Annotated in this window: 104 protein-coding genes, 7 tRNA genes, 3 rRNA genes and 4 pseudogenes (2 of these 118 only partly in view); 48 read left to right on the forward strand and 70 right to left on the reverse strand. The window is 53.3% G+C overall.

Annotation, left to right across the window (positions count from 1 at the left end; all coding sequences use genetic code 11):
* A protein-coding gene (gene pldB / locus HU143_RS22060) for a lysophospholipase L2 (protein ID WP_000487680.1) crosses the window boundary here: on the reverse strand, positions 1–554 show its 5' portion. It extends 463 nt beyond the left edge of the window; only the first 554 of its 1,017 coding nucleotides appear in the window; its start codon is at positions 552–554; its stop codon lies off the left edge, out of view.
* A gap of 110 nt (positions 555–664) precedes the next feature.
* On the opposite strand from pldB, the gene rhtB reads away from it, so the two are divergent.
* Positions 665–1,285, forward strand: a complete 621-nt coding sequence (gene rhtB, locus HU143_RS22065) for a homoserine/homoserine lactone efflux protein (RefSeq protein ID WP_000142524.1) — start codon at positions 665–667, stop codon at positions 1,283–1,285.
* A gap of 39 nt (positions 1,286–1,324) precedes the next feature.
* Here the strand turns inward: rhtB and rhtC are convergent, their stop codons facing one another.
* The 3 genes from rhtC to pldA all read right to left on the reverse strand — a co-directional run bounded on the left by rhtC (position 1,325) and on the right by pldA (position 4,791).
* Positions 1,325–1,945 carry a threonine export protein RhtC gene (gene rhtC / locus HU143_RS22070; protein ID WP_000928814.1) on the reverse strand — a complete coding sequence of 207 codons (621 nt, stop codon included), beginning with the start codon at positions 1,943–1,945 and terminating at the stop codon, positions 1,325–1,327.
* A gap of 63 nt (positions 1,946–2,008) precedes the next feature.
* A complete protein-coding gene (recQ, locus tag HU143_RS22075; RefSeq protein ID WP_001533487.1) occupies positions 2,009–3,838 on the reverse strand; it encodes an ATP-dependent DNA helicase RecQ in 1,830 nt (609 codons plus the stop codon).
* Positions 3,839–3,921: 83 nt separating this feature from the next.
* Positions 3,922–4,791, reverse strand: coding sequence for a phospholipase A (gene pldA, locus HU143_RS22080; protein WP_023227027.1), 870 nt, complete (start codon positions 4,789–4,791; stop codon positions 3,922–3,924).
* A gap of 164 nt (positions 4,792–4,955) precedes the next feature.
* On the opposite strand from pldA, the gene yigI reads away from it, so the two are divergent.
* Both yigI and rarD read left to right on the forward strand, forming a co-directional pair.
* Positions 4,956–5,423 carry an acyl-CoA thioesterase YigI gene (gene yigI / locus HU143_RS22085; RefSeq protein WP_001277136.1) on the forward strand — a complete coding sequence of 156 codons (468 nt, stop codon included), beginning with the start codon at positions 4,956–4,958 and terminating at the stop codon, positions 5,421–5,423.
* Positions 5,424–5,466: 43 nt separating this feature from the next.
* Positions 5,467–6,354: an EamA family transporter RarD gene (gene rarD / locus HU143_RS22090; protein ID WP_001631499.1), complete on the forward strand. Its 888-nt coding sequence runs from the start codon at positions 5,467–5,469 to the stop codon at positions 6,352–6,354.
* 39 nt (positions 6,355–6,393) lie between these two features.
* Here rarD and HU143_RS22095 read toward each other — a convergent pair whose 3' ends face one another.
* A complete protein-coding gene (locus HU143_RS22095) occupies positions 6,394–6,690 on the reverse strand; it encodes a hypothetical protein (RefSeq protein ID WP_001170054.1) in 297 nt (98 codons plus the stop codon).
* A gap of 174 nt (positions 6,691–6,864) precedes the next feature.
* Between HU143_RS22095 and HU143_RS22100 the strand changes: the two genes are divergently transcribed.
* Positions 6,865–7,245 (forward strand): hypothetical protein, encoded by a 381-nt coding sequence (locus HU143_RS22100; protein ID WP_023227026.1) that lies wholly within the window; start codon positions 6,865–6,867, stop codon positions 7,243–7,245.
* Positions 7,246–7,292: 47 nt separating this feature from the next.
* On the opposite strand, the gene corA is transcribed toward HU143_RS22100, so the two are convergent.
* From corA to lptM, 8 genes are all read right to left on the reverse strand, one after another.
* A complete protein-coding gene (corA, locus tag HU143_RS22105) occupies positions 7,293–8,243 on the reverse strand; it encodes a magnesium/cobalt transporter CorA (protein ID WP_000947139.1) in 951 nt (316 codons plus the stop codon).
* 155 nt (positions 8,244–8,398) lie between these two features.
* Complete coding sequence (gene ysgD / locus HU143_RS24680) at positions 8,399–8,455, reverse strand: YsgD/CorL family protein (protein WP_212723238.1); 57 nt, start codon at positions 8,453–8,455, stop codon at positions 8,399–8,401.
* A 259-nt stretch (positions 8,456–8,714) separates the two neighbouring features.
* Positions 8,715–10,877: a DNA helicase II gene (gene uvrD, locus HU143_RS22110; protein WP_000383436.1), complete on the reverse strand. Its 2,163-nt coding sequence runs from the start codon at positions 10,875–10,877 to the stop codon at positions 8,715–8,717.
* Positions 10,878–11,012: 135 nt separating this feature from the next.
* Positions 11,013–11,729, reverse strand: coding sequence for a 5-amino-6-(5-phospho-D-ribitylamino)uracil phosphatase YigB (gene yigB, locus HU143_RS22115; RefSeq protein ID WP_001213560.1), 717 nt, complete (start codon positions 11,727–11,729; stop codon positions 11,013–11,015).
* On the reverse strand, positions 11,729–12,631 hold the full coding sequence (xerC, locus tag HU143_RS22120; RefSeq protein WP_000132868.1) for a tyrosine recombinase XerC: 903 nt from the start codon (positions 12,629–12,631) through the stop codon (positions 11,729–11,731). The genes yigB and xerC overlap by 1 nt, the downstream gene beginning before the upstream one ends.
* Positions 12,628–13,335: a DUF484 domain-containing protein gene (locus HU143_RS22125; RefSeq protein ID WP_000812763.1), complete on the reverse strand. Its 708-nt coding sequence runs from the start codon at positions 13,333–13,335 to the stop codon at positions 12,628–12,630. Before HU143_RS22125 ends, xerC begins: the two co-directional genes overlap by 4 nt.
* Positions 13,332–14,156, reverse strand: a complete 825-nt coding sequence (gene dapF / locus HU143_RS22130) for a diaminopimelate epimerase (protein ID WP_001160671.1) — start codon at positions 14,154–14,156, stop codon at positions 13,332–13,334. Before dapF ends, HU143_RS22125 begins: the two co-directional genes overlap by 4 nt.
* Positions 14,157–14,192: 36 nt before the next feature.
* Positions 14,193–14,396, reverse strand: a complete 204-nt coding sequence (gene lptM, locus HU143_RS22135) for an LPS translocon maturation chaperone LptM (RefSeq protein ID WP_000799903.1) — start codon at positions 14,394–14,396, stop codon at positions 14,193–14,195.
* 185 nt (positions 14,397–14,581) lie between these two features.
* Here lptM and HU143_RS22140 point away from each other — a divergent pair, with 185 nt between their 5' ends.
* The 4 genes and pseudogenes from HU143_RS22140 to cyaY all read left to right on the forward strand — a co-directional run bounded on the left by HU143_RS22140 (position 14,582) and on the right by cyaY (position 15,872).
* The gene (locus HU143_RS22140; protein ID WP_001621231.1) at positions 14,582–14,833 is read left to right on the forward strand and encodes a hypothetical protein; all 252 of its coding nucleotides are present in this window, start codon (positions 14,582–14,584) and stop codon (positions 14,831–14,833) included.
* Positions 14,803–15,105: pseudogene (locus HU143_RS22145) on the forward strand (hypothetical protein); the annotation flags it as partial. The gene HU143_RS22140 and the pseudogene HU143_RS22145, both read left to right, overlap by 31 nt.
* On the forward strand, positions 15,093–15,482 hold the full coding sequence (locus HU143_RS22150; RefSeq protein WP_023227023.1) for a DUF3021 family protein: 390 nt from the start codon (positions 15,093–15,095) through the stop codon (positions 15,480–15,482). The pseudogene HU143_RS22145 and the gene HU143_RS22150, both read left to right, overlap by 13 nt.
* 69 nt (positions 15,483–15,551) lie before the next feature.
* The gene (cyaY, locus tag HU143_RS22155) at positions 15,552–15,872 is read left to right on the forward strand and encodes an iron donor protein CyaY (protein ID WP_023227022.1); all 321 of its coding nucleotides are present in this window, start codon (positions 15,552–15,554) and stop codon (positions 15,870–15,872) included.
* 77 nt (positions 15,873–15,949) lie between these two features.
* On the opposite strand, the gene cyaA is transcribed toward cyaY, so the two are convergent.
* Complete coding sequence (cyaA, locus tag HU143_RS22160; protein WP_000281718.1) at positions 15,950–18,496, reverse strand: class I adenylate cyclase; 2,547 nt, start codon at positions 18,494–18,496, stop codon at positions 15,950–15,952.
* 376 nt (positions 18,497–18,872) lie between these two features.
* On the opposite strand from cyaA, the gene hemC reads away from it, so the two are divergent.
* The 4 genes from hemC to hemY are packed head-to-tail and all read left to right on the forward strand — an operon-like array spanning position 18,873 to position 22,941.
* Positions 18,873–19,814, forward strand: a complete 942-nt coding sequence (gene hemC, locus HU143_RS22165; RefSeq protein ID WP_001521319.1) for a hydroxymethylbilane synthase — start codon at positions 18,873–18,875, stop codon at positions 19,812–19,814.
* Positions 19,811–20,551 (forward strand): uroporphyrinogen-III synthase, encoded by a 741-nt coding sequence (gene hemD, locus HU143_RS22170; protein ID WP_023227021.1) that lies wholly within the window; start codon positions 19,811–19,813, stop codon positions 20,549–20,551. Before hemC ends, hemD begins: the two co-directional genes overlap by 4 nt.
* A gap of 21 nt (positions 20,552–20,572) precedes the next feature.
* Positions 20,573–21,742: a uroporphyrinogen-III C-methyltransferase gene (gene hemX, locus HU143_RS22175; RefSeq protein ID WP_000138962.1), complete on the forward strand. Its 1,170-nt coding sequence runs from the start codon at positions 20,573–20,575 to the stop codon at positions 21,740–21,742.
* A 2-nt stretch (positions 21,743–21,744) separates the two neighbouring features.
* A complete protein-coding gene (gene hemY, locus HU143_RS22180; protein WP_001546072.1) occupies positions 21,745–22,941 on the forward strand; it encodes a protoheme IX biogenesis protein HemY in 1,197 nt (398 codons plus the stop codon).
* Positions 22,942–23,117: 176 nt separating this feature from the next.
* Here the strand turns inward: hemY and tnpA are convergent, their stop codons facing one another.
* From tnpA to trxA, 21 genes and pseudogenes are all read right to left on the reverse strand, one after another.
* Positions 23,118–23,576: an IS200/IS605-like element IS200F family transposase gene (tnpA, locus tag HU143_RS22185; RefSeq protein ID WP_000502119.1), complete on the reverse strand. Its 459-nt coding sequence runs from the start codon at positions 23,574–23,576 to the stop codon at positions 23,118–23,120.
* Positions 23,577–24,233: 657 nt separating this feature from the next.
* A tRNA-Pro gene (locus tag HU143_RS22190) sits at positions 24,234–24,310 on the reverse strand.
* 42 nt (positions 24,311–24,352) lie between these two features.
* Positions 24,353–24,439 (reverse strand) — tRNA-Leu (locus tag HU143_RS22195).
* Between the two features lie 20 nt (positions 24,440–24,459).
* Positions 24,460–24,535 (reverse strand) — tRNA-His (locus HU143_RS22200).
* 54 nt (positions 24,536–24,589) lie between these two features.
* A tRNA-Arg gene (locus HU143_RS22205) sits at positions 24,590–24,666 on the reverse strand.
* A gap of 102 nt (positions 24,667–24,768) precedes the next feature.
* Positions 24,769–26,154 (reverse strand): bifunctional threonine/serine APC transporter ThrP, encoded by a 1,386-nt coding sequence (gene thrP, locus HU143_RS22210; protein ID WP_000818378.1) that lies wholly within the window; start codon positions 26,152–26,154, stop codon positions 24,769–24,771.
* Positions 26,155–26,360: 206 nt separating this feature from the next.
* On the reverse strand, positions 26,361–27,101 hold the full coding sequence (gene wecG / locus HU143_RS22215; RefSeq protein ID WP_000183617.1) for a lipopolysaccharide N-acetylmannosaminouronosyltransferase: 741 nt from the start codon (positions 27,099–27,101) through the stop codon (positions 26,361–26,363).
* The gene (wzyE, locus tag HU143_RS22220) at positions 27,098–28,456 is read right to left on the reverse strand and encodes an ECA oligosaccharide polymerase (protein WP_023226836.1); all 1,359 of its coding nucleotides are present in this window, start codon (positions 28,454–28,456) and stop codon (positions 27,098–27,100) included. The genes wecG and wzyE overlap by 4 nt, the downstream gene beginning before the upstream one ends.
* Positions 28,453–29,532 carry a TDP-N-acetylfucosamine:lipid II N-acetylfucosaminyltransferase gene (locus tag HU143_RS22225; protein WP_023226835.1) on the reverse strand — a complete coding sequence of 360 codons (1,080 nt, stop codon included), beginning with the start codon at positions 29,530–29,532 and terminating at the stop codon, positions 28,453–28,455. Before HU143_RS22225 ends, wzyE begins: the two co-directional genes overlap by 4 nt.
* Positions 29,529–30,779 (reverse strand): lipid III flippase WzxE, encoded by a 1,251-nt coding sequence (gene wzxE, locus HU143_RS22230; RefSeq protein WP_000050288.1) that lies wholly within the window; start codon positions 30,777–30,779, stop codon positions 29,529–29,531. Before wzxE ends, HU143_RS22225 begins: the two co-directional genes overlap by 4 nt.
* A 1-nt stretch (position 30,780) precedes the next feature.
* Positions 30,781–31,911, reverse strand: a complete 1,131-nt coding sequence (gene rffA / locus HU143_RS22235; RefSeq protein WP_000612080.1) for a dTDP-4-amino-4,6-dideoxygalactose transaminase — start codon at positions 31,909–31,911, stop codon at positions 30,781–30,783.
* Positions 31,912–31,915: 4 nt separating this feature from the next.
* Positions 31,916–32,593, reverse strand: a complete 678-nt coding sequence (rffC, locus tag HU143_RS22240) for a dTDP-4-amino-4,6-dideoxy-D-galactose acyltransferase (protein WP_023226834.1) — start codon at positions 32,591–32,593, stop codon at positions 31,916–31,918.
* Positions 32,571–32,735: pseudogene (locus HU143_RS22245) on the reverse strand (glucose-1-phosphate thymidylyltransferase); the annotation flags it as partial. The pseudogene HU143_RS22245 and the gene rffC, both read right to left, overlap by 23 nt.
* Before the next feature lie 92 nt (positions 32,736–32,827).
* Positions 32,828–33,895, reverse strand: coding sequence for a dTDP-glucose 4,6-dehydratase (rffG, locus tag HU143_RS22250; protein ID WP_023226833.1), 1,068 nt, complete (start codon positions 33,893–33,895; stop codon positions 32,828–32,830).
* Positions 33,895–35,157: a UDP-N-acetyl-D-mannosamine dehydrogenase gene (gene wecC / locus HU143_RS22255; protein WP_000011236.1), complete on the reverse strand. Its 1,263-nt coding sequence runs from the start codon at positions 35,155–35,157 to the stop codon at positions 33,895–33,897. The genes rffG and wecC overlap by 1 nt, the downstream gene beginning before the upstream one ends.
* Entirely contained in the window at positions 35,154–36,284 is a 1,131-nt protein-coding gene (gene wecB, locus HU143_RS22260) for a non-hydrolyzing UDP-N-acetylglucosamine 2-epimerase (protein ID WP_000866685.1), read from the reverse strand. Before wecB ends, wecC begins: the two co-directional genes overlap by 4 nt.
* A 55-nt stretch (positions 36,285–36,339) precedes the next feature.
* A complete protein-coding gene (wzzE, locus tag HU143_RS22265; protein ID WP_000193414.1) occupies positions 36,340–37,386 on the reverse strand; it encodes an ECA polysaccharide chain length modulation protein in 1,047 nt (348 codons plus the stop codon).
* An 11-nt stretch (positions 37,387–37,397) separates the two neighbouring features.
* Entirely contained in the window at positions 37,398–38,501 is a 1,104-nt protein-coding gene (gene wecA, locus HU143_RS22270) for a UDP-N-acetylglucosamine--undecaprenyl-phosphate N-acetylglucosaminephosphotransferase (protein WP_000771937.1), read from the reverse strand.
* Positions 38,502–38,730: 229 nt separating this feature from the next.
* The gene (gene rho, locus HU143_RS22275) at positions 38,731–39,990 is read right to left on the reverse strand and encodes a transcription termination factor Rho (RefSeq protein WP_001054532.1); all 1,260 of its coding nucleotides are present in this window, start codon (positions 39,988–39,990) and stop codon (positions 38,731–38,733) included.
* An 87-nt stretch (positions 39,991–40,077) separates the two neighbouring features.
* Positions 40,078–40,161, reverse strand: a complete 84-nt coding sequence (locus tag HU143_RS24690; RefSeq protein ID WP_134820045.1) for a rho operon leader peptide — start codon at positions 40,159–40,161, stop codon at positions 40,078–40,080.
* A 247-nt stretch (positions 40,162–40,408) separates the two neighbouring features.
* The gene (trxA, locus tag HU143_RS22285) at positions 40,409–40,738 is read right to left on the reverse strand and encodes a thioredoxin TrxA (RefSeq protein WP_001280776.1); all 330 of its coding nucleotides are present in this window, start codon (positions 40,736–40,738) and stop codon (positions 40,409–40,411) included.
* 143 nt (positions 40,739–40,881) lie between these two features.
* On the opposite strand from trxA, the gene rhlB reads away from it, so the two are divergent.
* Positions 40,882–42,147 carry an ATP-dependent RNA helicase RhlB gene (gene rhlB, locus HU143_RS22290; RefSeq protein WP_000047524.1) on the forward strand — a complete coding sequence of 422 codons (1,266 nt, stop codon included), beginning with the start codon at positions 40,882–40,884 and terminating at the stop codon, positions 42,145–42,147.
* 118 nt (positions 42,148–42,265) lie between these two features.
* The gene (gene gppA, locus HU143_RS22295) at positions 42,266–43,747 is read left to right on the forward strand and encodes a guanosine-5'-triphosphate,3'-diphosphate diphosphatase (RefSeq protein ID WP_001089447.1); all 1,482 of its coding nucleotides are present in this window, start codon (positions 42,266–42,268) and stop codon (positions 43,745–43,747) included.
* A 39-nt stretch (positions 43,748–43,786) separates the two neighbouring features.
* Here the strand turns inward: gppA and rep are convergent, their stop codons facing one another.
* The 3 genes and pseudogenes from rep to HU143_RS24775 form a co-directional block, all read right to left on the reverse strand.
* On the reverse strand, positions 43,787–45,811 hold the full coding sequence (rep, locus tag HU143_RS22300; protein WP_001238842.1) for a DNA helicase Rep: 2,025 nt from the start codon (positions 45,809–45,811) through the stop codon (positions 43,787–43,789).
* A gap of 99 nt (positions 45,812–45,910) precedes the next feature.
* Positions 45,911–46,048, reverse strand: a pseudogene (locus HU143_RS22305) (nicotinamide riboside transporter PnuC); the annotation flags it as partial.
* Positions 46,000–46,155, reverse strand: a pseudogene (locus tag HU143_RS24775) (Crp/Fnr family transcriptional regulator); the annotation flags it as partial. The pseudogenes HU143_RS22305 and HU143_RS24775, both read right to left, overlap by 49 nt.
* Before the next feature lie 193 nt (positions 46,156–46,348).
* On the opposite strand from HU143_RS24775, the gene ppiC reads away from it, so the two are divergent.
* Positions 46,349–46,630, forward strand: coding sequence for a peptidylprolyl isomerase PpiC (ppiC, locus tag HU143_RS22310; protein ID WP_001096806.1), 282 nt, complete (start codon positions 46,349–46,351; stop codon positions 46,628–46,630).
* 91 nt (positions 46,631–46,721) lie between these two features.
* On the opposite strand, the gene ilvC is transcribed toward ppiC, so the two are convergent.
* The gene (gene ilvC / locus HU143_RS22315) at positions 46,722–48,197 is read right to left on the reverse strand and encodes a ketol-acid reductoisomerase (RefSeq protein WP_000024943.1); all 1,476 of its coding nucleotides are present in this window, start codon (positions 48,195–48,197) and stop codon (positions 46,722–46,724) included.
* A 163-nt stretch (positions 48,198–48,360) separates the two neighbouring features.
* On the opposite strand from ilvC, the gene ilvY reads away from it, so the two are divergent.
* From ilvY to HU143_RS22330, 3 genes are read left to right on the forward strand one after another with little or no spacing between them, the layout of a single operon-like run.
* The gene (ilvY, locus tag HU143_RS22320; RefSeq protein ID WP_000365799.1) at positions 48,361–49,248 is read left to right on the forward strand and encodes an HTH-type transcriptional activator IlvY; all 888 of its coding nucleotides are present in this window, start codon (positions 48,361–48,363) and stop codon (positions 49,246–49,248) included.
* A 12-nt stretch (positions 49,249–49,260) separates the two neighbouring features.
* The gene (locus HU143_RS22325; RefSeq protein WP_001259309.1) at positions 49,261–49,650 is read left to right on the forward strand and encodes a hypothetical protein; all 390 of its coding nucleotides are present in this window, start codon (positions 49,261–49,263) and stop codon (positions 49,648–49,650) included.
* A gap of 13 nt (positions 49,651–49,663) precedes the next feature.
* Entirely contained in the window at positions 49,664–50,038 is a 375-nt protein-coding gene (locus HU143_RS22330) for a hypothetical protein (RefSeq protein WP_000937045.1), read from the forward strand.
* A gap of 10 nt (positions 50,039–50,048) precedes the next feature.
* On the opposite strand, the gene HU143_RS22335 is transcribed toward HU143_RS22330, so the two are convergent.
* From HU143_RS22335 to ilvL, 8 genes are all read right to left on the reverse strand, one after another.
* Positions 50,049–50,750 (reverse strand): DUF2461 domain-containing protein, encoded by a 702-nt coding sequence (locus tag HU143_RS22335; protein ID WP_024148165.1) that lies wholly within the window; start codon positions 50,748–50,750, stop codon positions 50,049–50,051.
* Positions 50,751–50,855: 105 nt separating this feature from the next.
* The gene (gene ilvA / locus HU143_RS22340; protein WP_001518457.1) at positions 50,856–52,400 is read right to left on the reverse strand and encodes a threonine ammonia-lyase, biosynthetic; all 1,545 of its coding nucleotides are present in this window, start codon (positions 52,398–52,400) and stop codon (positions 50,856–50,858) included.
* A gap of 2 nt (positions 52,401–52,402) precedes the next feature.
* A complete protein-coding gene (ilvD, locus tag HU143_RS22345) occupies positions 52,403–54,253 on the reverse strand; it encodes a dihydroxy-acid dehydratase (protein ID WP_023195008.1) in 1,851 nt (616 codons plus the stop codon).
* Positions 54,254–54,412: 159 nt separating this feature from the next.
* Complete coding sequence (gene ilvE / locus HU143_RS22350) at positions 54,413–55,342, reverse strand: branched-chain-amino-acid transaminase (protein WP_000208528.1); 930 nt, start codon at positions 55,340–55,342, stop codon at positions 54,413–54,415.
* A gap of 17 nt (positions 55,343–55,359) precedes the next feature.
* On the reverse strand, positions 55,360–55,623 hold the full coding sequence (gene ilvM, locus HU143_RS22355; RefSeq protein ID WP_000983260.1) for an acetolactate synthase 2 small subunit: 264 nt from the start codon (positions 55,621–55,623) through the stop codon (positions 55,360–55,362).
* Positions 55,620–57,266: an acetolactate synthase 2 catalytic subunit gene (gene ilvG, locus HU143_RS22360; protein ID WP_023226830.1), complete on the reverse strand. Its 1,647-nt coding sequence runs from the start codon at positions 57,264–57,266 to the stop codon at positions 55,620–55,622. The genes ilvM and ilvG overlap by 4 nt, the downstream gene beginning before the upstream one ends.
* A 2-nt stretch (positions 57,267–57,268) precedes the next feature.
* Complete coding sequence (gene ilvX / locus HU143_RS22365) at positions 57,269–57,319, reverse strand: peptide IlvX (RefSeq protein WP_192930503.1); 51 nt, start codon at positions 57,317–57,319, stop codon at positions 57,269–57,271.
* Between the two features lie 86 nt (positions 57,320–57,405).
* The gene (gene ilvL / locus HU143_RS22370; RefSeq protein WP_001311244.1) at positions 57,406–57,504 is read right to left on the reverse strand and encodes an ilv operon leader peptide; all 99 of its coding nucleotides are present in this window, start codon (positions 57,502–57,504) and stop codon (positions 57,406–57,408) included.
* Positions 57,505–57,855: 351 nt separating this feature from the next.
* Here ilvL and HU143_RS22375 point away from each other — a divergent pair, with 351 nt between their 5' ends.
* On the forward strand, positions 57,856–59,376 hold the full coding sequence (locus tag HU143_RS22375; protein ID WP_000050215.1) for a YifB family Mg chelatase-like AAA ATPase: 1,521 nt from the start codon (positions 57,856–57,858) through the stop codon (positions 59,374–59,376).
* Between the two features lie 24 nt (positions 59,377–59,400).
* Here HU143_RS22375 and maoP read toward each other — a convergent pair whose 3' ends face one another.
* Positions 59,401–59,739: a macrodomain Ori organization protein MaoP gene (gene maoP, locus HU143_RS22380; protein ID WP_000840996.1), complete on the reverse strand. Its 339-nt coding sequence runs from the start codon at positions 59,737–59,739 to the stop codon at positions 59,401–59,403.
* Positions 59,740–59,845: 106 nt separating this feature from the next.
* Here maoP and hdfR point away from each other — a divergent pair, with 106 nt between their 5' ends.
* A complete protein-coding gene (gene hdfR, locus HU143_RS22385) occupies positions 59,846–60,694 on the forward strand; it encodes an HTH-type transcriptional regulator HdfR (protein WP_001541181.1) in 849 nt (282 codons plus the stop codon).
* A gap of 100 nt (positions 60,695–60,794) precedes the next feature.
* Here the strand turns inward: hdfR and HU143_RS22390 are convergent.
* The 6 genes from HU143_RS22390 to HU143_RS22415 all read right to left on the reverse strand — a co-directional run bounded on the left by HU143_RS22390 (position 60,795) and on the right by HU143_RS22415 (position 66,110).
* Positions 60,795–60,870: transfer RNA gene (locus tag HU143_RS22390), tRNA-Trp, on the reverse strand.
* A gap of 8 nt (positions 60,871–60,878) precedes the next feature.
* Positions 60,879–60,955 (reverse strand) — tRNA-Asp (locus HU143_RS22395).
* 54 nt (positions 60,956–61,009) lie between these two features.
* Positions 61,010–61,125: ribosomal RNA gene (rrf, locus tag HU143_RS22400) — 5S ribosomal RNA — on the reverse strand.
* 196 nt (positions 61,126–61,321) lie between these two features.
* Positions 61,322–64,224 (reverse strand): 23S ribosomal RNA (locus HU143_RS22405).
* Between the two features lie 183 nt (positions 64,225–64,407).
* Positions 64,408–64,483 (reverse strand) — tRNA-Glu (locus tag HU143_RS22410).
* Between the two features lie 85 nt (positions 64,484–64,568).
* A 16S ribosomal RNA gene (locus tag HU143_RS22415) occupies positions 64,569–66,110 on the reverse strand.
* The 16S, 23S and 5S rRNA genes sit together here with 3 tRNA genes alongside, the layout of an rRNA operon.
* Before the next feature lie 480 nt (positions 66,111–66,590).
* Here HU143_RS22415 and HU143_RS22420 point away from each other — a divergent pair.
* Positions 66,591–67,295 (forward strand): FadR/GntR family transcriptional regulator, encoded by a 705-nt coding sequence (locus tag HU143_RS22420; protein ID WP_001131148.1) that lies wholly within the window; start codon positions 66,591–66,593, stop codon positions 67,293–67,295.
* Between the two features lie 11 nt (positions 67,296–67,306).
* Positions 67,307–68,734, forward strand: coding sequence for a multidrug transporter subunit MdtD (mdtD, locus tag HU143_RS22425; RefSeq protein ID WP_000202071.1), 1,428 nt, complete (start codon positions 67,307–67,309; stop codon positions 68,732–68,734).
* Here mdtD and rbsR read toward each other — a convergent pair.
* The 7 genes from rbsR to kup form a co-directional block, all read right to left on the reverse strand.
* Entirely contained in the window at positions 68,700–69,698 is a 999-nt protein-coding gene (gene rbsR, locus HU143_RS22430) for a ribose operon transcriptional repressor RbsR (RefSeq protein ID WP_000224487.1), read from the reverse strand. The two genes, mdtD and rbsR, sit on opposite strands and share 35 nt — an antisense overlap.
* Positions 69,699–69,701: 3 nt before the next feature.
* The gene (gene rbsK / locus HU143_RS22435) at positions 69,702–70,631 is read right to left on the reverse strand and encodes a ribokinase (RefSeq protein ID WP_000844730.1); all 930 of its coding nucleotides are present in this window, start codon (positions 70,629–70,631) and stop codon (positions 69,702–69,704) included.
* Positions 70,632–70,763: 132 nt separating this feature from the next.
* A complete protein-coding gene (gene rbsB, locus HU143_RS22440) occupies positions 70,764–71,654 on the reverse strand; it encodes a ribose ABC transporter substrate-binding protein RbsB (RefSeq protein ID WP_001056260.1) in 891 nt (296 codons plus the stop codon).
* Positions 71,655–71,678: 24 nt separating this feature from the next.
* The gene (gene rbsC, locus HU143_RS22445) at positions 71,679–72,644 is read right to left on the reverse strand and encodes a ribose ABC transporter permease (protein WP_000211345.1); all 966 of its coding nucleotides are present in this window, start codon (positions 72,642–72,644) and stop codon (positions 71,679–71,681) included.
* A 5-nt stretch (positions 72,645–72,649) separates the two neighbouring features.
* Positions 72,650–74,155 carry a ribose ABC transporter ATP-binding protein RbsA gene (gene rbsA / locus HU143_RS22450; RefSeq protein WP_000339366.1) on the reverse strand — a complete coding sequence of 502 codons (1,506 nt, stop codon included), beginning with the start codon at positions 74,153–74,155 and terminating at the stop codon, positions 72,650–72,652.
* 7 nt (positions 74,156–74,162) lie between these two features.
* The gene (gene rbsD, locus HU143_RS22455) at positions 74,163–74,582 is read right to left on the reverse strand and encodes a D-ribose pyranase (RefSeq protein ID WP_000715944.1); all 420 of its coding nucleotides are present in this window, start codon (positions 74,580–74,582) and stop codon (positions 74,163–74,165) included.
* Positions 74,583–74,798: 216 nt separating this feature from the next.
* Positions 74,799–76,667 (reverse strand): low affinity potassium transporter Kup, encoded by a 1,869-nt coding sequence (gene kup / locus HU143_RS22460; protein WP_185191067.1) that lies wholly within the window; start codon positions 76,665–76,667, stop codon positions 74,799–74,801.
* 347 nt (positions 76,668–77,014) lie between these two features.
* Here kup and ravA point away from each other — a divergent pair, with 347 nt between their 5' ends.
* Together ravA and viaA are read left to right on the forward strand one after the other, a co-directional pair.
* Positions 77,015–78,511: an ATPase RavA gene (gene ravA, locus HU143_RS22465; RefSeq protein ID WP_000940994.1), complete on the forward strand. Its 1,497-nt coding sequence runs from the start codon at positions 77,015–77,017 to the stop codon at positions 78,509–78,511.
* Positions 78,505–79,956, forward strand: coding sequence for an ATPase RavA stimulator ViaA (gene viaA, locus HU143_RS22470; RefSeq protein ID WP_023227715.1), 1,452 nt, complete (start codon positions 78,505–78,507; stop codon positions 79,954–79,956). The genes ravA and viaA overlap by 7 nt, the downstream gene beginning before the upstream one ends.
* Before the next feature lie 4 nt (positions 79,957–79,960).
* Here the strand turns inward: viaA and asnA are convergent, their stop codons facing one another.
* Complete coding sequence (gene asnA, locus HU143_RS22475; protein ID WP_000845123.1) at positions 79,961–80,953, reverse strand: aspartate--ammonia ligase; 993 nt, start codon at positions 80,951–80,953, stop codon at positions 79,961–79,963.
* A 150-nt stretch (positions 80,954–81,103) separates the two neighbouring features.
* Between asnA and asnC the strand changes: the two genes are divergently transcribed.
* From asnC to glmS, 16 genes are all read left to right on the forward strand, one after another.
* The gene (asnC, locus tag HU143_RS22480) at positions 81,104–81,562 is read left to right on the forward strand and encodes a transcriptional regulator AsnC (RefSeq protein WP_000433016.1); all 459 of its coding nucleotides are present in this window, start codon (positions 81,104–81,106) and stop codon (positions 81,560–81,562) included.
* 89 nt (positions 81,563–81,651) lie between these two features.
* Positions 81,652–82,095: an FMN-binding protein MioC gene (mioC, locus tag HU143_RS22485; protein WP_000763722.1), complete on the forward strand. Its 444-nt coding sequence runs from the start codon at positions 81,652–81,654 to the stop codon at positions 82,093–82,095.
* 378 nt (positions 82,096–82,473) lie between these two features.
* Positions 82,474–84,363 (forward strand): tRNA uridine-5-carboxymethylaminomethyl(34) synthesis enzyme MnmG, encoded by a 1,890-nt coding sequence (gene mnmG, locus HU143_RS22490; RefSeq protein WP_000499872.1) that lies wholly within the window; start codon positions 82,474–82,476, stop codon positions 84,361–84,363.
* Positions 84,364–84,465: 102 nt separating this feature from the next.
* Positions 84,466–85,089, forward strand: a complete 624-nt coding sequence (gene rsmG / locus HU143_RS22495; RefSeq protein ID WP_001519938.1) for a 16S rRNA (guanine(527)-N(7))-methyltransferase RsmG — start codon at positions 84,466–84,468, stop codon at positions 85,087–85,089.
* Between the two features lie 615 nt (positions 85,090–85,704).
* The gene (atpI, locus tag HU143_RS22500) at positions 85,705–86,085 is read left to right on the forward strand and encodes a F0F1 ATP synthase subunit I (RefSeq protein ID WP_000116685.1); all 381 of its coding nucleotides are present in this window, start codon (positions 85,705–85,707) and stop codon (positions 86,083–86,085) included.
* A gap of 8 nt (positions 86,086–86,093) precedes the next feature.
* Positions 86,094–86,909 carry a F0F1 ATP synthase subunit A gene (gene atpB / locus HU143_RS22505; RefSeq protein ID WP_000135632.1) on the forward strand — a complete coding sequence of 272 codons (816 nt, stop codon included), beginning with the start codon at positions 86,094–86,096 and terminating at the stop codon, positions 86,907–86,909.
* A 46-nt stretch (positions 86,910–86,955) separates the two neighbouring features.
* Entirely contained in the window at positions 86,956–87,195 is a 240-nt protein-coding gene (gene atpE, locus HU143_RS22510) for a F0F1 ATP synthase subunit C (protein WP_000429386.1), read from the forward strand.
* A 59-nt stretch (positions 87,196–87,254) separates the two neighbouring features.
* The gene (gene atpF / locus HU143_RS22515) at positions 87,255–87,725 is read left to right on the forward strand and encodes a F0F1 ATP synthase subunit B (RefSeq protein WP_001052212.1); all 471 of its coding nucleotides are present in this window, start codon (positions 87,255–87,257) and stop codon (positions 87,723–87,725) included.
* 14 nt (positions 87,726–87,739) lie between these two features.
* Entirely contained in the window at positions 87,740–88,273 is a 534-nt protein-coding gene (gene atpH, locus HU143_RS22520) for a F0F1 ATP synthase subunit delta (RefSeq protein WP_001288957.1), read from the forward strand.
* A 12-nt stretch (positions 88,274–88,285) separates the two neighbouring features.
* Positions 88,286–89,827 carry a F0F1 ATP synthase subunit alpha gene (gene atpA / locus HU143_RS22525; RefSeq protein ID WP_001176751.1) on the forward strand — a complete coding sequence of 514 codons (1,542 nt, stop codon included), beginning with the start codon at positions 88,286–88,288 and terminating at the stop codon, positions 89,825–89,827.
* 50 nt (positions 89,828–89,877) lie between these two features.
* On the forward strand, positions 89,878–90,741 hold the full coding sequence (atpG, locus tag HU143_RS22530) for a F0F1 ATP synthase subunit gamma (RefSeq protein WP_000896506.1): 864 nt from the start codon (positions 89,878–89,880) through the stop codon (positions 90,739–90,741).
* A 26-nt stretch (positions 90,742–90,767) separates the two neighbouring features.
* The gene (gene atpD, locus HU143_RS22535; RefSeq protein ID WP_000190499.1) at positions 90,768–92,150 is read left to right on the forward strand and encodes a F0F1 ATP synthase subunit beta; all 1,383 of its coding nucleotides are present in this window, start codon (positions 90,768–90,770) and stop codon (positions 92,148–92,150) included.
* A gap of 20 nt (positions 92,151–92,170) precedes the next feature.
* Positions 92,171–92,590, forward strand: coding sequence for a F0F1 ATP synthase subunit epsilon (locus HU143_RS22540; protein WP_001251971.1), 420 nt, complete (start codon positions 92,171–92,173; stop codon positions 92,588–92,590).
* Between the two features lie 229 nt (positions 92,591–92,819).
* Positions 92,820–93,518, forward strand: coding sequence for a Bax inhibitor-1 family protein (locus tag HU143_RS22545; protein ID WP_000009908.1), 699 nt, complete (start codon positions 92,820–92,822; stop codon positions 93,516–93,518).
* Between the two features lie 319 nt (positions 93,519–93,837).
* On the forward strand, positions 93,838–95,208 hold the full coding sequence (glmU, locus tag HU143_RS22550; RefSeq protein WP_023227714.1) for a bifunctional UDP-N-acetylglucosamine diphosphorylase/glucosamine-1-phosphate N-acetyltransferase GlmU: 1,371 nt from the start codon (positions 93,838–93,840) through the stop codon (positions 95,206–95,208).
* 188 nt (positions 95,209–95,396) lie between these two features.
* Positions 95,397–97,226: a glutamine--fructose-6-phosphate transaminase (isomerizing) gene (gene glmS, locus HU143_RS22555; RefSeq protein WP_023227713.1), complete on the forward strand. Its 1,830-nt coding sequence runs from the start codon at positions 95,397–95,399 to the stop codon at positions 97,224–97,226.
* 150 nt (positions 97,227–97,376) lie between these two features.
* On the opposite strand, the gene HU143_RS22560 is transcribed toward glmS, so the two are convergent.
* Positions 97,377–99,134 carry an SgrR family transcriptional regulator gene (locus HU143_RS22560; protein WP_023227712.1) on the reverse strand — a complete coding sequence of 586 codons (1,758 nt, stop codon included), beginning with the start codon at positions 99,132–99,134 and terminating at the stop codon, positions 97,377–97,379.
* Positions 99,135–99,228: 94 nt separating this feature from the next.
* Here HU143_RS22560 and HU143_RS22565 point away from each other — a divergent pair, with 94 nt between their 5' ends.
* The 7 genes from HU143_RS22565 (at position 99,229) to phoU (ending at position 106,260) form a co-directional block, all read left to right on the forward strand.
* On the forward strand, positions 99,229–100,047 hold the full coding sequence (locus HU143_RS22565) for a shikimate 5-dehydrogenase (protein ID WP_000166716.1): 819 nt from the start codon (positions 99,229–99,231) through the stop codon (positions 100,045–100,047).
* Positions 100,048–100,095: 48 nt separating this feature from the next.
* On the forward strand, positions 100,096–101,469 hold the full coding sequence (locus HU143_RS22570) for a fructose-specific PTS transporter subunit EIIC (RefSeq protein ID WP_023227711.1): 1,374 nt from the start codon (positions 100,096–100,098) through the stop codon (positions 101,467–101,469).
* 165 nt (positions 101,470–101,634) lie between these two features.
* Positions 101,635–102,675 (forward strand): phosphate ABC transporter substrate-binding protein PstS, encoded by a 1,041-nt coding sequence (gene pstS / locus HU143_RS22575; protein ID WP_000867131.1) that lies wholly within the window; start codon positions 101,635–101,637, stop codon positions 102,673–102,675.
* Between the two features lie 135 nt (positions 102,676–102,810).
* Positions 102,811–103,770, forward strand: coding sequence for a phosphate ABC transporter permease PstC (gene pstC, locus HU143_RS22580; RefSeq protein ID WP_000741630.1), 960 nt, complete (start codon positions 102,811–102,813; stop codon positions 103,768–103,770).
* Entirely contained in the window at positions 103,770–104,660 is an 891-nt protein-coding gene (gene pstA / locus HU143_RS22585) for a phosphate ABC transporter permease PstA (RefSeq protein WP_000212199.1), read from the forward strand. The genes pstC and pstA overlap by 1 nt, the downstream gene beginning before the upstream one ends.
* 86 nt (positions 104,661–104,746) lie before the next feature.
* Positions 104,747–105,520, forward strand: coding sequence for a phosphate ABC transporter ATP-binding protein PstB (gene pstB, locus HU143_RS22590; RefSeq protein ID WP_000063118.1), 774 nt, complete (start codon positions 104,747–104,749; stop codon positions 105,518–105,520).
* A 14-nt stretch (positions 105,521–105,534) separates the two neighbouring features.
* The gene (gene phoU, locus HU143_RS22595) at positions 105,535–106,260 is read left to right on the forward strand and encodes a phosphate signaling complex protein PhoU (protein WP_000377800.1); all 726 of its coding nucleotides are present in this window, start codon (positions 105,535–105,537) and stop codon (positions 106,258–106,260) included.
* Between the two features lie 94 nt (positions 106,261–106,354).
* Here phoU and yieH read toward each other — a convergent pair whose 3' ends face one another.
* Positions 106,355–107,020, reverse strand: a complete 666-nt coding sequence (yieH, locus tag HU143_RS22600) for a 6-phosphogluconate phosphatase (RefSeq protein WP_000078081.1) — start codon at positions 107,018–107,020, stop codon at positions 106,355–106,357.
* 168 nt (positions 107,021–107,188) lie between these two features.
* On the opposite strand from yieH, the gene adeP reads away from it, so the two are divergent.
* Entirely contained in the window at positions 107,189–108,526 is a 1,338-nt protein-coding gene (gene adeP / locus HU143_RS22605) for an adenine permease AdeP (RefSeq protein WP_001583487.1), read from the forward strand.
* 44 nt (positions 108,527–108,570) lie between these two features.
* On the opposite strand, the gene HU143_RS22610 is transcribed toward adeP, so the two are convergent.
* From HU143_RS22610 to yidC, 6 genes are all read right to left on the reverse strand, one after another.
* Positions 108,571–109,155 carry an NADPH-dependent FMN reductase gene (locus HU143_RS22610; RefSeq protein ID WP_001575173.1) on the reverse strand — a complete coding sequence of 195 codons (585 nt, stop codon included), beginning with the start codon at positions 109,153–109,155 and terminating at the stop codon, positions 108,571–108,573.
* Positions 109,155–109,910, reverse strand: a complete 756-nt coding sequence (locus HU143_RS22615; protein ID WP_000190678.1) for a 4'-phosphopantetheinyl transferase family protein — start codon at positions 109,908–109,910, stop codon at positions 109,155–109,157. The genes HU143_RS22610 and HU143_RS22615 overlap by 1 nt, the downstream gene beginning before the upstream one ends.
* 157 nt (positions 109,911–110,067) lie before the next feature.
* The gene (gene yidZ / locus HU143_RS22620; protein WP_000749370.1) at positions 110,068–111,027 is read right to left on the reverse strand and encodes an HTH-type transcriptional regulator YidZ; all 960 of its coding nucleotides are present in this window, start codon (positions 111,025–111,027) and stop codon (positions 110,068–110,070) included.
* The gene (locus HU143_RS22625) at positions 110,996–112,183 is read right to left on the reverse strand and encodes an MFS transporter (protein WP_023227710.1); all 1,188 of its coding nucleotides are present in this window, start codon (positions 112,181–112,183) and stop codon (positions 110,996–110,998) included. Before HU143_RS22625 ends, yidZ begins: the two co-directional genes overlap by 32 nt.
* A 182-nt stretch (positions 112,184–112,365) precedes the next feature.
* Positions 112,366–113,730 carry a tRNA uridine-5-carboxymethylaminomethyl(34) synthesis GTPase MnmE gene (gene mnmE / locus HU143_RS22630; protein WP_000019081.1) on the reverse strand — a complete coding sequence of 455 codons (1,365 nt, stop codon included), beginning with the start codon at positions 113,728–113,730 and terminating at the stop codon, positions 112,366–112,368.
* A gap of 141 nt (positions 113,731–113,871) precedes the next feature.
* On the reverse strand, positions 113,872–115,343 hold the 3' portion of the coding sequence (gene yidC / locus HU143_RS22635) for a membrane protein insertase YidC (RefSeq protein ID WP_000378283.1). 175 nt of this gene lie beyond the right edge of the window; the window shows 1,472 of its 1,647 coding nt (coding positions 176–1,647); the start codon falls outside the window, past its right edge — the gene reads right to left on this strand; the stop codon is at positions 113,872–113,874.

Consider the following 115,343-nt stretch of genomic DNA (forward strand, 5'->3'; position numbering starts at 1 on the left):
TCGGCCCAGTCGAGAATATGGCGCACCATAAAGGAAGGCAAGCGTATCACAATACCAAACATCGGCGCGGTGAGCGCAATAGCGTCGCACCGCACACGATGGCGTTGCAGGAACAGGGTGGCTATCGCCCCCCCCATTGAGTGCGCCAGGATATAACGCTTACGCCACGGCCCCGGCTCAATTTCCTGCTGCCAGAACGCCGCTAAGTCCTCAACATAATCGTTAAAATGATCAACATGACCCCGATGCGGGTCCGATAACATCCGCCCGGAGCGCCCTTGACCACGGTGGTCGATGATGAAGATATCAAAACCGAGATGAAAAAGGTCATACGCCAGTTCAGCGTATTTTACATAACTCTCAATGCGGCCAGGACAAATGACGATCGTCCGATCGTTGGAATCATTTCGAAAACGGACAAAGCGCACCGGAATGTTATCCACGCCGATAAACTCCGCCTCTTCCCGCTGACGCCAGAAATCGGTCAGCGGCCCCATAGCAAAAGCGGCAAACGCATTTTCTCTTGTTTCCCAGTCATTTTGCTGCTGAAACATCGGGTTTTCGGCCTCGTTTACCAGGTAAAATCGTTTTTTGCGTCGTGCCTGACACAACACAGCGGCAGTAGCGTATTGTGGCACAAAAACAGACAACCAGGGAGTTTCGCATGACCTTTGAATGGTGGTTCGCCTATCTACTGACCTCAACTCTGTTGAGTCTTTCTCCGGGTTCAGGCGCCATCAATACCATGACGACGTCTATCAACCATGGATATCGTGGCGCAGCGGCTTCTATCGCCGGACTCCAGACCGGGCTGGGGATACATATCGTACTGGTGGGCGTCGGACTGGGTACGCTCTTTTCGCGCTCTCTCCTCGCTTTTGAAATTCTGAAATGGGCTGGCGCGGCTTATCTTATCTGGCTGGGTATCCAGCAATGGCGCGCCGCAGGCGCTATCGATCTGCATACTCTCGCCCAGACGCAATCGCGGGGTCGACTGTTCAAACGCGCGGTCTTTGTCAATCTAACCAATCCCAAAAGTATTGTCTTTCTTGCCGCCCTGTTTCCGCAATTCATCATGCCGCAGCAACCGCAACTGGCGCAGTACCTCATTCTCGGCGTCACTACGATTGTGGTGGATATGATTGTGATGACCGGTTACGCCACGCTGGCGCAGCGCATTGCCGCCTGGATTAAAGGACCAAAGCAGATGAAGGCGCTGAATAAAGCGTTTGGTTCGTTGTTTATGCTGGTAGGCGCGCTCCTGGCGTCGGCAAGACACGCGTGATAGTCGTGCCGGATGATGTTTATCCGGCCCGGAGGTAAATTAGCGCGAAATAATCAGGTGAATACCAAAGCCCGCAAACAGAGCGCCGGCAAAGCCATCAATCCATTTCGCCAGACGCTGATAGCCGCGGCGCATTTTCGGCAGCGCGAACAGGCTGGCGACTACGGTAAACCAGGCCAGCGTTTCCAGGGTAATTAACGCGAAAATACCCCAGCGCGCCGCAGCGCCGACGTTATCGCCGACAAACAGTGAAAAAACGGAACCAAAATAGATAATCGCTTTCGGATTCGACAGATTGGTCAGCAGCCCTTTGAGAAAACTGCGCCCGCTCTGCGCCAGTTCAATGTGCGGAGAAGACGCCGCCGCATCCTGTTTTTTCAGCGCGCCGCGCAGCATCTGATAGCCCATCCAGCACAGGTACAGGCCGCCGCCTACCATAATGATCGTATGCAGCCAGGCCATTTTTTCGATGATGAGATGCAGGCCAAGCAGCGCCACGCCCGCCCATACCATCACGCCGCAGGTAATGCCCAGTACGCCCATCATCGCTTCTTTACGCGAACGGCTGACAGCAGTTTGAGACACGAAGAAAAAGTCGGGGCCGGGGCTCATTAGCGCAACGATGTGCACCATTGCCACGGTGAAAAATAGCATCAACATAAAAATGGCTCGCGGGGAAATAGTTCAGTGAGTCACTATCCTGGCACTTTTTTGCCGGGCTGACTACTCTTCGTCATCACCATCGACATGCGCGCGGATGAGCGCCATGAATTCTTTCCCGAAGCGCTCCAGTTTGCGCATCCCAACCCCGTTAACGCTTAACATCTCGCTGGCGGAAACCGGCATCTGTTCCGCCATTTCTATCAACGTGGCGTCGTTAAAGACCACATACGGCGGGATATTCTCTTCATCAGCGATAGCTTTACGCAGCTTGCGCAACTTAGCGAACAATTTGCGATCGTAATTACCGCCGAACGATTTCTGCATCACGCGGGGTTTGAGGGCGACGATGCGCGGCACCGCAAGCTTTAGCGGAACGTCTCCACGGAGTACCGGACGCGCGGCATCCGTCAACTGTAATGCGGAGTGCTGCGCAATATTTTGCATTACCAGCCCCAGATGAATGAGCTGGCGAATCACGCTCACCCAGTGCTCATGGCTCTTTTCGCGTCCCATGCCATAAACCTTGAGTTTGTCATGACCGAAATCGCGGATGCGTTGGTTATTCGCGCCGCGGATCACCTCGACAACGTAGCCCATGCCAAAACGCTGGTTAACCCGACCAATGGTAGAAAGCGCAATCTGGGCATCGTTTAAGCCATCATATTGTTTGGGCGGATCGAGACAGATATCGCAGTTGCCGCACGGTTCTTGTCGGCCTTCGCCAAAGTAATTAAGCAATACCAGGCGGCGGCAGGTTTGCGCTTCGGCAAAAGCGCCCATCGCATTCAGTTTATGCCGTTCAATATCCTGAAGCTGTCCGGCTGGTTTCTCTTCCAGACAACGACGTAGCCAGGCCATGTCAGCCGGATCGTAAAATAGCATGGCTTCCGCAGGCAGTCCGTCGCGCCCGGCGCGGCCCGTTTCCTGATAGTAGGATTCAATATTGCGCGGGATATCGAAATGCACGACGAAACGTACGTTAGGTTTGTTTATGCCCATTCCAAAAGCGACGGTCGCCACCACGATTTGCAGATCGTCGCGCTGAAATTTTTCCTGCACATCGGCGCGAATAGCGTTTTCCAGCCCCGCATGATAGGCCGCCGCGCTAATGCCGCGACTTTGCAAGCGCGCAGCGGTATCTTCCACTTTCGCCCGGCTGTTACAGTAGATGATACCCGATTTGCCGCGTTGCTCCTGAACATAGCGCATTAGCTGGTCGAGCGGCTTAAACTTCTCCATCAGCATGTAGCGGATATTCGGTCGGTCAAAGCTACTGATCTGGATTAACGGATCGTTAAGCCCAAGCAGACGAATAATATCCTGGCGCGTGGTGTCGTCGGCGGTGGCGGTCAATGCCATAAACGGCAAAGCGGGAAAACGCTGGCGAAGCTGACCGAGAGCCGCATATTCCGGACGGAAATCATGCCCCCATTGCGAGATACAGTGCGCTTCATCCACCGCCAGCAATACCGGATTCCAGTGCGCCAGATGATCAAGAAAGTTGTCCAGCATCAGGCGTTCCGGCGCAATATACAGCAGACGAATCTGTCCGGTACGGCACCCCGCCATCACCTCAAGCTGCTGCTCGCGGCTTTGAGTGGAGTTCAGGCACGCCGCCGCCACACCGTTCGCCAGTAGCTGATCGACCTGGTCTTTCATCAACGAGATCAAGGGCGAAACGACGACGGTCAATCCATCCAGCAACAACGCGGGGATTTGATAGCACAGAGATTTGCCGCCGCCGGTGGGCATGACGACCAGACAGTCGCGACCGGAGAGCGCAGTATCAATAATCGCTTCCTGGCCCGGGCGAAACTGTTGGTAGCCAAAGGTTTCCTGCAAAACCTGTTTGGCCCCTGATTCCAGATTCAACACTTCCGCCTGCGCCACATTAACCCCGTTCACCATAAATCAAAACAGGCGCTATTTTCAGCGCCTGCGAGAGAAACTGCAATGTTTAAAACACAATCCAATCAGAAGATATCGTTAAGCATCACGCCGACGCCGACACGTGTCTGATTAAAATTATAGTCGATCAGCGATTCGCCATAGCCGCTGTACACCTGGGTATAAAGCCGGACATGTTTAGTGACCGGATAGCTTAATCCAACTTCCGCGCCGCCGTAGCCTGTATTCCAGTTGTACTGGCCTTTGGCGCTTAATACCGCCTCGCCCAGGTGATAACCGATTTTAAGCTGGTAATAACACATATATTTGGTGATGTCCGGATTATCGTCGGTACTGCCAATCACGTACCACGGTTTGACCTCTACCAGCCAGTTACCGTTTTCGGCCATCAGACGGGTATACAGACGGTTCCAGCTACGCGAGGTGGGGTCCGAACGTCCGTTAGAGTCATGGTTGTAGCCCATCTCTACGTCGCGCAGCGTCCAGCCGGCAAAGCGATAATCGGTAGCAAAACCAAGAAAAAGCTGCGGTTCGTAGTTGGTTTCGCGAAACGGCGAAGACTCTTTACTGTTGGAAAGCTGCCACCAGGATTTCTGCGTATAGGAAGCGCCCAGTACCGAGTTCGGCCCCAGTATTCCGCGCCACAGCGGAAACGCCAGGCTCAACTGAAATTTCACTTCATCTTTACGTGCGTTTTCAGACCAGTTGTAGGTACTTATGGCCTCTTTGTTCAGATCGCTGGTGTTCGTGTAGATCAAGTAGTTCGTGTCATAAGGGTAAAGCGTAAAAGGGTTATCATGCTCCTGTAGCATGTTAGCGATGATACTTCCCCGTACTGCGGGCGCATCATGAACCTCTTTTATCGTAGCTTCTTGTGCATATGCCGCTAATGGCAGTAGCGTGGCTGGCAACAACCCTCTCAAAATCGCCCGCATTCTTGACGTTCTCCTGACGAAGTATTTTCAGCTTGAATCATTCTCTGCCAACCATTTTTACATATTTACACACATAGCCGTTAGTTATCCCTTCTTAAAGTAGAAAACAACAATTAAGAAGCATAATATCAACATTTAATTAACCAATGGAGTGTCAGGAATCTATGTCCGCTGTACTTACCGCTGAACAAGCTCTGAAATTAGTGGGTGAAATGTTTGTCTACCACATGCCGTTTAATCGGGCGTTAGGGCTGGAGCTGGAACGCTATGAAAAAGCGTTCGCCCAACTGGCCTTCAACAACCAGCCGATGATGGTCGGCAACTGGGCGCAAAGCATTTTACACGGCGGCGTGATCGCCTCTGCGCTGGATGTCGCCGCCGGACTGGTATGCGTCGGCAGCACGCTAACTCGCCACGAAACCATCAGCGAAGATGAACTACGCCAGCGCCTGTCGCGGATGGGAACGATTGACCTGCGCGTCGATTACCTGCGTCCGGGCAGAGGCAACCGCTTTACGGCCACCAGTAGCCTGCTGCGCGCAGGGAATAAAGTGGCCGTCGCCCGCGTGGAATTACACAATGAAGATCAGCTGTACATCGCCAGCGCCACCGCTACTTATATGGTGGGATAAAAGCAGGTAAACTGTTGTTACACTTCAGATACGAGTTTTCCGGATGGACGCAAAACAAACACGGCAGGGCGTATTACTCGCTCTTGCCGCCTATTTTATTTGGGGGATCGCCCCCGCGTATTTCAAGCTGATCTATTACGTTCCCGCAGATGAGATCCTGACGCACCGCGTGATTTGGTCATTTTTCTTTATGGTGGCGCTGCTTAGCGTCAGCCGGCAGTGGCGACAGGTTAAGCGCTTACTGAAAACGCCAAAGAAGATTTTCCTGCTGGCCCTGTCCGCCGTACTGGTCGGCGGTAACTGGCTATTGTTCATTTGGGCGGTAAATAATCACCATATGCTGGAGGCCAGCCTGGGTTATTTCATTAATCCGCTGGTTAACATCTTGCTGGGGATGATTTTTCTTGGCGAACGCTTCCGTCGAATGCAGTGGCTGGCGGTGATTCTGGCGGTGTGCGGCGTGCTGGTGCAACTCTGGACCTTTGGCTCGCTGCCGATTATCGCGCTGGGGCTGGCGTTTAGTTTTGCGTTTTACGGCCTGGTGCGTAAGAAGATCGCCGTTGAAGCGCAGACGGGTATGCTGGTCGAAACGCTATGGCTGTTGCCGGTCGCCGCGATTTATCTGTTTGGCATCGCCGATAGCGCCACCAGCCATATGGGGCAAAACGCACTATCGTTGAACTTGCTGTTAATGGCGGCGGGTGTGGTCACTACGATTCCGCTGCTGTGCTTTACCGGAGCGGCTACGCGTCTGCGTCTCTCTACACTGGGCTTTTTCCAGTATATCGGCCCAACGCTGATGTTTTTACTGGCGGTGACGTTTTATGGCGAAGTGCCGGGCGCGGATAAGATGGTGACATTTGCGTTTATCTGGGTCGCGCTGGCGATTTTCGTAATGGATGCGATTTATACGCAGCGGCGTAAGCATTAAATAATAAAATGGCAGCTATTATCTGGCTGCCATTTTATGTTATTTCTTCTTAGTAAATAGCAATACAATAAATAATATAATATTTGTTACTGGAAACACGCCCAACACACCAATAAACTTATTCCAACCAACAAACGTTAAATAGCGGGCATGGATCTGGCAAAAGCCGAATCCCAACGCTATTCCAATCCCCCTCAAATTTAATGAAGTACAAATCGACAGTACACCGAGCAGGACAATAGCAATCACCCACCATCCAATCCAGGCTTTAATGAATTCGGCTTTAGAAAAAGGGTCTTTACCAAAATAAATTTGCCAGAAATTTTTCTTTTGCATTTTATGAAATCCATTCATTGAAATTGTTAATTACCAGATAATATATTTAATTATTATCGATTGCTGTACAGCGTAATTATCATGACATTAATTACCATTGCTGTCATTAGAAAATTCAGTGTAATATATTTACATGTGAGATCTGAAGTTGGTTATCAATATGGAAAAAATAATATGATTAGGATTATTAAAGATATTTTTCACCCTTCCCCAAGGGATACATTGAAGCGAGCAAAGTTTGTTATTTATACATTATCATCATGGATAATATTATTTACTATAATGCCTAAAAACCAATATCTTAATTTAATATTTATTATTGCCAATACCTATATCCATATTAATATTGGCGCGAAGAGAATCAGAGATTCAGGTTGCAGGGCACTTTATTTCATCGCATTGTCTATAGGTGTAAATATCTTCTGTACAGTCAGTGTCGCTCTCAATGGGGCTGATTGCGATAATATTGGTATACAACTCAATATTGCCTGGGTAATACTCACAACACTACTGCTATCTTTCATCGCTTCTTCAAAACAAGAACTTTCCTCATGATGAAGAACTTCCAACGGACTGGCGGTTAAATCGCCAGTCCGTATATTTTACAGCCAGTTCTTGCGCTTAAAGTACAAATACGGCGCAAGCCCCGCCAGAATCATAAAGATAATCGCGCCTGGATAACCAAAGCTCCACTTCAGTTCCGGCATAAACTCGAAGTTCATCCCATAGCTGGAAGCGACCAGCGTCGGCGGCAGGAACACCACGGAAACCACCGAGAAGATTTTGATAATGCGGTTCTGCTCAATATTGATGAAACCCATCGCCGCCTGCATCAGGAAGTTCACCTTCTGGAACAGCGATTCATTGTGCGGCAGCAGAGATTCGATATCGCGCAGGATCTCACGCGCCTGCTCCAGCTGTCCGCCCGGTAAGCGCGCCTTGCGCACCAGGAAGTTCAGCGCTCGTTGGGTATCCATCAGACACAGGCGTACCTTCCAGCCGATATCTTCCAGTTCCGCCAGCGTGGAGAGCGCTTCGTCGTATTCATCGCCCTGATGCCCTTCCATAATGACGCGGCTCAGTTTTTCCAGATCGCTGTAGATGTTTTCGATTTCATCCGCCAACTGTTCAATTTTGGTTTCGAACAGATCGAGCAGTAGTTCATAAGCATTACCGTCGACCATCGCCTGGCTGCGGGCGCGCATACGATACAAACGGAAGGCGGGCAGTTCGCGTTCACGCAGCGTAAACAGACGGCCATCGCGAATAGTGAATGCCACCGTAGAGTTACCGGCATGATCTTCCGCATCTTCGAAGAAGAAGAAGGAGTGGATATGCAGTCCGTCTTCGTCTTCAAAGAAGCGCGCGGATGCTTCGATATCTTCCAGTTCAGGACGCGTCGCCAGACTCTGGCCCAGCTCAGATTGTACGCGCAATCGCTCGTCGTCGTCCGGTTCGACCAAATCGACCCATACGGCATCAATCAGGCTTTGTGACTCCTCGACTTCCAGCCGGGTCAGTCGGTTTTTTTCCAGTTGAAATGCGCTCAGCATGACCGGGACTCCCAATGCGTAAAAATATCGGACAGTTCAGATGGGCACACAGAAACAAATTGGGTTTCAGACCATTAAACAGCCTGACTCAACGCGACGGGAAAAAATGAAAGGTCGCTGACAACCGCTAAGGCTATCAGCAAAAAGGGATAGCCTTAGGAGTTGATCCTGGATGACAGGATAATGAGCCAGTATCTACTGGGTGTGTCCAAGGCGAATGTCCTCTTAGCGTAATCGTGGGCGCATGTTACGCCAGCAAAAATTTGCCGTCAACACGCAACGAAACGCGAAAAAGCAATAATTTCCCCTTATGCAGAAAGGTTAGCAGAGTGAGAGTATTTATCTATGATTTCAGAATATTAACATCAATATATCGCCGGATGGCGGCTTCGCCTTATCCGGCCTACAAATCAAAATGTTAGCCAGCGCGTAAGCCGGATAAGACGCGTCATCCGGCACTATGAGAGTCGGTCAAACCGTTTCCAGCTTCGCATACGCGGCAACCAGCCATTTGATCCCTTGCCCCTGAAAAGCCACCTGCAACCGGCTATGCTCGCCGCTGCCCTCCAGGTTGACAATAGTTCCCTCGCCGAACTTCGCATGGCGCACGCGTTGGCCGAGTTTGTAGCCTGTGTCGTTTTCCGCCAGCGGCGTTCCCATTCGTTGATGGCTCACCGGACGACTGACGGTGGCGCGCAGACGGACCTCTTCCACGCACTCCTCCGGCAGTTCGCCGATGAAACGCGACGGGCGATGGTAGACCTCTTTACCATACAGACGGCGAGTTTCGGCATAGGTTAGCGTCAGCTTCTGCATGGCACGGGTAACGCCGACGTAGGCCAGACGACGCTCCTCTTCCAAACGCCCGCCCTCATCCAGCGACATCTGGCTGGGGAACATGCCCTCTTCCATGCCGACAATAAACACCTGCGGAAACTCCAGCCCTTTGGCCGAGTGCAGCGTCATCAGCTGTACCGCATCCTGCCAGGTATCCGCCTGCCCCTCGCCCGCTTCCAGCGCCGCGTGAGAGAGGAAGGCCTGCAACGGCATCAAATCTTCATCTTCGTCGTTGTAGCTGAACTGCCGCGTTGCCGTCACCAGTTCCTCTAAGTTTTCGATGCGCGTCTGGCCTTTCTCGCCTTTTTCTTGCTCATACATGGTGCGCAGGCCGGAATCTTTGATCACCCGGTCAGTCTGCACATGCAGCGGCATGTCGGCGGTTTCCTGCGCCAGAGCGTCAATCAGTTCCATAAAGCGTTGTAGCGCGCTGGCCGCACGCCCGGCCAGGGCTTTTTCCTGTAACAACTCACGGCACGCCTGCCACAATGTTAGCTGGCGATCGCGCGAGGTCTGGCGCACCACGTCCAGCGTGCGGTCGCCGATGCCGCGCGTCGGGGTATTCACCACGCGTTCAAAGGCGGCATCATCGTTGCGATTGGCAATCAAACGCAGATAAGAGAGCGCATCTTTGATCTCCTGGCGTTCGAAGAAGCGCATACCGCCGTAAATGCGGTACGGCATACTGGCCTGTAATAACGCTTCTTCCAGCACGCGCGACTGGGCGTTGCTGCGATAAAGGATGGCGCATTGCGCAAGCGCGCCGCCGTTATCCTGCCAGGTTTTGATACGATTAACCACAAAGCGCGCTTCATCCAGCTCGTTGAAAGCGCAGTACAGCGATATCGGTTCGCCATCAACGCCGTCAGTCCACAGCTTTTTACCCAAACGCCCATTGTTATTCTCAATCAGAGCGTTCGCCGCGCTAAGGATGTTGCTGGTCGAGCGGTAATTCTGCTCCAGACGAATGGTCTGCGCGCCGGGGAAATCATTGAGGAAGCGCTGGATGTTCTCTACCTGGGCCCCGCGCCAGCCGTAGATCGACTGGTCATCGTCGCCGACAATCATCACTTTACCGGTATCGCCCGCCAGCAGACGAACCCAGGCGTACTGAATGTTGTTGGTATCCTGGAATTCGTCCACCAGAATGTTAGTAAACCGCTCGCGATAGTGTTGCAGGATGTGCGGCTTGTTCAGCCATAGTTCATGAGCGCGCAGCAGTAGCTCGGCGAAATCCACCAGACCAGCGCGATCGCACGCTTCCTGATAGGCCTGATACACCTTCTGCCAGGTCTGTTCCACCGGATTGCCATAGCTTTGGATATGGTGCGGGCGTAGCCCTTCGTCTTTCTGGCTATTGATGTACCACATCGCCTGACGCGGCGGCCACTGCTTCTCATCAAGATTCATCGCCTTAATCAGCCGTTTAAGCAAACGCATCTGATCTTCGCTGTCGAGAATCTGGAAATCCTGCGGCAAATTAGCGTCCATATGATGCGCGCGCAGCAGGCGGTGCGCCAGACCGTGGAACGTCCCTACCCACATTCCGCCCTGGCTGGTCCCCATCAACTGGCCAATACGATGGCGCATTTCCGCCGCCGCTTTATTGGTAAAGGTCACCGCCATGATGGAGTATGGCGAATTGTTTTCTACGCTCAGTAACCAGGCGATACGGTGCACCAGCACGCGGGTTTTCCCGCTTCCCGCGCCCGCCAGCACCAGCATGTTGCTACGTGGCGCGGCCACCGCTTCGCGCTGTTTATCATTAAGGCTGTCGAGCAGGTAAGAAACGTCCATTGGCACCGCCGCGTAAAAACATGAAAACTAAAAACGCCCGGTGGCGCTTCGCTTACCGGGGCTACTTATCGTAGGGCGGATAAGCATAGCGCCATCCGCCAGAATAACTGGGAATTTATACAGAACTACTGGTGATTATATCAGCGAGGTGAGAGATGCCAACCGCGAAATTTCGATATGCGGCAGTAAACGGCTGTCCTGCGTCCGCATCAGGTCGGCATTTTCAGGTTTAATCCAGCAGGCCTGCATCCCACAGCGAATAGCGCCAGCCACATCGGTAGTCAGATCGTCGCCGACATGCAGGATCTCGCCGATCGGCACATGCAGCTTTTCCGCCGCCAGGAAATACATGTCGCTAAACGGCTTGGAACGCCCATCCGGGCCGGCGCGCAGTACAAACTTAAAGTAATCGCCGAGGCCAAACAGTTCCGGCTGGGCGTTGCCGTTAGTGATCGCCACCAGCGGCCATTTTTTCGCAAGCTGCTGTAACGTCTCATGGGTAGCCTGCGGAACCTCAATCTGGCTGCGCCATTTGGCAAAATGCATCATCGCCGCATTCGCGCCGGCAATGGCCTCCTGCGCCGATAATCCCGCATCCCGCATGGCCTGCTCTATCGCGCGATGACGCCAGCGGGTAACGTCATGATAGATTTCCGGCTCCGCTTCACGCACCGCCTGCCGTATCCGCTGTAAATCGACGTTTTGAAACGAACGTAGCGACGGGTGATAATTTTGCATAAAAGCGAGCGCTTCCTGCTCAGTACGCAAAATCACCGGACGGTTATCATAAAGGGTATCATCCAGGTCAAAGGTGAGCGCGGCAATACGCCCCAAAGGCCGGTAAAAACGCATTATTTCCCCCGTTTAGCGCGCGGATGCGCCGCGTCGTACACTGAAGCAAGATGTTGAAAATCAAGATGAGTATAAATTTGGGTGGTGGAAAGGTTGGCATGACCCAGCAGCTCTTGCACGCCGCGCAGATCGCCGCTCGATTCCAGCATATGGGTCGCGAACGAATGGCGCAGCTTATGTGGATGCACGTGGCTGTTTAGCCCCTGCTTTATGCCCCATTCGGCGAACCGTTTTTGGACATTGCGCGCGGAGATACGCTTGCCGAGCTTCGACAGGAATAACGCCTCTTCATCGCTGGCGAACAGGCCGCGCAGATCCAGCCAGTGCTCAATCCACGTCACCGCGTTACGGCCAATCGGCAGGCGTCGCTCTTTGCTGCCTTTACCCATTACCCACACTTCGCCGGTATCAAGATCGAGGTGCTTTATATCCAGGCCAACCAGTTCGGATAAACGCAGCCCCGCGCCGTACATGACCTCCAGCATCGCCCGATCACGTACGGCGAGCGGATCGTTAAGATCGATGTCCAGCAGGCGGTTAACGTCGTCGACATCAATATTTTTCGGCAGATGACGCGGCGCTTTCGGTGCGGAGACGCCCTTCGCCGGGTTAGCTTTCAATTCGCCCTGACTGACTAACCAGTCAAAAAAGCTTCGCAATGCCGAGAGACGTAGCGCCAGACTGGCAGGGCCAAGCCCTTTACGCCGACTGCGCACCGCAAAACTGCGCACAATCGCAGCGTCACATTGTTGCCAGCTTTTCAGCCCGGTTTCTCCGGCTAAAGCGATAATGGCATCAAGCTGACGCTGGTAGTTCTGCAGGGTAATGGGGCTAAGCTGGCGCTCCACGCCTAAATAGCGCAGGAACCGCGAGACATCCAGAGAAAGCGCGACATCCGTCATACGCGTTTAATCCAGCGTTCCAGCAGTTCCGGCAGCATCAGCGCGATCTCCTGTAAAAGCTGCGTCCCCTGCCCCGGCTGATAGTGGTGCGGGTCACGGCTGCTGAAGAGAATCACCCCGAGGTCGCCATCGCTGCCCATCATCGACATAGCTACCGAGCCTACAGCCTTCGCCTCCGGCAAGACCACCAGCAGTTCCGGGCCGTTTAGCGGGCCAAGATAATGCTGCGACTGTCCCAGCCGTTGAATACGCAGCGGCTCAAAGGCCTGACGGTTTAAAGCCAGATGTGTATAGCGCGATGGCGCGCCAAGACGCCACCGATCCGGGAACAAACGCAGCGTCGCGCCGGCAAGCCCCAAATCGCGCGCCCAGCGGTGAAACCGCACCAGCATCTCATCCAGACTATCCGCGGCGACCAGACGGCTTTGCAGATGCAGCAAGCGATAAAACAGGCTTTCATTGGCATGAGCCTGTTCCATCAGCAGCGTCATATTTTCTTCAAGCACATTGATGTGATTACGCGCGCGGGCCATATGCCACTCAACGAGCGAAACCGTTCCCCGCACGGGATGTGGAACACGCATCGCTTCAACGGCGTGGGCGTTACGGATAAAAAACTCAGGGTGGTGGCGCAGGTAATCGACGACCGCTCGATCGTCCAGTTCCGTGAGCGTTTCCTGTAGTTCTTCCTCTGGTTGCTTCATAAATGGATAAATCCGTCGTAGATATGTGCCGCCGGACCAGTCATGTATAACGGATGACCCGGACCTTTCCAGGCGATATCCAGCCGACCGCCCGGTAATTCCACGCGTACCTCTTCAGCCAGCAGTCCCTGCTGAATCCCCACGGCAACGGCAGCGCACGCGCCGCTGCCGCACGCGCGGGTCTCCCCTGCGCCGCGTTCATAGACTCGCAGCCGGATATGCTCACGTCTTACAACCTGCATAAAACCAATGTTGGCACGTTCCGGAAAACGCTCATGGCTTTCCAGAACCGGCCCCAGTGTTTCAACGGCCGCCGTGTCGACGTTATCAACCTGAATGACACAGTGCGGATTACCCATTGAAACCACGCCGCACAATATGGTCTGTTCCGCCGCTCGCATAATATACGTCTTTTCCGCTTTGTTGGCGCGAAAAGGCACCTGCGCGGGTTCAAAGTTTGGCTCGCCCATATTGACGCGTACCAGTTCATCTTCCGTGACGCTCAGTACCATCCGGCCATTCGCGGTACTGACCCGAATGTCGCGTTTATTGGTTAGCCCTTTCAGGCGAACAAATCGCGCGAAACAGCGCGCGCCATTGCCGCACTGCGAGACTTCACTGCCGTCGGCGTTGAAGATGCGGTAATGAAAGTCCAACTCAGGATCATAGGGCGGCTCAACCACCAGCAGCTGATCGAACCCTACGCCCAAGTGTCTGTCGGATAGCCGACGAATCAGTTCCGGCGAAAAAAAGACATTCTGCGTTACCGCGTCGACGACCATAAAATCGTTGCCAAGGCCATGCATTTTAGAGAATTGCATCATTCACTCCGTTCACGCGGGGACAGAAAACTATCCTCAGTAATTGACCTGGGACGGGCCATCTCCCGTTGCGCGATCGTTCTTATCGGGCATCGTGGACTGCGTTTGCGAATCGACTTTTTTCGTCGGCGGCGGCGCATTTTTATCGGCTGGCGGGAAATAAAGCGGCCCTTTCAAACCGCAGCCCGTCAGGCTGAACAGAGTCAGAAGTACAGCGAGTGTCTTAAACACGTTTTTCATTATGGATTGCCTGTAAGTTCATGCTTTCTATTTTCTATCATCGCAGGAGAAGGCGTAAAAGCAAGCGTTTAGGGGCTCTTTATAAAATCTGAAAAGCGGCGCGTTGCCATGATTATTGCGCATTTACATCAGGAAACATGCTTTGCTCATCACTTTAGGTTTACGTACCACGTCCGGATGACCTTATGCAATATCGTAATTTGTTTTGCCTTTTTTCGCTTTCACTTCTGCTACCTCCCGCCTGGGGATGCCGGCTGAGTGAATCTCCGCACAATGTTTATCAACGGCAAGGCAGCGGCGTGGTTTATCTCCAGCCAGAAGAGGAGAACAATCTTTCGTTGCCGGAGGTGAATTTCAAACGCCTGCGTCGGTTACCCAATTCATTGATTAACCCGGCAACTCAGGGCTGGAACTGGATAGCACAGCCCCCTTCCTGAACCAGAAAATTAACGCCGGAAAAGAGCACGGCTATTTTATGCGTGATAGCCAGCAAGGTCAGGGTATTCATGTCCTTAGCATCAATGGGCCGCTAAAAGTCACCGAGCGTTTTGCGTATGACAACCGCTATGTTTATACGTGGATTGGCAGCCAGCTTTACCGAACAGCATCCCCCTGCCCGGATAAGACGCATACTCTGAATAGGAACGTCATGTACACTAACAATAAAGATATCATCATCATAACGCGGGCGCAGGAATGCCAAAAATGACGTCGCTAAGTCATTTGGCGTGCTTGATTAAACATTTGAAAAACGCCCTTCGGGGCGTGGGGATCGGTTCATGCATTTACGTCATTATTGAAAGCATTATGCACGGCACGATAAACGGTGTTGAAGCTGCCGGAGTCCTGACGATAAGCGCGGTACTCGGTCTGCTTAGCGCTCTTTTGGATATCAAAGCAAAGCCGCGCGCCCCCTTAATCCTGTTGCATTTTCTCCTCTGCGGCGGCTGCGTCGCGCTGATGGTGGCAATGCTGTCGGCTCTGAACCATTTCCCGGTTAACGCGTCCGTCATACTTATCACCAGTGCGCTATTTATCGTCATTTATCTACCGCTGGGTTTTATCCTTTACCGCTCACAACGATAATTCGTATCGGTTCCAGAAGCTGACGCTTCCCCTTATACTGGCGCTATCACTCAATAGCGAGATAAAACAATGAACGACAGTGAATTTCATCGCCTGGCTGACGCCCTGTGGCTCACCATTGAAGAATGCCTCGATAGCTGGGACGGCGACAGCGATATCGACTGCGAAATCAACGGCGGCGTGCTGACCCTCAGCTTTGAGAACGGCAGTAAGATCATTATTAACCGTCAGGAGCCGTTGCACCAGGTGTGGCTGGCAACCAAACAGGGCGGCTATCATTTCGATCTGAAAGGCGACGAGTGGATTTGCGATCGCAGCGGCGAAACCTTCTGGGATCTACTGGAGCAGGCGGCAACACAGCAGGCGGGTGAAAAGGTGAGTTTTCGTTGATTTATTTGCCGGATGCGCTTTGCTTATCCGGCTTACTGTAGGCCCGGTAAGGCGTAGCCGCCACCGGGCGAAAATCCTCAGGAGAAATACTGCTGCAATAGCGGCGCGTCATGATCCTGGTTTGCTGGCGGCACGGTGTTGATAGGCTGCGTACGGAATGGGATCACCTGCGCGCGGCCATCGGTTTTCACTATCTGGTAGAACTGCGGCAGGTTAAAGTTGATAAAACTGGAGCCATACGTGAAGCGATCGTGCGATGACGAATAGAAGCGACTGACGTCGCGCACCAGTTCTTCCTTGCTACCTTCGCAGTGGTGATACACTTCCGCCCGGTTACTTTCATCCAGAATATAAATATTAAAGCCTTTCTCATCGCCCGTTTCTTCAAAGAAGAACTGGATAATCCCTTCGCTGGCGAAGCCATCCACCACTGACGGCAATTTCACCTGGTTGGTTTCCACCTGTACCGACAGCCCGTGCAGCTTGTTATGCGAAATCGCGCCGTAGAATTCGATAGCGTTCTCCAGCTTCTGCACCGAGACATTCAAGCGTTCGAAGAATAGTCCCCACGTCTGCCCGGAAACCCGCAGCGCCTTGAAGCGACCGGTCTCCTGACGGGTGCTGGAAAGACGTAGCTCGATACATTCGGAGACCAGTTGCTGCACGCGGGTGCGAATCAGACCGCGAAGATGCTGACTATAGCAGAACACTTCGACGCTATCCGGCGGCGCGGCATCCTGGTGCATTTTCCCCAGAATCGTTTTCAGCGCTTCGATCATCGCCTGCTCGCCGTTAAAGTGCAGAGTACGCACTTCGTTCCACGAGTTGCGATATAACAAGTCGATACTGCCTATCAGACAGTTTTGCTCTTCGCCAAAGCTGAAAACGTCCAGCTTACGGAAGTCAAAATGGACCACTTTATTGCGAAACGCCGCCGTCGGGTCATATTCGAGGTTAACGATAATCGCCAGATGGCGAATTTCACAGGGGCTGTAGAGCGCTTTCGGCGTCGGAGCAGGCAAGCGCAGCGGGAAATGGTGCGAAACATCGGCGACCATCTCCTGCAACTTAGGCAGGTCGACAATACCGTTGCCCTTAATAAACAGATGCGTTCGCGACGTCAGCAGGCCGTTGAACCACGCCCACGCGACCAGCTTATTAAGATAACGGTTATATTCCAGCGGCTGATGGCTGATGATGGAGTCCATGTTCGGCGCGCGGTTGTAGAGATACCAGCCTGAACGGTTGGCACGTCCCGGCGGCACATGGATAAAGGTTAAATTCGGCTCGGACAGATCCGGCGATATCTGCGGGTTCACCAGCGTGACTTTACCCGGCAACGCTTCAAACGCCGCGTACAGCTTACGCGTCAGTACGCCGATATCCTGCGGGCTGGCACTCACGCTGAGGTTGTTGCGCCGCGCAAAGCGAATCAGATTACGATAGCTCTGCATCATGGCGTCGAGCAATTCGTTGTGGGCTTCGCGCACCTGATCGATTTTCCAGTTTGCGCGATTATCGAGCATGGTCAGACGTGCGTCGTCCCATCCCCACTCGCTGACCAACTGGCTTAATACTTCCCGACGCCAGCCAACGCAGGCGCGCTCGCGACTTAATTTCTCGCACACTTTCAGGTAAAAGCAGCGGCGGACTAAATCCAGCCGCGTCGGATCTTCAATCGCCGTCAGGTATTCAGTGACCCGTTCCAGCATCATGCAGTAGGGATCGAGTCCAAACGACACGATTTCACCGTCATGCAGACGTTGTTTAATGTCTTTCGCCAGCAGACGTGGGTTGGGGTATTCCCATGAATAGGCTTCCAACAGCAGCGTTTTCAGCACCGCTTTGTACGGCGAGTCAATGCTCTTGTATAGCTGCCACAGGCTGGCGCCAAAGTACTCTTCGGCGGAGAGCGAGCTTAAGCCCCCCAGATCCAGCCATTCGTTTGGCGTTAATACGCCCTGCGCGTAGAGCGTCATGACATAGTCGTCGTAATGCTCTTCTTCGTCGCACGGCACCATACTCCACAGGATACGCTTCCCGGCCAGGCGCACAGCGGTACGATAAAACTCATCAAGCAACAGGATATGCTGCGTAGAACCACAGTCTTCCCCGCCCAGACTGCCGCTTTCGTTATGGCGGAAACGGTTCTCGTCGATCAGGAAGAAGCTCACCTCAACGCCAAGCGAGGCGGCCCAGCTTTCCAGCAGGCTACACTTACGTTGCAGCAACTGACGCTCTTCGCCGTCGAGCCAGGACTGATGGCACACCCAGATATCCAGGTCGGACGAGCAGCTCTGCCCGACCGAGGAGGTGCTGCCCATGGTGTAAACGCCGGTAATCGGCAACTCGCCCTTCGGCGGATCCTGCGGCGTCATACCGCGGTACAGCTCAAGTTCGTTCAGATAATGGCGTTGGGTTTCATCAGGCGTGTAGAAGCAAATACCGCTGGGAACGTTACCATCAAGGTAACCCGGCATCAGTGGATGGTGATAGTGCAATAATGTCGGCAGAAGACTGTAAACCTGCTGAAAAGCGGGTCCCATGGCAGCAAGCGCGCGATCCACACGCAGTTGATTTATGGCATCCAGTCTCTGTTTCAGAGTCTCAATATAGAGGTACAAGACGTATCGCCTGATGTTGCTACCCGTCATGGTGCAGGTCAGTACTTGACCGTCGCCATTCGGGATAAACCGTATGTCAAAAATAACCGTTACCCTTTCTCGCCTGCATATTTTTATCTAATACCGACGAAAAAATGGTCTAAAACGTGATCAATTTAACACCTTGCTCATTGACCGTAAAGAAAGATGCGCTACATACAAGTGTAGCACCGTTCGCTGCGTGTAAATTCTTAAATACGGGCTGGCGGTTTCTCGTCATTATTCACTGTCATTGACGACACTGCGCCTTATCCTCTCACTCACGGTGACCGGAAAACTAACATACTCTCTATAAGGATGTTAGGATGGTCAATGATTGATAATGACGGTAACAAGCATGTTAGACAATGTTTTAAGAATTGCCACACGCCAAAGTCCCCTTGCGCTTTGGCAGGCACATTATGTCAAAGACGCATTGATGGCAACCCATCCGGGACTGACGGTAGAACTGGTGCCGATGGTCACACGCGGCGACGTGATTCTCGATACTCCCCTGGCGAAAGTGGGCGGTAAGGGACTGTTTGTTAAAGAGCTTGAAATCGCGCTGCTGGAAAAACGCGCTGATATCGCCGTGCACTCTATGAAAGACGTTCCGGTGGCCTTCCCGGACGGTCTCGGTCTGGTGACCATTTGCGAGCGCGAAGATCCGCGCGACGCGTTTGTCTCGAATAAATATCACAGTCTGGACGATCTGCCCGCGGGTAGTATCGTCGGGACGTCCAGTTTGCGTCGTCAGTGTCAACTGGCGGAACGCCGTCCGGACCTCATTATCCGTTCGTTGCGCGGCAACGTCGGCACACGTCTCGGCAAGCTGGACAACGGCGACTATGACGCCATTATCCTGGCCGTGGCCGGTCTGAAACGCTTAGGTCTGGAGTCGCGCATTCGCACAGCCTTGCCGCCCGACGTTTCACTTCCTGCCGTAGGCCAGGGCGCCGTCGGGATTGAGTGTCGTCTTGACGACGCGCGAACGCAGGCACTGCTCGCACCGTTGAATCACTCGCAAACCGCGCTACGCGTAACGGCGGAACGTGCTATGAACACCCGCCTGGAAGGCGGTTGTCAGGTGCCGATTGGCAGCTATGCAGAAATCATCAACGGTGAAATTTGGTTACGCGCGCTGGTTGGCGCACCGGACGGTTCGGTGATGGTGCGCGGCGAACGTCGTGGTTCTCCCGAGCAGGCGGAGCAAATGGGCATCTCGCTTGCAGAGGAACTGCTGGAAAACGGCGCACGCGCGATTCTGACGGAAGTTTATAACGGCGAGACGCCCGCATGAGTATTCTGATCACCCGCCCCTCTCCCGCAGGGGAAGCATTAGTGAGCCGTCTGCGCGCACTGGGGCAGGTGGCCTGGAGTTTTCCACTGATTGAATTTGTCGCCGGCCGGGAGCTACCCACCCTGGCCGACCGCCTGGCGACACTGACGGAAAACGATCTGGTTTTTGCCCTTTCACAGCACGCCGTCGCCTTTGCTCACGCCCAGCTCCAGCGGGATGGCCGAAACTGGCCTGCGTCGCCGCGCTATTTCGCGATTGGCCGCACCACGGCGCTCGCCCTTCATACCGTTAGCGGGTTCGATATTCGTTATCCATTGGATCGGGAAATCAGCGAAGCCTTGCTACAATTACCTGAATTACAAAATATTGCGGGCAAACGCGCGCTGATTTTGCGTGGCAATGGCGGCCGCGAACTGCTGGGCGAAACCCTGACAGCTCGCGGAGCCGAAGTCAGTTTTTGTGAATGTTATCAACGATGTGAGAAACATTACGATGGCGCGGAAGAAGCGATGCGCTGGCATACTCGCGGCGTAACAACGCTTGTTGTTACCAGCGGCGAGATGTTGCAACGGATCTGGTCGCTGACTCCCCAGTGGTATCGTGAGCACTGGTTACTACGCTGTCGGCTATTGGTCGTCAGTGAGCGTCTGGCGCACCTCGCCCGGGAACTGGGCTGGCAAGATATTAAGGTCGCTGATAACGCCGACAACGATGCGCTGTTGCGCGCATTACAATAACTCTCATAATGGGATGCCATAATGACGGAACAAGAAAAATCCTCCGCCGTGGTTGATGAGACCAGGGAGAGCGTGGAAACCACGCCACAGCCAGTTAATACCGAGAAAAAAAGTAAGAACGGCGCCGCGCTGGTATTAAGCGCGGTGGCGATTGCGATTGCCCTGGCGGCAGGTATTGGGCTTTATGGCTGGGGAAAACAGCAGGCAACCGCGCAAACGGAAACCAGCGATGCGCTGGCGACGCAACTGACCGCCTTGCAAAAGGCGCAGGAGAGCCAAAAAGCGGAGCTGGAAGGGATTATCAAAAAACAAGCGGCGCAGTTAGATGACGCGAATCGCCAACAGGCGGCGCTGGCGAAACAGCTTGATGAAGTACAACAAAAAGTCGCCACCATTTCCGGCAGCGATGCTAAAACCTGGCTGCTGGCACAGGCTGATTTCCTGGTGAAACTCGCCGGACGCAAGCTGTGGAGCGATCAGGACGTCACTACCGCCGCTGCGCTGCTCAAAAGCGCTGACGCCAGTCTGGCGGATATGAATGACCCCAGCCTGATTACCGCACGACGCGCGATTACTGACGATATCGCCAGCCTGTCATCCGTTGCGCAGATCGACTACGACGGCATTATTCTCAAGCTCAATCAGCTCTCTAACCAAATCGATAACCTGCGTCTGGCGGATAACGATACCGATGGTTCGCCGATGGATTCAGACAGCAGCGAGCTGTCCAGCTCGCTAAGCGAATGGCGCGTTAACCTGCAAAAAAGCTGGCAGAACTTTATGGACAGCTTTATTACCATTCGCCGCCGCGATGATACCGCCGTACCGCTGTTGGCGCCCAACCAGGACGTCTATTTACGCGAAAATATTCGCTCCCGCCTGTTAGTCGCCGCGCAGGCCGTGCCACGCCATCAGGAAGAAACATACCGTCAGGCGCTGGATAACGTTTCGACCTGGGTTCGCGCTTATTACGATACTGACGACGCCGCGACAAAAGCCTTCCTGGAGGAGGTCGATAAATTAAGCCAGCAAAATATTACGATGGATCTGCCGGAAACCCTGGGAAGCCAGGCGATTCTTGAAAAACTGATGCAAACCCGCGTGCGTAATCTGCTGGCGCAACCGACAGTCTCTACGGCAGCGCCTGCCACGCAGACAGACGCTCCGGCAGCCGCGCCGCAAGGAGAATAATGATGCTAAAAGTATTATTGCTCTTTGTGTTGTTGCTCGCGGGTATCGTGGTCGGCCCGATGATAGCCGGTCACCAGGGCTATGTGTTAATCCAGACCGATAACTACAACATTGAAACCAGCGTCACCGGCCTGGCGATCATTCTCATCGTCGCTATGGTGGTGCTATTCGCCATTGAGTGGTTACTACGCCGTCTGTTTCGTACCGGCGCGCACACCCGCGGTTGGTTTGCCGGCCGTAAACGCCGTCGCGCCCGCAAGCAGACCGAACAGGCGCTGCTGAAGCTGGCGGAGGGCGACTATCAGCAGGTTGAAAAGCTGATGTCAAAAAATGCCGACCATGCTGAACAACCGGTGGTCAATTATCTGCTGGCGGCAGAAGCGGCGCAGCAGCGCGGCGATGAAGCACGCGCTAATCAGCACCTTGAACGTGCGGCAGAGTTGGCGGGGAACGACACCATCCCGGTCGAGATCACACGCGTGCGCTTACAGCTGGCGCGCAATGAAAATCACGCAGCGCGTCACGGCGTGGACAAACTGCTGGAGGTCACGCCGCGTCACCCGGAAGTTCTGCGTCTGGCGGAGCAGGCCTATATTCGCACCAGCGCATGGAGTTCTTTACTGGATATCATCCCATCCATGGCGAAAGCGCACGTCGGCGATGAAGCGCATCGCGCCATGCTCGAACAACAGGCGTGGATAGGACTCATGGATCAGGCGCGTGCCGAGCAGGGCAGCGAAGGATTACGCACCTGGTGGAAAAACCAAAGCCGTAAAACCCGCCATCAGGTGGCGCTGCAGGTCGCGATGGCCGAGCATCTAATCGAGTGTGACGATCATGATATGGCGCAGCAGATTATCATCGACGGTCTGAAACGCCAGTATGACGATCGGCTGGTGCTGCCCATTCCTCGCCTCAGAACCAATAATCCGGAACAACTGGAGAAAGTGCTGCGCCAGCAAATCAAGACGGTAGGCGATCGCCCGCTGTTATGGAGCACGCTCGGCCAGTCGCTAATGAAACACGGTGAATGGCAGGAGGCGACCCTGGCTTTCCGCGCCGCGCTGAAACAACGCCCGGACGCGTATGATTATGCCTGGCTTGCCGATGCGCTTGATCGACTGCATCAACCGGAAGAGGCCGCCGCCATGCGGCGCGACGGCCTGATGCTGACATTACAGAACAATCCCCCGCAGTAATTCCCTCTTGCCCGGTGGCGCTTCGCTTACCGGGCTTACCGCCTACACAAAATCATTCGGGATGCATAATAAATATCCTCCGGCATAGCCGGAGGTTTTTCTGATGCGCCTGTAAGGCTCTCTTACCAGCCGCGCCCTAACAGGCGCATACGATCTGACATTTGCATCAAACTTCGTTACTTACGGCCCGTAAACGGGCTGCCCGGATAAGGGATCGATAATTGCTCACCCATTTTATCCTCTTCAAGCTGGTGCTTTATGTAGTCCTGTATCTTCGCCGTGTTCTTACCCACCGTATCGACATAGTACCCTCTGCACCAGAACTCCCTGTTCCTGTATTTGAATTTTAGATCCCCAAACTGCTCGTAAAGCATCAGACTACTTTTACCCTTCAGATATCCCATGAAACTCGACACACTCATCTTCGGCGGGATCTCCAGAAGCATGTGAATATGATCTGCACAACATTCCGCTTCCAGAATTCGTACGTTTTTCCATTCACACAATTTTCTTAATATGCTGCCTACTGCCCTACGCTTCTCTCCATAGAACGCTTGTCTTCGGTATTTGGGCGCGAAAACTATGTGATATTTACAGTTCCATCGGGTGTGCGCTAAGCTCTTTTCGTCCCCCATTGGGACCCCCTTTTGATTTCTTGTTGAACTTTTGCAGTTGCCAGACCGCAAGATGTTTTAACAAATCAAAAGGGGTTTTAATAACTGACTTAAAGCTGAAAGCTTTCCGGAACCCCCAGCCTAGCTGGGGGTTTTCCATAGACAAAAAAACGCCTGCCCGGTTAAGGGGCAGGCGTCAAAACAGGTCTGTATGACAACATAAAGGGGTGCTTCACTCAACGTTGTGTCCAGGGTGTTTGATGAGGCGTAAGCGACATCTGTCAGTGGACGATAAGCACCGTAAACGGCTCTGCATCATTCCTGAGTTTATGAGGCCAGAAGGCGAACATAAGAGATGGAATGAGCATCTACCCGTACATTATTGCACATAACGTGCCATCTTTGCACCGCTAAAAAACAGGCGCAGGCGTTAAAAAAACGTAGAGAATTCACGCGATTGACATCCCCCCGCTGCTGGCGAGGTTTTAGCGTGTCGCCCGGCGGAGACAGAACAGGATGCTTTTTACAAAGTGATTATAAATCAATAGATTACTCGTCACCGAATAGCGACAAATAAAGTCTGGGATATCGCCAATAAACCATAATGGCAACACGTGCGGGATAAGTAGTTGAAAATGAACAGAAAACAAAAAACCCCGCCGAAGCGGGGTTCAAAATTGGTCGGCGAGAGAGGATTCGAACCTCCGACCCACTGGTCCCAAACCAGTTGCGCTACCAAGCTGCGCTACTCGCCGATATACTGCTTTTTTGAATTTTTAGTTCAATTCATTGAGTCGTGGTGCGAGGGGGGGGACTTGAACCCCCACGTCCGTAAGGACACTAACACCTGAAGCTAGCGCGTCTACCAATTCCGCCACCTTCGCGTTTCACAACTCTATATTAATGGGGTGGCTAATGGGATTCGAACCCACGACAACTGGAATCACAATCCAGGGCTCTACCAACTGAGCTATAGCCACCACTGAAACTTTTTACGCGGTATTAAACCACCGCAGCTCAAGCACCTAAATAAATGGTACGCCCGACAGGATTCGAACCTGAGACCTCTGCCTCCGGAGGGCAGCGCTCTATCCAGCTGAGCTACGGGCGCTTAGCGCCGTTGCGGGGGTGGATAATACGGACTTCACACCCCGCTGTCCAGTGCCTTTTTAAATAAAATGCGCGTTTGGTTATGCTTTGCGCATTTTGGCGCTTATTCCCCCACCTTGTGGGCGGTTCCGTGACGATTCAGACCGAAAACTTTGTAGACCAGCGTGACGGCCAGCAGGAAGATGACGCCGACAAACAGCGACATGCGCGTATCTTCATTAAAGTACATGCCGATTAAAACGCAAACCAGAAACGCCATCGTCAAATAGTTCGCCCACGGAAACATAATGGAACGAAAAGGATGATCCGCAATCGCTTCTTTATGCGCCCGACGAAAGCGCAGTTGGCTAATCAGAATGACAAACCACGGCACCATCCCCGGCAGTACGCTGGCGCTATAAACGTAAACAAAGACGCGCTGCGGATTGGGGATGATGTAGTTCAGGCAAGAACCTACCAGCAAAATCAAAATAGAGAGCGCCACGCCCGCGACCGGCACGCCGTGGCGAGAGACTTTCGCGACTGCCGCCGGCAGTTGACGGTTTTTCGCCAGCGCGTAAAGCATACGCCCACAGCTATACATTCCGCTGTTACAGCCGGAGAGCGCCGCCGTCAGCACGACAAAGTTGATAATGCCTGCCGCGGCGGTGATGCCGATTTTCGCGAAGGTGAGCACAAAGGGACTGCCGTTACTGCCAATCTCATTCCACGGGAAAATGGTGACGATCACGAAAATCGCGCCAACATAAAAAATCAGGATACGCCACAGCACTTTACCCACCGCGCTACGCAACGTCACCTGCGGATTCTTCGCTTCACCGGCGGTAATACCGATCAACTCAACCCCCTGATAAGAGGCCACCACGATACACAATGCGGTCAGAAAGCCTTTCCAGCCGCCGGCAAAAAAGCCGCCATGCTCGGTCAGATTACCAAAGCCAATCGCCTGGCCGCCGTTACCAAAGCCGAAGAAAATCACCCCCAGACCGATGATGATCATCACAATAATCGTGGTGACTTTGATCATCGCAAACCAGAACTCGATTTCACCATACAGGCGCACCGCAGCCAGATTCGCCAACGCGACCAGTCCGACGGCAATCAGCGCCGGTATCCACTGCGCCATCTCCGGAAACCAGAACTGGACGTAGACCCCAATGGCGGTAATTTCCGAGATCCCGACCGCCATCCACATAAACCAGTATGACCAGGCGGTAAGATAGCCAAAAAAAGGACTCATATACCGGTGGGCGTACACGGCAAAGGAGCCGGTAACAGGTTCCAGAAAGAGCATCTCCCCCATCGAACGCATGATGAAAAAGACGAACAATCCGGCGATGATATACGCCAGCAGCACTGACGGGCCCGCCCATTTCAGCGTACTGGCGGCGCCCATAAAGAGTCCGACGCCGATGGTGCCCCCGAGGGCAATCAATTCAATATGACGAGCTTCCAGCCCACGCTGTAGCTCCGGTTTTTTCTCTGCCATAAATCCTCATGTCGTGTTTGCAACGGTTCCGGTAGTACCGGTTATTGTTATGGGTACATCGATTGTTGCGAATATTTTCTTAAATTTGGACAAATGGCAAATGAAGCATTAAAAAAATGCACTTATTGTGTAAGAAATCATCGATTATGTTGTAAATGAGCAGCGCCATAAGCACAATCCGCTGCTCAAGTCATCAGAAGGGAGAATTAGAGATCGCCAGTATAGTGCCAGCGAAGGTAGCGCAGCAGACGCATCTGGCGGGTAATACGCTTCGGTTGAGAAAGCAGACGATACAACCACTCCAGCCCCAGGTTCTGCCATATTTTTGGGGCGCGTTTGACGTGACCGGTAAACACATCATAGGTCCCGCCCACCCCCATATATAACGCATGGGGATGCACTTCCCGACAATCGCGCATGAGTAATTCCTGTTTTGGCGATCCCATCGCGACGGTGACAATTTTCGCGCCGCTGGCATGGATACGCGCAAATAGCGCCTGACGCTGCTCCGGCGTAAAGTAACCATCCTGGCTACCCACAATATTGACGTTCCACTGCGTCCGCAGTTTTGCTTCCGTCTGCGCCAGCACCTCAGGCTTGCCGCCGACAAGAAATACCGGTGTGCCTTCTTTCCCCGCGCGCGCCATTAACGCTTCCCAAAGGTCGGCGCCAGCCACACGAGAAACCTGCGCCTGCGGAAATTTTTTACGTATTGAACGCACCACGCTGATGCCATCGGCATATTTAAATTCCGCCGCCGCTATCAACGCGCGTACTTCCGGATTATCTTCCGCCGTCAGCAGCTTTTCGGCGTTGATCGCCACCAACGTGCCTTGCTTCAGTTGACCATCGGCAAACAGATAATTCAGCGCATGTGACATGTCGCGCCAGCCAATCAGAGGTAACCCGCGCAGCGAGTAAAGGGGCGCAGCGGCATTATTGGTCATAGTTTTCCTTCCACCTGTGCCTGAGGGAGCGAAGTTGTACGTTTATGAATCAGTCCGGCGCTATCAAATAACCAGAACAGAAGCTTAGCGACCAGCAGGCTGGCGCCAAAAACCACCAGGAAGAAAACCACGCGCGAAACAAACGAATCCAGCCCTTCTCGCGCCAGCACAATCATATTAAAGATGGCGCCAAAGCAGAAACTGTGCAGAATCGCCGCCTTATAGCGATTGGGCTCCCGGTTACCCAGTTCATACAGCCAGTCGAACCATTTGATAATCAGCCCGACGACGATCGCGCCGAGCGGAATAAACAGCGCCCCGCCCATGACCACCAGCGATCCAATAAGCGTTGGCGATATCGCCAGGCCAGAATGGTTGTTCAGGACTTCCCAGGTGAAGTAATTCGCAGAGTTCAGCACAATACTGGGTCGTCCCGGCCATAACCAGGTGGGAATAAAGACGTAGAAATCACGCGCGATAGGGGCCAGCCCCTGAAAATCGATATTGTGGTAATTTTGCAACAGCAGCGCCAGATTCTCCCACGGCGAAAAGGTATCGCGCGTCAGATAAAGAAACGTATAGAACGCCTCATCGCCGCTCACATTTAATCCGTAGCGTTTGAGCGCCAGCCAGAACATACCGACAATCCCCAGCACGCCCGCCGCCGCCAGCATCCACAGGCTGATCCAGCCCCGAATAATGCCGATAAACAGGAAGATAGCAAACGCTATAATGATGTTGGCGCGCGTGCCGCCGACAATCATGTAGGTCAACAGACCAAACGCGACGGTGCTCACCAGAAAAAACAGCCACGCTTTGCTGTCCTGGCGCAGGAAATAGACCACCAGCATTGCCGGAATGAAGAAATAGAAGAACCGTTTTAACGCCACGCCGGAGACTTCGCTGGAAAAGATCTGGCTGTAGGAGTGCAGCCGGAACAGCAAAAAGCCGTTATGCATAAAGAAAATCGCCACGCTCACCAGCGCGATGCCCATCAGGATCACCCAGGTAAGGTGGGTTTCCACCCGGTTCATGGTAAATAGCGGCTTGCGTGGTACATCCACAACGCGTTTGCGTAAACGCGTTTTATAGGTCACGTAATACACGCCGTAGAAACAGGCGGCGGATAATAGAGCCTGCAATAAGATTTCCGGCGGCGCGACGCCAACGTCGAAACGAAATACCAGCACGCTGGTTAGCGGAAAACCAAAAAAGAAGGTCAACAAAAACAGCAACGAAAAGAAAACGTTGAAGTTAAAACGCACGCGGCGGAATTCAAACCAGGTCAGCGTGGCGATAAACAGCGTAGAGAGCAGCCAGACCACCAGCAGCCCGCTGAATTGCATTAAACTCATTCGGCTTCTCCTGCGGCGATTCTCAACGCATTATGCCACGGTTGCAGGTAGTTGGGGCTAAAGAAGGTGATGCCGCTTTTATCTACCGATGCGAGCTGACGCTGCGCCTCGCGCACGACCTGCTCATTAAGATCGTCCGTGGTAAACAGGACGGGCAGATGCTGTTCCGCCATATCCTGCCAGAAAGGATTGTCGCGGTTCAGTACGCACGGGATATCGGCCTGAATTAGCAGACACAACGTCCCGATCCCCTGTTGGCGGGCAAAAATAAAATAACCGAGGTCGCACTGGCGCAACAGCGCAAGATAGGCATCAAATTCCATTTTTTCGCTAAGAATTTGTAGATTTTCGGCGCTAAATAGCGCCAGACCGGCCTGACGAACCTCATCAATATAGGCCTGGTTATTGGCCGGATAGCCCATCGGCACCACCACGTTTACCGTATCGCCAAACTGCTGATACACCGCCCGTAACGCCGCAATATGTTGGTTACTGCGATCGCCGGAGTTCCCTACTAAAATAGTCAATTTCCCCGAACGTTGGCGCTCTTTTGCCATAGAGTTCAGGGAAGGATCCATGCGCGTCGGGAAATAGAGCAACTCGCCGCGTACGCTCGGGTGCTGGTGCGCAAAATAGCTGAGATCGCCGCGCGTCGCGAATACCCCCCCTACTCGCCCCTGCGCGATACGACGAAGCGGGTAGAAAAGGCGGAATTTCAGCCCGTGGGACACTTCGTAGAGATCCGCGCCCCAGATATGCCAGTAAAACTGAGCTGGCCTAATACCACCGCTTAACAGCGCCAGCCACAGGCTGGTGTTGAACTGACCGTGAAAGAAGAATCTCTGTCGACGATTTGCTTTCGCTTTGGCGATAACCGCCTGCGCCAGCGCTTTCTTACTGCCATAAAAACGAAGCGAGAGCGCCGGGCAGCTTTCCGTGAAGCCGTTATCTTCACCGGCAACCATAAATTCACGCGCGTGTTCGCTTGCGGCGGCCAGCGTATCATTGAAAAACCGCAGCACGGTGTGGTTATGGTGAGGGATATCCGATCCCAGGACGTGAATCAGTACAGTCATGCTCGCCTACGCCAGAGTAAAAATACGCCGCAACAAAGTGAAAAATAGACAATATAGGTGGCCATATAAGCCTGTGCCGCACCCAGCGCGCCGTGAGCGGGAATCAGCCAGTGAGCGAACGCCGTTAACAGAATGAACTGGCTAATTTCAGCCAGAATGTAAAATCGCAACGACGCTTTGGCAATCACCAGATAACCGAAAACATAGGCGCCGACTTTCAGCACGTCGCCCACTAACTGCCAGGCGAACAGATCGCGCATCGCGGTGAATTTGGCGGAAAAAAGCAGCCAGATAGCAAAATCGCGCAGTAGCCAGACGGTAAAACTCGCCGCCGCAACCGCCGGTAAAACAAATTTCAGCGCTTTTACCACTTCACGCGTAATGTCCTGTTTTTCCGTCAGGCGTGAGAGCGTAGGTAACAGGTAAACGCTGAAGGAGGCGGTGATAAATTGCAGATAGGCATCAGAAATGCTGCTTACACCCTGCCAGATCCCGACATCGCTCCAGCTATAGTGCGCGGCCAGTTGGTTTCGCATCATCACATAGGCGACCGGCATCGTAACGGAGGTAATCAGCGCCATCAGGGTAAATTTACTGAGCTGCCCTGCCAGACCGTTGTTCCAGGAGGGCTTGAGATAGCGTAGCGGGACGGTGCCGCGCTTAATCAGTATTATACCGGCGGGCACTACTACCAGCGCCGGCACCAGCGCCAGGCCAAGCAGAGCGCCTTCATAGCCGCCGACACGATAGCAGAGATACCAGGCGGCGACGCCCAAAAAGCTGCCGACAATTAACGATAAGGCATTACCCGACGCGTCACGAAAGCCCTTCATTAGCGCCAGCAGCAGGTTCGCCCAGGCGATCCCCATTTGTACCAGCGCAACCAGACGCACCAGCCCTTGATAGTCCGTATGACCGAACAATCCCTGGCTAATCGGCGCCGCCGCCAGCAGGAAGACCAGCGCCAGCAGCGTAGAGAACCCCAATACCATCGCGGAGGAGGTTCCCACCACGGTACGTAACTGCGCCGGGTCATCATGATGTTGTGCGACAAGTTTGGTAACGCCGTTAAATATCCCGGCGCCAGCCAATACGCCCAGCACGGTAATCATCTGGCGGAAGTTACCCGCTTGTCCGACGCCCGCCGGGCCAAAAGAGACGGCCAGTAGTTTCACCACCAGCAGTCCGGCGCCAATTTTTACCAGCGTACTGACCGCCGTCCACAGGGAGGCTTTAGCAAGCGACATATCAGGAGAAATAATTTAGCAAGGTAGTAATCACCGTTCGTTGATCGACGGGCGCAAGGTTATAAAACAGCGGCAGACGCAACAAACGTTCGCTCTCTTTTGTGGTGTAGACATCGTCCCCGATAAACTCGCCGAATTTATCGCCCGCCGGACAATCATGCAGCGGAATGTAATGGAATACCGCCATGATTTCCGCCTCTTTCAGGAAATTAATCAGCGCGCTGCGATCGGCGATATCCCGCAGTTTGATGTAAAACATATGGGCATTATGCCCGCAGTTTTCCGGAATAGAAGGCAGCTCGATACGCCCGGCGCGCGCCAGCGGCGTTAACGCATCGTAGTAAGTCTGCCACAGCGACAGACGCTGTTGATTGATACGATCGGCGGCCTCCAGTTGCGCCCACAGGTAGGCAGCCTGCAGATCGGACATCAAGTAACTGGAGCCGATATCCCGCCAGGTGTATTTGTCCACCTGACCACGGAAGAACTGGCTACGGTTGGTGCCTTTTTCGCGGATGATCTCCGCGCGTTCAATTAGCGTACGATCGTTGATCAGCGTCGCGCCGCCTTCGCCGCCAGCGGTGTAATTTTTGGTTTCATGGAAGCTAAAACAGCCGATGTGACCGATCGTCCCTAACGCGCGCCCTTTGTACGTGGACATCACACCCTGGGCGGCATCCTCGACAACGAACAGATTATACTTATCCGCCAGCGCCATGATGACGTCCATTTCACAAGCGACGCCAGCGTAGTGTACCGGCACGATAGCACGGGTTTTATCAGTAATCGCCGCCTCAATCAGCGTTTCGTCAATATTCATCGTATCCGGACGAATATCGACAAACACAATTTTCGCGCCGCGCAGGACAAAAGCGTTAGCAGTGGAGACAAACGTAAAGCTCGGCATGATCACTTCATCGCCGGGCTGAATATCCAACAACAGAGCCGCCATCTCCAGCGATGCGGTACAGGAAGGCGTTAGCAACACCTTCGCGCTGCCGAAATGTTGCTCCAGCCACTGCTGGCAACGACGCGTAAAGCCGCCGTCGCCGCACAGTTTGCCGCTGCTCATTGCAGACTGCATGTATTCGAGTTCGGTTCCCACCACCGGCGGCGCATTAAAAGGAATCATGTTGTCACCTGTATAACCAGTACGCAGTGCTTTCGATGTTGGCACCGCTTTGTATGTAACGTTTAAGCGCGGCGGTGTTGCCCAACTGGGTCGCCACCCGCAATGTTGCTTTGCCGCGACTCTGCGCCCAACAGATCGCCGCCTGCATAAGTTCCGCTCCCGCGCCGCGTCCGGCCAACAGACCGATGCGCGCGTCGGTATCATTCAATTCCCGCAGCGAGACGTAACCGCGGATAGCGCCTGTCTCCGTGCGAAGCACCAGGCATTGGTGATCAAACGTGCCGCGTACCGCATTCTCAATCCACTGGGCGTAAAAACGGGCGCTGGCGTCGGGCGCATACCACGGCGCGCGAAAACGACTCTGCGTAAACGCCTCTCCGGCCAACTGACGCAAAGCAGGAATGTCTTTAAGATGTGCAATTTCCGCGCCATGCTGGTCGCGATGCCCTTTTACCGGCAACGCAAAATCCACCTCGCCTTCAACCAAAGAGAATCCCAGCGATTGCAACGCCGACAGCCAGGCGATGTTTTCAGCCGGCACTTTTGCCTGCACGCGTTGCCATGCCTGCAGCGCTTCTGGCGTTAATTCGGGCGCTGAGACATCGATACGCACAATGCCGCTATTCACGCCAAAGAACGTATTTTCCCAGAGTAACGGTTCAATACTGGCGCGGACGGGCACGGAGCAACTCCAGTAAATATTGGCCATAGCCGGTTTTTTCAAGCTGACTGGCGGCGCGTTTCAAACCATCATCATCCAGCCAGCCGTTGCGCCAGGCAATCTCCTCCAGACAGGCAATTTTGAAGCCCTGGCGCTTTGATACGCCGCGCGTAATGGGATGCAACCGGGTACCGGAACCTCCCGCCAGAATGATGCCTTTCATTCGTTTCTCCTCCAGGAGTAAGAACCTGTCGTTTAGCGTTTCAGTCCTAAGCGTTCGCCCTGATAACTGCCATCCTGCACGGGTTTCCACCAGGCCTCATTGGCGAGATACCACTGAACGGTTTTTCGCATCCCACTTTCGAAGGTTTCCTGCGGCGTCCAGCCCAGCTCGCGGGCGATTTTCGACGCGTCGATGGCATAACGTAAGTCATGGCCGGGTCGATCGTCGACGAAGGTAATCAGATCGTGATAATTCGCCACACCCTGCGGTTTTTGTGGGGCCAGTTCTTCCAGCAGAGCGCAGATCGTCCTGACCACATCCAGATTTTTACGTTCGTTATGACCGCCGATATTATACGTTTCGCCCACCGCGCCGTTCGTCACCACGTGATACAACGCACGGGCATGATCCTCTACATACAGCCAGTCGCGAATTTGCTGACCGTTGCCATAGACCGGCAATGGTTTACCCGCCAGCGCGTTCAGAATCATCAGCGGGATCAGTTTTTCCGGGAAATGGTAGGGCCCGTAGTTATTAGAGCAGTTGGTGACAAGCGTAAGCAGACCGTAGGTACGTAACCAGGCGCGTACCAGATGGTCGCTGCTGGCTTTGGAGGCGGAATAAGGGCTGCTTGGCGCATATGGCGTGGTTTCGGTGAAGAAATCGTCTGCAGTATGCAGATCGCCATACACTTCATCGGTGGAGATATGGTGGAAGCGGAACGCCGCTTTAGCGTCCGCGTCAAGCGCGGACCAGTAAGCGCGAGCGGCTTCCAGCAAGGTGTAAGTACCAACGATATTCGTTTCAATAAACGCCGCCGGGCCGTCGATGGAACGGTCTACATGGCTTTCCGCCGCCAGGTGCATCACACTATCGGGCCGATACTGCTGGAAAACTCGCTCCAGTGATGCCCGATCGCAGATATCCACCTTCTCAAAGGCGAAACGGTCGCTTTGCGCCACCGACGCCAGAGACATCAGGTTGCCCGCATAGGTGAGTTTATCCACCACCACCACCGCGTCTGGCGTTTCATGGATGATATGCCGCACCACCGCAGATCCGATAAAGCCTGCGCCTCCGGTCACCAGAATGCGTTTCATCAGCGCCAGACTCCTTTGGTATCAACCACATAACGTTGATGAACCGCATCGCCGGGGATCGCTTTAAATTCGTCGTGATCGACCAGCATCACCAGCACATCGGCGGCGGCCAGCGCCGCGTCCAGCTTCGCCAGCGTGCAAAGTCCGTCCAATTTTTTCGGCAACTGACGGATATTCGGTTCGACGACCAGGGTTTCGCCGCTGTGCCAGCGGGCGATACTTTGCGCGATCCCCATCGCCGGGCTTTCGCGCAGATCGTCGATATTCGGCTTAAAGGCCAGCCCAAAACAGGCGATTTTCACTTCGCTGGCGCGTTTATCGGTGGCCGCCAGGCAATCTGCGACCGCGGCTTTTACCTGATCGACCACCCAGTGCGGTTTGCCGTCATTCACTTCACGCGCGGTGCGAATCAGTCTCGCCTGCTGCGGATTTTGCGCCACAATAAACCACGGATCGACCGCAATGCAGTGCCCGCCAACGCCTGGGCCCGGCTGCAAAATATTGACGCGCGGATGGCGGTTCGCCAGGCGGATCAATTCCCAGACGTTAATCCCCTGTTCGGCGCAAATCAGCGACAATTCATTCGCAAAGGCGATATTCACATCACGGAAGCTATTTTCCGTCAGCTTGCACATCTCTGCGGTGCGCGAGTTGGTGACAACGCATTCGCCCTCAAGGAAAATTTTGTACAGCGCGCTGGCGCGAGCCGAACATACTGGCGTCATACCGCCAATCACGCGGTCATTTTTAATGAGTTCCACCATCACCTGACCCGGCAGCACACGCTCCGGACAATAGGCGATATTCACGTCGGCCTGCTCGCCCGCCTGCTGGGGAAAGGTCAGATCCGGGCGCATCCCGGCCAGCCAGCCAGCCATTTGCTCCGTTGCGCCGACCGGCGATGTTGATTCCAGAATCACCAGTGCCCCTTTTTTTAATACCGGCGCAATGGATTTCGCCGCGGCTTCCACATAGGCCATGTCAGGGTCGTGATCGCCTTTGAATGGCGTCGGCACGGCAATCAGGTACGCATCGGCCTCGACAGGTGTCGTCGTCGCACGCAGAAAGCCGCCTTCCACCGCCATCTTCACCACATTGCCCAACGCCGGCTCCACGATGTGAATTTCACCGCGATTTATGGTGTCTACCGCATGTTGGTTGATATCCACGCCGATAACCTGCTTCTGGCGGGAAGCAAAAGCGGCCGCAGTCGGTAATCCGATATACCCCAGCCCAATAACAGAAATGGTCGTAAAACTCATAACGATACCCGATAACTTTTTAACGCCTGTAAAATGCGCGCGCATGATTGCCCGTCACCATAAGGATTATGGGCGCGGCTCATGGTTTGATATTCATTTTCGTCGTGCAGCAGACGCATAACTTCCGCCACAATGCGCCGGGAGTCCGTGCCGATCAGTCTTACCGTACCAGCGGTAATGGCTTCCGGACGCTCTGTGGTTTCACGCATGACCAATACCGGCTTACCTAATGACGGCGCTTCTTCCTGAATACCGCCGGAATCGGTCAGAATGAGCCAGGCGTGATTCATCAGCCAGACAAAAGGTAAGTAGTCCTGCGGCTCAATCAGTACCACGTTTTCAACATGGCCGAGGATACGGTTGACAGGTTCGCTGACGTTGGGATTGAGATGCACCGGATAGACAATTTGCACATTCTGGTTCGCGGCGGCGATTTCCGCCAGCGCCTGGCAGATATGCTCAAAGCCCTGACCAAAGCTTTCACGCCGATGACCGGTCACCAAAATCATCTTCTTATTCGCGTTGAGGAAAGGATACTGCTCGGCCAGTTCAGCCTGTAATGTATCGCTCGTCAGAACGCGATCGCGTACCCAGATCAGCGCGTCGATAACGGTATTGCCAGTGACAAAAATGCGCTCATCCGGAATGTTCTCCCGCAACAGATTCTGCCGCGAGTTTTCCGTCGGCGCAAAGTGGTACATCGCCAGATGTCCGGTCAGCGTGCGGTTTGCCTCTTCCGGCCAGGGGGAATAGAGATCGCCGGTTCGCAACCCGGCTTCTACGTGCCCTACCGGAATTCGTTGATAGAAAGCCGCCAGGCTGGTAGCAATCGTAGTGGTGGTATCTCCATGAACCAGCACCACATCAGGTTTAAAATCTGCCAGGATCGGCTTTAATCCCTCCAGAATTCGGCAGGTAATTTCCGTTAACCCCTGTCCCGGCTGCATAATGTTGAGATCGTAATCAGGCACAATAGAAAAAAGAGTTAATACCTGATCAAGCATCTCCCGATGCTGCGCAGTAACGCATACTTTGGCCTCGAAATGAGGATCTTTTTCCAGCGCATGGACCAGAGGCGCCATCTTAATGGCCTCCGGTCGTGTACCAAATACAGTCAGTACTTTCACATCGATTCTCTTCGAATAGACAGTAGGGGCCCAGCCCCCTACTGCAGAGGTGTTGCTAAATCGTGCGGCGACGGGTTAAGGCAACGCCCGCACCGATTAGCGCCCCAACGATACCCCACATAATCATCAGGAAGGCTCGGCGTGGGCTATCACGTTTTACCGGTTCTTCCGGCGTACGCAAATAACGATAGGTCTGAAAACGAGGGTCCAGGGTCGGCCCCACATTAAGCGTATTCAACATTGCCCGATTTTGAAAGTAGTCCAAATCGAACGCAGGGCCAACCGCTTGCAGATTTTCAAGACGCGCCTGCAACATAGGGCGACCGAGTAAAAAAAGCTCTGAGTCCGGTAATTCATCAGCCGGAACATCCGTCGCGCTACGAGAAATATTATGTTGTTCCGCAATTTTGAGCGCCTGCTCAATACTGTTTACACGACGTGAATAGATCGCTTTCGCAACCTCTTCCTGCCGTTTGACCTGCGCTTTCATCTGCACGGTACGCGCAGCCCAGGCACCTTTTAATTCATCATTCAGATGGCTCGCTGCCCGCTGACTGGCGAATGCGACATACTGACGCAGCAGATTATTGGCATCCGGCGCAGTTTCAGCAATCAGCCTCACGTTGTCGTTGATGGCGCGTGTAAAATCGCCGGGCGTAAACTGTATGTTATTGATCAGTTCATCAAGCATCGCCGCATCAGCTTTGCTATTCCCGACCATTCGCTGCTTGTAATAGTCCGTCTGTAACCAGAAATCGCGACGCGTATCCCAGGAGGCAAGTTGCATGATGAACTCTTTATACGCTTCATCCATCACCGAGGGCTTATCAGAAGAAGCAGGATCGGTCTTAATATCCAGGTTGCGCAGAAACTGCTGCTGGGAGTAATAACCGCCCAACATATTTACGGTTGGGCGATCGGTGATCGCCGTCGCACTCCACTCCTGACGAGCAAAAAAGGTATAGGCTAACGCGATAAGGGCAAATAGCAGGCCAATGCCGATAATCCAGAATTTGCCAGCCCATAAAGTACGAAACAACCCGCGAATATCCAGTTCATTTTCAGCGCTCACCGCGCGTGCCCCCGGTAATGGTTGTGTCATCGTATCCTCATTTACTTGGTTAAGTTTGGCCGGTTCTCACGTTGCCTGCGCAGGCGACGCTTCACACGCTTAATAAATCTCGCCACCTTCCAGGCCCGCTTAATGCAGTAGCCATAGAGGAAGAATGCTAGCAAAAAGAGCACCAACATAACCCATTCAGGAACAAAATGAGAGTATTCTGCCGTTACGCCTACTCCCGCCAGAATCGCCGCTGCGAGCGTAATAAGAACAAATGCCTGGCGGGAAGTAAACCCTGCTCGCATAACCAAATGATGAATATGTTGGCGATCAGGGGAAAAGGGGCTCATCCCTTTACGCAGACGGCGATACATAATCGCCACCATATCCATCAATGGAATAGCGATAATCCATAGCGCGGTAACCGGGCTGATAGAGTGAGTTTTCCCCTGCGTCGTTTCCAGTAAAAGCCAGATGACGGTAAAGCCAATCAGTGTACTACCGGCATCGCCCATAAAGACTTTATAACGCCGCCCCAAAATACCGAGATTAAGCATAATGTAAGGCAGAATCGCGGCGATCATGGCAAAGCACCACATTGCCAGACTAGTCTGACCATCAAACCATAAAATCAGCCCCATCGCCGCAAATGAGACGCTGGATAACCCACCCAGCAGGCCGTCAATACCGTCCACCATATTGAAAGCGTTGATCGCCGCCCATACCGCAAACAGAGTAAGGAAATAGCCAAAGGGGCCAAGCACTAACTCCCAAGGCCCAAAGATGTAACCAAGGCTACCTAAGTGAAGTTTTGCGATAACCATCATTACAACCGCAATAACAGCCTGAACCACAGCACGAATTTTTACACTGATATCAAAACGGTCATCCATCGCACCAACAAAAACCAATACACCAGCGCAAATAAGATATAGCGATAAGTGCGGTATGTAGTAATCCGAGAGGCCAAACATAAAGCAGATTCCTGCAAACACAGAAATCCCGCCGACTAATGGGATAACGCCCTGATGTCGTTTACGAAAGTTTGGTTTATCCACTAAACCAATTTTTATGGCTACTTTTCGCGCAAGAAAAATAAAAATGGTCGTGAATAAAAAAATACTGATTAGCTCAGATAAAGCGGTGAGTAACTTCACAGTGTATGTGCTCTCAGCATATATCATTTCCTTAAAGTATAATGCGTTACGCCAGCTCCTAGAAGAGACCTGTTAGAACATTACACTTTTTACCGCAAACAATGTGTATTGTGCATGGTGTTACTCTGTAGCGCATATCCCGATGACCAGTTTATATGACATGACGCCAGGATGAATCGCAAAACAAAAACGCCACGTAAAAACGTGGCGTTTTCAGGTAAAGACCAGGTTATGAGCGCTTCATCATCTCGAAAAAGTCGTCATTAGTTTTGGTCATCGCCAGTTTGTTAATGAGGAATTCCATCGCGTCAATTTCACCCATCGGATGGATGATTTTACGCAGGATCCACATTTTCTGCAGCTCTTCCTGAGTGGTGAGCAGCTCTTCTTTACGGGTACCGGAACGGTTGTAGTCGATAGCCGGGAAGACACGTTTTTCAGCGATCTTACGCGAGAGATGCAGCTCCATGTTACCGGTGCCTTTAAACTCTTCGTAGATAACTTCGTCCATCTTGGAACCGGTATCGATTAGCGCCGTCGCGATGATAGTCAGGCTACCGCCCTCTTCCACGTTACGCGCCGCGCCGAAGAAACGCTTCGGACGATGCAGGGCGTTAGCGTCCACACCACCGGTCAGTACTTTACCGGAAGCCGGCACCACGGTGTTGTAGGCACGCGCCAGACGGGTGATGGAGTCGAGCAGGATGATAACGTCTTTCTTGTGTTCAACCAGACGTTTCGCCTTCTCGATAACCATTTCGGCAACCTGAACGTGGCGGGATGCCGGTTCGTCAAAGGTAGACGCAACCACTTCGCCTTTCACCAGACGCTGCATCTCGGTCACTTCTTCCGGACGTTCGTCAATCAGCAGCACCATCAGCACGCAGTCTGGGTGGTTATACGCGATGCTCTGCGCGATGTTCTGCAGCAGCATGGTTTTACCCGCTTTCGGCGGCGCGACAATCAGACCGCGCTGGCCGCGACCGATCGGCGAAGCCAGATCCAGAACGCGCGCCGTTAAGTCTTCGGTAGAACCGTTACCACGCTCCATACGCAGACGAGAGTTTGCGTGCAGCGGGGTTAAGTTCTCAAAGAGGATTTTGTTACGGGCGTTTTCCGGTTTGTCGTAGTTAACTTCGTTAACTTTCAACAGCGCAAAATAGCGTTCACCTTCTTTCGGCGGGCGAATCTTACCAGAAATGGTATCACCAGTGCGGAGGTTGAAACGGCGGATTTGGCTGGGGGAAACGTAGATATCATCAGGACCGGCGAGGTAGGAGCTGTCTGCAGAACGGAGGAAACCAAATCCATCCTGCAATATCTCCAGCACACCGTCGCCAAAGATATCTTCGCCACTCTTTGCGTGCTGCTTCAGGATGGCAAAAATAATGTCCTGCTTGCGCATACGGGCCAGGTTTTCCAGCCCCATACTTTCGCCGAGAGTGATCAGCTCAGAAACCGGCGTATTCTTTAATTCGGTAAGATTCATAATGGTGTGAGTTCTTAAACTTGGGGTAAATCTCGAACTTAATGTTGTGAATGGTATGGCAGGGTCATCCATGCCTGTTTACGGCTATCAACTCATGTCTGTTCGCTGTCTGGTCACAGGAAAGTACGCAGAACTGAAACGACAAGACGGAATGAGCGAAGAGCCAGGAATCTTTCCACTTCTCGTGCGAGAAAAAACGGGAAGTGACGGATAAAACCAGATTCAAACTTAATAAGGTATGTTTAATTCGAAGTCAATACTAACTTAGCACGACTCAGACCGGGCGTCCAGAGATCCTGACAATTTAAGAATAACGTAAGGACAACAGACGCCACGAAACTGCCTGATACCTTAATCATTCGTCGAATGACAGACGCCTGACCATACAGCGCCTTTGTCATTCGACGTATAAAAGGTATTACGCCAGATTGGCGTCGAGAAACTCTTTCAACTGACCTTTAGACAGTGCGCCTACTTTGGTTGCCGCCACTTCGCCGTTTTTAAACAGCAGCAGAGTCGGAATACCGCGGATGCCATATTTAGGCGCAGTACCTGGGTTCTGGTCAATGTTCAGTTTGGCAACGGTCAATTTGCCCTGATATTCGTCAGCGATTTCATCCAGAATCGGAGCGATCATTTTACACGGCCCGCACCACTCTGCCCAGAAATCAACGAGGATAGCCCCGTCCGCTTTGAGTACATCCGTGTCAAAACTGTCGTCAGTCAGGTGAATAATTTTATCGCTCATATATAACTCCACAGGAATAAGCCTGGCGTGTTGGTGTAGCATTAACCAACGAGGTGCTGATGTTAACTTCGCCAACAAAGGTTGACTTTATTTCACCGGATACGCTTTCGTAAAGCAATAGTAAGCTGATATTCTACCACACTATGAGCAAAACACATTTAACAGAACAGAAGTTTTCCGACTTCGCCCTGCACCCACAGGTGGTTGAAGCCCTTGAAAAAAAAGGGTTTTATAATTGTACGCCCATTCAGGCACTGGCCCTTCCGCTAACGCTGGCGGGTCGTGACGTTGCAGGGCAGGCGCAAACCGGTACCGGGAAAACGATGGCGTTTCTGACGTCAACGTTTCATTATTTACTTTCTCATCCCGCGATCGACGATCGCAAGGTGAACCAGCCGCGCGCGCTGATCATGGCGCCGACGCGTGAATTAGCCGTACAAATTCACGCAGACGCGGAGCCGTTGGCGCAAGCGACAGGCTTAAAATTAGGCCTGGCTTACGGCGGCGATGGTTACGACAAGCAGCTTAAGGTGCTGGAAAGCGGCGTTGATATTCTTATTGGTACGACGGGCCGACTGATCGACTACGCCAAACAAAATCACATTAACCTCGGCGCCATTCAGGTCGTCGTACTCGATGAAGCCGATCGCATGTACGATTTGGGCTTTATTAAAGATATCCGCTGGCTGTTCCGTCGTATGCCGCCGGCTGCGCAGCGTCTGAACATGTTGTTCTCCGCCACCCTGTCTTATCGGGTTCGCGAACTGGCGTTTGAACAGATGAACAACGCCGAATATGTTGAAGTGGAACCGGAGCAAAAGACCGGCCACCGCATTAAAGAAGAGCTTTTCTACCCCTCTAATGAAGAGAAAATGCGTTTACTGCAAACGCTGATCGAAGAAGAGTGGCCGGATCGCGCCATTATTTTCGCCAACACCAAGCATCGTTGCGAAGATATCTGGGGACATCTGGCGGCAGATGGCCATCGTGTTGGTCTGCTGACCGGCGACGTCGCGCAGAAAAAGCGCCTGCGGATTCTGGATGAGTTCACCCGCGGCGATCTGGATATTCTTGTGGCGACCGATGTCGCGGCGCGCGGGTTGCATATCCCCGCCGTAACGCACGTCTTTAACTACGATCTGCCAGACGATTGTGAAGACTATGTTCACCGTATCGGTCGTACCGGTCGCGCTGGCGCCAGCGGACATTCCATCAGCCTGGCTTGCGAAGAGTATGCGCTGAATCTGCCCGCTATTGAGAGCTATATCGGCCACTCGATTCCGGTCAGCAAATACAATCCGGAAGCGCTCATGAACGATCTGCCCAAGCCGTTGCGCCTGACGCGTGCGCGTCCTGGCAATGGTCCGCGCCGCGCTGGCGCTCCGCGTAATCGTCGTCGTTCAGGTTAAGAAAAGTTATGCCATACACAAAATCATTTAGCCTGTATCAAGGCGGCAAGAAAACAAATCCCGATGAGCTTAGGAAGAGTACGCAGCCAACACGGATACAGGTTGAAGGATGAAGTGTATGAATTCCACCTCGTTGTATGCCGCCATTGATCTCGGTTCCAATAGTTTTCATATGCTGGTCGTGCGCGAGGCGGCGGGAAGCATCCAGACGCTGACCCGAATAAAACGCAAGGTGCGTCTGGCCGCGGGTCTGAACAACGACAACCACCTTTCAGCCGAAGCGATGGAACGCGGCTGGCAATGCCTGCGCCTGTTTGCTGAACGTTTGCAGGATATCCCGCAGCCGCAAATCCGCGTGGTTGCCACCGCAACATTGCGTCTCGCCGTCAATGCGGGTGAATTTATCGCGAAAGCGCAGACTATCCTTGGTTGTCCGGTGCAGGTTATCAGCGGCGAAGAAGAGGCGCGGCTGATTTATCAGGGAGTCGCTCATACCACCGGCGGCGCAGATCAGCGACTGGTGGTGGATATCGGCGGCGCCAGCACTGAACTGGTTACCGGCACTGGCGCGCAAACCACGTCGCTGTTTAGCCTGTCGATGGGCTGCGTAACGTGGCTTGAACGCTATTTTAGCGATCGTAATCTGGCGCAAGAAAACTTTGATGATGCGGAGAAGGCCGCGCGCGATGTACTGCGTCCGGTCGCCGATGAACTGCGTTTTCATGGCTGGAAGGTCTGCGTGGGTGCCTCCGGCACCGTACAGGCATTGCAGGAAATCATGATGGCGCAGGGGATGGACGAGCGCATTACGCTCGCCAAACTGCAGCAGCTAAAACAACGCGCGATACAGTGCGGGCGTCTGGAAGAGCTGGAAATCGAAGGCCTGACGCTGGAGCGCGCGCTGGTTTTCCCAAGCGGGCTGGCTATTCTGATCGCGATATTTACCGAGCTGAACATCCAGAGCATGACGCTGGCAGGCGGCGCGTTACGCGAAGGGCTGGTGTATGGGATGTTGCATCTGGCGGTAGATCAGGATATCCGCAGCCGCACGCTGCGAAACATTCAGCGTCGGTTTATCGTCGATACCGATCAGGCAAATCGTGTGGCGAAGCTGGCAGATAACTTCCTCAAACAGGTAGAAAATGCCTGGCATATTGAACCTATCAGTCGTGAACTGTTGCTTAGCGCTTGCCAATTGCATGAGATCGGTCTGAGCGTTGATTTTAAACAGGCGCCCTATCATGCCGCCTATTTAGTACGCCATTTGGATCTGCCTGGCTATACACCCGCGCAGAAAAAATTGCTCGCCACCCTCTTACTGAATCAGACCAATCCGGTCGATCTCTCTTCGCTTCATCAGCAAAACGCGGTACCGCCCCGTGTTGCGGAACAGCTATGCCGTTTGCTGCGACTGGCGATTCTCTTTGCCGGTCGCCGTCGTGACGATCTGGTACCAGAAATTACGCTACAGGCGCTAAATGAAAATCTGACGTTAACCTTGCCTGGCGACTGGCTGGCGCATCACCCGCTGGGTAAAGAGTTGATTGATCAGGAAAGCCAGTGGCAAAGCTATGTACACTGGCCGCTGGACGTTCGCTAACCGTAGTCTGATTGCCGGATGACGCTTCGCTTATCCGGCCTACGATTTCGCTCGCTTTGCCGCCATCATGGCTTTCAGATTAGCCAGGTGACTTTGCCCTTTTTGCATTCGCTCCTCAGCGCTTACCACTTTGCGCTCCTGCTCCCAGATTAAATCATCCTGCGGGAGTTCTAACAGGAAGCGGCTGGGTTCCGGGCGCACCAGTTCCCCATACTGACGGCGCTCTTTACATAATGTAAAGGTGAGCTCTTTCTGCGCGCGAGTGATCCCGACATAGGCCAGCCGACGCTCTTCCTCAATATTATCTTCGTCAATGCTGCTTTGATGCGGCAAAAATCCTTCTTCCATTCCCACCATATAGACATACGGGAATTCCAGTCCTTTCGACGCATGAAGCGTCATCAACTGTACCTGATCCAGCTCTTCTTCGCTCTCGCCGCGCTCCATCATATCGCGCAGCGTAAAGCGTGTAACCACCTGGGTGAGCGTCATCGGCTCATCGAGTTCGTTGCCTTCCAGCATCTCAGTCATCCAGCTAAAGAGCTGGTTAACGTTTTTCATACGCATTTCCGCCGCTTTGGGGCTCGGCGAGGTTTCGTACAACCAGGATTCATAGTCAATACCGTGGATGAGATCGCGCACGGCGGCGACAGGCTCGCGTTCGGCCAGACGCTGGATTTCCCCCAGCCAGTGGGTAAAACGCGTCAATGAATCGTAACCACGTCCGGTCAGCTTCTGGCTAAGCCCCATATCAAAGCTGGCGGTAAACAGGCTTTTATTACGCGTCATTGCCCATTCACCCAGCTTTTGCAGAGTAGCCGGACCGATTTCGCGTTTTGGCGTATTCACGATGCGCAGGAAAGCGCTGTCATCATCCGGGTTGGTCAACACCCGCAGGTAGGCCAGCAGGTCTTTAATCTCCGGACGGGAGAAGAATGAGGTGCCGCCGGAAATTTTGTACGGAATGCGGTTCTGCATGAGGAATTTTTCAAATACCCGCGACTGATGATTCCCGCGATACAGAATGGCGTAATCCTTGTACTGGGTCTTGTTCACAAAGTGATGGGCAATCAGTTCGCCGGTAACGCGCTCAGCTTCATGCTCTTCATTGTTTGCGCTTAACACTTTGAGTTCCGCGCCGTAACCGAGCTCGGAAAAGAGGCGCTTTTCAAAGACGTGCGGATTGTTGGCGATGAGAATATTCGCCGCTTTCAGGATGCGGCCCGAAGAACGATAGTTTTGCTCCAGCTTAATCACCTGCAGCGCCGGAAAATCCTGGCTCAGTAACACCAGGTTTTGCGGACGCGCCCCGCGCCAGGAGTAGATAGACTGATCGTCATCGCCTACGACCGTAAAGCGCGCGCGTTGCCCGACCAGCAGCTTAACCAACTCATACTGGCTGGTGTTAGTATCCTGATATTCATCCACCAGCAGATAACGAATTTTATTCTGCCAGCGCTCGCGCACCTCGTCATTGCGTTGCAACAGCAGCGTCGGCAGCAAAATCAAATCATCAAAATCGAGAACGTTACATGCCTTCATATGGGCGTCGTAAAGCCCGTAGCAGTGGGCAAAAATACGATCGCGTTCGCCTTTCGCCCCCGCCGCTGCCTGTGCAGGCGTTTTGAGATCGTTTTTCCAGTTGGAGATCGTGGAGATCAGCTGTTGCAACAGAACCTTGTCGTCTTCGATCAGGCCTTCGGTCAGCTCTTTGAGCAAGGCGACCTGGTCGGTATCGTCAAACAATGAAAAGTTCGATTTCATCCCCAGCGCAGCGTACTCGCGCTTAATAATATCCAGCCCTAGCGTATGAAAGGTGGAGATCATCAAACCGCGCGCTTCCTTACGGCCGAGCGTCTGCCCGACGCGTTCTTTCATTTCGCGCGCTGCCTTGTTGGTAAACGTCACCGCCGCAATATGCCGGGCCTGATAGCCGCATCCGCGGATCAGGTGGGCGATTTTATTGGTAATTACGCGAGTTTTACCAGAACCCGCTCCTGCCAGCACCAGGCAGGGTCCGGTGACGAATTCGACAGCGTGTTGTTGGCCGGGATTTAAACGCATGGGAATAGTGCTCAATCTTCGAACGGGGGAGGGATTGTAGCAGAAAGCGAGGCCCAGAGAAGACCTGGCTGCCTTTTCAGGCAGCCAGGAAAAGGTCAATCAGCAGGCTCTGGCGGCAAGCGGCGTATAGCCATTACGCTGTGCGCTCTTGATCCAACTGAAAGAACCCATTAGCGCGATCGCCGTCAGCAGAACATACTCAAGCGACATCGCATAAACGCCCTGTACTGCATGATTTCCAACGGGCAGTATTTGAGTAATTCATAGAGCACTGGGTCGCGTACGACCTGGCGTAGCCCTAAAAGCCAGTCGTCTGGAAATTCTGCGTTTTTCATTATGTTCATGGTATCTCGTCCCTTGTCAGAAAGGACAGGACCGCCGTCCCGCACATCCGAAATACGCCCGCTAAAAATGCTGCTTATCTCCCGGTTCATTAAATCAGGCGGGACATCTGTCCTGTAATGGCGAAGAGTATATGTCTGACGGCCTAAGGAGTGATAAAGTGACGGCCAATCTTTGCGACGTGAGAACACAATAATGGCAAAAATGGCAGCAGCACTGCATATCCTTGTAAAAGAAGAGAAACTGGCTTTAGATCTTCTGGAGCAAATTAAAAACGGCGGCGATTTTGAGAAGCTGGCGAAGAAGCATTCTATCTGCCCATCCGGTAAAAAAGGCGGTCATTTAGGCGAATTTCGTCAGGGCCAGATGGTTCCGGCATTCGATAAAGTAGTCTTTTCCTGCCCGGTACTGGAGCCAACCGGCCCATTGCACACCCAGTTCGGTTATCACATCATTAAGGTGTTGTATCGCAAATAAAAAGCCGGGTGGCGGCTACGCCTTACCCGGCCTACATCGTCAACTTGATTTTGTAGGTCGGGTAAGCGCTAGCGCCACCCGACAAGGTATATCAACCCGCTACCGCAATACGCTTCATATCCGTCATATAGCCGCGCAGTTTCTTACCTACCTGCTCAATCGCATGACTACGAATCGCATCGTTCACGTCGCGAAGCTGTGCGTTGTCTACCGCGCCTTCCGGGATAGCACTACCCAGATCGCCCGGTTGCAATTCCGCCATAAACGGTTTCAGCAGCGGTACGCAGGCGTAAGAGAACAGGTAGTTACCGTATTCTGCGGTATCGGAGATAACCACGTTCATTTCATACAGACGCTTACGGGCGATGGTGTTCGCGATCAGCGGCAGTTCGTGCAATGATTCGTAGTAAGCGGATTCTTCGATGATGCCGGAATCGACCATGGTTTCGAACGCCAGCTCAACGCCCGCTTTCACCATCGCGATCATCAGCACGCCTTTATCGAAGTACTCCTGCTCGCCGATTTTACCTTCAAACTGCGGCGCGGTTTCGAACGCGGTTTTACCGGTCTCTTCACGCCAGGTCAGCAGTTTCTTATCGTCGTTGGCCCAGTCAGCCATCATGCCGGAAGAGAATTCGCCAGAGATGATGTCATCCATGTGTTTCTGGAACAACGGCGCCATGATCTCTTTCAGCTGTTCGGACAGCGCGTAAGCACGCAGTTTCGCCGGGTTAGACAGACGGTCCATCATCAGGGTGATGCCGCCCTGCTTCAGCGCTTCGGTAATGGTTTCCCAGCCGAACTGAATCAGTTTTTCGGCGTATGCCGGGTCGGTGCCTTCTGCCACCAGCTTGTCGAAACACAGCAGAGAACCGGCCTGCAGCATACCGCACAGAATAGTCTGCTCGCCCATCAGGTCAGATTTCACTTCTGCAACGAAAGAAGATTCCAGTACGCCCGCACGGTGACCGCCGGTGGCCGCCGCCCAGGCTTTAGCAATCGCCATGCCTTCGCCTTTCGGATCGTTTTCCGGGTGAACGGCGATCAGCGTAGGAACACCAAAACCACGTTTGTACTCTTCACGCACTTCGGTACCCGGGCACTTCGGCGCCACCATCACCACGGTGATGTCTTTACGGATCTGCTCGCCCACTTCCACGATGTTGAAGCCGTGTGAATAGCCCAGCGCCGCGCCGTCTTTCATCAGCGGCTGTACGGAGCGCACCACGTCGGAGTGCTGTTTGTCCGGCGTCAGGTTAACTACCAGGTCAGCCTGCGGGATCAGCTCTTCGTAGGTGCCTACTTTGAAGCCGTTCTCGGTCGCTTTACGCCAGGAAGCACGCTTCTCAGCAATGGCTTCTTTACGCAGGGCGTAGGAAATATCCAGACCGGAGTCACGCATGTTCAGGCCCTGGTTCAGACCCTGAGCGCCACAGCCGACGATGACCACTTTTTTACCCTGAAGGTAGCTCGCGCCGTCGGCGAATTCGTCGCGGCCCATAAAGCGGCATTTACCCAGCTGTGCCAGCTGCTGGCGCAGATTCAGTGTATTAAAGTAGTTAGCCATGATGGTGTACTCCGTGATGTTGTGTGTCGCGCTTATTGTTCGGTTTACAGATTGCTATCTGTGCGAATGAACCCACATTACAACAGGAAATTTATTGCGGAAATTGATATATTCACAACGTTATGTTGCGGTTTATGCAACGTCAAAAACCGGAGGTCTGTCTGTGGATTTACGCGATCTAAAAACCTTCCTGCATCTGGCGGAAAGCCGCCACTTTGGCCGCAGCGCGCGGGCGATGCACGTCAGCCCCTCCACGCTCTCCCGGCAGATTCAGCGGCTGGAAGAAGATCTCGGCCAGCCGCTGTTTGTGCGCGATAACCGTACGGTCACGCTGACCGAAGCGGGTGAAGAGCTGCGAGTGTTTGCCCAACAGACGCTTTTGCAGTACCAGCAGCTGCGCCATACCCTCGATCAGCAGGGGCCGTCCCTTTCCGGCGAACTCCATATCTTCTGTTCAGTGACCGCGGCATACAGCCACCTGCCGCCAATCCTCGACCGTTTTCGCGCCGAGCATCCCTCGGTGGAAATTAAGCTCACCACCGGCGACGCCGCCGATGCGATGGAAAAAGTAGTCACCGGCGAGGCCGATCTGGCAATCGCCGGCAAACCAGAAACGCTGCCCGGCGCAGTGGCGTTTTCGATGCTGGAAAATCTGGCGGTGGTGCTGATCGCCCCGGCGCTGCCCTGCCCGGTGCGTAATCAGGTTTCGGTTGATAAGCCCGACTGGTCGACGGTGCCGTTTATCATGGCCGACCAGGGGCCGGTACGCCGTCGCATTGAGCTATGGTTCCGCCGGCATAAAATCAGCAATCCGCAAATTTACGCCACCGTCGGCGGTCACGAAGCGATGGTCTCAATGGTGGCGCTGGGCTGCGGCGTGGCGCTGCTGCCGGAAGTGGTGCTGGAAAACAGCCCGGAGCCGGTGCGCAACCGGGTGATGATTTTAGAGCGCAGCGACGAAAAAACGCCGTTTGAGCTTGGCGTCTGTGCGCAAAAAAAGCGGCTGCATGAGCCGCTAATTGATGCGTTCTGGAAAATTGTTCAGGGTTGATAAGGTAATAAAATGCGCACAAAAATAATGCTGTTATCTGCACTGGTAGCGATATGCTTCAGCGTACAGGCTAAACCGACGGGCATTACCGTACAGGATGTTAAGCATCTGGCGTTAAAGCAGTGCCTTGTTGATAACTATCATAAACGCATTCCGCCGGATGCTTTTTATGCTCCAGGCCATGATATGTCGTTTTTAGTTAAAACCTACGCGTTAGATAATGCCGGGAAATGGAAACCATTCCTTAAATTCGTCGCCAAAGAAACAGAAGGCTTTGACCGCTTAACGATGGCGCTTCACCCCGATAGCGCTAAAGACGCTAATAACGTGCTGGAGCGGTGTATGGCATTTTATGAATCGGACAAATTAGATAAATACGTTCGAGAGACAGTGATGAAATAACAAGAGTCGGCTCATGCTCCCAAAAAACAGTAAGACTGCGCGTATCCTTAAGGAGCCCCATGCTGCTATGGGCGGAAATTCAGGCAACTATGTCCGTGCAGAAGTAGAATTTGATTCTACGAAGCGAAAACTCTTACCGATAAAAGGGTATCGACCCGACATTGTCATACCGTCCCTCACGGATGAATATTGGGGCATCACCTTTGTCGAAGGAGAAATTGAACTTTTTGATTTCCCTTTCATTGTTAGCCTGGCTTTCACATTCAATGATGAGCATTATCTCCAGATCAGGGAAAATCAGTTATTTGTTATAATGGAAGGGCCTCACCAGGTAGGTAAAGGGCGATTCCTGGAAATACACTTTATCCCGAAAAATGTTAATACATAACGGCAATCTTTTATAAATCCGCCGGGTTTACCTGCTTCATGGTTTCCACCGTCATCAGCCACTGGTACAGCGGCTCCAACTGTTGGAAACTCTCGGCCAGCCGTGTGACCAGATCGGTATGGAAGAGTTTTTCTACGTCATTATCCGTCACCATCACGGCAAACGTTTTACGCTGATACCAGTCGGATATCGCCGGGTCGAGATCTTTGGCCAGCAGCCGCTTATAGCTTTCCCCCACCAGCTCAAACGGCGGGCTGCAGCATTCGGCAACCTGTAAAAACGCATCAGGCAGCTTCCTCAACGTATGGCGAAACAGATCCATCGTAGATTTGCTGGCGCTGTAGTAACCCAACCCATAGCGTAGGGTATCGGGGCTGATTTCAAAAAAGTAGGCTGGCGCATCGATCCAGTTTTTCGCCGCACGTTTGAAGGTCAGCCACATCCGGCTGCGGTACAGCGATTTGTCGTGCGAGAAACGGGTATCGCGGTGAATACGCGACAGGGTTTTACCGATGGCGGGTCGGGTTTCCAGCAGTGGATCGATTTCCAGCATCGCTGGAGCAAGGTCGTCCACCAGCGCGCGGAATGGAGTCAGAAGGCTTCTTTCGTAGATAAAGCGGTGCTCATCGAACCAGGCTTTGTCGTTCTCAATACAAACCTGCTGAAGAAAATTGAGCCCTTCTTGTGCAAATCCCTGAAAGCGTCCAGCCATCTTTTTGCCCTTACTCATAGCGATCGTCAGTTTATTATCCCACTCCCTGACGCGCCGTCTATGCAGATGACCGGAAGGAGACATTTCTTCCGGTCATCACTATTCCTACCCCGCCAGAAAGAACCGGAACGCCGGGTTATTGCTCTCATCATGGCATTCATAGCCCAGCTCATGCAGCCGGGTTTCGAAATCCGGCTCATGATCGCCTAACTCGAACGCCGCCAGCACGCGGCCATAATCGGTACCGTGGCTGCGGTAATGGAATAGCGAAATATTCCAGTGCGTGCCAAGCGTATGCAGGAATTTGAGCAACGCGCCGGGCGACTCCGGAAATTCGAAACTATACAAACGCTCCTGTAATGGCTTGGAGGGGCGTCCGCCGACCATATAGCGCACATGCAGCTTCGCCATTTCATCGTCGGAGAGATCCACTACGCTATAACCGCCGTCGCACAGTTGGGTGATAATCTCTTTTCGCTCCTCCAGCCCCTGACTGACGCGTACGCCGACAAAAATACAGGCATTTTTCGCGTCGGCAAAACGGTAGTTAAATTCGGTGACCATACGCCCGCCAAGCAACTGGCAAAATTTGAGAAAGCTCCCCTTTTCTTCCGGAATGGTCACCGCCAGTAACGCTTCGCGCTGTTCCCCCAGCTCGCAGCGTTCAGACACATAGCGCAAGCCGTGGAAGTTGACGTTGGCGCCGGAAAGGACGTGCGCCAGGCGTTCGCCGCGAATATTGTGCTGGGCGATATATTTTTTCATCCCCGCCAGCGCCAGCGCGCCGGACGGCTCCGCCACCGCACGCACATCTTCAAACAGATCTTTCATCGCCGCGCAGATAGCGTCGCTATCGACTGTAATAATGTCGTCGAGATATTCCTGGCACAGGCGGAAGGTTTCGTCGCCGATGCGTTTTACCGCCACGCCTTCAGCAAATAACCCAACGCGCGGGAGATCCACTGGATGACCGGCTTCCAACGCCGCTTTCAGGCAGGCGGAATCCTCCGCTTCGACGGCAATCACTTTGATTTGCGGCATCAATTGTTTGATCAGTACCGCTACGCCCGCCGCCAGGCCGCCGCCGCCAACCGGCACAAAGACACGATCGAGATGCGAATCCTGCTGAAGCAGTTCCAGCGCCAGCGTGCCCTGCCCGGCGATCACCATTGGGTGATCAAACGGCGGCACCCAGGTAAACCCCTGCTGCTGCGCCAGTTCAATAGCTTTCGCTTTCGCTTCATCAAAATTAGCGCCGTGCAACAGCACTTCGCCGCCAAAACCGCGTACCGCATCGACTTTAATATCCGCCGTTGCTTTTGGCATGACGATCAGAGACTTCACGCCAAGCCGCGCAGAGGAAAACGCCACGCCCTGTGCATGGTTCCCCGCCGACGCGGTAATCACGCCGTGGGCTTTTTGTTCTTCGGTCAATCCGGCCATCATCGCGTAAGCGCCGCGCAGCTTAAAGCTATGTACCGGCTGCCGGTCTTCGCGTTTGACGAGAATAACGTTATCCAGACGTGACGAGAGCTTTTCCATTTTTTGCAGCGGCGTCACCTGCGCCGCTTCGTATACTGGCGCACGTAGCACCGCGCGCAGATACTCCGCCCCTTCCGGCGCGACTGACAGAGGTTGAGATTCCGCCATCATCAACCTCCCAGTTTCGATTTATCGCGCACCGCGCCTTTATCGGCGCTGGTCGCCAGGCTGGCGTAGGCACGCAGGGCAAACGAAACCTGACGCTGACGATTTTTCGGCGTCCAGGCTTTATCGCCGCGAGCTTCCTGCGCCTCGCGGCGTGCGGCGATTTCAGCCTCGCTCAACTGCAACTGAATGCTGCGGTTCGGGATATCAATCGCAATGGTGTCGCCATCTTCAATCAGCGCAATAGTGCCGCCGCTGGCCGCTTCCGGCGAGACGTGGCCGATGGAAAGACCCGAAGTACCGCCGGAGAAACGCCCATCGGTGATGAGCGCGCAGGCTTTGCCCAGCCCCATCGACTTCAGGAAACTGGTCGGATAGAGCATTTCCTGCATTCCCGGCCCGCCTTTCGGCCCTTCGTAGCGGATTACGACCACATCGCCTTCCACTACTTTGCCGCCGAGAATCGCCTCTACCGCATCGTCCTGGCTTTCGTAAACTTTGGCAGGACCGGTAAATTTAAGGATGCTGTCATCCACGCCCGCGGTTTTTACGATGCAGCCGTTTTCGGCGAAGTTACCATACAGCACCGCCAGACCGCCGTCTTTGCTATAGGCATATTCCAGCGAGCGGATGCAACCCGCTGCGCGGTCGTCATCCAGCGAATCCCAGCGACAATCCTGAGAGAACGCCTGGGTAGTACGGATACCGGCAGGGCCAGCACGGAACATTTTTTTAACCGCTTCGTCCTGCGTAACCGTGATGTCGTACTGTTCCAGCGTTTGCGGCAGCGTCAGGCCTAATACGTTTTTCACGTTGCGGTTCAGCAGCCCGGCGCGATCCAGCTCGCCTAAAATACCCAGCACACCGCCGGCACGGTGAACATCTTCCATATGGTATTTCTGGGTACTTGGCGCCACTTTACACAACTGCGGCACCTTGCGGGACAGCTTGTCGATATCACTCATGGTGAAGTCGATTTCCGCTTCCTGCGCCGCCGCCAGTAGATGCAGAACGGTATTGGTCGAACCGCCCATCGCAATATCCAGCGTCATCGCGTTTTCAAACGCCGCCTTGTTGGCAATGTTTCGTGGCAGTGCGCTTTCGTCATCCTGCTCGTAATAGCGTTTAGTCAGTTCAACAATCCGCTTACCGGCATTGAGGAACAACTGCTTCCGGTCAGCATGGGTCGCCAGCAGCGAGCCGTTGCCCGGCTGCGACAGGCCCAGCGCTTCGGTCAGGCAATTCATGGAGTTAGCGGTGAACATCCCGGAGCAGGAGCCGCAGGTTGGACAGGCGGAGCGTTCAACCTGGTTACTTTGATCGTCAGAGACTTTCGGGTCCGCGCCCTGAATCATGGCATCAACCAGATCCAGCTTGATAATTTTGTCTGAAAGCTTGGTTTTCCCGGCTTCCATCGGTCCGCCGGAGACAAAGATCACCGGAATATTCAGGCGCAGCGAGGCCATGAGCATCCCTGGGGTGATTTTGTCGCAGTTGGAGATACACACCATCGCGTCAGCGCAGTGAGCGTTCACCATGTACTCCACGGAGTCGGCGATCAGCTCGCGCGACGGCAGTGAATAGAGCATACCCCCGTGCCCCATGGCGATCCCGTCATCCACGGCAATAGTGTTGAACTCTTTCGCCACACCGCCGGAAGCTTCAATCTGTTCGGCGACCAGCTTACCGAGATCGCGCAGATGAACGTGACCCGGCACAAACTGAGTGAATGAGTTCACCACGGCGATAATCGGTTTGCCAAAATCACTGTCGGTCATTCCGGTGGCGCGCCACAGCGCGCGGGCACCCGCCATATTACGACCATGGGTGGTGGTGGCGGAACGGTACTTAGGCATGCTTTATTTACTCCCCATCTTTTCCCTTCATACTTCACGCCACAGGTGCGTTGGCTGCCTCACTCACCCCAGTCACTTACGACAGTAAGCCCTGGGGATTCGCTGCGTTGCCGCCTTCCTGTGACGCAAATTATCTTGGGAAAATATTAATTTTATTTATTATGAATTTACCGGATCCAACCAGCCCCATTTATCCTCGGTTTCTCCAGTGAAGAGACCAAAGAAGGCTTGTTGAATACGCTTGGTAACAGGGCCGCAACGGCCTTCACCTACCTGGATACCATCAACGCTGCGTACCGGAGTAATTTCTGCCGCGGTTCCGGACATAAACACTTCGTCGGCCAGATACAGCGATTCACGGGACAGCACCTGCTCACGCACTTCAATACCCAGCTCTTTCGCCAGTTTGATGATCGCGTCGCGAGTAATGCCAGGCAGCGCGGAAGAGGTAAACGGCGGAGTAAACAGCACGCCATCTTTTACCTCAAACAGGTTTTCGCCTGCGCCTTCGGAGATATAGCCGTTTACATCCAGGGCGATGCCTTCCTGATAGCCGTGGCGGCGCGCTTCGCTACCCACCAGCAGTGAGGAAAGATAGTTCCCGCCCGCTTTGGCGGCGGTTGGAATGGTGTTCGGCGCAGCGCGATTCCAGGAAGAAACCATCGCATCGATCCCCTGATCCAGCGCTTCGGCACCCAGGTATGCCCCCCACGGGAACGCGGCGATGATGACGTCAGTGGTGTATCCCGGGGGCGGGTTAACGCCCATACCGACATCGCCGACAAATACCAACGGACGGATATAGGCGCTGGTCAGATTATTTTTACGAATTACGTCGCGGCAGGCTTCCATCAGCTCATCAATGCTCTGGGAAACCGGAAAACGATAAATTTTTGCTGAGTCGCGCAGGCGCTGCATATGTTCACGATGACGAAACACTACCGGGCCTTTGTGAGAGTCGTAGCACCGAATCCCTTCAAATACCGACGTACCGTAGTGCAGCGCGTGAGACATTACGTGAACCTTCGCGTCTTCCCAGCGCACCATCTCGCCATTGAACCAAATGTAATCAGCTTTTTTCGTCGTCATTTTTCTTCCTTTTGCGCTCAGGCGCGGATTTGTTGTGATGTGGCAGCGCTCTGGCAGATTGCGACATGCGCAACATCTACCAGTTTACTTAACTGACTAAACAGTAAGTCGACCGACCGGGGACTGGCAACGGTCAATTCAATATTTATATTCTGCGCATCGGTCGCGGCTTCCATATTCATGGAGCACACCTGAAAACCACGATGGCGCACCACGCGTAAAACACGTTCTAAGGTTTCTGGATTAAAGCGTGCCGATACATTGACCTGATGTTGCATCATGATAATTTCTCCAGCATTTCAGAGTTACTGGCGCCAGGCGGCACCAACGGCCAGACATTTTCAAGTTCGTCGATTGAGACGTGAAGCAGGTACGGCCCTTCGCTTGCCAACATCGTGTCGAGTGCCGCTTCAACCTGGTCTTTACGAGTAATGTGCTGGCCTGGAATGCCGAAGGCGCTGGCCAGCATGAGGAAATCGGGGTTATCGGTCAGGGTGGTTTCGCTATATCGCTCCTGGAAAAACAGTTGCTGCCATTGTCGAACCATCCCTAACCGCTGGTTGTCGAGTAAGACTATCTTCAACGGTAACTGCTTGCGTTTTACGGTGCCCAACTCCTGAACATTCATCATGAAGGAGCCGTCACCGGAGATACAGATAACGGTATCATTCGGTCGCGCTACCTGTGCGCCAACGGCCGCCGGTAAGCCGAATCCCATCGTCCCCAGACCGCTGGAAGTGATGAAGTTCTCCGGGCGGGTGTAAGTCATATGCTGGGCTGACCACATCTGATGCTGCCCAACATCCGTCGTCACCACACTGTCTGCGGGTTTGCGTTCCGACAATTGCTTCAACAACAACGGCGCATAGATAGTCTCGCCAGGATGGTCATAGCGCCAGGCGTGTTCTGCGCGCAGCTCTGCACAGAACTGACGCCATGCGTCGATCTTCAGCGGTTGCTGTAATGTCGGCAACAGCGAATTTAAATCGCCCTGCAACGCGACGTGTGCCTGACGCAGTTTGTTCATTTCCGCCGGGTCGATATCCATATGGATTACGCTGGCGTTCGGCGCAAACGTATTCAGCTTACCGGTCACCCGGTCATCAAAACGTGCACCCACTGCGATCAGTAAATCACACTCTTGCACCGCGAAATTAGCCGCTTTAGTACCGTGCATTCCCAGCATGCCCAGATAGTACGGATAATCAGCTTCAACAGCCCCCAGCCCTTTCAGCGTGCAGGTAACTGGCATTTGCGTTACCGCGATAAATTTACGCAGCGCCGGAACCGCCTGCGCCATACCAACACCACCGCCGACGTACAGCATGGGTTTTTTCGCCTGTTCCAGCATCTGGCGCGCCTGTTCAACATCAGCCTGCGGGAAGGTCGCTTCGTTAGCAACGGTAGTAAACCAGGGTTCCAGCTCACCGCTGGCCAACTGGATATCTTTCGGGATATCCACCAGAACCGGGCCAGGACGGCCAGCGTTGGCGACTTCAAAAGCCTCTGCCATGATGCGCGGCAACTCTTCCAGCGACTGCACCAGAAAACTGTGTTTGGTACAGGCCAGCGACAGGCCTAACACATCCACCTCCTGGAACGCATCGGTGCCGATGAACGGGGCGGAAACCTGACCCGTGATCGCGACGACGGGGACCGAATCTAACAACGCATCCGCCAGGCCAGTGATCAGGTTAGTGGCGCCAGGGCCGGAAGTGGCGATACAAACACCGGTTTTGCCGGTAGAACGGGCATAACCGATTGCCGCCATTGCGGCACCCTGCTCGTGTCGGCACAACAAATGCTCCACACCACCGTCATACAACGCGTCGTAAACCGGCATAATTGCGCCGCCAGGATAACCAAATACGGTTTTCACCCCCTGCGCTCGCAAAGCATGTACCACCCACTGTGCCCCGTTCATAGTTACATCCCCGTCGTAAATCTTGAGAAACAGAATTTTATGCTGTTATTCACGCTCTGCTCCTCGCTTAAGTTTTTCAGGCCAAAAAAAACCCCCGGACCTTTCGGTGCGGGGGTCTTAGTTCGTTAAGGCTTGATTTCTAAGCCTTTCCTCGTCCAAGTGCAGCCCCGCACGGTGGGATAATAATCACCACCACGCTAATCACGACCAGGCTAATCACTCGTAGAAGGGCTGTCATTTTTGTCTATTCTTGCATCTTGTTCGAAGGAATACCTAAAGAGTTACCATAGGTTTTGCCAATAGCACAAGATATTTTTTTAACCACGTTTCAGATAATGCAGGTGAATGCCTAAAAGGGCTTTGTTTTTTATAAGAAAAATTAGCAACTGAAAAATTTTCACGTTTTCCTCCCCCTTTTGGCGCACTCTACACCCTGTTTTCCTTCTTTTCGCTTCTGCGAGCGTTCTCCCAGTTTGATGTTTCTTACCTGAAAATGACGCCAAAATTCAGGAATCAGCCGCTAAAAAACAAAAAGTCAGTAATTCGATTTTCTCTTCTATTCCGCATAATCCACGTAACAGGAGGGATTATGTCACTGGCGATTGTTCATACTCGCGCCGCACTTGGCGTCAATGCGCCGCCTATCACTATAGAGGTGCATATCAGTAATGGATTACCGGGATTAACCATGGTTGGCCTACCGGAAACCACGGTAAAAGAGGCGCGTGACCGGGTACGTAGTGCGATTATTAATAGCGGATATGAATTTCCGGCTAAAAAAATAACCATTAACCTTGCTCCAGCCGATCTACCGAAAGAGGGCGGAAGGTATGACCTGCCTATTGCTGTTGCGCTTCTGGCCGCGTCTGAGCAGCTTACAGCGTCGAATCTTGAGGCATATGAGCTGGTGGGTGAGTTAGCGCTTACAGGCGCATTACGTGGCGTTCCTGGCGCAATATCAAGCGCAACGGAAGCCATCAGGGCCGGCAGAAATATTATCGTCGCAACAGAGAACGCGGCGGAGGTTGGGCTTATCAGCAAAGAAGGATGTTTTATCGCCGATCATCTACAAACCGTCTGCGCCTTTCTGGAAGGGAAACACGCCCTGGAAAGACCTTTAGCTCAGGATATGGCATCGCCTACCGCAACTGCCGATCTTCGCGATGTGATCGGTCAGGAGCAGGGTAAACGCGGCCTGGAGATTACAGCGGCAGGTGGCCATAATCTGCTATTGATCGGCCCGCCGGGTACGGGTAAAACCATGCTGGCCAGTCGACTGAGCGGGATTCTTCCACCATTAAGCAATGAAGAGGCGTTGGAAAGCGCCGCGATCCTCAGTCTGGTTAATGCCGATACGGTACAAAAACGATGGCAGCAACGCCCCTTTCGCTCACCTCATCATAGCGCCTCACTTACTGCTATGGTCGGCGGCGGCGCAATACCCGCCCCGGGAGAGATATCGCTGGCGCACAACGGAATTTTGTTCCTTGATGAATTGCCTGAATTTGAACGACGCACACTGGATGCGCTACGTGAACCTATAGAATCCGGTCAAATTCATTTATCCCGTACCAGAGCGAAAATAACGTACCCTGCCAGGTTCCAGTTAATCGCCGCAATGAATCCCAGCCCGACCGGACATTATCAGGGAAACCATAATCGCTGCACGCCAGAACAGACACTACGTTACCTGAATAGATTGTCAGGCCCGTTTCTTGATCGTTTTGACCTTTCGCTTGAGATACCGCTTCCTCCGCCCGGGATTCTTAGCCAACACGCCTCAAAGGGTGAGAGCAGCGCTACGGTAAAAAAGCGGGTCATCGCCGCCCATGAACGGCAGTACCGACGGCAGAAGAAGTTAAACGCGCGTCTGGAGGGTCGCGAAATCCAAAAATACTGTGTTTTGCATCACGATGACGCCCGCTGGCTTGAAGACACGCTGGTGCATCTAGGATTATCCATTCGCGCCTGGCAGCGTTTACTAAAAGTGGCCAGAACCATTGCCGACATAGAACTGGCTGACCAGATCTCGCGTCAGCATTTGCAGGAGGCGGTAAGCTATCGGGCGATAGACAGGTTGTTAATTCATTTGCAAAAGCTGCTGGCGTAAAAAAAGGGCATTACGCCCTTTTTATTAATCATCAGCTTCGGTGTAGTCTTCTGCGCCTTCAACTTGCGGCTTGCCGCCAGACAAGGTGTGGAAGCGTTTTGGACGCTTGATACGCGTCATATACTTGGACCAGACGCGTTCTGCATCCGTTACCGGCTCGCGTTCCCCGCGACATACCGCTACAAACAGCTTCTCTTCTTCAGTCACAGGCTCACGCTTGCCAAGATCCAGATCATTAAAGGCATGACCATGACGCTCAAGCAGCTGTGCCTCTTTAATCGTGAAATCACCGTGACGAGAGAATCCACGTGGATAATGTTTATTGTCAAAATATCGATTAGTCGTCGTAAAGCTTTCCGCCATCCTGCACGCTCCTAATTCTTTGTCTGAGCTATTTATGGCGCGGAGTATTAGTTACGCTTGACAGAGTGTAAAACAAAACATTTAAATCATAACGACAAATAATTTTGTGGAGAGCACAGTGGATACGGAATTGTTAAAAACTTTCCTGGAAGTTAGCCGGACACGCCATTTCGGGCGGGCCGCAGAAGCACTTTACCTGACGCAATCCGCGGTGAGCTTTCGTATCAGGCAACTGGAGAATCAACTGGGCGTAAACCTTTTTACGCGGCACAGAAACAATATCCGTTTAACCACGGCTGGCGAAAAACTTTTACCGTATGCGGAAACGCTGATGAATACGTGGCAGGCGGCACGTAAAGAGGTGGCGCATACCTCACGCCATAACGAGTTTTCCATCGGCGCCAGCGCGTCTTTATGGGAGTGTATGCTTAACGCCTGGCTGGGGCGACTGTACCAACTACAGGAGCCACAAAGCGGCCTGCAATTCGAAGCCAGAATCGCTCAACGGCAATCGCTTGTGAAGCAACTTCATGAACGCCAGCTTGATCTCCTCATTACTACCGAAGCGCCCAAAATGGATGAGTTCAGCAGTCAGCTGTTAGGGCACTTCACTCTGGCGTTATATTGCAGCAGCCCTGCCCGTAAGAAATCAGAACTCAATTATCTGCGGCTGGAGTGGGGACCAGACTTCCAACAGCATGAAACAGGGCTGATCGCAGCAGATGAAGTGCCGGTATTAACAACCAGCTCAGCCGAACTCGCCCGACAGCAGCTTAGCGCATTAAATGGCTGTAGCTGGCTTCCTGTAAACTGGGCAAATGAAAAGGGCGGATTACATACCGTTGCCGACAGCGCAACGCTTTCACGGCCGCTATACGCCATTTGGCTGCAAAACAGCGATAAATACTCGCTGATCTGCGATCTGTTAAAAACGGATGTGCTGGATGAACAATGAAAATGATGAAAAGAAAAAGAAGGGAACTTACGATTACCTGACCAGATAATCAGGTAATTTTAGGCAAAAAAAATCCTTAGCAGATGCTAAGGATTATTTCTGGCAGGGGCGGAGAGACTCGAACTCCCAACACCCGGTTTTGGAGACCGGTGCTCTACCAATTGAACTACGCCCCTAATTAGGGTGGCGGAACGGACGGGACTCGAACCCGCGACCCCCTGCGTGACAGGCAGGTATTCTAACCAACTGAACTACCGCTCCACCGAATTCTTTTACAACCACTGATTTTTACATCAGTTTACTGCTTAATTTGATGCCTGGCAGTTCCCTACTCTCGCATGGGGAGACCCCACACTACCATCGGCGCTACGGCGTTTCACTTCTGAGTTCGGCATGGGGTCAGGTGGGACCACCGCGCTAGTGCCGCCAGGCAAATTCTTTGTGCTCTGTCCTGTGTCTTTTACACTGATACGGCGTTGGCTGCTCTTGCGGGTGTCAGTCACATACTTCTGTATGCTCCTTCCGTCGCTGCGTTTGCCGCCTTGTCTCAGCGTAAAATCCTTCGGACTCTGAATCTGAGCTGAAAATTGTTCGTCTTCTCAACCGCCAAAACATCTTCGGCGTTGTAAGGTTAAGCCTCACGGTTCATTAGTACCGGTTAGCTCAACGCATCGCTGCGCTTACACACCCGGCCTATCAACGTCGTCGTCTTCAACGTTCCTTCAGGAGACTTTAAGTCTCAGGGAGAACTCATCTCGGGGCAAGTTTCGTGCTTAGATGCTTTCAGCACTTATCTCTTCCGCATTTAGCTACCGGGCAGTGCCATTGGCATGACAACCCGAACACCAGTGATGCGTCCACTCCGGTCCTCTCGTACTAGGAGCAGCCCCCCTCAGTTCTCCAGCGCCCACGGCAGATAGGGACCGAACTGTCTCACGACGTTCTAAACCCAGCTCGCGTACCACTTTAAATGGCGAACAGCCATACCCTTGGGACCTACTTCAGCCCCAGGATGTGATGAGCCGACATCGAGGTGCCAAACACCGCCGTCGATATGAACTCTTGGGCGGTATCAGCCTGTTATCCCCGGAGTACCTTTTATCCGTTGAGCGATGGCCCTTCCATTCAGAACCACCGGATCACTATGACCTGCTTTCGCACCTGCTCGCGCCGTCACGCTCGCAGTCAAGCTGGCTTATGCCATTGCACTAACCTCCTGATGTCCGACCAGGATTAGCCAACCTTCGTGCTCCTCCGTTACTCTTTAGGAGGAGACCGCCCCAGTCAAACTACCCACCAGACACTGTCCGCAACCCGGATCACGGGTCCACGTTAGAACATCAAACATTAAAGGGTGGTATTTCAAGGTCGGCTCCACGCAGACTGGCGTCCACGCTTCAAAGCCTCCCACCTATCCTACACATCAAGGCTCAATGTTCAGTGTCAAGCTATAGTAAAGGTTCACGGGGTCTTTCCGTCTTGCCGCGGGTACACTGCATCTTCACAGCGAGTTCAATTTCACTGAGTCTCGGGTGGAGACAGCCTGGCCATCATTACGCCATTCGTGCAGGTCGGAACTTACCCGACAAGGAATTTCGCTACCTTAGGACCGTTATAGTTACGGCCGCCGTTTACCGGGGCTTCGATCAGGAGCTTCGCTTGCGCTGACCCCATCAATTAACCTTCCGGCACCGGGCAGGCGTCACACCGTATACGTCCACTTTCGTGTTTGCACAGTGCTGTGTTTTTAATAAACAGTTGCAGCCAGCTGGTATCTTCGACTGACTTCAGCTCCATGAGTAAATCACTTCACCTACATGTCAGCGTGCCTTCTCCCGAAGTTACGGCACCATTTTGCCTAGTTCCTTCACCCGAGTTCTCTCAAGCGCCTTGGTATTCTCTACCTGACCACCTGTGTCGGTTTGGGGTACGATTTGATGTTACCTGATGCTTAGAGGCTTTTCCTGGAAGCAGGGCATTTGTTGCTTCAGCACCGTAGTGCCTCGTCGTCACGCCTCAGCCTTGATTTTCCGGATTTGCCTGGAAAACCAGCCTACACGCTTAAACCGGGACAACCGTCGCCCGGCCAACATAGCCTTCTCCGTCCCCCCTTCGCAGTAACACCAAGTACGGGAATATTAACCCGTTTCCCATCGACTACGCCTTTCGGCCTCGCCTTAGGGGTCGACTCACCCTGCCCCGATTAACGTTGGACAGGAACCCTTGGTCTTCCGGCGAGCGGGCTTTTCACCCGCTTTATCGTTACTTATGTCAGCATTCGCACTTCTGATACCTCCAGCAACCCTCACAGGCCACCTTCGCAGGCTTACAGAACGCTCCCCTACCCAACAACACACAGTGTCGCTGCCGCAGCTTCGGTGCATGGTTTAGCCCCGTTACATCTTCCGCGCAGGCCGACTCGACCAGTGAGCTATTACGCTTTCTTTAAATGATGGCTGCTTCTAAGCCAACATCCTGGCTGTCTGGGCCTTCCCACATCGTTTCCCACTTAACCATGACTTTGGGACCTTAGCTGGCGGTCTGGGTTGTTTCCCTCTTCACGACGGACGTTAGCACCCGCCGTGTGTCTCCCGTGATAACATTCTCCGGTATTCGCAGTTTGCATCGGGTTGGTAAGCCGGGATGGCCCCCTAGCCGAAACAGTGCTCTACCCCCGGAGATGAATTCACGAGGCGCTACCTAAATAGCTTTCGGGGAGAACCAGCTATCTCCCGGTTTGATTGGCCTTTCACCCCCAGCCACAGGTCATCCGCTAATTTTTCAACATTAGTCGGTTCGGTCCTCCAGTTAGTGTTACCCAACCTTCAACCTGCCCATGGCTAGATCACCGGGTTTCGGGTCTATACCCTGCAACTTAACGCCCAATTAAGACTCGGTTTCCCTCCGGCTCCCCTATTCGGTTAACCTTGCTACAGAATATAAGTCGCTGACCCATTATACAAAAGGTACGCAGTCACACCCCGAAGGGTGCTCCCACTGCTTGTACGTACACGGTTTCAGGTTCTTTTTCACTCCCCTCGCCGGGGTTCTTTTCGCCTTTCCCTCACGGTACTGGTTCACTATCGGTCAGTCAGGAGTATTTAGCCTTGGAGGATGGTCCCCCCATATTCAGACAGGATACCACGTGTCCCGCCCTACTCATCGAGCTCACAGCACATGCGCTTTTGTGTACGGGGCTGTCACCCTGTATCGCGCGCCTTTCCAGACGCTTCCACTAACACACATGCTGATTCAGGCTCTGGGCTCCTCCCCGTTCGCTCGCCGCTACTGGGGGAATCTCGGTTGATTTCTTTTCCTCGGGGTACTTAGATGTTTCAGTTCCCCCGGTTCGCCTCATTAACCTATGGATTCAGTTAATGATAGTGTGACGAATCACACTGGGTTTCCCCATTCGGGTATCGCCGGTTATAACGGTTCATATCACCTTACCGGCGCTTATCGCAGATTAGCACGCCCTTCATCGCCTCTGACTGCCAGGGCATCCACCGTGTACGCTTAGTCGCTTAACCTCACAACCCGAAGATGTTTCACTTCGTGTTGCGAAAATTTGAGAGACTCACGAACAACTTTCGTTGTTCTGTGTTTCAATTTTCAGCTTGATCCAGATTTTTAAAGAGCAAATATCTCAAACGTGACTCGTAAGTCAGTTTTGAGATACTGATGGCAACGCCTTTCACACATTACCGCGCAAGTGGCGTCCCCTAGGGGATTCGAACCCCTGTTACCGCCGTGAAAGGGCGGTGTCCTGGGCCTCTAGACGAAGGGGACACTGAAGTCTCAATCGCAAGACGCCTTGCTATTTACTTTTCATCAGACAATCTGTGTGAGCACTGCAAAGAACGTTTCTTTAAGGTAAGGAGGTGATCCAACCGCAGGTTCCCCTACGGTTACCTTGTTACGACTTCACCCCAGTCATGAATCACAAAGTGGTAAGCGCCCTCCCGAAGGTTAAGCTACCTACTTCTTTTGCAACCCACTCCCATGGTGTGACGGGCGGTGTGTACAAGGCCCGGGAACGTATTCACCGTGGCATTCTGATCCACGATTACTAGCGATTCCGACTTCATGGAGTCGAGTTGCAGACTCCAATCCGGACTACGACGCACTTTATGAGGTCCGCTTGCTCTCGCGAGGTCGCTTCTCTTTGTATGCGCCATTGTAGCACGTGTGTAGCCCTGGTCGTAAGGGCCATGATGACTTGACGTCATCCCCACCTTCCTCCAGTTTATCACTGGCAGTCTCCTTTGAGTTCCCGGCCTAACCGCTGGCAACAAAGGATAAGGGTTGCGCTCGTTGCGGGACTTAACCCAACATTTCACAACACGAGCTGACGACAGCCATGCAGCACCTGTCTCACAGTTCCCGAAGGCACAAATCCATCTCTGGATTCTTCTGTGGATGTCAAGACCAGGTAAGGTTCTTCGCGTTGCATCGAATTAAACCACATGCTCCACCGCTTGTGCGGGCCCCCGTCAATTCATTTGAGTTTTAACCTTGCGGCCGTACTCCCCAGGCGGTCTACTTAACGCGTTAGCTCCGGAAGCCACGCCTCAAGGGCACAACCTCCAAGTAGACATCGTTTACGGCGTGGACTACCAGGGTATCTAATCCTGTTTGCTCCCCACGCTTTCGCACCTGAGCGTCAGTCTTTGTCCAGGGGGCCGCCTTCGCCACCGGTATTCCTCCAGATCTCTACGCATTTCACCGCTACACCTGGAATTCTACCCCCCTCTACAAGACTCAAGCCTGCCAGTTTCGAATGCAGTTCCCAGGTTGAGCCCGGGGATTTCACATCCGACTTGACAGACCGCCTGCGTGCGCTTTACGCCCAGTAATTCCGATTAACGCTTGCACCCTCCGTATTACCGCGGCTGCTGGCACGGAGTTAGCCGGTGCTTCTTCTGCGGGTAACGTCAATTGCTGCGGTTATTAACCACAACACCTTCCTCCCCGCTGAAAGTACTTTACAACCCGAAGGCCTTCTTCATACACGCGGCATGGCTGCATCAGGCTTGCGCCCATTGTGCAATATTCCCCACTGCTGCCTCCCGTAGGAGTCTGGACCGTGTCTCAGTTCCAGTGTGGCTGGTCATCCTCTCAGACCAGCTAGGGATCGTCGCCTTGGTGAGCCGTTACCTCACCAACAAGCTAATCCCATCTGGGCACATCTGATGGCAAGAGGCCCGAAGGTCCCCCTCTTTGGTCTTGCGACGTTATGCGGTATTAGCCACCGTTTCCAGTAGTTATCCCCCTCCATCAGGCAGTTTCCCAGACATTACTCACCCGTCCGCCACTCGTCAGCAAAGCAGCAAGCTGCTTCCTGTTACCGTTCGACTTGCATGTGTTAGGCCTGCCGCCAGCGTTCAATCTGAGCCATGATCAAACTCTTCAATTTAAAAGTTTGATGCTCAAAGAATTAAACTTCGTAATGAATTACGTGTTCACTCTTGAGACTTGGTATTCATTTTTCGTCCGAGGACGTTAAGAATCCGTATCTTCGAGTGCCCACACAGATTGTCTGATAAATTGTTAAAGAGCAGTGCCGCTTCGCTTTTTCTCAGCGGCGCGGGGTGTGCATATTACGCTTTCCCGCTTCAGAGTCAAGCGTTTATTTTCGCTTTTCTCCGTGAGGTTCTGGTCTGAACCCCGCTGACCCGGCGGCCTGTGTGCCGTTGTTCCGTGTCAGTGGTGGCGCATTATAGGGAGTTATTTCTGCCTGACAAGAGGAAATTTAAAATAATTTTCTGAGTGTCTCTTTTTTCATCAATGGCGTGCTTAACGTGCCATAAAATAAGCAAATTGCCGTTATTGCAACTGCAATCACACTTCCAGGTGGCATACTAATAACCAAACGAAAGAGAAAGGAAGAACATTCATGCCTTTAAGCGCACAACAATTAGCCGCACAGAAAAATCTATCCTATGTTCTGGCTGAAAAGCTGGCGCAGCGGATATTAAAGGGTGACTACGCCCCCGGTACGATTCTTCCCGGCGAAATAGAACTGGGCGAGCAGTACGGCGTAAGTCGAACGGCAGTTCGCGAAGCGGTGAAAACGTTGACGGCTAAAGGCATGGTGCTACCCCGTCCGCGCATTGGTACGCGGGTGATGCCGCAGGGAAACTGGAACTTTCTGGATCAAGAGCTGCTGACCTGGTGGATGACGGAAGAAAATTTTCATCAGGTGGTGGAGCATTTTCTGGTGATGCGTATTAGCCTGGAGCCGCAAGCCTGCCTGCTGGCGGCGACTCTTGGCACACCGGAGCAGAAAGCGCGGCTTAATGCCTTAATGGAAGAGATGGTCGCGCTGAAAAAGCATTTTAAGCGTGAACGCTGGATTGAAGTGGATATGGCGTGGCACGAGCATATCTACGAAATGAGCGCCAATCCCTTTCTAATCTCTTTTGCTACGCTATTTCATTCGGTTTATCACACTTACTTTACCTCAATCACCTATAACGAGGTGGTAAAGCTGGATTTGCACCAGGCCATTGTTGATGCCATCGCTGATGGCGACGGCGAACGCGCTTTCCAGGCCTGTCAGGCGTTGTTAATAGCGCCCAATGAGAGACCAGATAATTAACAGGATATTGAATGACCAGCAAAAAAGCGCGCAGTATGGCTGGCCTGCCGTGGATCGCGGCAATGGCCTTCTTTATGCAGGCGCTAGACGCCACCATTTTGAATACCGCTTTACCGGCTATTGCGCATAGCCTTAACCGTTCCCCACTCGCCATGCAGTCCGCTATTATCAGTTATACCCTGACAGTAGCTATGTTAATTCCGGTAAGCGGCTGGCTGGCTGACCGCTTCGGTACGCGTCGCGTCTTTATGGTCGCCGTAAGTCTGTTTACGTTAGGCTCGCTGGCCTGCGCGCTCTCCAGTTCACTATCTGAATTGGTTATTTTTCGCGTCGTACAAGGCGTCGGCGGAGCGATGATGATGCCAGTGGCGCGACTGGCGTTATTACGAGCCTATCCGCGTAGTGAGCTGCTGCCCGTTCTTAACTTTGTCACTATGCCGGGGCTGGTAGGTCCGATTTTGGGGCCGGTATTAGGCGGCGTACTGGTGACCTGGGCAAGCTGGCACTGGATCTTCCTGATTAATATTCCCATTGGGGTTGCAGGCATTCTGTATGCCCGCAAATATATGCCCAACTTCACCACGCCGCGTCGCAAGTTTGACATGACCGGCTTCTTTCTTTTTGGGTTAAGTCTGGTTTTATTTTCCAGCGGAATGGAACTGTTTGGCGAAAAGATTGTGGCGACATGGATCGCATCCGCCATTATTTTTTGCAGTATCGTTCTACTATTGGCCTATATCCGCCACGCCCGCCGTCATCCGACACCGTTAATATCACTATCGCTGTTTAAGACACGCACATTTTCCGTTGGCATTGCCGGCAACCTCGCCACACGTCTGGGGACAGGCTGCGTACCTTTTTTGATGCCGTTAATGCTACAGGTTGGTTTTGGCTACCCGGCTCTGATCGCCGGCTGCATGATGGCGCCGACGGCTTTGGGTTCTATTATCGCGAAATCGACCGTAACGCAGGTTTTACGACGTTTGGGATACCGGAAGACTCTGGTCGGCATTACGGTATTTATCGGTCTGATGATTGCCCAGTTTTCGTTTCAATCTCCCGCCATGCCGATCTGGATGCTCGTACTACCGCTATTCATTCTTGGAATGGCGATGTCCACTCAATTTACGGCAATGAATACGATTACTCTTGCGGATCTGACGGACGATAATGCCAGCAGCGGCAACAGCGTTCTGGCGGTTACGCAGCAATTGTCTATCAGTTTAGGCGTGGCGATCAGCGCGGCGGTGTTACGTATTTATGAAGGTTTTGCGGGCACCAGTACCGTGGAACAGTTCCACTATACCTTTATCACGATGGGGGCGATCACTATCGTGTCCGCGCTGATGTTTATGCTGCTAAGAGCCAAAGACGGCAACAATCTGATTAAAGAACGGCATAAATCTAAACCGACCCACGCACCGTCAAAACCGGAGTAAGCTGAAGTCGCTGTTGTTGCAAGGCGGGCTGCGCCATCCGATGAATCAACACATCAATAGCCAGCTCGCCCAATTCATCTTTCGGCTGATGGATAGTCGTCAGCGGCGGCGTCATATAGCGCGCCAGCTCAATATCATCATAGCCAATGACTGCCATATCTTGCGGGATACGAAGCCCCGCCTGATATAGCGCCTGATAGGCGCCGACAGCCATCGCATCGTTTCCGGTAAAAACCGCTTGCGGTCGCTGTTGATGAGCGAGTAACGCCTGCATGGCGTCAAAGCCGCCGCCAAATTCAAAATCGCCGGTGATCTCATAGCCTTGCGGAATAGCCAGCCCTGCGCGTTTCATCGCCGCCCGATACCCTTCCAGCCGCAAACGCGCTGGCGTTTTGTCCAGCGGGCCGGTAATACAGGCTATTCGGGTAAATCCTTTATCGATAAGGTGTTGGGTCGCAAGATCGCCGCCTAACAACGAATTATCCTGAATCAGATCGCTATCGCCCTCACCATCAAACGGCGACCAGTCCATCATGACGGTAGGAATAGACGGATAACGCTCCATGATTTCACGAGAAGGCTGATGCGTTTCGGTACACAGCAGCAGTAAACCGTCTACCCGTTTTTGCATCAGGGTCTCCAGGTTGCGGTTCATCCGTTGCTCGTCGCCTTCGGTATTGCACAACACCAGACTATAACCGCGCTCAAAACAGCTTCGCTCAACGCCGCGCACCAGTTCGGAATAAAAAGGGTTGGTACTGGCGGTAATTAGCATACCAATCGTGCGGGTCTGGTTTAACTTGAGGCTTCGCGCCAGCGCAGAAGGCGCATAGTTAAGTGATTTAATCGCCGCTTCAACTTTTTCGGTTATCGTCTCACTCACAAAGCGATCTTTGTTAATAACGTGAGAGACCGTCGATGTAGAGACTCCCGCAAGGCGGGCAACATCTTTCATAGTAGCCAAGCGTTACCCCTGCTGATGTAAAAACGCTTCTATCTCTTCGCGCCACGGAACGGAAGGTTGCGCGCCTTTACGCGTTACGGCAATCGCGGCGGCGGCATGGGCAAAGCGAATCGCTTCCGGCAACGGCGTCTCCTCCAGTATCGCGGTGATAAAGGCGCCGTTAAACGTATCTCCGGCGGCAATGGTATCGACAGCCTCAACGCTAAACCCAGGAACGCGGCGGCCCTCGCCGTTTACGCTGGCCCAGACGCCACGGCTTCCTAAGGTAATTAATACGGTTCGAATGCCTTTATCATGCAAAACCTGCGCAGCTTTCGCGGCATCGTCGTCATTTTCCACACGCACGCCCGTCAGCTTTTCAGCTTCCGTTTCATTTGGCGTGATGATGTCCACCAGCGCCAGCAGTTCATCCGGTAGCTCACGGGCAGGCGCCGGGTTCAGCGCAACAGTAGTATGATGTTGATGGGCGATTTTCGCCGCCGCCAGTACGCTTTCCAGCGGCGATTCCAGCTGCATCAGTAACGCATCCGCCTGCGCGATACGTTCACGTTGCGCATCAACCAACGCCGGCGATAACGCGGCATTCGCTCCGGCATGAATACCGATAACGTTCTCGCCTTCGCCATTAACGAAAATCAGCGCTACCCCGGTAGACTCGCCTTTAATGACGCTAACTGGCGCGATATCAATACGATCGCTGACTAATTGTTTACGAATACTGTCGCCAATATCGTCATCGCCCGTGCAGGCGATAAACGCAATATTTGCCCCGCTACGTCCCGCAGCAACCGCCTGATTCGCGCCTTTCCCGCCAAACGCGACCTGATAATGGCTACCGGTTACCGTTTCACCCGGGGTAGGGAAGGACTCAAGATTAAGGATATGATCGGCATTAATGCTGCCAAGGACGATGAGATTACCTGCGGTTTTCATATTCGGGGTTCCACGTCAAAGTGCGCCACCGGTTAGGGTGGCGCGTGCCCTGCTTTTCTTTTTTTACGTTCACCTCAGCGGAGGCTCGCGTATTTCTGTCGCCATCAGGCCATAGTTGACCCGTGTCGTTTATTACTGCTTGATGACCAGTTTCAGGTCAACCGGATATTTGGCCTGAACTTTTTCGCCTTTCAGCACCTTATCCGCCACTTCAACGCCTTTGGCGCCGATTTGATCCGGTAACTGAGCGATAGTCGCTGCCAGTTTGCCATCTTTTACGGCCTTTTCGCCATCCGGCGTACCGTCAAATCCAACCACCATCACATCTGCTTTACCGGCAGTTTGCAGCGCGCGCAGTGCGCCCAGCGCCATTTCATCGTTCTGGGCGAAGACAGCCTGAACATCCGGATGCGCGGTCAGCAGGTTCTGCATGACGTTCAGACCCTTAGTACGGTCGAAATCGGCAGGCTGGCTGGCCAGGACATTAAATTTGTGAGCGGCTACCGCCTGCTGGAAACCTTCGCCACGCTCACGCGCCGCAGATGTTCCGGCAATGCCTTGCAACTCAATCACTTTGGCGCCTTCGCCAGCTTTTTTCGCGATATAGTCGCCAGCGATCTTACCGCCCAGCACGTTATCAGACGCGATATGGCTGACGACATCACCTTTGGTTGCCTGGCGGTCAAGCGTGATAACCGGAATCTTCGCCTGGTTAGCCATCTTCACCGCGTTACCCACCGCATCGGAGTCAGTCGGGTTGATCAGCAGAATTTTGGTCCCGCGAACGGTTAAATCCTGCACGTTCGCCAGCTCTTTGGCAGGGTTGTTCTGGGAGTCCAGCACCACCAGGTTATAACCCAGTTTATCCGCCTCTTTTTGCGCCCCGTCTTTTAACGACACGAAGAAGGGATTATTGAGGGTAGAGATCACCAACGCAATGGTGTCCTTCGCCATTGCATTCGCGCTCACGGTGGCGCTCAGCGCAACAGCAGATACCAGGGTAGCCAGTTTTTTCATGTTCATATTTCAGATGTCCTGTAGTCGTTGTTACTGCTTTTTGTTGTCTACCAGTACCGCCAGCAAAATCACCACCGCTTTAACGATCATCTGGTAATAGGAGGAAACACCTAACAAATTCAAACCATTATTAAGGAAGCCGAGAATCAATGCGCCGATCAATGTCCCAACAATGCGTCCTTTACCGCCTGCAAGGCTGGTGCCGCCCAGCACCACGGCGGCAATAGCATCCAGCTCATAGCCGGTACCCGCCGTCGGCTGCGCGGAAGAGAGGCGCGCCACTTCAATGATGCCCGCCAGCGACGCTGTCAGGCCGCAAAGTGAATAGACGATAATTTTCACTTTGCTCACGCTAATGCCAGACAGGCGCGTCGCCGCTTCGTTACCGCCCAGCGCGTAGATATAGCGTCCCAGACGGGTGTGATGCAGCATATACCAGGCGGCGATAAAGACGATAGCCATGATCCAGACCGGCGTAGGAACGCCCAGCGGACGGCCGATACCGAACCAGCCAAACAGATCGGCGTTATCGGTAAAGCCGGTGTTGACCGGGCTACCGTCGGTGTAAACCATCGTCACGCCGCGCAGTAGCAGCATCATCACCAGCGTAGCGATAAACGCCTGTACGCGGCCCTTCGCGACGATAACGCCAGTGACGGCGCCAATCGCAGCGCCCAGCGCCAGCGCGGCGGCAACCGCGACCAGCGCATTCACTTCAACGCCGACGATTGAAGCGGCAACCGCGCCGGTGAGCGCCAGCAGGGAACCGACGGACAGATCGATCCCCGATGTCAGAATCACCAACGTCATCCCCACCGCCATAATGGCGTTAACGGAGGTCTGTTGAAGAATATTGAACAGATTATTAACGGTAAAAAAGTTGGGGCTTAACGTCGACACAATCGCGATCAGCACCAGCAGAGCAATGAGCGACTTCTGCTCAAGAAGCCACGCTTTAGTGAAATAACGGCGACCAGAAACAGCCTGGGTTGTCATCTTTTTTACTCCTGATTCACGCGATTAAGCTTGCCCACTGCGGCAGCCATTAACACTTCCTGGGTGGCCTGCTCGCGAGTAAATTCACCGCTGAGATGCCCTTCATGCATGACGATGATGCGATCGCTCATGCCTAATACTTCTGGCATCTCAGATGAGACCAGAATGATGCTCAGGCCGTCGGCCTTAAACTGGTTGATAAGCTGGTAAATCTCTTTCTTAGCGCCGACGTCCACGCCGCGGGTCGGCTCGTCGAGAATGAGCACTTTCGGGCGCGTCATCAACCCGCGGGCAATCGCCACTTTTTGCTGATTACCGCCAGAAAGCAGGCCTATCGCCTGTTCCATTGACGGCGTCTTGACGTTGAACAGACGGATAAAATCCCCCACCGCTTGCTGCTCATCTTTGTGTTTCAGGCTTCCGCCAGCGCGGCTGAAATAATCCAGCGCCGTCAGCGACATATTCTCTTTAACTGACATGCCGAGCACCAGTCCATCGCGCTTACGGTCTTCAGAGATATAAACGATGCCATTGGCCAGCCCGTCCTGCGGAGAACGCGTCACCACTTCGTGTCCATCAAGCGTCACGTAACCGCTGGTTCGCGGCATCGCGCCGTACAATACTTTCATCAGCTCGGTGCGACCGGCGCCCATCAGGCCGGAAATGCCAAGAATCTCGCCTTTTCGCAGCACAAAAGAGACATCATTCACGCCCGGTCCGCACAGATTATCGACCTTCAGGCGAATCTCACCCGGCGCGTTATCCAGATGCGGGTACTGATCTTCCAGCTTACGTCCCACCATCATTTCGATAAGAGAATCTTCGGTCAACGTGGCCACTTCACGCTCGGCGATAAATTGCCCATCGCGGAAGACCGTCACGTCATCGCAAATTTCGAAGATCTCTTTCATACGGTGGGAGATATAGACAATGCCGCGCCCCTGCGATTTTAATTCGCGGATAACGCGGAACAGAGAGTCGGTTTCAGTGTCGGTCAGCGCATCGGTCGGTTCATCCATAATGATGACTTTGGATTCGAAGCTCAGCACTTTGGCGATTTCCACCATTTGCTGATCGCCGATAGAGAGTTCGCCCACCAGCTTATCGCTCTTAAAGCGCAGATTGAGTTTGGCTAAGAGCTGGTCGGCTTCGGCATACATCTTTTTCCAGTCGATTTTGCCAAAGCGATTCACAAACTCACGGCCCAGGAAGATATTTTCCGCAATGGTCAACTGCGGAATCAGGTTCAGTTCCTGATGAATAATGCCGATCCCGGCTTCCTGAGACGATTTAGGCCCATTAAAGGTGGTCTCTTTACCCAGCCATAACAACGATCCCGCATCTCGCGTATAGATGCCGGTTAATACTTTCATCATGGTGGATTTTCCGGCGCCGTTTTCCCCCACCAGCGCCATAACGCGGCCAGGATAAACGTTTAACGCGGCGCCGGAGAGAGCCTTCACGCCGGGGAACGCTTTATCGATCCCTTTGAGTTGCAGTAATGCGTCCATAGCGGCCTCAGAACGTGACGCCAGCGCAAAGAATGACGTTCGCATACGGGGAACACTCCCCGCTGCGAATCACCGCCTGACTGTCTGCAGTCAATTTTTTGAATTGTTCGTGTGTCGTATAACTAATTTTTATGGTGTTTCCCTGGTGTTGCTGCAGTTGCTCAAGGTGAGTGAGCAACGTTTCGTGGAGCTGCGGATTCTGTTGTTTGATTTCCGTTGCAAGAATCGCCGCCTCAACCTGCATTTCCCGGGTCACGACATCCACCACCTGCATAAAAGAAGGTACGCCCTGGGTTAGTGCCATATCGATACGCGCAGTGCTATTCGGGATGGGTAAACCCGCATCACAGACCACCAGAGTATCAGTATGCCCCAGACGGGAAATGACCGACGAGATTTCAGAGTTGAGTACGGTGCCTTTCTTCATTTTTCTGCTCCACTAGCGAAACGTTTCGCTGGCCGCAGTGTAACCCTGGATGTGTTCATAAAACCATCATGACGTAACAGAATTGTGATCGCCGTCGAAACGTTTCGCTAGCGGAAATCAGGTGAAGATAATCGCCCGATGGCGATTATCTTGTGGGAATCTACGGATTGGCCAGGCCGGGTAAGCCAACGCGGCCCCCGGTATGTTGATGGGAGGTTAAATCTCGACCTGCGTACCTAACTCAATCACGCGGTTAGGCGGGATCTCGAACTGATCCGGCGCGCGCAGGGCGTTGCGTTGCAACAACAAATACAGCTTGCCACGCAGACGCAAATACCACGGGCGTTTGCCGACAATCAACGACTCGTGCGACATAAAGAACGACGTTTCCATCATCCGACAGCTAAGCCCTTCCAGACCGCAGCGGTGGAACACCTCTTCAACGTTTGGCGTTTCGCGCCAGCCGTAGCTAGCCACCACGCGCCAGAATGTCGGAGACAACTGCTCAATCTGCACCCGGCGAACGTTATGCACATAAGGCGCATCTTCCGTACGCAACGTCAGTAAGATTACGCGCTCATGCAACACTTTGTTGTGCTTCAGGTTATGCAATAAAGCAAAAGGGATCACACTGAGCGCGCGCGACATGTATACGGCAGTACCCGGCACCCGAACCGGCGGTGACTTCTCCAGCGAAGCAATCATTGCTTCCAGCGAATTACCGTGTTCACGCATACGACGCAACAGACGAAAACGCTCACTCTTCCAGGTGGTCATGATCGTGAACATGATCAGGCCCAGGCTCAGCGGCAGCCAACCGCCGGACAACAATTTGTCGAGGTTAGCCGAGAACAGCGGGATATCCACGCACAGGAATGCGATGAGGATCAGCGCGACAAAATATTTGTTCCAGTGCCAGTTCTTACGCGCCACGGTCGTAGAAAGAATAGACGTCAGCACCATCGTGCCGGTCACGGCGATACCATAGGCCGCCGCCAGGTTGCTGGAGTGCTCAAAGCTAACAATAACAACCACGACCGCGAAATAAAGCAGCCAGTTAACGAAAGGGATATAGATCTGACCGGACTCCATCTCGGAGGTATGGATAATGCGCATTGGCGACAAATAGCCAAGACGCACGGCCTGACGCGTCAGCGAAAAGACGCCGGAAATGACCGCCTGGGAGGCGATCACCGTCGCCAGCGCGGCCAGAATCAGCAGCGGAATTAACGCCCAGTCCGGCGCCAACAGGAAGAAGGGGTTTTTAATCGCTTCCGGATGCTTAAGTAGCAATGCGCCCTGACCAAAGTAGTTCAGTACTAACGACGGCAATACCACGGTAAACCACGCCAGGCGAATCGGGAACTTACCGAAGTGTCCCATATCGGCGTACAACGCCTCTACGCCGGTAATCGACAGCACCACCGCGCCCAACGCAATAAACGATACGGTTTTATATTCAAGGAAAAAACGTACCGCCCAGACAGGATTCAGCGCATGTAACACTTCGGGATTGGCGATAATACTGCGCAGGCCAAGTACCGCCAGGATTAAAAACCAGGTCAGCATGATCGGCGCAAAGAGTTTCCCTACCATTCCCGTACCGTGCTTCTGAATCATAAACAACAGAGTCAGCACAATAATGGAAAGCGGGACAATCCAGGTATCCAGCTGCGGCGCGACAATTTCCAGGCCTTCAATCGCCGACATCACCGAAATCGCCGGCGTAATCACCACTTCGCCATAGAAAAAGCTGCCGCCTATCAGTCCCATGATAACTAACATGGATGTGGTGCGCGCCGAGGTATTACGCCCGGCAAGCGACATCAGCGTCAAAATTCCACCTTCACCCGCGTTATCGGCGCGCATCACGAAGGTGAGATATTTGATGGAAACCACAAAGATGAGTAGCCAGAAGATCAGCGACAGAAAACCAAATACGGCATCTCGTTCAACGCCAAAACCAAACTGACCGGACAAACATTCACGAAGCGTATAAAGCGGGCTGGTACCAATATCACCGTAGACAACCCCAATAGCTGCGAGGGTAATCGCAGGCAACGATTGCTTATTATCAGTGCTCATAGACTCATCTTTCGTTTATACACGTCACCCTTCACCCTACCTCCTTGTCGGCTGCATTCGCTTACCCCAGTCACACGTTTAAGTCAGTGCCAGGGGATTCACTCCTTTGCCGCCTTGATGTAGTTTGAATGAATGAGTGTATAGATATGAAATGTGTGCTTAGTCCCTTGGCCCACAAAAAAGCGCACAGTATGCACGATTAATCATAAAATCGTACCCCTAAATGAAGCCAGATTAACCTGGCTCAAAGAAAAATAAACAGCGCGTCAGACGATTACAGCCCCGGTGGTGAAACGTCTATACTCGCAATTAGCATGATCCATTTGTCGAAAGGACGCCTCTTTATTATGGCTCACCCACATTTATTAGCGGAAAGAATTTCCCGTCTGAGCAGCGCCCTTGAGAAGGGGCTGTATGAACGTAGTCATGCCATACGCCTTTGCCTACTGGCGGCGTTAAGCGGTGAGAGCGTCTTTTTGTTGGGCCCGCCCGGTATCGCCAAGAGTCTGATTGCCCGCCGCCTGAAGTTTGCTTTCCAGCGCGCCCGCGCTTTTGAATATCTGATGACACGCTTTTCCACGCCGGAAGAGGTTTTTGGCCCGCTCTCTATTCAGGCGCTGAAAGATGAAGGTCGCTATGAACGCTTAACGACCGGCTACCTTCCCGAAGCCGAAATCGTTTTTCTGGATGAAATCTGGAAAGCCGGGCCCGCTATCCTGAACACATTGCTGACCGCCATTAACGAACGCCATTTCCGCAACGGCGCATTTGAGGAAAAAATCCCGATGCGGCTACTGGTGGCGGCCTCTAACGAACTGCCCGAAGCGGACAGCAGCCTGGAAGCCTTGTACGACCGAATGTTGATTCGCCTGTGGCTGGATAAAGTTCAGGATAAAGCCAATTTCCGCTCCATGCTGGTTAGTCAGCAGGATGAGAGTGATAACCCGGTCCCCGCCTCGTTACAGGTAAGCGACGAAGAATATCAACAGTGGCAAAAAGATATCGGCGCGATTTCACTCCCTGATCCGGTCTTTGAGCTGATATTTACTCTGCGCCAACAGCTGGATAATTTGCCGAATGCGCCTTATGTCTCCGACCGTCGCTGGAAGAAAGCCATCCGCCTGTTACAGGCCAGCGCCTTCTTTAGCGGACGCGACGCGGTTGCGCCGATTGACCTTATCCTGCTAAAAGATTGCTTGTGGTATGACGCGCAGAGTCTGAATCTCATGCAACAGCAACTAGAAATATTGATGACCGGACACGCCTGGCAGCAGCAGGCCATGCTGACTCGCCTCGGCGGTATCGTCCAGCGCCGCCTCCAGTTGCAGCAACAGCAAAGCGATAAAACCGCCTTCACCGTCATTAAAGAAGGCGGTATGTTCAGCCGCCGCCCGCATTACACTTTACCGCCGGAAGTCAGTGCATCAACGTTGACGTTATTGCTACAAAAACCGCTAAAACTGCATGATATGGAAGTGATCCATATTACTTTTGACCGCAGCGCGCTGGAACTTTGGCTGACCAAAGGCGGCGAGATCCGCGGCAAACTGAACGGGATCGGCTTTGCCCAAACGTTGAATATGGAAGTCGATAACGCTCAACATCTGGTGGTGCGCGACATCAGTCTACAAGGTACCCGTCTGGCGTTACCGGGAACGGCTGAAGACAGTATGCCTGCGGAGATCAAACAGCAGCTGGAAACGTTAGAAAACGACTGGCGCCAGCAGCATACCCGCTTCAGCGAACAGCAACATTGCCTGTTTATTCACAGCGACTGGTTAGGGCGCATTGAGGCCAGCCTGCAGGATGTAGGAGAACAGATCCGCCAGGCGAAACAATGCTGACGCTGGATACGCTAAATACCATGCTGGCCGTCAGCGAAGAGGGAATGGTCGAAGAGATGATCCTCGCGCTACTGGCTTCCCCACAACTGGTCATTTTCTTTGAAAAGTTTCCGCGTTTAAAAAACGCCGTGACCGCCGATCTCCCGCGCTGGCGGGAAGCGCTACGCAGCCGTCTTAAAGACGCACGCGTTCCGCCGGAACTCACGGAAGAGGTCATGTGTTATCAGCAAAGCCAACTTCTCTCTACCCCACAGTTCATCGTGCAACTGCCGCAAATACTGGCGTTGCTTCACCGCCTGCATTCACCGTATGCCGCGCAGGCGAAGCAGTTGACGGAGAGCAACAGTACCTTTACCCCTGCGCTACACACACTTTTTTTGCAACGCTGGCGGTTAAGTCTGGTCGTGCAGGCCACCACGTTAAACCAACAACTACTGGAAGAAGAGCGCGAGCAGTTGCTGAGTGACGTTCAGGAACGGATGACGCTGAGCGGGCAACTGGAACCGACGCTGGCGGAAAATGATAATGCCGCAGGCCGCCTGTGGGATATGAGCGCGGGCCAGCTTAAACGTGGTGATTATCAACTGATCGTAAAATACGGCGAATTTCTCGCCGCCCAGCCGGAGCTAATGCAACTGGCGGAACAACTGGGACGTTCGCGGGAAGCCAAATCGGTACCGAAAAAAGACGCGCCGATGGAAACCTTTCGTACACTGGTACGCGAACCCGCAACGGTGCCGGAGCAGGTTGACGGTATTCAGCAAGGCGATGATATTCTGCGCCTGTTGCCGCCAGAGCTGGCGACGCTCGGCATCACCGAGCTGGAATATGAATTTTACCGCCGGTTAGTGGAAAAACAGCTCCTCACCTATCGCCTGCATGGCGAAGCGTGGCGTGAGAAAGTGACCGAACGGCCGGTAGTACACCAGGATGTCGACGAGCAGCCGCGCGGACCGTTTATTGTCTGCGTCGATACTTCAGGCTCGATGGGAGGATTTAACGAGCAGTGCGCAAAAGCGTTCTGCCTGGCGTTGATGCGCGTTGCGCTGGCGGATAACCGCCGCTGCTTTATTATGCTGTTTTCCACTGACGTTGTGCGCTATGAACTCTCCGGCCCGGAAGGTATCGAGCAGGCCATCCGCTTTTTAAGTCAACGTTTTCGCGGCGGCACGGATATCGCCAGCTGTTTTCGCGCCATTATTGAAAGAATGCAGAGACGGGAATGGTTTGATGCCGATGCGGTGGTCATTTCGGATTTTATCGCCCAGCGCTTGCCGGATGACGTGGTGAGCAAAGTGGGAGAGTTGCAGCGTCTTCACCAGCATCGATTCCATGCGGTGGCGATGTCGGCGCACGGCAAACCCGGCATCATGCGCATTTTCGATCATATCTGGCGCTTTGACACCGGGATGCGAAGCCGCCTGCTGAGACGCTGGCGGCGCTAACGGCTTATAAAATAGCAGGAATGCTTTCGCGAACCTGCGCGGGCCATACGCCGCACTGTACCTGACCAATATGCGGCAATTGCAGCAGCAACATCGTCAGACGCGACTGCCCAATCCCGCCGCCGATGGTCTGCGGCATTTCGCCGCGCAGCAGCGCCTGATGCCACTCCAGTTGCAGACGATCTTCATCACCGGTCAACGCCAGCTGGCGCATCAGCGTATCGGCATCTACGCGAATACCCATAGAGGAAAGCTCAAACGCATCTTCCAGCACCGGGTTCCACACCAGGATATCGCCGTTCAGACCGGCGTAGCCCAGCTCAGATGCGGAGCTCCAGTCATCATAATCCGGCGCGCGTACATCATGGCGGTGGCCATCGCTCAGTTTACCGCCGATCCCCACCAGAAAAACGGCGCCAAGTTCTTTGGCGATCGCGCGTTCGCGCCCTTTCGCATCCAGATCCGGATAGCGAGACAACAACTCCTGGCTGTGAACAAACTGAATTTGCTCTGGCAGGAACGGCGCCAGACCAAACTGTTTATGCACTTCTGCTTCCGTCGCCTTAATTCCTGCCCATATAGCCTCTACTGTGCTTTTCAGGGTGGAAAATTGGCGCTCGCCATCGCCCATGACACGCTCCCAGTCCCACTGATCCACATAGACCGAGTGGAGCGGAGAGAGTCGGTCTTCATCGGGGCGAAGGGCTTTCATGTGCGTGTACAGCCCTTCGCCCGCGCTGAAGTCATGTTGCCCCAGGGTTTGACGTTTCCACTTCGCCAGTGAATGCACCACTTCGAACTGGGCGTCAGGCAATGCTTTCACTTTTACCTGCACCGCTTTTTCACAGCCGGACAAATTATCCTGCGTACCATCCCCTACGCGACTCAGGATCGGCGCCTGGACCTCAATCAGACCCAGGCGCTCCTCCAGCTGGCGAGAGAAATGTGATTTCACGAAGCTAATTTGACGTTGTTTGGCAATGTAAGCGGTTTTCATTTTTTTACTCCTGCGTCCTGTTGCCTATGATTAAGCAACAAAACGAGAGCACTATTCAATAATCAACAGATAAAAAGCTAACTTCGGTTTTGATTCGTTAAAAATAATGGCTAAAATAGAGATAATCATTAATCTGCATAAGAAAAAGCGATGGAAAATTATCAGATCGACAATCTGGACCGCGGCATACTTGACGCCTTAATGGAAAATGCCCGCACCGCCTACGCCGAACTGGCCAAACAATTTGGCGTTAGCCCTGGAACCATTCACGTTCGCGTCGAGAAAATGAAGCAGGCCGGGATCATTACGGGCGCACGGATTGACGTCAGCCCTAAACAACTGGGCTACGATGTGGGCTGCTTTATTGGCATCATTCTAAAAAGCGCCAAAGACTATCCCTCCGCACTGGCCCGGCTGGAAAGCCTGGATGAGGTGACGGAAGCGTATTACACCACCGGTCACTACAGCATCTTTATAAAAGTGATGTGCAAATCAATCGACGCGCTTCAGCACGTACTTATCAACAAGATCCAAACAATTGATGAAATTCAGTCCACTGAGACACTGATCGTCTTGCAGAACCCGATCATGCGCACCATCAAGCCATGATCGGCTTTTTTAATCCCACATTTTTCCACAGGTAGATCCCAGCTCGTTCACAGAGTACAATGCAGCCTCTTTACCTGAGCGAGCGATCAATGGCAGACATTACTCTTATCAGCGGCAGCACCCTGGGCGGCGCCGAATACGTCGCGGAACATCTGGCGGAAAAGCTGGAAGCTGCCGGTTTTTCAACCGAAACGGTGCATGGTCCGTTATTAGAGGATCTGTCAACTTCCGGGATCTGGCTGATAATCAGCTCAACGCACGGCGCCGGAGACATTCCGGACAACCTGACCCCTTTCTATGAAGACCTTCAGACGCAGAAACCCGATCTTTCCGCGGTACGTTTCGGCGCAATTGGCATTGGCAGTCGAGAATACGACACGTTTTGCGGCGCGATTGAGAAAATAGAAGCGGAACTGAAAGGCGCTGGCGCAAAACAGGTTGGGGAAACACTGAAGATCAACATCCTTGAACATGAGATTCCGGAAGATCCAGCGGAGATTTGGCTCGGATCCTGGATTAATTTACTCAAATAAGTGTAAAGATCGTGCGATCCATTGTGGATAAATCTGGTGGAAAGCTTGGATCAACCGGTAGTTATCCAAAGAATAACCGTTGTTCACTTTTTGAGTTGTGTATAAGTACCCGTTTTGATCCCAGCTTATACGGGCCACGATCACCGATCATTCACAGCTAGTGATCCTTTCCAACGCATTGATCTTTATTACAGGATCCGGGTTATCCACAGCCTGGTGCGATCCTAATAAGAGATCACAATAGAACAGATCTCTAAATAAAAAGATCTTCTTTTTAATAGCCCGGATCCCGGGGCTTTCTCCATCGGCTAAAGTTGAGTAGAATCCACCGCCCGGGCTTCAATCCATTTTCACACCGCGTTATGCGAGGCAATTACCATGTTTTATCAGGATCCTTTTGACGTCATTATTATTGGCGGGGGTCATGCAGGCACTGAGGCCGCGATGGCCGCAGCGCGTATGGGTCAACAGACTCTGCTTTTGACACACAATATTGACACGTTGGGACAGATGAGCTGCAACCCGGCGATCGGCGGTATTGGAAAGGGACATCTGGTAAAAGAGGTGGATGCGCTCGGCGGTCTGATGGCGAAAGCGATCGATCAGGCAGGTATTCAGTTTAGGATACTAAACGCCAGCAAAGGTCCGGCCGTTCGCGCTACCCGGGCTCAGGCGGATCGAGTCTTATACCGCCAGGCGGTGCGTACCGCGCTGGAGAATCAGCCGAATCTGATGATCTTCCAGCAAGCGGTTGAAGATCTGATTGTCGAAAACGATCGCGTTGTCGGCGCCGTGACCCAAATGGGGCTCAAATTCCGCGCGAAAGCGGTGGTACTGACCGTCGGAACCTTCCTGGATGGCAAAATTCATATTGGTCTGGATAACTACAGCGGCGGTCGTGCTGGCGATCCGCCATCCATCCCGCTGTCTCGCCGTCTGCGTGAGCTTCCGCTACGCGTCAGCCGCCTGAAAACCGGCACACCGCCGCGTATTGATGCGCGTACTATCGATTTCAGCGTGTTGGCTCAACAGCATGGCGATAACCCGATGCCGGTTTTCTCGTTTATGGGGAATGCTTCTCAGCATCCGCAACAGGTGCCGTGTTACATCACGCATACCAATGAGAAAACCCATGACGTGATTCGTAATAACCTCGATCGTAGCCCAATGTACGCTGGCGTGATCGAAGGGATCGGCCCACGCTACTGTCCTTCGATCGAAGACAAGGTGATGCGTTTTGCCGATCGTAACCAGCATCAGATCTTCCTTGAGCCGGAAGGACTGACCTCTAACGAGATTTACCCTAACGGTATCTCCACCAGCCTGCCGTTTGACGTGCAGATGCAGATTGTCCGTTCCATGCAGGGCATGGAGAACGCGAAGATCGTTCGTCCTGGTTACGCGATTGAGTACGATTTCTTCGACCCGCGCGATCTGAAACCGACTCTGGAAAGCAAATTTATTCACGGCCTGTTCTTTGCTGGTCAAATCAACGGTACTACCGGCTATGAAGAGGCTGCGGCGCAGGGCTTGCTCGCTGGTCTGAATGCCGCGCGTCTTTCCGCCGACAAAGAGGGCTGGGCGCCTGCGCGTTCTCAGGCTTATCTCGGCGTGCTGGTGGACGATCTCTGTACGCTGGGCACCAAAGAGCCGTATCGCATGTTTACCTCCCGCGCCGAATATCGCCTGATGCTGCGTGAGGACAACGCCGATCTGCGTCTGACCGAAATGGGCCGCGAGCTGGGTCTGGTGGATGATGAACGCTGGGCGCGATTCAACGAGAAGCTGGAAAATATCGAACGCGAACGTCAGCGGCTGAAATCGACATGGGTAACGCCGTCTGCGGAATCCGCCGATGAAGTGAATGCGCATTTGACCACGCCTCTCTCCCGTGAGGCCAGCGGCGAAGATCTGTTGCGTCGTCCGGAAATGACCTACGCGCAGCTCACTTCGCTTGCCGCATTCGCGCCTGCGCTTGAAGATGAGCAAGCCGCTGAGCAGGTGGAAATCCAGGTCAAATACGAAGGGTATATCGCTCGCCAGCAGGATGAGATTGAAAAACAACTACGTAACGAGAATACGTTGCTGCCTGCCACGCTGGATTATCGTCAGGTTTCCGGTCTGTCGAACGAAGTTATCGCCAAGCTGAACGATCATAAACCGGCGTCTATCGGCCAGGCATCGCGTATCTCCGGCGTTACGCCAGCGGCAATCTCCATTCTGCTGGTATGGCTGAAAAAACAAGGTATGCTGCGTCGTAGCGCTTGATAACACTAATTTGGCGGGGGCGCTTCGCTTGCCCGCCCTACAAATTTGTAGGCCCGATAAGCGAAAGCGCATCGGGCATTTGATTATTAACAGGTAATGACCGTGCTCAACAAACTCTCTCGTCTGCTGGCTGATGCCGGTATTTCTCTTACCGATCACCAGAAAACGCTGCTGGTCGCCTACGTTGATATGCTGCACAAATGGAACAAAGCATACAACCTGACGTCAGTGCGGGATCCCAACGAAATGTTGGTACGCCATATTCTCGACAGCATAGTCGTTGCGCCGTATCTTCAGGGACAGCGTTTTATCGACGTAGGAACAGGACCGGGGCTGCCGGGCATCCCGCTGGCTATTGTTCTCCCTGACGCGCATTTCACCTTACTCGACAGCCTGGGCAAGCGGGTACGTTTTCTGCGTCAGGTCCAGCACGAACTGAAACTGGAAAACATCACGCCGGTTCAAAGCCGCGTTGAAGCCTATCCCTCCGAACCACCGTTTGATGGCGTTATCAGCCGCGCTTTCGCATCGTTGAATGATATGGTGAGCTGGTGTCACCATCTGCCGGGAGAGAAAGGGCGTTTTTATGCCTTAAAAGGGCAATTGCCAGGGGATGAAATTGCCTCACTACCTGACAATTTTAGCGTCGAATCTGTTGAAAAATTACGCGTTCCGCAACTGGAAGGCGAGCGGCATCTGGTGATTATTAAGTCAAACAAAGTTTAATTTTTATCAAAAAAAATAGAAAAAAAACGACGCGGCTTGTGTTAAAAATCGACAGGTATAACGCATTTCAGCGTTGTTACATTTAACTCTGGATTTACGGTTTCGTTTCAACATGACAACGTCGCTTCTTTTGTTAAAACAGAGAGTAATCAACTTTGTAAATATCAGTCTGCTAAAAATCGAATCGAAAAATCACTTTTGCTTGTTAAATTTTTATTATAAATGTCAATGGGGCGTTTTTAAGGTGTAAGCTGGTATTTTTAAAACAGTACCTGGTTTTACGCTTAAATATCAAAAAGATGAAAAGGCATGAATTGACACGTAAATGAATTGCGTAAGCATGAATATGTTTAATGTGTGATCTGGTGCACGCTTTATCGCCAGTGTTTTCGCGCTATTTGCAGTTTTGTACGATCGTTCACACTTTGGCTAAAAGTTAAAAATGCGGGCCAGAGAAAAATATTTAAACATTTATTCACCTTTTGGCTACTTATTGTTTGAAATCACGGGGGCGCACCGTATAATTTGACCGCTTTTTGATGCTTGACTCTAAGTCTTAAAGAACGTTTTATACGACACGCGGCATACCTCGAAGTGAGCAGGAGTAAAAACGTGATGTCTGTGTCGCTCGTGAGTCGAAACGTTGCTCGTAAGCTTCTGTTCATTCAGTTTCTGGCGGTAATAGCAAGTGGATTGCTGTTTTGCCTCAAAGACCCCTTCTGGGGCATCTCCGCAGTATGTGGGGGATTGGCAGTGGCACTGCCTAATATGTTGTTTATGATATTTGCCTGGCGTCACCAGGCGCATACACCTGCTAAGGGCCGCGTGTCCTGGACTTTCGCCTTCGGTGAAGCCTTCAAGGTGTTAGCGATGCTGGTTTTACTGGTGGTGGCGTTGGCGGTTTTAAAGGCGGTGTTTTTGCCGCTGATCGTTACGTGGGTTTTGGTGCTGGTGGTTCAGATACTGGCGCCGGCTGTAATTAACAACAAAGGGTAAAAGGCATCATGGCTTCAGAAAATATGACGCCGCAGGAATACATAGGACACCATCTGAATAACCTTCAGCTGGACCTGCGTACTTTCTCGCTGGTGGATCCGCAGAACCCCCCAGCCACCTTCTGGACGCTCAATATTGACTCCATGTTCTTCTCGGTGGTGCTGGGTCTGTTGTTTCTGGTGATGTTCCGTAGCGTTGCTAAAAAAGCGACCAGCGGCGTGCCAGGCAAGTTTCAGACCGCGATTGAGCTGATAGTCGGCTTTGTGCATGGCAGCGTCAAAGACATGTACCATGGCAAAAGCAAGCTGATTGCGCCGCTGGCCCTGACGATTTTCGTCTGGGTATTCCTTATGAACCTGATGGACTTACTGCCTATCGACCTGCTGCCGTATATCGCTGAGCATTGGCTGGGTCTGCCGGCAACGCGCGTGGTGCCGTCTGCTGACGTCAACATCACCCTGTCGATGGCGCTGGGCGTATTCATCCTTATTCTGTTCTACAGCATCAAAATGAAAGGCATCGGCGGCTTCGCAAAAGAGTTGACGCTGCAGCCGTTCAATCACTGGGCGTTCATTCCTGTCAACTTAATCCTTGAAGGGGTAAGTCTGCTGTCCAAACCGGTTTCTCTCGGTCTGCGACTGTTCGGCAACATGTATGCCGGTGAGCTGATTTTCATTCTGATTGCTGGTCTGTTGCCGTGGTGGTCACAGTGGATTCTGAATGTGCCGTGGGCCATTTTCCACATCCTGATTATTACGCTGCAAGCCTTCATTTTCATGGTTCTGACGATTGTCTATCTGTCGATGGCGTCCGAAGAGCATTAATTTACCAACACTACTACGTTTTAACTGAAACAAACTGGAGACTGTCATGGAAAACCTGAATATGGATCTGCTGTACATGGCTGCCGCTGTGATGATGGGTCTGGCGGCAATCGGTGCTGCGATCGGTATCGGCATCCTCGGGGGTAAATTCCTGGAAGGCGCGGCGCGTCAACCTGATCTGATTCCTCTGCTGCGTACTCAGTTCTTTATCGTTATGGGTCTGGTGGATGCTATCCCGATGATCGCTGTAGGTCTGGGTCTGTACGTGATGTTCGCTGTCGCGTAGTAAGCGTTGCTTGAATTAAGAGCAATATCAGAAGGTTAACTAGATAGAGGCATTGTGCTGTGAATCTTAACGCAACAATCCTCGGCCAGGCCATCGCGTTTATTCTCTTTGTCTGGTTTTGCATGAAGTACGTATGGCCGCCGTTAATGGCAGCCATCGAGAAACGTCAGAAAGAAATTGCTGACGGTCTCGCTTCTGCTGAACGAGCACATAAGGATCTTGACCTTGCAAAGGCCAGCGCGACCGACCAGCTGAAAAAAGCGAAAGCGGAAGCTCAGGTAATCATCGAGCAGGCAAACAAACGCCGCGCTCAGATCCTGGACGAAGCCAAAACTGAAGCAGAGCAGGAACGTACTAAAATCGTGGCGCAGGCGCAGGCGGAAATTGAAGCCGAGCGTAAACGCGCCCGTGAAGAGCTGCGTAAGCAAGTTGCTATCCTGGCTGTTGCTGGCGCCGAGAAGATCATCGAACGTTCCGTGGATGAAGCTGCTAACAGCGACATCGTGGATAAACTTGTCGCTGAACTGTAAGGAGGGAGGGGCTGATGTCTGAATTTGTTACGGTAGCTCGCCCCTACGCCAAAGCAGCTTTTGACTTTGCCGTTGAACACCAAAGTGTAGAGCGCTGGCAGGATATGCTGGCGTTTGCCGCCGAGGTAACCAAGAACGAACAAATGGCAGAGCTTCTCTCTGGCGCGCTGGCGCCGGAAACGCTCGCTGAGTCGTTTATCGCAGTCTGCGGTGAGCAGTTAGACGAAAATGGTCAGAACCTGATTCGGGTGATGGCTGAAAATAATCGTCTGAACGCGCTCCCGGATGTTCTGGAGCAGTTTATTCATCTGCGTGCCGCCAGTGAAGCTACCTCCGAGGTAGAGGTTACGTCGGCAACCGCATTGAGTGAAGAGCAGCTTTCGAAAATCAGCGCCGCGATGGAAAAACGTCTGTCACGCAAAGTGAAGCTGAATTGCAAAATCGATAAGTCTGTAATGGCAGGCGTTATCATCCGGGCGGGTGATATGGTCATTGATGGCAGCGTACGCGGCCGTCTTGAGCGCCTTGCAGACGTCTTGCAGTCTTAAGGGGACTGGAGCATGCAACTGAATTCCACCGAAATCAGCGAACTGATCAAGCAGCGCATTGCTCAGTTCAATGTGGTGAGCGAAGCTCACAACGAAGGTACTATTGTTTCTGTTAGTGACGGTGTTATCCGCATTCACGGCCTGGCCGATTGTATGCAGGGTGAAATGATCTCCCTGCCGGGTAACCGTTACGCTATCGCACTGAACCTGGAGCGCGACTCCGTGGGTGCGGTAGTCATGGGTCCATACGCTGACCTTGCCGAAGGCATGAAGGTTAAATGTACGGGTCGTATCCTGGAAGTTCCGGTTGGCCGCGGTCTGCTGGGACGTGTGGTGAACACCCTGGGTGCGCCAATCGACGGTAAAGGTCCGGTTGATAATGACGGCTTCTCTGCCGTTGAAGCGATTGCGCCGGGCGTTATCGATCGTCAGTCTGTCGATCAGCCGGTGCAGACCGGCTATAAAGCCGTTGACTCCATGATCCCAATCGGTCGTGGTCAGCGTGAACTGATCATCGGTGACCGTCAGACCGGTAAAACCGCGCTGGCTATCGACGCCATCATCAACCAGCGCGACTCCGGCATCAAATGTATCTATGTCGCTATCGGCCAGAAAGCGTCCACCATCTCTAACGTGGTGCGTAAACTGGAAGAACACGGCGCGCTGGCTAACACCATCGTTGTGGTGGCGACCGCGTCCGAATCCGCTGCGCTGCAATATCTGGCGCCGTATGCCGGTTGCGCAATGGGCGAATACTTCCGTGACCGCGGCGAAGATGCGCTGATCATTTACGATGACCTGTCTAAACAGGCTGTTGCTTACCGTCAGATCTCCCTGCTGCTCCGTCGTCCGCCAGGACGTGAAGCATTCCCGGGCGACGTATTCTACCTCCACTCTCGTCTGCTGGAGCGTGCTGCGCGTGTTAACGCCGACTACGTCGAAGCCTTCACCAAAGGTGAAGTGAAAGGGAAAACCGGTTCACTGACCGCGCTGCCGATTATCGAAACGCAGGCAGGTGACGTTTCCGCGTTCGTTCCGACCAACGTAATTTCCATTACCGATGGTCAGATCTTCCTGGAATCTAACCTGTTTAACGCCGGTATTCGTCCTGCGGTTAACCCGGGTATCTCGGTATCCCGTGTAGGTGGCGCAGCCCAGACCAAGATCATGAAAAAACTGTCCGGTGGTATCCGTACCGCATTGGCGCAGTATCGTGAACTGGCGGCGTTCTCTCAGTTTGCATCCGACCTTGACGATGCCACCCGTAAACAGCTTGACCACGGTCAGAAAGTGACCGAACTGCTGAAACAGAAACAATATGCGCCGATGTCCGTCGCGCAGCAGTCTCTGGTTCTGTTCGCAGCAGAACGTGGTTATCTGGCGGATGTCGAACTGGCGAAAATCGGTAGCTTCGAAGCCGCACTGCTGGCTTACGTCGACCGTGATCACGCTCCGCTGATGCAAGAGATCAACCAGTCCGGTGGCTATAACGACGAAATCGAAGGCAAGCTGAAAGGCATCCTCGATTCCTTCAAAGCAACCCAGTCCTGGTAACGTCTGGCGGCTTGCCTTAGGGCAGGCCGTAAGGCATTGAGGAGAAGCTCATGGCCGGCGCAAAAGAGATACGTAGTAAGATCGCAAGCGTCCAGAACACGCAAAAGATCACTAAAGCGATGGAGATGGTCGCCGCTTCCAAAATGCGTAAATCGCAGGATCGCATGGCGGCCAGCCGTCCTTATGCAGAGACCATGCGCAAAGTGATTGGTCACCTTGCGAACGGTAATCTGGAATATAAGCACCCCTACCTGGAAGAGCGCGACGTTAAACGCGTGGGCTACCTGGTAGTGTCGACCGACCGTGGTTTGTGCGGTGGCTTGAACATTAACCTGTTCAAAAAGCTGCTGGCGGATATGAAGGCATGGTCCGATAAAGGCGTTCAGTGCGAACTCGCAATGATCGGCTCTAAGGGCGTGTCATTCTTTAATTCCGTAGGCGGCAACGTTGTCGCTCAGGTGACAGGTATGGGGGATAACCCTTCTCTGTCCGAACTGATCGGTCCGGTTAAAGTGATGTTGCAGGCCTACGACGAAGGCCGTCTGGACAAGCTTTACATTGTCAGCAACAAATTTATTAACACCATGTCTCAGGTGCCGACGATCACTCAACTGCTGCCGCTGCCGGCGTCAGAAGATGATGATCTGAAGCGTAAAGCCTGGGATTACCTGTATGAACCAGACCCGAAAGCGCTGCTGGATACTCTCCTGCGTCGTTATGTGGAGTCTCAGGTTTATCAGGGCGTGGTAGAAAACCTGGCCAGCGAGCAGGCCGCACGAATGGTGGCGATGAAAGCCGCAACCGATAATGGCGGCAGCCTGATTAAAGAGCTGCAGTTGGTATACAACAAAGCTCGTCAGGCCAGCATTACTCAGGAACTCACCGAGATCGTCTCGGGGGCCGCCGCGGTTTAACCAGGTTATTTCGTAGAGGATTTAAGATGGCTACTGGAAAGATTGTCCAGGTAATCGGCGCCGTGGTCGACGTCGAGTTCCCTCAGGATGCCGTACCACGCGTGTACGATGCCCTTGAGGTGCAGAATGGTAATGAGAAGCTGGTGCTGGAAGTTCAGCAGCAGCTTGGCGGCGGTATCGTGCGTACCATCGCGATGGGGTCTTCTGACGGTCTGCGTCGCGGTCTGGATGTAAAAGATCTCGAACACCCGATCGAAGTCCCGGTAGGTAAAGCAACGCTGGGTCGTATCATGAACGTCCTGGGCGAACCGGTCGACATGAAAGGCGAGATCGGCGAAGAAGAGCGTTGGGCGATTCACCGCGCAGCGCCTTCCTACGAAGAGTTGTCAAACTCTCAGGAACTGCTGGAAACCGGTATCAAAGTTATCGACCTGATGTGTCCGTTCGCGAAGGGCGGTAAAGTCGGTCTGTTCGGTGGTGCGGGTGTAGGTAAAACCGTAAACATGATGGAGCTTATCCGTAACATCGCGATCGAGCACTCCGGTTACTCTGTGTTTGCGGGCGTAGGTGAACGTACTCGTGAGGGTAACGACTTCTACCACGAAATGACCGACTCCAACGTTATCGATAAAGTATCCCTGGTGTATGGCCAGATGAACGAGCCGCCGGGAAACCGTCTGCGCGTTGCATTGACCGGTCTGACCATGGCGGAGAAATTCCGTGACGAAGGTCGTGACGTACTGCTGTTCGTCGATAACATCTATCGTTACACCCTGGCCGGTACGGAAGTATCCGCACTGCTGGGTCGTATGCCTTCCGCGGTAGGTTACCAGCCGACTCTGGCGGAAGAGATGGGCGTTCTGCAGGAACGTATCACCTCCACCAAGACCGGTTCTATCACTTCCGTACAGGCGGTATACGTACCGGCGGATGACTTAACTGACCCGTCTCCAGCCACCACCTTTGCGCACTTAGATGCAACCGTGGTACTGAGCCGTCAGATCGCATCCCTGGGTATCTACCCGGCCGTTGACCCGCTGGACTCCACCAGCCGTCAGCTGGATCCGCTGGTTGTTGGTCAGGAACACTACGACACCGCGCGTGGCGTTCAGTCCATCCTGCAGCGTTATCAGGAACTGAAAGACATCATCGCCATCCTCGGTATGGATGAACTGTCTGAAGAAGATAAACTGGTGGTAGCTCGCGCGCGTAAGATCCAGCGCTTCCTGTCCCAGCCGTTCTTCGTGGCGGAAGTATTTACCGGTTCTCCGGGCAAATACGTCTCCCTGAAAGACACCATCCGTGGCTTTAAAGGCATCATGGAAGGCGAATATGATCACCTGCCGGAGCAGGCGTTCTACATGGTCGGTTCCATCGACGAAGCCGTGGAAAAAGCCAAAAAACTTTAACGCCTTAATCGGAGGGTGATATGGCAATGACTTACCACCTGGATGTCGTCAGCGCGGAGCAACAAATGTTCTCCGGTCTGGTCGAGAAAATCCAGGTTACGGGTAGCGAAGGCGAACTGGGGATTTACCCGGGGCACGCGCCGCTGCTCACCGCCATTAAGCCTGGTATGATTCGCATCGTTAAGCAGCACGGTCACGAAGAGTTTATCTATCTGTCCGGCGGCATTCTGGAAGTGCAGCCTGGCAGCGTGACCGTTCTGGCGGATACCGCGATTCGCGGTCAGGATCTCGACGAAGCGCGAGCCCTGGAAGCGAAGCGTAAAGCCGAAGAGCACATTAAGAGCTCGCACGGTGACGTGGATTACGCTCAGGCGTCTGCGGAACTGGCCAAAGCGATCGCTAAACTGCGCGTTATCGAGTTGACCAAAAAAGCGATGTAACACCGGCTTGAAAGCATAAAACCAGTCTGATTGCGGACTGGTTTTTTTTTATCCTCTCAATTTTTATTCGATAAACTAGCAACGACAAAAACAAGCGGCTGAAGGCGACGCGTTTTCAGCGACAGCGCTGTTTTCATTAAATCCTTCTTTCTGTCATTGGCATCTGCACATTGTGCGAAGAAGGAAGGAATGGATGCGTTTTTATTGCATAAAATGAGGGATTATTACTATGTCATTTCAGCCATCCTTTGCGGGTCCACAACCCGACTCAAGGATTGATCGTACTACCTTTATCCGTCGCGCTTATCTTCATCTCGCCGTCGCCATCGTCGGTTTTATCGTATTGAGCGCGGCGTGGAGTTTTATAGGGGTCGGGGAGTATGCGCTTGATGTGCTGCTGGCTGGTGGAAGATATAGCTGGTTGGTTGTTCTCGGCGCTTTTATGCTGGTGGGAATGCTGGCGACCCGTCTGGCGGATAATGCGGGGACTAATCAAACGCAACTTATCGGGCTGGGGATTTATGTGTTGGCAGAATCCCTGATTTTTGCCCCCCTGTTAACGGTGGCGGCGTATATTAACCCGTCGAGCATTGGCGCGGCGGCAATAACGACTCTGTTGCTGGTCGGCGGCCTGACGTTTACCGCGTTTTCTATAAAAAAAGACTTTTCTTTTCTGCGCTCGTTTCTGACTATGGCTGGGTTCATTGCTTTTGGCGCGATTATTGCCAGCGTCATCTGCGGCTTCTCGCTGGGCGTCTGGTTTTCTGCGCTAATGGTACTGCTGTGCGCCGGGTTTATACTTTACGATACTTCTAATATTATTCACCATTACCCTACCGATCGCCCTGCTGGCGCGGCATTACATCTGTTTGCTTCTATCGCGACCATGTTCTGGTATATTTTGCGGATTTTTATGTCGCGTAATTAAGTAAAAAATACGCGCAACGGAAAACCAGCGGCCTCTGTCGCTGGTTTTTGCTTTTCTGACTCCCCTGCGCTTTATTACGTTATCTTCTTTATTTATGGAGTAAAAAAACAGCAAAAACATCGGACTACGTTGCCAATACGCGGGTGTTTTTACTTTTCAGGAGACAAGAGGCGCGGTAATGAACGAAAATGATTCATTAGCAGGCGGGGTTTTTATCCCGGTGAGCGTTTTATCCTTCTTCCATTTTACGATGAAAAAAATGTAGTATTTTCAACGTGAAACAGTATAAATTCGTTCTCAAATTACAGTCAGGACGCGTATGTTAAATAGTGCTATGAGCGTAGTGATCCTTGCCGCAGGTAAAGGCACGCGCATGTATTCCGATATTCCTAAAGTGCTGCACACGCTGGCGGGTAAACCCATGGTGCAGCATGTCATTGATGCAGCTACTAAATTAGGGGCCGCACAGGTTCATCTGGTCTATGGCCACGGTGGCGAGTTGTTAAAACAGACCCTGAAAGATGACAAGCTAAACTGGGTGCTTCAGGTGGAACAGTTGGGAACAGGTCACGCAATGCAGCAGGCCGCGCCCTTCTTTAGCGACGATGAAGATATTTTAATGCTTTACGGCGACGTGCCGCTGATTTCGGTTGAAACCTTACAGCGCCTGCGCGATGCCAAACCGCAGGGTGGTATTGGGTTATTAACCGTGAAGCTGGACGATCCGAGCGGCTATGGCCGTATTACGCGTGAAAACGGTAAAGTGACCGGCATCGTTGAACATAAAGACGCCACTGATGAACAGCGTCAGATCCAGGAAATTAACACCGGTATTCTGATCGCCAACGGCGCGGACCTGAAACGCTGGTTGTCTAAGCTGACTAACAATAATGCGCAGGGTGAATATTACATCACTGATATCATTGCGCTGGCTTATCAGGAAGGACGAGAAATCGCCGCGGTGCATCCGGCTTGCATCAGCGAAACGGACGGCGTGAATAACCGTCTACAGCTTTCTCGTCTGGAGCGTATTTACCAGGCCGAACAGGCGGAGAAACTGCTGTTATCCGGCGTTATGTTGCGCGATCCGGCACGTTTTGATCTCCGCGGCACCCTTCATTGTGGAATGGATGTCGAAATTGACGCTAACGTTATCATCGAAGGTTATGTAACGCTCGGTCATCGCGTGAAGATCGGCGCAGGCTGCATTATCAAAAACAGCGTCATTGGCGATGACTGCGAAATTAGCCCATACAGCGTGGTGGAAGATGCGCATCTGGAAGCGGCCTGCACCATCGGTCCGTTTGCTCGCCTGCGTCCCGGCGCTGAGCTGTTAGCGGGCGCTCACGTCGGCAATTTCGTTGAAATGAAAAAAGCGCGTCTCGGTAAAGGCTCGAAGGCTGGTCATCTGACCTACCTGGGCGATGCGGAAATTGGCGACAACGTGAATATTGGCGCGGGGACCATCACCTGTAACTATGATGGCGCGAACAAATTCAAAACGGTTATTGGCGACGATGTGTTTGTCGGCTCCGATACCCAACTGGTGGCGCCGGTTACTGTTGGTAAAGGGGCCACCATCGCCGCAGGGACTACCGTCACCCGTAATGTAGCCGACAATGAACTGGTATTAAGCCGCGTGCCGCAGGTGCATAAGCAAGGCTGGCAGCGTCCGGTGAAGAAAAAGTGATTTTGTAGGCCGGATAAGCGTCAGCGCCATCCGGCAGACCGGAGATGAGAGGATAAAATAATCCTCCGCTCCATGAGCAGTACTTATAAAAATAACCCCACTCTCTACAAGGCTCGGGGCGCCCGCAACGACGGGCATACAGGTCAGCGACAACGCATGGCGTAATGCCATAATCAGGAAATAAAACTATGTGTGGAATTGTTGGCGCTATCGCGCAGCGTGATGTAGCTGAAATCCTTCTCGAAGGTTTACGTCGTCTGGAATACCGCGGATATGACTCTGCCGGTCTGGCCGTGGTGGATGCAGAAGGTCATATGACCCGCCTGCGTCGCCTCGGTAAAGTCCAGATGCTGGCTCAGGCAGCGGAAGAACACCCGCTGCATGGCGGCACTGGTATTGCTCACACTCGCTGGGCGACGCACGGTGAACCTTCAGAAGCTAACGCGCATCCGCATGTTTCTGAACACATTGTGGTGGTGCATAACGGCATCATCGAAAACCATGAACCGCTGCGTGAAGCGTTAAAAGCGCGTGGCTATACCTTCGTTTCTGAAACCGACACCGAAGTGATTGCACACCTGGTAAACTGGGAACTGAAACAGGGCGGTACTCTGCGTGAGGCTGTTATGCGTGCTATCCCGCAACTGCGTGGCGCATATGGTACGGTGATCATGGATACCCGCCATCCGGATACGCTGCTGGCTGCCCGTTCAGGTAGCCCGCTGGTGATTGGCCTGGGTATGGGCGAAAACTTTATCGCTTCTGACCAACTGGCGCTGTTGCCAGTGACTCGTCGCTTTATCTTCCTTGAAGAGGGCGATATCGCTGAAATCACTCGCCGTTCGGTAAATATCTTCGATAACACCGGCGCGGAAGTAAAACGTCAGGATATCGAATCCAATCTGCAATATGACGCGGGCGATAAAGGCATTTACCGCCACTATATGCAGAAAGAGATCTACGAGCAGCCGAACGCGATCAAAAACACCCTTACCGGGCGCATCAGCCACGGTCAGGTGGATTTAAGCGAGCTGGGACCGAACGCCGACGAACTGCTGTCGAAGGTTGAGCATATTCAGATCCTCGCCTGCGGTACGTCTTACAACTCCGGTATGGTTTCCCGTTACTGGTTTGAATCGCTGGCAGGTATTCCGTGCGACGTTGAAATCGCCTCTGAATTCCGCTATCGCAAATCTGCCGTGCGTCGTAACAGCCTGATGATTACCCTGTCACAGTCTGGCGAAACCGCAGATACCCTGGCTGGCCTGCGTCTGTCGAAAGAGCTGGGATATTTGGGCTCTCTGGCCATTTGTAACGTGCCGGGATCTTCGCTGGTGCGTGAATCCGATCTGGCGCTGATGACCAATGCCGGAACGGAAATTGGCGTAGCATCTACCAAAGCCTTCACCACCCAGTTAACCGTGCTGTTGATGCTGGTGGCGAAACTGGCGCGTCTGAAAGGTCTGGATGCGTCCATTGAGCATGATATCGTGCATGGCCTACAGGCGCTGCCGAGCCGTATTGAGCAGATGCTGTCGCAGGACAAACGCATCGAGCTGCTTGCAGAAGATTTCTCCGACAAGCATCACGCGCTATTCCTCGGTCGTGGCGATCAATATCCGATTGCGCTCGAAGGCGCGCTGAAGCTGAAAGAGATCTCTTACATTCACGCGGAAGCCTACGCTGCAGGCGAGCTGAAACACGGGCCGTTGGCGCTGATTGACGCCGACATGCCGGTGATTGTGGTGGCGCCGAACAACGAACTGCTGGAAAAACTGAAATCCAACATCGAAGAAGTTCGCGCGCGTGGCGGTCAGTTGTATGTCTTCGCCGATCAGGATGCGGGTTTTGTGAGCAGCGACAACATGCACATCATCGAGATGCCGCATGTGGAAGAAGTGATCGCGCCTATCTTCTACACCGTTCCGCTGCAACTGCTGGCGTATCACGTGGCGCTGATTAAAGGCACCGACGTTGACCAGCCGCGTAACCTGGCGAAATCGGTGACGGTAGAGTAAGTACAAATGTTGTACCAGAAAAAAGGCTGTCGATAGACGGCCTTTTTTTGTGCGCCGTGACAGGCGCTGTTCTTTCTCTATGGTGGCTGAAGAGCGACTAAGAGGTGCTACGCCTGCCAGCGCTACGGGCACCCGGTCACATTCTCTTCTTTAAGGCCCTGGCTCAATCCAGGTGGATCGGAAATCAAACCACCCCAGGTTATTCAGGTGGATCCCCCTGGCCCGGTCTGGGCTTTTGAGTCGCATCCAGTGGTGAAAAAGCGGCTGTAGCCAGCCTGAACGGGTGGTTTCCCTGACCAGTTGTTCCGCGCTGATGGTTTCGGCATGCCACTGGGTTTCCCATTGGGCCAGCAGCGCACCATCACCACCGCTGATGGCGTGGCGCAGTAAAGGGGAGCCCAGCAGCCATGTACCGACGTTCCACTCTTCGGGAATGGGGAAATTGACCGTCCCCAGCCAGAGATCCACATTGGTTTTGCCATTCGCCCAGTCATCATAATTCAGCTCAACGCCCTCAAGTAAAATGCCCTGCTGGCGCATGATCTCTTGCATGATATCCAGGAGCATTGGAAATTCAGGGTGCTGATCGTGATAGGCCAGACGCAGTTTTGCGTAGGGCGACGACGAGATAAAAGGTGAACAGGCTGGGCCCGCCTCAATAGTATGAAACCAGGAGGACAGCAGGCTGCCGCCCGGTACCCAGAAGGGGCGAATTGCCTCACTCAGATGCTGGAGTATGGCGTAAGGGCTGAGTGTTTCCCGTAGCCAGCGGCGATGTTCGGCGGTATGCCAGTGCGGGGAGCGGCTGTCGCATAATAAAAAATATCCTCCACGCTCAAGAAACATCTCGCGCAGGTTGTCAGAAGGTTTGCCTGATACCTGGCTAAGCCGTCCGGAAACGTAATCCTCATCGCTCAGGCTGGAGCTGAGCCAGGCTGCCGTGTCGTTATCCGACAGCGATTCCGCCAGGTTGTCTGTCTCCGTTAAATTCGGCCAGATAAAGACCTCCACTTCATCCAGCAGCCCGCGCAGACCGAAATAGTGGTCAAAGGCCTTCATTTGCAGATGAAAGCCATTGTTTTCCACCACCTCATAAGGGCCAGTCCCCACAGGATGTGCCGGGAAATCAGCGCGTTGTGTATGGTCAGGCGGTAGGATCATGGCATCAATATGGCTGAGCAGCAGCGGCAGTCGGTTATCCGGGTGCGCCAGCGTAATTTCAAGGCTCAGCGGCCCGGTGGCCTGAATGGTCTGCAAGTGCGAGAACAACGGCAGCTTAGCGCTGCGGGTCAGTGAAGCGATAACCGCGTCGATCGTCAGCTCCTGACCATCATGCCAGAGGACGGCGGGGCGCAGATAAAAACGCCAGCGCAGTGGATCAATCTGCCGCCAGTGGTGGGCAAGATCGGCTTCGACTTCACCTTTTTCCTCATTTATGCGCGTCAGGCCGCTAAAAATCTGCCTGACCAGATGCTGCTCAGAGCGACGCAACGGTATGCCGGGGCACAGCGACGGCATTGTCCGGTAATAGGGGATGCACAGCCGCTGATAGTCTGCCCGCACGCTATAGCCCAGCTTTGAACGCAACAGTTGCGCCACCTGGTGCTTATTTTTACCCAGCAGTTGAATGGCCTGATCAACATGACCAGACTCCAGTAACTGCTCCGCCTTTTCGCTTAACAGCTGTTCTGGTTTATAGCGCAGGTGAAGCCGGGCGCGATGCCCACGTCCGGCCTGTGATTGCCAGATGAGCCACTTTGCCTCCTGCATCTGAAGCAACAGATTACGCATATGCCGCCGGGTGCAGAACAACACATCCGCGAGCTCCTGTAGCGTCACGCTAACGGGCTTGTCGCCATAGTGCTGGAGTAGCTTTAAGTATTTTTGTTCAGTGTGCCGGGTTGTCATAAAAGGTGAAATTTCCCGAACGGGAATGAGCAATTTTTAATATCCCCTTTTTAGCCGATGATTTTCTTTATCGCAACTTCTATGAGGATTCATCATGACAAAGCGCATTAATAAAGATACTCAGGTCTGCATGTCCCTGGCGGCACGCCCAAGTAACTTCGGTACACGCTTTCACAACTATCTGTACGAAGCGCTGGATCTCAATTATCTCTACAAAGCTTTCTCGCCGACCGATCTTACGCAGGCCATTAGCGGCGTGCGCGGTCTGGGGATCCGTGGGTGCGCGATCTCTATGCCATTTAAGGAAGCCTGCATTCCGCTGGTGGATGAACTGGATGCTTCCGCTCAGGCCATTCACTCAGTTAATACCATTGTGAATACCAATGGCCATCTGAAGGCGTACAACACCGATTACATTGCAATAGCTCGCTTGCTGGCGAGTTACAAGGTCTCTCCCGACCTGGTGTTTGCTTTGCGTGGCAGCGGTGGTATGGCAAAGGCGGTGGCCTGCGCGCTGAAGGATGCGGGGTTTACCCGTGGTTATATTGTCGCGATTGATGAAGCGTCAGGTAAACAACTGGCCGAACTCTATGGCTATGAATGGCGCCCGGATACCGACGGTATTGAAGCCGATTTGTTAATTAACGCCACGCCTATCGGAATGGCTGGCGGTAATGATGCCGACAAACTTTCTTATTCCGAACAGGAAGTGGATAAGGCGAGCGTTATCTTTGATGTGGTGGCGCTACCGCCCGTCACGCCGCTAATCCGCTACGCCCGTGAACGCGGTAAAACCGTGATTACCGGTTCCGAAGTGTTTGCTATTCAGGCCGTGGAGCAATTTGTCCTTTATACCGGGATTCGCCCGGATGACGCGCTGTTCCAGAAAGCAGCGGCTTGGTCACGCCTGTAACATTTTTTCCCGCTTTTTCTTTAAATTAAAAGAACAGGGTACCCTACTATGACTAAAAAAATTGTTGCTGTGACGGCCTGTCCGACGGGCGTCGCCCATACCTTTATGGCGGCAGAAGCGCTGGAAATTGAAGCCCGCAAGCGTGGTGACTGGATCAAGGTTGAAACCCGCGGTTCCGTCGGGGCGAAGAACACGCTGACCGCGGAAGAGATAGCGCAGGCGGATGTGGTGATTATCGCGGCGGATATTGAACTGGATCTGTCAGGCTTTGTTGGCAAAAGACTCTATCGCACCAGTACCGGCGCGGCGCTAAAAAAGAGTGCGCAGGAAATGGATAATGCTTTCAATAGCGCCGAGGTCTATCTGGGGAGTGCCGGGCGCTCTTCTTCAGCTGGTAAAACAGAGCTACCCGGCGTTTATAAGCATTTAATGACCGGCGTATCCCATATGCTTCCTTTGGTGGTGGCGGGAGGATTGTGTATCGCGCTCTCTTTTGTCTTCGGTATCCAGGCCTTCAACGAGCCGGGCACGCTGGCGGCTGCGTTATTTCAAATCGGTGGTAAGGCGGCCTTTGCGCTGATGGTGCCGGTACTGGCTGGGTTTATTGCCTTCTCAATTGCCGATCGTCCGGGTCTGGCCCCGGGGCTTATTGGCGGGATGTTGGCCAGCCTGTGCGGCGCTGGTTTCCTGGGAGGGATTGTGGCCGGTTTTCTGGCCGGTTACAGCGTACGGTTTCTGGCGCAAAATATTAAGCTACCAGCGTCAATGGAAGCGCTTAAGCCTGTGCTGGTTCTGCCGCTACTGTCTACGCTGATTACCGGCCTAATCATGATTTACGTGGTGGGTGGCCCGGTGTCTGCGGTGATGGAAGGGCTGACGACGTTCCTGGGGAATATGACCTCTACGAATGCTATCTTGCTGGGAATGTTGCTGGGCGCAATGCAAGGTTTTGACCTTGGTGGGCCGGTGAATAAAGCTGCGTATACCTTCGGCGTCGGTTTACTGGCTTCTCATTCCTATATGCCGATGGCGGCCATTATGGCGGCAGGGATGGTACCGGCATTAGGGATGGGCGTCGCAACCTGGGCGGCCAGAGCGAAATTCACTGCCTCTGAGCATGAAGCGGGTAATGCATCTTTTATCCTGGGGCTGTGCTTTATCTCTGAAGGGGCGATTCCCTTCGCTGCGCGTGACCCGATGCGCGTGATCCCTTCCACGATGGTCGGTGGCGCAATCGCCGGGGGACTATCTATGTATTTCGGTTGTACGTTGATGGCGCCGCACGGCGGCCTCTTTGTCCTGGCGATCCCGCATGCGGTAGAACATGTGATGCAGTACCTGCTCTCAGTTGCCCTTGGCACGATTGTCTGCGGCCTGATGTACGCGCTGTTGAAACCGTCTGCGGTTGCGCAAACAGTTTAATTCATCTCCCCCTGCAGGCTGGTCTGGTGTCTCCCCGGGCCAGCTTTTTTATTTCCATTGTCATCAAACCGTCACAATCAAGACATATAACTGTCATCAATTTGTCCTATTTTGCTCATCGTAGCAACTCAAACAACGATTTACCGAAACCGTGCAGGAGACATTATGAAAGTTATGCGTACCACTGTCGCAACTGTTGTCGCCGCGACCTTATCGATGAGCGCGTTCTCTGCCTTTGCAGCAGCAAGCCTGACAGGTGCCGGTGCAACGTTTCCTGCGCCGGTGTATGCCAAATGGGCGGATACCTACCAGAAAGAAACCGGTAACAAAGTCAATTACCAGGGGATAGGCTCTTCCGGCGGCGTGAAACAAATCACCGCGAATACCGTTGATTTCGGCGCTTCCGATGCGCCGCTGTCTGACGAAAAACTGAATCAGGAAGGCCTGTTCCAGTTCCCGACGGTGATCGGCGGCGTGGTACTGGCGGTGAATATTCCAGGCCTCAAATCCGGCGAACTGGTGCTGGATGGTAAAACACTGGGTGACATCTACCTCGGTAAAATCAAAAAGTGGGATGATGAAGCCATCACTAAACTGAACCCAGGCGTGAAGCTGCCTTCTCAGAATATCGCCGTGGTGCGTCGCGCTGACGGTTCCGGTACCTCCTTCGTGTTCACCAGTTACCTGGCGAAAGTCAACGACGAGTGGAAATCGAAAGTGGGCGCGGGTTCTACCGTGAACTGGCCAACCGGTCTGGGCGGTAAAGGTAACGACGGCATCGCGGCATTTGTACAGCGTCTGCCAGGCGCTATCGGCTACGTTGAATACGCTTACGCTAAACAGAACAACCTGGCCTACACCAAACTGGTTTCTGCCGACGGCAAACCGGTAAGCCCGACGGAAGAGAGCTTCTCTAATGCGGCGAAAGGCGCAGACTGGAGCAAAACCTTCGCGCAGGATCTGACCAACCAGAAAGGTGACGATGTGTGGCCAATCACCTCCACCACGTTTATCCTGGTCCACAAAGCGCAGAAGAAACCTGAGCAGGGTGCTGAAGTGTTGAAGTTTTTCGACTGGGCCTACAAAAATGGCGCTAAGCAGGCGAATGATCTGGACTACGCCAGCCTGCCGGATAACGTCGTTGAGCAGGTTCGTACCGCCTGGAAGACCAGTATAAAAGACAGCAACGGTAAGGCGCTGTATTAATTAACGAATTGGCGGATGGCGCTACGCTTATCCGCCCTACGGTTTCGACCGCAGGCCCACGTTGTAGGCCGGATAAGCGTAGCGCCATCCGGCAGGGGCAACGTCGTAAAATGCGTTTAATGGAAAGAGTAATTTATGGCTGCAACCAAGCCTGCTTTTAACCCGCCGGGTAAAAAAGGCGACATGATTTTCAGCGCGCTGGTAAAACTGGCTGCGCTGATTGTGCTATTGATGTTGGGCGGTATTATCGTCTCATTGATCATCTCCTCCTGGCCAAGTATTCAGAAATTTGGTTTCTCATTTCTTTGGACTAAGGAATGGGACGCGCCAAACGATATCTACGGCGCGCTGGTGCCCATTTACGGCACACTGGTGACCTCCTTTATCGCACTGCTGATCGCCGTTCCGGTCAGTTTCGGCATTGCCCTGTTTTTAACCGAGCTGGCGCCAGGCTGGCTAAAGCGTCCGCTCGGCATCGCTATTGAACTGCTGGCGGCAATTCCCAGTATCGTGTACGGCATGTGGGGGCTGTTTATCTTCGCGCCGCTGTTTGCGACGTACTTCCAGGAGCCGGTCGGCAATATTCTTTCCAACATTCCGTTTGTCGGCGCGCTGTTCTCCGGCCCGGCGTTTGGTATCGGCATTCTGGCGGCGGGCGTCATCCTCGCCATCATGATCATCCCCTACATTGCGGCGGTTATGCGCGACGTCTTCGAGCAAACGCCGGTAATGATGAAAGAGTCCGCTTACGGTATCGGCTGTACTACCTGGGAAGTTATCTGGCGCATCGTGCTACCGTTCACCAAAAATGGCGTGATCGGCGGCATTATGCTGGGACTGGGCCGTGCTCTGGGTGAAACGATGGCGGTCACTTTTATCATCGGCAACACCTACCAGCTCGACAGCGCGTCGCTGTATATGCCGGGCAACAGCATCACTTCCGCGCTGGCGAACGAATTCGCTGAGGCGGAATCGGGTCTGCACGTGGCAGCGTTGATGGAGCTGGGGCTGATCCTGTTTGTGATCACCTTTATCGTCCTGGCGGCGTCTAAGTTCATGATTATGCGTCTGGCGAAGAACGAGGGAGCACGTTAATGGCTACGCTTGATATGCAGAACACCGCGCAGCTCGCGGAATCCCGTCGCAAGATGCAGGCGCGTCGCCGCATGAAGAACCGTATCGCACTAACGCTCTCAATGGCGACGATGGCATTTGGCCTGTTCTGGCTGATCTGGATTTTGATGTCCACCATCACGCGCGGCATTGATGGTATGTCGCTGGCGCTGTTTACCGAAATGACGCCGCCGCCGAACACGGCGGGCGGCGGGCTGGCGAACGCCCTGGCGGGGAGTGGATTGTTGATTCTCTGGGCTACCGTATTGGGTACGCCGCTGGGGATTATGGCGGGTATTTACCTGGCCGAGTATGGCCGTAAATCCTGGCTCGCCGAAGTCATTCGCTTTATTAACGACATTCTGCTTTCCGCGCCGTCAATTGTTGTGGGGCTGTTTGTTTACACCATCGTGGTGGCGCAGATGCAGCACTTCTCCGGTTGGGCTGGGGTGATTGCGCTGGCGCTGTTGCAGGTACCGATCGTTATCCGTACCACTGAAAACATGCTCAAATTGGTGCCGGATAGCCTGCGTGAAGCCGCTTATGCGCTGGGTACGCCGAAGTGGAAGATGATCTCCGCGATTACGCTGAAAGCCTCTATCTCCGGCATTATGACCGGTATTCTGCTGGCAATTGCCCGTATCGCCGGGGAAACGGCGCCATTGTTGTTTACCGCGCTCTCGAACCAGTTCTGGAGCACCGACATGATGCAGCCGATCGCCAACCTGCCGGTGACCATCTTTAAATTCGCGATGAGCCCATTTGCCGAATGGCAACAATTAGCCTGGGCGGGCGTGCTGATTATTACCCTGTGCGTACTGCTGCTGAATATTCTGGCGCGTGTTGTTTTCGCGAAGAAAAAACACGGTTAAAGACATTGTAGGCCTGATAAACGTAGCGCCATCAGGCATTATTTTACGGCGTGGCGGATGCGGCGCTGGATGAGGAAAAGAGTGAAATGAGTATGGTTGAAACTGCCCCGAGTAAGATTCAGGTTCGTGATTTGAACTTCTACTACGGCAAATTCCATGCCCTGAAGAACATTAATCTGGATATCGCGAAGAATCAGGTAACGGCATTTATCGGGCCATCCGGCTGCGGTAAATCAACGCTACTGCGTACCTTCAATAAAATGTATTCGCTTTATCCGGAGCAGCGCGCGGAAGGTGAAATTCTGCTGGATGGCGACAATATTCTCACCAACACCCAGGATATCGCGCTGCTGCGCGCAAAAGTGGGGATGGTATTCCAGAAGCCGACGCCGTTCCCGATGTCCATCTATGACAATATCGCCTTTGGCGTGCGTCTGTTTGAGAAGCTGTCTCGTGCCGATATGGACGAGCGCGTGCAGTGGGCGTTGACCAAAGCCGCATTATGGAACGAAACCAAAGATAAATTGCACCAGAGCGGGTACTCTCTCTCCGGTGGTCAGCAGCAGCGCCTGTGCATTGCGCGCGGTATCGCCATTCGCCCGGAAGTGCTGCTGCTGGATGAGCCATGCTCAGCTCTGGACCCGATCTCTACCGGGCGTATTGAAGAGCTGATCACCGAGCTGAAACAGGATTACACCGTGGTGATCGTGACCCACAACATGCAGCAGGCGGCACGTTGCTCCGATCATACGGCGTTTATGTACCTGGGCGAGTTGATTGAGTTCAGCAACACGGACGATCTGTTCACCAAGCCCGCGAAGAAACAAACAGAAGACTATATCACCGGTCGTTACGGTTAATTCAGGAGTGCGTAATGGACAGTCTGAACCTTAATAAACATATTTCCGGCCAGTTCAATGCCGAACTGGAAAGCATCCGCACTCAGGTAATGACCATGGGCGGCATGGTGGAGCAGCAGCTTTCTGACGCTATCACCGCCATGCACAACCAGGACAGCGAGCTGGCGAAGCGCGTGGTAGAAGGCGATCATCAGGTTAATATGATGGAAGTCGCCATCGATGAAGCCTGTGTGCGTATTATCGCCAAGCGCCAGCCGACGGCGAGCGATCTGCGTCTGGTAATGGCGATTATCAAAACCATCGCCGAACTGGAGCGCATTGGCGACGTGGCGGATAAAATCTGCCGCACCGCGCTGGAGAAATTCTCCCAGCAGCACCAGCCGCTGCTGGTGAGTCTGGAATCGCTGGGCCGCCACACCGTGCAGATGCTGCACGACGTGCTGGATGCGTTCGCGCGCATGGATCTCGATGAAGCGGTGCGTATCTACCGTGAAGATAAGAAAGTTGACCAGGAATATGAAGGCATCGTGCGTCAGCTGATGACCTACATGATGGAAGACTCGCGCACCATTCCCAGCGTGCTGACCGCGCTGTTCTGCGCCCGTTCTATCGAGCGTATCGGTGACCGTTGCCAGAATATCTGTGAATACATCTTCTACTTCGTGAAGGGGCAGGATTTCCGTCACGTCGGCGGCGATGAGCTGGATAAACTGCTGGCGGGGAAAGATCCGAAAGAGTAAATCTCATTCTTTTGCCCGGTGGCGCTGCGCTTACCGGGCCTACAGGTACAGATGCTGTAGGCCGGATAAGCGTCAGCGCCATCCGGCATTTCAGTTAACGCGTAATCTCCCACCCGCGCGCTTTCCACAATCCCGGCAACTGCGCCAAATCGGTAAAAGTCGTCACGTTAGGGTGATCGATCGGCTTGTTATGCGGATCGGCGCAGAAATAAAACACTTCCATTCCCGCCGCAATTCCTGACTGCGCGCCTGCGCTGGAATCATCCACCAGAATACACTTCTCAACATTGACCTTCATGGCGTTCGCCGCATGGAGCATCAGCGCCGGATCGGGCTTCCAGCGTTGAATATCGTAACCGCTAAACAGCAAATCGGGAAAATGATGCAACATGCCCAGTTTACCCAGCGAATGCTGCATCTTACTGACCGGCCCGTTGGATACCACGCACATGGGCGTCTTAATGCTCTCCAGCAGGGTATTTGCGCCCGCAATCGCTTCCAGTTCGGTATCGAACAGGCGCGCCACTTCCGCGCGGTACACCGGCTCCAGCTCCGCCTTTGCCAGCGCAACGCCATGCTCTTTACTGATGGTATCGATAATTTCGTAGAGCTTTACGCCTTTAAAGCGTCTGAATACTTCCGTGAGCTCAAGCGTAATGCCGAACTGCCGGAACATAGTGACATAGGCGCGCGAGCAAATTACTTCACTGTCGACCAGCGTGCCGTCACAGTCAAAAAACACCGCTTCGATTTGGGACATGTCATTTCCATTTTAACAAGTTTAACGTTTACGTAATGCTGAATGAGGGGACGCAATCGTTGCCGTACTAACAAATTGAGTGAAAAAAATTACCACACAACTGCGCCAGGTGTCGCATTTTGGTATAGGATAACGGCGAATTTTCCCTCCTTTCTCCGGAAATTGATAATGAGTCAACAACACACCACCCAGGCTTCTGGTCAGGGTATGCTGGAACGCGTGTTTAAACTGCGCGAACATGGCACGACGGCACGAACCGAAGTGATCGCCGGTTTTACCACTTTCCTGACGATGGTTTATATCGTTTTTGTTAACCCGCAAATTCTGGGCGTAGCTGGCATGGACACCAGCGCCGTCTTTGTGACCACCTGTCTGATTGCGGCCTTTGGCAGTATTCTGATGGGCCTGTTCGCTAACCTGCCAGTGGCGCTGGCGCCCGCGATGGGGTTGAATGCGTTCTTTGCCTTCGTAGTTGTGCAGGCAATGGGGCTGCCGTGGCAGGTAGGCATGGGCGCCATTTTCTGGGGCGCTGTTGGTCTTTTATTGCTGACTATCTTCCGCGTGCGTTACTGGATGATCGCCAACATTCCGGTCAGCCTGCGCGTGGGCATCACCAGCGGCATCGGCCTGTTTATCGGCATGATGGGGCTGAAAAACGCCGGCGTGATCGTCGCTAACCCGGAAACGCTGGTCAGCATCGGCAACCTGACCTCGCACAGCGTGCTGCTGGGGGTTCTTGGATTCTTTATTATCGCGATTCTCGCTTCGCGCAACATTCACGCGGCGGTGCTGGTGTCCATCATCGTCACGACGCTGCTTGGCTGGATAATGGGCGATGTACACTACAACGGCATTGTCTCCGCGCCGCCAAGCGTCACCAGCGTGGTAGGGCATGTCGATTTGGCAGGCTCGTTCAATCTTGGCCTGGCGGGGGTTATTTTCTCCTTCATGCTGGTAAACCTGTTTGACTCCTCCGGTACGCTGATTGGCGTGACCGATAAAGCCGGCCTGGCGGATGAGAAAGGCAAATTCCCGCGCATGAAGCAGGCGCTGTTTGTTGATAGTATCTCTTCTGTCACTGGCGCATTTGTCGGAACGTCTTCTGTGACCGCTTATATTGAGTCCTCTTCCGGCGTTTCGGTGGGCGGTCGCACCGGTTTGACGGCGGTGGTGGTCGGTATTTTGTTCCTGCTGGTTATCTTCCTGTCGCCGCTGGCGGGCATGGTGCCGCCTTACGCGGCGGCGGGCGCGTTGATTTACGTCGGCGTGCTGATGACCTCCAGCCTGGCGCGGGTAAACTGGCAGGATTTAACCGAATCGGTCCCGGCGTTTATTACGGCGGTAATGATGCCGTTTAGCTTCTCGATCACCGAAGGTATCGCGCTGGGCTTTATCTCTTACTGCGTGATGAAAATCGGTACCGGTCGCCTGCGCGACCTTAGCCCGTGCGTAGTGATTGTCGCGCTGTTATTCGTGCTGAAGATTGTGTTTATTGACGCACACTGATGAAATGAACCCTCGCCCCATCGGGGTGAGGGTTTTTAACGAACTTACGCTTTAACGCGCTGAATATACTCGCCAAATGCGGTCAACTGACCGGTCAAATGATCTAACGTTCCCTGATCCACCACTTCTCCAGTCTGCGGATCGACTTTATTCTGAATCACGCCGCCCATAAATTCCGGTTTATTCATCACCATCGCATCAAGGAACACCAGAATCTGGCGCAGATGATACTGGCAGCGCGCGCCGCCAATCGCCCCCATTGAACTGGTCTGGATAAGAACGGGCTTACCCGCCAGCGGCTGCTCAGGCAGACGGGATAGCCAGTCGATGGCATTCTTCAGGCCGCCGGGAACGGAATAGTTATATTCCGGCGTCACAATGACGACGCCGTCGGCGTTGCGAATCTGCTCCGCCAGCGCCTCTACGCTGGCTGGAAATCCCTCTTCCTGCTGGATATCGGCGTCATACAGCGGAATATCCCCGATCGAAGGCAGCGGCGATACCGTCATTCCTGCCGGCGCGACTTTAGGCAGCGTACGCGCCACCATCCCGTTAAAGGAACCTTTGCGTAAACTTCCCAGCAGTGTAACCACATTCAGCGTTTCAGACATACGTGCCCCTTTTTTCATTATGAACGATTAAGCGTATACGATTTGGCGGCGGGGAGTTGGGCGAATCGCATCAGACGCCCGGTTGGCTCATTGGCGCGCGTCTGGATATCGGGCAGGCTTTTCCAGCCCAGTTTGCCATCAAACTCCCACACTTTTAATTTTTCTATCGCTGGCGTAACGGTTACGGACCATACCAGCACATCTTCCGCATCGCACACGGCTTCAAGCTGCGTGACATGCGCGCACTTCAGGCGTCCGGCCACGGGTAAAAGTTGCAGCTCCCGCGGATCGTCATTCATGACATCGCCGGTGAGTTTTAACACGCTCTGGCGCAATGTAATGAGTTGCGCTCGCGCTTCGTTGGGATCGTTTTGATTGGCTACCCATAAGTTTTCATTACGGGAGAAAGGGTGGCGTTCGAGCGAATGCGGATGGTGAAAGCCGCGGGAGGTGCGCTGTAATTCCATATCCAGCCCGCACTCTCCTTCGGTGGTCAACGCCACGCCAACCATATTTCCGGCGTAGGAGATAGAAAAACCTGGCAGATTTTTGTCACGAAACGCGGGTTTACCTTTCGCCTGAATAATGATTTCCGGCAGCTCGCTAATTCCGTACAGCATAAACATCAGTTCGGCAAGAAGGCCTCTGGAGGCGAGAAAACGCGTTCGTCGGTGAGCAGGCAGGTTTCTGGCTTCAATATGGCAAGACGAAGAGAGACGAATTGAAACCAACTGTCCCTCCGTAAGTATCCCTCTGGCAAAGTGAGTCGCCATTTTTCGCTCCGTGATTAATGGGCCGTGATAATGACGAGAGTAACATTAACGTAAATTATGGACAGGTTTTACGCGCTAAAAATTCAATTTCAGAAGGTTCTTTAATCAGACGGTGACATTTCTGGTAAGGGTAAGGTTAATTTATCAACGCAGGTGGTCAGATAAGGCGACGGCAGAGCGTGTTGATAGCCTGTCGTAGCCACACAATCTTGGGATTATGACTATTACGTTTGTGCCATAATAGGGTAAACGGCACCATCAGCTTTTCCCGCTGTTGCGCATCAAAAGGCAGGGGGCGCGCCACTAACGGTAGCTGGTGGAGCTGATTGTAGTGCTGGCAATAGCGCGGCGCGGTTGCTATCAGGGTGTGATCCGGCTGGGCGGCCATAAAGAGCGACTGCTCGAACCCCGGCAGGCTCAACGCGATATGGCGTTTGCGTCCCATTTCTTGCAGGACATCATCCAGCGCCCAGGTATCACTTTGCTCCCAGCAAATACTGATATGCGGGTAGCGCAGAAAAGTGTCCAGATCCCACGCTTCGCGCAGCGCCGGATGATCTTCCCGCAGCCAGACCCACGGTAAATCGCTAAACAGTACCTCAAAATCAATCGCGAGCGGCAACAGACTGAGCAATTCTCGCGAGCGGGGATGGCTTTCGCGTCCGGTAAATCCGATATCGACTTCCCCGCGCGTAATCGCCTCCAGCGAGTCATAATCCCAGTTGCGAACCTTAATGGTAGCCTGCGGATAGCGCTGATAAATCTGCTGCGACAGTGAATTAAACATAATCATCATCAGCGGCGACTCTGCCGCCAACTCAAATTTTAAACCGCGTGGCGTTTGATGATGAGGCTTATCAAGCAGTTGATTCCCCATCTGCATCCAGTCCGCCAGACTTTGCTCCATACTGACCATCAGCGGCGTCGGCGCCAGGCCCAGCGGCGTATTGACGAACAGCGGATCGTCAAACCATGCCCGGAGTTTCGCCAGCGATTTGCTGACCGCAGAGGGCGTTACGTTCATCCGTTTTGCAGCTTTAGTGACGCTGCGCTCCTGCATGAGTAACTGTAGGCATAACAGCAGATTAAGATCGAGACTGGTAAGGGATTTCTTCATGCTCGGCTACGGACCTGTTGGGCGCGACGGAGAAGATCAGCAGAATACTCACTATGCTACAACCAATCAGAATCCCGATCAGCATATTGATCGCGCTGATACCGAGTATTGCCGCCAGCCAAATCCACAGTGATGAACCGCAAACCTGCGCGATACCCAGCGTGGAACTGGCCACTCCGGCGCGCAGCGAAAACGGCCCCAGCGCCTGGCTCATCGCGACGCCAAAACCAACCGAGAATCCGGCGCAGATAAGCGTCAGGCCAAAGAGCGTGACGGTATTGGTATGAGCAAGGCTTAACGTCACGCCAGCCGTCAAAAACAGCCCCTGTGAGACGAGCATTAAGGTTCGCGGCTTAAATAACCCAAGCGCAAAAGGGGTAGAAAAAGAGACGACCATGCTGACGCCTGCGGTGAGCGCCATGGTAATGGCATAGTCGCCACGGCTAAATCCCATCACCTCCATCAGCAGCACTGGAGAGGCATTGACGAAGGTCAGGATCACCGACACGCTAAGGGTGGTGATCGCCAGTCGACTAACGAAAAAACGGTTAACCAGCGACTCGGCGGCGGGCGACGATCGTGATAAATCGCGTGGAGCCAGCCTTGCCGGGCGCGTCTCGCGCAGGATAAACAGTGATAACAGGCCCACAATAATGCCCATCGCGGACATCGTATAGAACAGACTTTGCCAGGGGAAACGCAGCATAATCAAATGCCCCATCACCGGGGCGAGTACCGGCACAATACAGGTAATCCCATTCAATAATGACAGCACTTTCGCCCGGCGATGCTCGTCGAGTGTGTCGCGCAGAATGGCGAACGCCACCACATAGCAGCCGCCTGCTCCTACCCCCTGAAGAAAACGCCCACTCAGAAATAGCGAGCCTTCCGACGCCCGTGAACAAAGCAGTGAGGCCATCATAAAGACGATCGCGCCGACGATCGCGACCGGCTTGCGGCCTGACTGGTCGGCTATCTTCCCGGCAAACAGCATGGCCGTCGCCATTCCGGCCAGGTAAACGGAGAAGGCGATATGCAACTGCGCCTCGCTGGCGTTCAGATCGGCGGCTATACGCGGTAAACCGACCAGATACATATCAATACCGGCAGGATAGAGTAAAACCAGGGCAAAACTACACAGTAGAAAACGTTTCATAGCGGCCTCACGAAAAGTGTGGCGCTAAGAATACGGGGCGACGTTGCGCGAGACGAGTTGCCATTTGGACAACAGTGATTTCCGCATGGGAAATCATTGCTGCCGGATGGCGGCGTAAACGCCTTATCCGGCTTACGGGTTTTGTAGGCCCGGTAAGCATCGCGCCACCGGGCAACACAACGTTATTTACCAATACAGAAGCTGGAGAAAATCCGTCCCAGCAGGTCGTCGGAGGTAAACTCGCCGGTAATCTCGCTTAAGCTTTGCTGCGCCAGGCGCAACTCTTCCGCCAGCAGTTCCCCCGCCCATGCGCCTAATAGCTGCGCTTTGCCCTGCTCAAGGTGTTCAGCGGCTTCCGCCAGCGCCTGTAGGTGACGGCGACGGGCCAGGAAGCCGCCTTCCATATTGGTATCAAACCCCATGCTTTGCTTGAGGTGGTTACGCAACACGTCGACGCCTTCGCCGGTACGCGCCGAGAGGCGAACCAGTGAGTGACCATTTACTTCACTAATACCCAGCGTTTCGCCAGTGATATCCGCCTTGTTACGTACCACGGTAATCGGTAGATTTTTGGGCAGACGGGCGATAAAGTCCGGCCAGATGTCGGCAGGGTCCACGGCGTCCGTCGTGGTGCCATCCACCATAAATAGCACGCGATCGGCCTGTTCAATCTCCTGCCAGGCGCGTTCGATGCCGATACGCTCAACTTCGTCGCTGGCGTCGCGTAGTCCGGCGGTATCGATGATATGCAGCGGCATCCCGTCGATGTGAATATGCTCGCGCAACACGTCGCGCGTGGTACCGGCGATATCGGTGACAATGGCCGCTTCACGGCCTGCCAGCGCATTCAGCAGGCTTGATTTCCCGGCATTCGGGCGTCCGGCAATCACTACCTTCATCCCTTCGCGCAGCAGGCTGCCCTGGCGCGCTTCGGTGCGCACGGCGTCAAGATCGGCGATGACGCCATTGAGCTGCGCTTCGATTTTGCCGTCAGAGAGAAAGTCGATCTCCTCATCCGGAAAATCAATAGCCGCTTCGACGTAGATTCGCAGGTGAGTAAGTGCTTCCACAAGGTGGTTAACGCGGGCGGAAAATGCCCCCTGTAACGAGTTTAGCGCCGAACGCGCCGCCTGTTCGGAACTGGCATCGATCAGGTCGGCAATGGCTTCCGCCTGGGCTAAATCGAGCTTATCGTTGAGGAACGCTCGCTCGGAGAACTCGCCCGGTCGGGCAATTCGCACGCCTGGAAGCGTCAGGATACGTTTTAACAGCAGGTCCAGAATCACCGGACCGCCGTGCCCTTGTAGCTCCAGCACATCTTCACCGGTGAAGGAGTTCGGGCCGGGGAACCACAGCGCAATACCCTGATCCAGCGCGCTGCCGTCAACATCTTTAAACGGCAGGTAGTCGGCATAGCGCGGCTTCGGCAGCTTGCCCAGCACCTCTTGCGCAACGTCGCGCGCCTTCAGACCGGAAATACGCAGGATACCCACGCCACCGCGTCCCGGTGGGGTTGCCTGGGCGACGATAGTGTCGTTATGGCTCATGGTTAGTCTCAACTTTGTTGCAATAAAAAAAGGCGGTCATATGACCGCCTTTTGATTGTAGGCCTGATAAGCGTTAGCGCCATCAGGCTGACCGGCGCGCCTTGCCGGATGGCGGCTTCGCCTTATCCGGCCTACACCGAATCAGGATTTTTTCTTCTCGCGGCTATGCAGGCCACGCTTCTCCAGACCACGGTAAATCAGCTGCTGCTGAATGATGGTGACCAGGTTGCTGACGATATAGTACAGCACCAGACCTGACGGGAACCACAGGAAGAACACCGTAAAGATGACCGGCATAAAGGTCATGATCTTCTGCTGCATCGGGTCGGTCACGGTGGTCGGCGACATCTTCTGAATGAAGAACATCGTTACGCCCATCAGGATCGGCAGAATGTAGTACGGGTCCTGTGCAGACAGGTCATGAATCCACAGCGCGAACGGCGCATGACGCAGTTCAATGGAACCCATCAGCATGTAGTACAACGCCAGGAAGATAGGCATCTGGATGATCAGCGGGAAGCAGCCGCCCAGCGGGTTAACCTTCTCCGCTTTATACAGGGCCATCATCTCCTGGCTTTGGCGCTGTTTATCATCGCCAAGACGTTCGCGCATCGCCTGAATTTTCGGCTGCAGCATACGCATCTTCGCCATTGACGTGTACTGCGCTTTGGTCAGCGGGTACATGATACCGCGAACGATAAAGGTAATGATGATAATGGAGAAGCCCCAGTTGCCCACAAAGCTGTGGATCCACTTCAGCAACTTGAACAGCGGCTGAGAGATGAACCACAACCAGCCGTAGTCCACGGTCAAATCCAGGTGCGGTGCAACAGCCGCCATTTTATCCTGAATTTCCGGGCCGACCCACAGGGTGCTGGTCATCGCGCCAGTCTGGCCTGGCTGTACCAGTACCGGCTGCGCTTTATAGCCGATAGCGACAATGCCGTTACCCAGATTAGCGGTGTAGAAATTGTTGGTGCCGTCGTTACGCGGAATCCATGCGGTAGCGAAATACTGCTGCAACATTGCCACCCAACCGCCTTTGGAGCTGACGTTGAGGTTTTCGTTATCGGCAATAGTGTCGAATTTGTATTTCTCATACTTCTCATCCGGCGTGGAGTACGCTGCGCCGCGGAACGTATGCAGCGCAAAGTTGCTGCTGCCGGTGTCGCGATGAGGAGGCAGGTTGACGGATTGTTTTAACTGACCAAAGGTGGAGACTTCCAGCGGTTTTTCGCCGGTGTTCTGCACGCTATAGTTCACGTTAACCGCATAATCGCCACGCTTAAAGACAAACGTTTTGGTAAACGTGTTGCCTGCGGCGTCAGTATAAGTCATCGGAACCTGCAGTTCGTTCTGACCGTCGGCCAGTACAAACGCCTCTTTCTCGACGTTGTACAGCGGACGCGGGCCGTTCGCCGGGTTATCCGGGCCGTCGCGGCCTGTCAGGCCGCTTTGCGCCTGATAGATAAACTGCGGGGTGGTTTCCAGCAGCTGGAACGGTTCGTTGGAACCCAGTTCTTTCGGGTAAGCCGGGAGCAAAGCCTGCTCGACATCACCACCACGGGTGTTGATAGTCAAATCAAGCACATCGGTTTTCACCGTAATCATTT

This window comes from Salmonella sp. SJTUF14076 (assembly GCF_015534835.1).
Taxonomy (GTDB): domain Bacteria; phylum Pseudomonadota; class Gammaproteobacteria; order Enterobacterales; family Enterobacteriaceae; genus Salmonella; species Salmonella enterica.

Bases quoted from the DNA above. Each gene is read 5' to 3' on its own strand.
- atpG (WP_000896506.1), top strand. From the start codon at position 89,878: ATGGCCGGCGCAAAAGAGATACGTAGTAAGATCGCAAGCGTCCAGAAC.
- yidZ (WP_000749370.1), bottom strand. From the start codon at position 111,027: ATGAAGAAATCCCTTACCAGTCTCGATCTTAATCTGCTGTTATGCCTA.
- HU143_RS22125 (WP_000812763.1), bottom strand. From the start codon at position 13,335: ATGAAGCAACCAGAGGAAGAACTACAGGAAACGCTCACGGAACTGGAC.
- trxA (WP_001280776.1), bottom strand. From the start codon at position 40,738: ATGAGCGATAAAATTATTCACCTGACTGACGACAGTTTTGACACGGAT.
- kup (WP_185191067.1), bottom strand. From the start codon at position 76,667: ATGAGCACTGATAATAAGCAATCGTTGCCTGCGATTACCCTCGCAGCT.
- HU143_RS22420 (WP_001131148.1), top strand. From the start codon at position 66,591: ATGCCTTTAAGCGCACAACAATTAGCCGCACAGAAAAATCTATCCTAT.
- wecC (WP_000011236.1), bottom strand. From the start codon at position 35,157: ATGAGTTTTACGACCATTTCTGTTATTGGGCTGGGGTATATCGGATTA.
- maoP (WP_000840996.1), bottom strand. From the start codon at position 59,739: ATGGCGGAAAGCTTTACGACGACTAATCGATATTTTGACAATAAACAT.
- asnC (WP_000433016.1), top strand. From the start codon at position 81,104: ATGGAAAATTATCAGATCGACAATCTGGACCGCGGCATACTTGACGCC.
- mioC (WP_000763722.1), top strand. From the start codon at position 81,652: ATGGCAGACATTACTCTTATCAGCGGCAGCACCCTGGGCGGCGCCGAA.
- pstA (WP_000212199.1), top strand. From the start codon at position 103,770: ATGGCTACGCTTGATATGCAGAACACCGCGCAGCTCGCGGAATCCCGT.
- HU143_RS22330 (WP_000937045.1), top strand. From the start codon at position 49,664: ATGCTCCCAAAAAACAGTAAGACTGCGCGTATCCTTAAGGAGCCCCAT.
- rhlB (WP_000047524.1), top strand. From the start codon at position 40,882: ATGAGCAAAACACATTTAACAGAACAGAAGTTTTCCGACTTCGCCCTG.
- HU143_RS22610 (WP_001575173.1), bottom strand. From the start codon at position 109,155: ATGAAAAAAGGGGCACGTATGTCTGAAACGCTGAATGTGGTTACACTG.
- pstB (WP_000063118.1), top strand. From the start codon at position 104,747: ATGAGTATGGTTGAAACTGCCCCGAGTAAGATTCAGGTTCGTGATTTG.
- rffA (WP_000612080.1), bottom strand. From the start codon at position 31,911: ATGATTCCTTTTAATGCGCCGCCGGTGGTGGGAACCGAACTCGAATAC.
- pldA (WP_023227027.1), bottom strand. From the start codon at position 4,791: ATGCGGGCGATTTTGAGAGGGTTGTTGCCAGCCACGCTACTGCCATTA.
- rbsC (WP_000211345.1), bottom strand. From the start codon at position 72,644: ATGACAACCCAGGCTGTTTCTGGTCGCCGTTATTTCACTAAAGCGTGG.
- rbsB (WP_001056260.1), bottom strand. From the start codon at position 71,654: ATGAACATGAAAAAACTGGCTACCCTGGTATCTGCTGTTGCGCTGAGC.
- ilvD (WP_023195008.1), bottom strand. From the start codon at position 54,253: ATGCCTAAGTACCGTTCCGCCACCACCACCCATGGTCGTAATATGGCG.
- HU143_RS22615 (WP_000190678.1), bottom strand. From the start codon at position 109,910: ATGGCGACTCACTTTGCCAGAGGGATACTTACGGAGGGACAGTTGGTT.
- HU143_RS22540 (WP_001251971.1), top strand. From the start codon at position 92,171: ATGGCAATGACTTACCACCTGGATGTCGTCAGCGCGGAGCAACAAATG.
- atpH (WP_001288957.1), top strand. From the start codon at position 87,740: ATGTCTGAATTTGTTACGGTAGCTCGCCCCTACGCCAAAGCAGCTTTT.
- rffG (WP_023226833.1), bottom strand. From the start codon at position 33,895: ATGAAACGCATTCTGGTGACCGGAGGCGCAGGCTTTATCGGATCTGCG.
- rbsA (WP_000339366.1), bottom strand. From the start codon at position 74,155: ATGGACGCATTACTGCAACTCAAAGGGATCGATAAAGCGTTCCCCGGC.
- HU143_RS22140 (WP_001621231.1), top strand. From the start codon at position 14,582: ATGCAATATCGTAATTTGTTTTGCCTTTTTTCGCTTTCACTTCTGCTA.
- tnpA (WP_000502119.1), bottom strand. From the start codon at position 23,576: ATGGGGGACGAAAAGAGCTTAGCGCACACCCGATGGAACTGTAAATAT.
- HU143_RS22325 (WP_001259309.1), top strand. From the start codon at position 49,261: ATGCGCACAAAAATAATGCTGTTATCTGCACTGGTAGCGATATGCTTC.
- atpE (WP_000429386.1), top strand. From the start codon at position 86,956: ATGGAAAACCTGAATATGGATCTGCTGTACATGGCTGCCGCTGTGATG.
- atpB (WP_000135632.1), top strand. From the start codon at position 86,094: ATGGCTTCAGAAAATATGACGCCGCAGGAATACATAGGACACCATCTG.
- rbsD (WP_000715944.1), bottom strand. From the start codon at position 74,582: ATGAAGAAAGGCACCGTACTCAACTCTGAAATCTCGTCGGTCATTTCC.
- ravA (WP_000940994.1), top strand. From the start codon at position 77,015: ATGGCTCACCCACATTTATTAGCGGAAAGAATTTCCCGTCTGAGCAGC.
- rarD (WP_001631499.1), top strand. From the start codon at position 5,467: ATGGACGCAAAACAAACACGGCAGGGCGTATTACTCGCTCTTGCCGCC.
- yigB (WP_001213560.1), bottom strand. From the start codon at position 11,729: ATGCGTTTTTACCGGCCTTTGGGGCGTATTGCCGCGCTCACCTTTGAC.
- adeP (WP_001583487.1), top strand. From the start codon at position 107,189: ATGAGTCAACAACACACCACCCAGGCTTCTGGTCAGGGTATGCTGGAA.
- HU143_RS22545 (WP_000009908.1), top strand. From the start codon at position 92,820: ATGTCATTTCAGCCATCCTTTGCGGGTCCACAACCCGACTCAAGGATT.
- HU143_RS22100 (WP_023227026.1), top strand. From the start codon at position 6,865: ATGATTAGGATTATTAAAGATATTTTTCACCCTTCCCCAAGGGATACA.
- xerC (WP_000132868.1), bottom strand. From the start codon at position 12,631: ATGACGGATGTCGCGCTTTCTCTGGATGTCTCGCGGTTCCTGCGCTAT.
- rep (WP_001238842.1), bottom strand. From the start codon at position 45,811: ATGCGTTTAAATCCCGGCCAACAACACGCTGTCGAATTCGTCACCGGA.
- hemD (WP_023227021.1), top strand. From the start codon at position 19,811: ATGAGTATTCTGATCACCCGCCCCTCTCCCGCAGGGGAAGCATTAGTG.
- ilvA (WP_001518457.1), bottom strand. From the start codon at position 52,400: ATGGCGGAATCTCAACCTCTGTCAGTCGCGCCGGAAGGGGCGGAGTAT.
- rhtC (WP_000928814.1), bottom strand. From the start codon at position 1,945: ATGTTGATGCTATTTTTCACCGTGGCAATGGTGCACATCGTTGCGCTA.
- cyaY (WP_023227022.1), top strand. From the start codon at position 15,552: ATGAACGACAGTGAATTTCATCGCCTGGCTGACGCCCTGTGGCTCACC.
- HU143_RS22570 (WP_023227711.1), top strand. From the start codon at position 100,096: ATGACTAAAAAAATTGTTGCTGTGACGGCCTGTCCGACGGGCGTCGCC.
- rho (WP_001054532.1), bottom strand. From the start codon at position 39,990: ATGAATCTTACCGAATTAAAGAATACGCCGGTTTCTGAGCTGATCACT.
- mdtD (WP_000202071.1), top strand. From the start codon at position 67,307: ATGACCAGCAAAAAAGCGCGCAGTATGGCTGGCCTGCCGTGGATCGCG.
- hemY (WP_001546072.1), top strand. From the start codon at position 21,745: ATGCTAAAAGTATTATTGCTCTTTGTGTTGTTGCTCGCGGGTATCGTG.
- phoU (WP_000377800.1), top strand. From the start codon at position 105,535: ATGGACAGTCTGAACCTTAATAAACATATTTCCGGCCAGTTCAATGCC.
- gppA (WP_001089447.1), top strand. From the start codon at position 42,266: ATGAATTCCACCTCGTTGTATGCCGCCATTGATCTCGGTTCCAATAGT.
- ppiC (WP_001096806.1), top strand. From the start codon at position 46,349: ATGGCAAAAATGGCAGCAGCACTGCATATCCTTGTAAAAGAAGAGAAA.
- yigI (WP_001277136.1), top strand. From the start codon at position 4,956: ATGTCCGCTGTACTTACCGCTGAACAAGCTCTGAAATTAGTGGGTGAA.
- rbsK (WP_000844730.1), bottom strand. From the start codon at position 70,631: ATGAAAACCGCAGGTAATCTCATCGTCCTTGGCAGCATTAATGCCGAT.
- HU143_RS22625 (WP_023227710.1), bottom strand. From the start codon at position 112,183: ATGAAACGTTTTCTACTGTGTAGTTTTGCCCTGGTTTTACTCTATCCT.
- atpA (WP_001176751.1), top strand. From the start codon at position 88,286: ATGCAACTGAATTCCACCGAAATCAGCGAACTGATCAAGCAGCGCATT.
- glmU (WP_023227714.1), top strand. From the start codon at position 93,838: ATGTTAAATAGTGCTATGAGCGTAGTGATCCTTGCCGCAGGTAAAGGC.
- ilvG (WP_023226830.1), bottom strand. From the start codon at position 57,266: ATGAACGGGGCACAGTGGGTGGTACATGCTTTGCGAGCGCAGGGGGTG.
- HU143_RS22560 (WP_023227712.1), bottom strand. From the start codon at position 99,134: ATGACAACCCGGCACACTGAACAAAAATACTTAAAGCTACTCCAGCAC.
- HU143_RS22095 (WP_001170054.1), bottom strand. From the start codon at position 6,690: ATGCAAAAGAAAAATTTCTGGCAAATTTATTTTGGTAAAGACCCTTTT.
- mnmE (WP_000019081.1), bottom strand. From the start codon at position 113,730: ATGAGCCATAACGACACTATCGTCGCCCAGGCAACCCCACCGGGACGC.
- ilvL (WP_001311244.1), bottom strand. From the start codon at position 57,504: ATGACAGCCCTTCTACGAGTGATTAGCCTGGTCGTGATTAGCGTGGTG.
- pstC (WP_000741630.1), top strand. From the start codon at position 102,811: ATGGCTGCAACCAAGCCTGCTTTTAACCCGCCGGGTAAAAAAGGCGAC.
- dapF (WP_001160671.1), bottom strand. From the start codon at position 14,156: ATGCAATTCTCTAAAATGCATGGCCTTGGCAACGATTTTATGGTCGTC.
- viaA (WP_023227715.1), top strand. From the start codon at position 78,505: ATGCTGACGCTGGATACGCTAAATACCATGCTGGCCGTCAGCGAAGAG.
- HU143_RS22565 (WP_000166716.1), top strand. From the start codon at position 99,229: ATGACAAAGCGCATTAATAAAGATACTCAGGTCTGCATGTCCCTGGCG.
- asnA (WP_000845123.1), bottom strand. From the start codon at position 80,953: ATGAAAACCGCTTACATTGCCAAACAACGTCAAATTAGCTTCGTGAAA.
- wzxE (WP_000050288.1), bottom strand. From the start codon at position 30,779: ATGTCGCTTGCTAAAGCCTCCCTGTGGACGGCGGTCAGTACGCTGGTA.
- hemX (WP_000138962.1), top strand. From the start codon at position 20,573: ATGACGGAACAAGAAAAATCCTCCGCCGTGGTTGATGAGACCAGGGAG.
- ilvE (WP_000208528.1), bottom strand. From the start codon at position 55,342: ATGACGACGAAAAAAGCTGATTACATTTGGTTCAATGGCGAGATGGTG.
- mnmG (WP_000499872.1), top strand. From the start codon at position 82,474: ATGTTTTATCAGGATCCTTTTGACGTCATTATTATTGGCGGGGGTCAT.
- pstS (WP_000867131.1), top strand. From the start codon at position 101,635: ATGAAAGTTATGCGTACCACTGTCGCAACTGTTGTCGCCGCGACCTTA.
- corA (WP_000947139.1), bottom strand. From the start codon at position 8,243: ATGCTGAGCGCATTTCAACTGGAAAAAAACCGACTGACCCGGCTGGAA.
- atpI (WP_000116685.1), top strand. From the start codon at position 85,705: ATGTCTGTGTCGCTCGTGAGTCGAAACGTTGCTCGTAAGCTTCTGTTC.
- lptM (WP_000799903.1), bottom strand. From the start codon at position 14,396: ATGAAAAACGTGTTTAAGACACTCGCTGTACTTCTGACTCTGTTCAGC.
- uvrD (WP_000383436.1), bottom strand. From the start codon at position 10,877: ATGGACGTTTCTTACCTGCTCGACAGCCTTAATGATAAACAGCGCGAA.
- hemC (WP_001521319.1), top strand. From the start codon at position 18,873: ATGTTAGACAATGTTTTAAGAATTGCCACACGCCAAAGTCCCCTTGCG.
- wzzE (WP_000193414.1), bottom strand. From the start codon at position 37,386: ATGACACAACCATTACCGGGGGCACGCGCGGTGAGCGCTGAAAATGAA.
- ilvC (WP_000024943.1), bottom strand. From the start codon at position 48,197: ATGGCTAACTACTTTAATACACTGAATCTGCGCCAGCAGCTGGCACAG.
- HU143_RS22150 (WP_023227023.1), top strand. From the start codon at position 15,093: ATGCCAAAAATGACGTCGCTAAGTCATTTGGCGTGCTTGATTAAACAT.
- glmS (WP_023227713.1), top strand. From the start codon at position 95,397: ATGTGTGGAATTGTTGGCGCTATCGCGCAGCGTGATGTAGCTGAAATC.
- wecG (WP_000183617.1), bottom strand. From the start codon at position 27,101: ATGACCAATAATGCCGCTGCGCCCCTTTACTCGCTGCGCGGGTTACCT.
- HU143_RS22225 (WP_023226835.1), bottom strand. From the start codon at position 29,532: ATGACTGTACTGATTCACGTCCTGGGATCGGATATCCCTCACCATAAC.
- wzyE (WP_023226836.1), bottom strand. From the start codon at position 28,456: ATGAGTTTAATGCAATTCAGCGGGCTGCTGGTGGTCTGGCTGCTCTCT.
- atpD (WP_000190499.1), top strand. From the start codon at position 90,768: ATGGCTACTGGAAAGATTGTCCAGGTAATCGGCGCCGTGGTCGACGTC.
- HU143_RS22335 (WP_024148165.1), bottom strand. From the start codon at position 50,750: ATGGCTGGACGCTTTCAGGGATTTGCACAAGAAGGGCTCAATTTTCTT.
- thrP (WP_000818378.1), bottom strand. From the start codon at position 26,154: ATGGCAGAGAAAAAACCGGAGCTACAGCGTGGGCTGGAAGCTCGTCAT.
- ilvM (WP_000983260.1), bottom strand. From the start codon at position 55,623: ATGATGCAACATCAGGTCAATGTATCGGCACGCTTTAATCCAGAAACC.
- yieH (WP_000078081.1), bottom strand. From the start codon at position 107,020: ATGTCCCAAATCGAAGCGGTGTTTTTTGACTGTGACGGCACGCTGGTC.
- rhtB (WP_000142524.1), top strand. From the start codon at position 665: ATGACCTTTGAATGGTGGTTCGCCTATCTACTGACCTCAACTCTGTTG.
- HU143_RS22375 (WP_000050215.1), top strand. From the start codon at position 57,856: ATGTCACTGGCGATTGTTCATACTCGCGCCGCACTTGGCGTCAATGCG.